The sequence below is a fragment of the Stenotrophomonas sp. Y-13 genome, from assembly GCF_046267925.1.
Taxonomy (GTDB): domain Bacteria; phylum Pseudomonadota; class Gammaproteobacteria; order Xanthomonadales; family Xanthomonadaceae; genus Stenotrophomonas; species Stenotrophomonas acidaminiphila_A.
This window is the reverse complement of record NZ_CP176501.1, coordinates 2,334,000-2,445,888: the sequence shown is the minus strand read 5'-3', so window position 1 is coordinate 2,445,888 and position 111,889 is coordinate 2,334,000. Positions and strand designations below refer to the sequence as shown.

The 111,889-nt window shown below is 70.0% G+C and carries 97 protein-coding genes and 4 tRNA genes (1 of these 101 running past the window's edge); 42 read left to right on the top strand and 59 right to left on the bottom strand.

Features of this window, described 5'->3' with window-relative positions; all coding sequences use genetic code 11:
* Window positions 1-206: 206 nt before the first annotated feature.
* From bamA to rpsB, 10 genes are all read right to left on the bottom strand, one after another.
* Entirely contained in the window at window positions 207-2,672 is a 2,466-nt protein-coding gene (gene bamA / locus ACJ7VY_RS11120) for an outer membrane protein assembly factor BamA (protein ID WP_161614661.1), read from the bottom strand.
* 71 nt (window positions 2,673-2,743) lie between these two features.
* The gene (rseP, locus tag ACJ7VY_RS11115; protein ID WP_161614660.1) at window positions 2,744-4,093 is read right to left on the bottom strand and encodes an RIP metalloprotease RseP; all 1,350 of its coding nucleotides are present in this window, start codon (window positions 4,091-4,093) and stop codon (window positions 2,744-2,746) included.
* Window positions 4,094-4,119: 26 nt separating this feature from the next.
* Window positions 4,120-5,325 (bottom strand): 1-deoxy-D-xylulose-5-phosphate reductoisomerase, encoded by a 1,206-nt coding sequence (locus ACJ7VY_RS11110; protein ID WP_409475622.1) that lies wholly within the window; start codon window positions 5,323-5,325, stop codon window positions 4,120-4,122.
* A 1-nt stretch (window position 5,326) separates the two neighbouring features.
* On the bottom strand, window positions 5,327-6,148 hold the full coding sequence (locus ACJ7VY_RS11105; RefSeq protein WP_161614658.1) for a phosphatidate cytidylyltransferase: 822 nt from the start codon (window positions 6,146-6,148) through the stop codon (window positions 5,327-5,329).
* Window positions 6,145-6,894: a polyprenyl diphosphate synthase gene (uppS, locus tag ACJ7VY_RS11100; RefSeq protein ID WP_104940227.1), complete on the bottom strand. Its 750-nt coding sequence runs from the start codon at window positions 6,892-6,894 to the stop codon at window positions 6,145-6,147. The genes ACJ7VY_RS11105 and uppS overlap by 4 nt, the downstream gene beginning before the upstream one ends.
* Window positions 6,895-6,921: 27 nt before the next feature.
* The gene (gene frr / locus ACJ7VY_RS11095; protein WP_104939197.1) at window positions 6,922-7,479 is read right to left on the bottom strand and encodes a ribosome recycling factor; all 558 of its coding nucleotides are present in this window, start codon (window positions 7,477-7,479) and stop codon (window positions 6,922-6,924) included.
* Between the two features lie 131 nt (window positions 7,480-7,610).
* Window positions 7,611-8,339: a UMP kinase gene (gene pyrH, locus ACJ7VY_RS11090; protein WP_054666822.1), complete on the bottom strand. Its 729-nt coding sequence runs from the start codon at window positions 8,337-8,339 to the stop codon at window positions 7,611-7,613.
* Window positions 8,340-8,448: 109 nt separating this feature from the next.
* Window positions 8,449-9,954 (bottom strand): sensor domain-containing diguanylate cyclase, encoded by a 1,506-nt coding sequence (locus tag ACJ7VY_RS11085; protein WP_161614657.1) that lies wholly within the window; start codon window positions 9,952-9,954, stop codon window positions 8,449-8,451.
* 183 nt (window positions 9,955-10,137) lie between these two features.
* Window positions 10,138-11,019: a translation elongation factor Ts gene (gene tsf / locus ACJ7VY_RS11080; RefSeq protein ID WP_104939195.1), complete on the bottom strand. Its 882-nt coding sequence runs from the start codon at window positions 11,017-11,019 to the stop codon at window positions 10,138-10,140.
* A gap of 131 nt (window positions 11,020-11,150) precedes the next feature.
* Window positions 11,151-11,957, bottom strand: a complete 807-nt coding sequence (rpsB, locus tag ACJ7VY_RS11075; RefSeq protein WP_104939194.1) for a 30S ribosomal protein S2 — start codon at window positions 11,955-11,957, stop codon at window positions 11,151-11,153.
* Window positions 11,958-12,281: 324 nt separating this feature from the next.
* On the opposite strand from rpsB, the gene map reads away from it, so the two are divergent.
* The 7 genes from map (at window position 12,282) to ACJ7VY_RS11040 (ending at window position 20,984) form a co-directional block, all read left to right on the top strand.
* On the top strand, window positions 12,282-13,073 hold the full coding sequence (gene map / locus ACJ7VY_RS11070; protein WP_233996193.1) for a type I methionyl aminopeptidase: 792 nt from the start codon (window positions 12,282-12,284) through the stop codon (window positions 13,071-13,073).
* Window positions 13,070-15,718 (top strand): [protein-PII] uridylyltransferase, encoded by a 2,649-nt coding sequence (locus ACJ7VY_RS11065; protein ID WP_104939192.1) that lies wholly within the window; start codon window positions 13,070-13,072, stop codon window positions 15,716-15,718. The genes map and ACJ7VY_RS11065 overlap by 4 nt, the downstream gene beginning before the upstream one ends.
* Window positions 15,718-16,821, top strand: coding sequence for a 2,3,4,5-tetrahydropyridine-2,6-dicarboxylate N-succinyltransferase (dapD, locus tag ACJ7VY_RS11060; protein ID WP_409475621.1), 1,104 nt, complete (start codon window positions 15,718-15,720; stop codon window positions 16,819-16,821). Before ACJ7VY_RS11065 ends, dapD begins: the two co-directional genes overlap by 1 nt.
* 46 nt (window positions 16,822-16,867) lie before the next feature.
* Window positions 16,868-17,224, top strand: coding sequence for an arsenate reductase (locus ACJ7VY_RS11055; protein WP_240211793.1), 357 nt, complete (start codon window positions 16,868-16,870; stop codon window positions 17,222-17,224).
* A gap of 13 nt (window positions 17,225-17,237) precedes the next feature.
* Window positions 17,238-18,365: a succinyl-diaminopimelate desuccinylase gene (gene dapE, locus ACJ7VY_RS11050; protein ID WP_161614653.1), complete on the top strand. Its 1,128-nt coding sequence runs from the start codon at window positions 17,238-17,240 to the stop codon at window positions 18,363-18,365.
* A 352-nt stretch (window positions 18,366-18,717) separates the two neighbouring features.
* Window positions 18,718-20,403, top strand: a complete 1,686-nt coding sequence (gene asnB / locus ACJ7VY_RS11045) for an asparagine synthase B (protein WP_409475620.1) — start codon at window positions 18,718-18,720, stop codon at window positions 20,401-20,403.
* 155 nt (window positions 20,404-20,558) lie between these two features.
* Complete coding sequence (locus ACJ7VY_RS11040; protein WP_293761434.1) at window positions 20,559-20,984, top strand: RidA family protein; 426 nt, start codon at window positions 20,559-20,561, stop codon at window positions 20,982-20,984.
* Window positions 20,985-21,021: 37 nt separating this feature from the next.
* On the opposite strand, the gene ACJ7VY_RS11035 is transcribed toward ACJ7VY_RS11040, so the two are convergent.
* Window positions 21,022-23,442, bottom strand: a complete 2,421-nt coding sequence (locus tag ACJ7VY_RS11035; protein ID WP_409475619.1) for a penicillin acylase family protein — start codon at window positions 23,440-23,442, stop codon at window positions 21,022-21,024.
* Window positions 23,443-23,584: 142 nt separating this feature from the next.
* On the opposite strand from ACJ7VY_RS11035, the gene ACJ7VY_RS11030 reads away from it, so the two are divergent.
* Window positions 23,585-24,073: a bacterioferritin gene (locus ACJ7VY_RS11030; protein ID WP_104939187.1), complete on the top strand. Its 489-nt coding sequence runs from the start codon at window positions 23,585-23,587 to the stop codon at window positions 24,071-24,073.
* 76 nt (window positions 24,074-24,149) lie between these two features.
* On the opposite strand, the gene ACJ7VY_RS11025 is transcribed toward ACJ7VY_RS11030, so the two are convergent.
* From ACJ7VY_RS11025 to parC, 3 genes are all read right to left on the bottom strand, one after another.
* Window positions 24,150-24,809, bottom strand: coding sequence for a thiopurine S-methyltransferase (locus ACJ7VY_RS11025; RefSeq protein WP_104939186.1), 660 nt, complete (start codon window positions 24,807-24,809; stop codon window positions 24,150-24,152).
* Between the two features lie 10 nt (window positions 24,810-24,819).
* Window positions 24,820-25,071, bottom strand: a complete 252-nt coding sequence (locus ACJ7VY_RS11020; RefSeq protein ID WP_104939185.1) for a hypothetical protein — start codon at window positions 25,069-25,071, stop codon at window positions 24,820-24,822.
* Window positions 25,072-25,302: 231 nt separating this feature from the next.
* On the bottom strand, window positions 25,303-27,546 hold the full coding sequence (parC, locus tag ACJ7VY_RS11015; RefSeq protein ID WP_409475618.1) for a DNA topoisomerase IV subunit A: 2,244 nt from the start codon (window positions 27,544-27,546) through the stop codon (window positions 25,303-25,305).
* A gap of 208 nt (window positions 27,547-27,754) precedes the next feature.
* On the opposite strand from parC, the gene ACJ7VY_RS11010 reads away from it, so the two are divergent.
* Genes ACJ7VY_RS11010 through ACJ7VY_RS10995 form a run of 4 tightly spaced genes read left to right on the top strand, consistent with a single transcriptional unit; the run spans window position 27,755 to window position 32,451 of the window.
* On the top strand, window positions 27,755-28,198 hold the full coding sequence (locus tag ACJ7VY_RS11010; RefSeq protein ID WP_104939183.1) for a MarR family winged helix-turn-helix transcriptional regulator: 444 nt from the start codon (window positions 27,755-27,757) through the stop codon (window positions 28,196-28,198).
* A complete protein-coding gene (locus ACJ7VY_RS11005) occupies window positions 28,195-29,697 on the top strand; it encodes an efflux transporter outer membrane subunit (RefSeq protein WP_313247881.1) in 1,503 nt (500 codons plus the stop codon). Before ACJ7VY_RS11010 ends, ACJ7VY_RS11005 begins: the two co-directional genes overlap by 4 nt.
* 10 nt (window positions 29,698-29,707) lie before the next feature.
* Window positions 29,708-30,880 (top strand): biotin/lipoyl-binding protein, encoded by a 1,173-nt coding sequence (locus ACJ7VY_RS11000; RefSeq protein ID WP_240211798.1) that lies wholly within the window; start codon window positions 29,708-29,710, stop codon window positions 30,878-30,880.
* An 11-nt stretch (window positions 30,881-30,891) separates the two neighbouring features.
* Window positions 30,892-32,451 carry a DHA2 family efflux MFS transporter permease subunit gene (locus ACJ7VY_RS10995; RefSeq protein WP_409475617.1) on the top strand — a complete coding sequence of 520 codons (1,560 nt, stop codon included), beginning with the start codon at window positions 30,892-30,894 and terminating at the stop codon, window positions 32,449-32,451.
* A 137-nt stretch (window positions 32,452-32,588) separates the two neighbouring features.
* Here ACJ7VY_RS10995 and ACJ7VY_RS10990 read toward each other — a convergent pair.
* The 3 genes from ACJ7VY_RS10990 to ACJ7VY_RS10980 form a co-directional block, all read right to left on the bottom strand.
* Window positions 32,589-32,673: transfer RNA gene (locus ACJ7VY_RS10990), tRNA-Leu, on the bottom strand.
* A 292-nt stretch (window positions 32,674-32,965) separates the two neighbouring features.
* Window positions 32,966-33,050, bottom strand: a tRNA-Leu gene (locus ACJ7VY_RS10985).
* 278 nt (window positions 33,051-33,328) lie between these two features.
* Window positions 33,329-33,413: transfer RNA gene (locus tag ACJ7VY_RS10980), tRNA-Leu, on the bottom strand.
* A 213-nt stretch (window positions 33,414-33,626) separates the two neighbouring features.
* On the opposite strand from ACJ7VY_RS10980, the gene rnr reads away from it, so the two are divergent.
* The 5 genes from rnr (at window position 33,627) to ACJ7VY_RS10955 (ending at window position 39,832) form a co-directional block, all read left to right on the top strand.
* Window positions 33,627-35,981 (top strand): ribonuclease R, encoded by a 2,355-nt coding sequence (rnr, locus tag ACJ7VY_RS10975; RefSeq protein ID WP_409476808.1) that lies wholly within the window; start codon window positions 33,627-33,629, stop codon window positions 35,979-35,981.
* A 244-nt stretch (window positions 35,982-36,225) separates the two neighbouring features.
* The gene (gene rlmB, locus ACJ7VY_RS10970) at window positions 36,226-36,969 is read left to right on the top strand and encodes a 23S rRNA (guanosine(2251)-2'-O)-methyltransferase RlmB (RefSeq protein WP_104939179.1); all 744 of its coding nucleotides are present in this window, start codon (window positions 36,226-36,228) and stop codon (window positions 36,967-36,969) included.
* Window positions 36,970-37,208: 239 nt separating this feature from the next.
* The gene (locus ACJ7VY_RS10965) at window positions 37,209-37,646 is read left to right on the top strand and encodes a DUF2231 domain-containing protein (protein ID WP_409475616.1); all 438 of its coding nucleotides are present in this window, start codon (window positions 37,209-37,211) and stop codon (window positions 37,644-37,646) included.
* Between the two features lie 41 nt (window positions 37,647-37,687).
* Entirely contained in the window at window positions 37,688-38,980 is a 1,293-nt protein-coding gene (locus tag ACJ7VY_RS10960; RefSeq protein WP_409476807.1) for a PQQ-dependent sugar dehydrogenase, read from the top strand.
* A gap of 93 nt (window positions 38,981-39,073) precedes the next feature.
* Window positions 39,074-39,832, top strand: a complete 759-nt coding sequence (locus ACJ7VY_RS10955) for an SDR family NAD(P)-dependent oxidoreductase (protein WP_409475615.1) — start codon at window positions 39,074-39,076, stop codon at window positions 39,830-39,832.
* A gap of 293 nt (window positions 39,833-40,125) precedes the next feature.
* Here ACJ7VY_RS10955 and phoU read toward each other — a convergent pair whose 3' ends face one another.
* The 12 genes from phoU to ACJ7VY_RS10895 form a co-directional block, all read right to left on the bottom strand.
* A complete protein-coding gene (gene phoU, locus ACJ7VY_RS10950; protein ID WP_104939175.1) occupies window positions 40,126-40,836 on the bottom strand; it encodes a phosphate signaling complex protein PhoU in 711 nt (236 codons plus the stop codon).
* 193 nt (window positions 40,837-41,029) lie between these two features.
* Window positions 41,030-41,860: a phosphate ABC transporter ATP-binding protein PstB gene (gene pstB, locus ACJ7VY_RS10945; RefSeq protein WP_161614639.1), complete on the bottom strand. Its 831-nt coding sequence runs from the start codon at window positions 41,858-41,860 to the stop codon at window positions 41,030-41,032.
* Window positions 41,861-41,894: 34 nt separating this feature from the next.
* Window positions 41,895-42,755, bottom strand: a complete 861-nt coding sequence (gene pstA / locus ACJ7VY_RS10940) for a phosphate ABC transporter permease PstA (protein ID WP_161614638.1) — start codon at window positions 42,753-42,755, stop codon at window positions 41,895-41,897.
* Window positions 42,755-43,723, bottom strand: a complete 969-nt coding sequence (gene pstC / locus ACJ7VY_RS10935; RefSeq protein WP_104939173.1) for a phosphate ABC transporter permease subunit PstC — start codon at window positions 43,721-43,723, stop codon at window positions 42,755-42,757. The genes pstA and pstC overlap by 1 nt, the downstream gene beginning before the upstream one ends.
* 89 nt (window positions 43,724-43,812) lie before the next feature.
* Window positions 43,813-44,898 carry a phosphate ABC transporter substrate-binding protein PstS gene (gene pstS, locus ACJ7VY_RS10930; RefSeq protein WP_104939172.1) on the bottom strand — a complete coding sequence of 362 codons (1,086 nt, stop codon included), beginning with the start codon at window positions 44,896-44,898 and terminating at the stop codon, window positions 43,813-43,815.
* Between the two features lie 289 nt (window positions 44,899-45,187).
* Window positions 45,188-46,207 carry a phosphate ABC transporter substrate-binding protein PstS gene (pstS, locus tag ACJ7VY_RS10925; RefSeq protein ID WP_409475614.1) on the bottom strand — a complete coding sequence of 340 codons (1,020 nt, stop codon included), beginning with the start codon at window positions 46,205-46,207 and terminating at the stop codon, window positions 45,188-45,190.
* Between the two features lie 515 nt (window positions 46,208-46,722).
* Window positions 46,723-47,934 (bottom strand): OprO/OprP family phosphate-selective porin, encoded by a 1,212-nt coding sequence (locus ACJ7VY_RS10920; RefSeq protein ID WP_104939170.1) that lies wholly within the window; start codon window positions 47,932-47,934, stop codon window positions 46,723-46,725.
* Between the two features lie 383 nt (window positions 47,935-48,317).
* Window positions 48,318-48,416, bottom strand: coding sequence for a hypothetical protein (locus tag ACJ7VY_RS10915; RefSeq protein ID WP_282883457.1), 99 nt, complete (start codon window positions 48,414-48,416; stop codon window positions 48,318-48,320).
* 39 nt (window positions 48,417-48,455) lie between these two features.
* Window positions 48,456-48,554 carry a hypothetical protein gene (locus tag ACJ7VY_RS10910; RefSeq protein WP_409475613.1) on the bottom strand — a complete coding sequence of 33 codons (99 nt, stop codon included), beginning with the start codon at window positions 48,552-48,554 and terminating at the stop codon, window positions 48,456-48,458.
* Between the two features lie 39 nt (window positions 48,555-48,593).
* A complete protein-coding gene (gene nth / locus ACJ7VY_RS10905; RefSeq protein WP_104939169.1) occupies window positions 48,594-49,229 on the bottom strand; it encodes an endonuclease III in 636 nt (211 codons plus the stop codon).
* Window positions 49,230-49,366: 137 nt separating this feature from the next.
* Window positions 49,367-49,732: a hypothetical protein gene (locus ACJ7VY_RS10900; RefSeq protein WP_409476806.1), complete on the bottom strand. Its 366-nt coding sequence runs from the start codon at window positions 49,730-49,732 to the stop codon at window positions 49,367-49,369.
* Window positions 49,729-50,511: an enoyl-CoA hydratase/isomerase family protein gene (locus ACJ7VY_RS10895; protein ID WP_104939167.1), complete on the bottom strand. Its 783-nt coding sequence runs from the start codon at window positions 50,509-50,511 to the stop codon at window positions 49,729-49,731. The genes ACJ7VY_RS10900 and ACJ7VY_RS10895 overlap by 4 nt, the downstream gene beginning before the upstream one ends.
* A 165-nt stretch (window positions 50,512-50,676) precedes the next feature.
* Between ACJ7VY_RS10895 and ACJ7VY_RS10890 the strand changes: the two genes are divergently transcribed.
* From ACJ7VY_RS10890 to ACJ7VY_RS10880, 3 genes are all read left to right on the top strand, one after another.
* Window positions 50,677-51,375, top strand: a complete 699-nt coding sequence (locus tag ACJ7VY_RS10890) for an FKBP-type peptidyl-prolyl cis-trans isomerase N-terminal domain-containing protein (protein WP_104939166.1) — start codon at window positions 50,677-50,679, stop codon at window positions 51,373-51,375.
* Window positions 51,376-51,570: 195 nt separating this feature from the next.
* Window positions 51,571-52,374, top strand: a complete 804-nt coding sequence (locus tag ACJ7VY_RS10885; RefSeq protein ID WP_161613555.1) for a CoA pyrophosphatase — start codon at window positions 51,571-51,573, stop codon at window positions 52,372-52,374.
* Complete coding sequence (locus tag ACJ7VY_RS10880) at window positions 52,371-53,273, top strand: sulfurtransferase (RefSeq protein ID WP_409475612.1); 903 nt, start codon at window positions 52,371-52,373, stop codon at window positions 53,271-53,273. The genes ACJ7VY_RS10885 and ACJ7VY_RS10880 overlap by 4 nt, the downstream gene beginning before the upstream one ends.
* Before the next feature lie 268 nt (window positions 53,274-53,541).
* Here ACJ7VY_RS10880 and ACJ7VY_RS10875 read toward each other — a convergent pair whose 3' ends face one another.
* A complete protein-coding gene (locus ACJ7VY_RS10875; protein ID WP_104940223.1) occupies window positions 53,542-54,102 on the bottom strand; it encodes an N-acetylmuramoyl-L-alanine amidase in 561 nt (186 codons plus the stop codon).
* Window positions 54,103-54,161: 59 nt separating this feature from the next.
* Between ACJ7VY_RS10875 and ACJ7VY_RS10870 the strand changes: the two genes are divergently transcribed.
* From ACJ7VY_RS10870 to ACJ7VY_RS10855, 4 genes are all read left to right on the top strand, one after another.
* The gene (locus ACJ7VY_RS10870) at window positions 54,162-54,689 is read left to right on the top strand and encodes a hypothetical protein (RefSeq protein WP_161613557.1); all 528 of its coding nucleotides are present in this window, start codon (window positions 54,162-54,164) and stop codon (window positions 54,687-54,689) included.
* Between the two features lie 140 nt (window positions 54,690-54,829).
* Window positions 54,830-57,013 (top strand): bifunctional 23S rRNA (guanine(2069)-N(7))-methyltransferase RlmK/23S rRNA (guanine(2445)-N(2))-methyltransferase RlmL, encoded by a 2,184-nt coding sequence (rlmKL, locus tag ACJ7VY_RS10865; protein ID WP_313231341.1) that lies wholly within the window; start codon window positions 54,830-54,832, stop codon window positions 57,011-57,013.
* A gap of 177 nt (window positions 57,014-57,190) precedes the next feature.
* Window positions 57,191-59,566: a TonB-dependent receptor plug domain-containing protein gene (locus ACJ7VY_RS10860; protein WP_409476805.1), complete on the top strand. Its 2,376-nt coding sequence runs from the start codon at window positions 57,191-57,193 to the stop codon at window positions 59,564-59,566.
* Window positions 59,567-59,568: 2 nt separating this feature from the next.
* Entirely contained in the window at window positions 59,569-60,864 is a 1,296-nt protein-coding gene (locus ACJ7VY_RS10855) for an aminotransferase class V-fold PLP-dependent enzyme (protein ID WP_409475611.1), read from the top strand.
* Between the two features lie 63 nt (window positions 60,865-60,927).
* Here ACJ7VY_RS10855 and rnfB read toward each other — a convergent pair whose 3' ends face one another.
* The 10 genes from rnfB to ACJ7VY_RS10805 form a co-directional block, all read right to left on the bottom strand.
* A complete protein-coding gene (gene rnfB / locus ACJ7VY_RS10850) occupies window positions 60,928-61,344 on the bottom strand; it encodes an Rnf electron transport complex subunit RnfB (protein ID WP_409475610.1) in 417 nt (138 codons plus the stop codon).
* A 5-nt stretch (window positions 61,345-61,349) separates the two neighbouring features.
* Window positions 61,350-61,940, bottom strand: coding sequence for an HAD family hydrolase (locus ACJ7VY_RS10845; RefSeq protein ID WP_104939159.1), 591 nt, complete (start codon window positions 61,938-61,940; stop codon window positions 61,350-61,352).
* A gap of 132 nt (window positions 61,941-62,072) precedes the next feature.
* Window positions 62,073-64,166, bottom strand: coding sequence for a methionine--tRNA ligase (gene metG, locus ACJ7VY_RS10840; protein WP_409475609.1), 2,094 nt, complete (start codon window positions 64,164-64,166; stop codon window positions 62,073-62,075).
* A 147-nt stretch (window positions 64,167-64,313) separates the two neighbouring features.
* Window positions 64,314-64,760: a DUF2147 domain-containing protein gene (locus tag ACJ7VY_RS10835; RefSeq protein ID WP_161613563.1), complete on the bottom strand. Its 447-nt coding sequence runs from the start codon at window positions 64,758-64,760 to the stop codon at window positions 64,314-64,316.
* Window positions 64,761-64,881: 121 nt separating this feature from the next.
* On the bottom strand, window positions 64,882-68,460 hold the full coding sequence (locus ACJ7VY_RS10830; protein ID WP_409475608.1) for a M1 family aminopeptidase: 3,579 nt from the start codon (window positions 68,458-68,460) through the stop codon (window positions 64,882-64,884).
* A gap of 11 nt (window positions 68,461-68,471) precedes the next feature.
* Window positions 68,472-69,365 (bottom strand): ABC transporter ATP-binding protein, encoded by an 894-nt coding sequence (locus ACJ7VY_RS10825; RefSeq protein WP_104939155.1) that lies wholly within the window; start codon window positions 69,363-69,365, stop codon window positions 68,472-68,474.
* Window positions 69,366-69,554: 189 nt separating this feature from the next.
* Entirely contained in the window at window positions 69,555-69,944 is a 390-nt protein-coding gene (locus ACJ7VY_RS10820) for a VOC family protein (RefSeq protein WP_409475607.1), read from the bottom strand.
* Window positions 69,941-70,999 carry a serine hydrolase domain-containing protein gene (locus tag ACJ7VY_RS10815; RefSeq protein ID WP_409475606.1) on the bottom strand — a complete coding sequence of 353 codons (1,059 nt, stop codon included), beginning with the start codon at window positions 70,997-70,999 and terminating at the stop codon, window positions 69,941-69,943. Before ACJ7VY_RS10815 ends, ACJ7VY_RS10820 begins: the two co-directional genes overlap by 4 nt.
* A gap of 29 nt (window positions 71,000-71,028) precedes the next feature.
* Entirely contained in the window at window positions 71,029-72,939 is a 1,911-nt protein-coding gene (locus ACJ7VY_RS10810; protein ID WP_409475605.1) for a DUF885 domain-containing protein, read from the bottom strand.
* Between the two features lie 140 nt (window positions 72,940-73,079).
* Complete coding sequence (locus tag ACJ7VY_RS10805; protein WP_409475604.1) at window positions 73,080-73,757, bottom strand: DUF502 domain-containing protein; 678 nt, start codon at window positions 73,755-73,757, stop codon at window positions 73,080-73,082.
* Window positions 73,758-73,875: 118 nt separating this feature from the next.
* Between ACJ7VY_RS10805 and ACJ7VY_RS10800 the strand changes: the two genes are divergently transcribed.
* Window positions 73,876-75,267 carry a hypothetical protein gene (locus ACJ7VY_RS10800; RefSeq protein WP_409475603.1) on the top strand — a complete coding sequence of 464 codons (1,392 nt, stop codon included), beginning with the start codon at window positions 73,876-73,878 and terminating at the stop codon, window positions 75,265-75,267.
* Window positions 75,268-75,303: 36 nt separating this feature from the next.
* On the opposite strand, the gene ACJ7VY_RS10795 is transcribed toward ACJ7VY_RS10800, so the two are convergent.
* From ACJ7VY_RS10795 to trxA, 4 genes are all read right to left on the bottom strand, one after another.
* Complete coding sequence (locus ACJ7VY_RS10795) at window positions 75,304-75,768, bottom strand: DUF4442 domain-containing protein (RefSeq protein WP_409475602.1); 465 nt, start codon at window positions 75,766-75,768, stop codon at window positions 75,304-75,306.
* Window positions 75,769-75,836: 68 nt separating this feature from the next.
* Window positions 75,837-77,462: a CHASE2 domain-containing protein gene (locus ACJ7VY_RS10790; RefSeq protein ID WP_409475601.1), complete on the bottom strand. Its 1,626-nt coding sequence runs from the start codon at window positions 77,460-77,462 to the stop codon at window positions 75,837-75,839.
* The gene (locus ACJ7VY_RS10785; protein WP_409475600.1) at window positions 77,459-79,117 is read right to left on the bottom strand and encodes a FecR domain-containing protein; all 1,659 of its coding nucleotides are present in this window, start codon (window positions 79,115-79,117) and stop codon (window positions 77,459-77,461) included. The genes ACJ7VY_RS10790 and ACJ7VY_RS10785 overlap by 4 nt, the downstream gene beginning before the upstream one ends.
* Before the next feature lie 154 nt (window positions 79,118-79,271).
* Window positions 79,272-80,129, bottom strand: a complete 858-nt coding sequence (gene trxA / locus ACJ7VY_RS10780) for a thioredoxin (RefSeq protein ID WP_312346351.1) — start codon at window positions 80,127-80,129, stop codon at window positions 79,272-79,274.
* 161 nt (window positions 80,130-80,290) lie between these two features.
* Between trxA and ACJ7VY_RS10775 the strand changes: the two genes are divergently transcribed.
* From ACJ7VY_RS10775 to ACJ7VY_RS10765, 3 genes are all read left to right on the top strand, one after another.
* Window positions 80,291-80,722: a hypothetical protein gene (locus tag ACJ7VY_RS10775; protein WP_104939148.1), complete on the top strand. Its 432-nt coding sequence runs from the start codon at window positions 80,291-80,293 to the stop codon at window positions 80,720-80,722.
* Entirely contained in the window at window positions 80,719-80,931 is a 213-nt protein-coding gene (locus tag ACJ7VY_RS10770) for a helix-turn-helix transcriptional regulator (protein WP_161613575.1), read from the top strand. Before ACJ7VY_RS10775 ends, ACJ7VY_RS10770 begins: the two co-directional genes overlap by 4 nt.
* Window positions 80,932-81,030: 99 nt before the next feature.
* On the top strand, window positions 81,031-81,627 hold the full coding sequence (locus ACJ7VY_RS10765; RefSeq protein ID WP_409475599.1) for a DUF998 domain-containing protein: 597 nt from the start codon (window positions 81,031-81,033) through the stop codon (window positions 81,625-81,627).
* A 42-nt stretch (window positions 81,628-81,669) separates the two neighbouring features.
* On the opposite strand, the gene ACJ7VY_RS10760 is transcribed toward ACJ7VY_RS10765, so the two are convergent.
* A complete protein-coding gene (locus ACJ7VY_RS10760; protein WP_409475598.1) occupies window positions 81,670-82,953 on the bottom strand; it encodes an amidohydrolase family protein in 1,284 nt (427 codons plus the stop codon).
* Between the two features lie 218 nt (window positions 82,954-83,171).
* Here ACJ7VY_RS10760 and leuS point away from each other — a divergent pair, with 218 nt between their 5' ends.
* From leuS to ACJ7VY_RS10725, 7 genes are all read left to right on the top strand, one after another.
* A complete protein-coding gene (gene leuS, locus ACJ7VY_RS10755) occupies window positions 83,172-85,814 on the top strand; it encodes a leucine--tRNA ligase (RefSeq protein WP_104939145.1) in 2,643 nt (880 codons plus the stop codon).
* Between the two features lie 343 nt (window positions 85,815-86,157).
* Complete coding sequence (gene lptE / locus ACJ7VY_RS10750) at window positions 86,158-86,703, top strand: LPS assembly lipoprotein LptE (protein ID WP_409475597.1); 546 nt, start codon at window positions 86,158-86,160, stop codon at window positions 86,701-86,703.
* A 42-nt stretch (window positions 86,704-86,745) separates the two neighbouring features.
* Complete coding sequence (holA, locus tag ACJ7VY_RS10745; RefSeq protein WP_104939143.1) at window positions 86,746-87,789, top strand: DNA polymerase III subunit delta; 1,044 nt, start codon at window positions 86,746-86,748, stop codon at window positions 87,787-87,789.
* Between the two features lie 11 nt (window positions 87,790-87,800).
* Window positions 87,801-88,496 (top strand): nicotinate-nucleotide adenylyltransferase, encoded by a 696-nt coding sequence (gene nadD, locus ACJ7VY_RS10740; RefSeq protein WP_312346364.1) that lies wholly within the window; start codon window positions 87,801-87,803, stop codon window positions 88,494-88,496.
* A 59-nt stretch (window positions 88,497-88,555) separates the two neighbouring features.
* Complete coding sequence (gene rsfS / locus ACJ7VY_RS10735) at window positions 88,556-88,969, top strand: ribosome silencing factor (RefSeq protein ID WP_161613581.1); 414 nt, start codon at window positions 88,556-88,558, stop codon at window positions 88,967-88,969.
* A gap of 75 nt (window positions 88,970-89,044) precedes the next feature.
* Entirely contained in the window at window positions 89,045-89,515 is a 471-nt protein-coding gene (gene rlmH, locus ACJ7VY_RS10730) for a 23S rRNA (pseudouridine(1915)-N(3))-methyltransferase RlmH (RefSeq protein WP_104939140.1), read from the top strand.
* A 24-nt stretch (window positions 89,516-89,539) separates the two neighbouring features.
* Window positions 89,540-89,616 (top strand) — tRNA-Asn (locus ACJ7VY_RS10725).
* Window positions 89,617-89,881: 265 nt separating this feature from the next.
* Here the strand turns inward: ACJ7VY_RS10725 and ACJ7VY_RS10720 are convergent.
* The 3 genes from ACJ7VY_RS10720 to ACJ7VY_RS10710 all read right to left on the bottom strand — a co-directional run bounded on the left by ACJ7VY_RS10720 (window position 89,882) and on the right by ACJ7VY_RS10710 (window position 91,385).
* Window positions 89,882-90,313, bottom strand: coding sequence for an alpha/beta fold hydrolase (locus tag ACJ7VY_RS10720; protein ID WP_409475596.1), 432 nt, complete (start codon window positions 90,311-90,313; stop codon window positions 89,882-89,884).
* Between the two features lie 275 nt (window positions 90,314-90,588).
* Entirely contained in the window at window positions 90,589-91,047 is a 459-nt protein-coding gene (locus ACJ7VY_RS10715) for a hypothetical protein (RefSeq protein WP_409475595.1), read from the bottom strand.
* A complete protein-coding gene (locus ACJ7VY_RS10710; RefSeq protein WP_161613584.1) occupies window positions 91,044-91,385 on the bottom strand; it encodes a PadR family transcriptional regulator in 342 nt (113 codons plus the stop codon). Before ACJ7VY_RS10710 ends, ACJ7VY_RS10715 begins: the two co-directional genes overlap by 4 nt.
* Before the next feature lie 157 nt (window positions 91,386-91,542).
* Here ACJ7VY_RS10710 and ACJ7VY_RS10705 point away from each other — a divergent pair, with 157 nt between their 5' ends.
* The gene (locus ACJ7VY_RS10705; RefSeq protein WP_313247906.1) at window positions 91,543-91,899 is read left to right on the top strand and encodes a DNA-processing protein DprA; all 357 of its coding nucleotides are present in this window, start codon (window positions 91,543-91,545) and stop codon (window positions 91,897-91,899) included.
* Between the two features lie 200 nt (window positions 91,900-92,099).
* Here the strand turns inward: ACJ7VY_RS10705 and ACJ7VY_RS10700 are convergent, their stop codons facing one another.
* From ACJ7VY_RS10700 to ACJ7VY_RS10685, 4 genes are all read right to left on the bottom strand, one after another.
* Entirely contained in the window at window positions 92,100-92,420 is a 321-nt protein-coding gene (locus ACJ7VY_RS10700; protein ID WP_313253452.1) for a hypothetical protein, read from the bottom strand.
* A gap of 453 nt (window positions 92,421-92,873) precedes the next feature.
* Entirely contained in the window at window positions 92,874-95,705 is a 2,832-nt protein-coding gene (locus tag ACJ7VY_RS10695; protein ID WP_313253450.1) for a TonB-dependent receptor, read from the bottom strand.
* Between the two features lie 183 nt (window positions 95,706-95,888).
* On the bottom strand, window positions 95,889-96,551 hold the full coding sequence (locus ACJ7VY_RS10690; RefSeq protein WP_313247908.1) for an energy transducer TonB: 663 nt from the start codon (window positions 96,549-96,551) through the stop codon (window positions 95,889-95,891).
* A 199-nt stretch (window positions 96,552-96,750) separates the two neighbouring features.
* Window positions 96,751-97,485: an SIMPL domain-containing protein gene (locus ACJ7VY_RS10685; RefSeq protein ID WP_161613589.1), complete on the bottom strand. Its 735-nt coding sequence runs from the start codon at window positions 97,483-97,485 to the stop codon at window positions 96,751-96,753.
* A 208-nt stretch (window positions 97,486-97,693) separates the two neighbouring features.
* Here ACJ7VY_RS10685 and ACJ7VY_RS10680 point away from each other — a divergent pair, with 208 nt between their 5' ends.
* The 4 genes from ACJ7VY_RS10680 to tldD all read left to right on the top strand — a co-directional run bounded on the left by ACJ7VY_RS10680 (window position 97,694) and on the right by tldD (window position 105,236).
* Window positions 97,694-98,269 (top strand): Maf family nucleotide pyrophosphatase, encoded by a 576-nt coding sequence (locus ACJ7VY_RS10680; RefSeq protein ID WP_313247909.1) that lies wholly within the window; start codon window positions 97,694-97,696, stop codon window positions 98,267-98,269.
* Between the two features lie 4 nt (window positions 98,270-98,273).
* On the top strand, window positions 98,274-99,764 hold the full coding sequence (rng, locus tag ACJ7VY_RS10675; RefSeq protein ID WP_161613591.1) for a ribonuclease G: 1,491 nt from the start codon (window positions 98,274-98,276) through the stop codon (window positions 99,762-99,764).
* A 130-nt stretch (window positions 99,765-99,894) separates the two neighbouring features.
* Complete coding sequence (locus ACJ7VY_RS10670; RefSeq protein ID WP_313253446.1) at window positions 99,895-103,722, top strand: YhdP family protein; 3,828 nt, start codon at window positions 99,895-99,897, stop codon at window positions 103,720-103,722.
* A gap of 53 nt (window positions 103,723-103,775) precedes the next feature.
* The gene (gene tldD / locus ACJ7VY_RS10665; RefSeq protein ID WP_161613593.1) at window positions 103,776-105,236 is read left to right on the top strand and encodes a metalloprotease TldD; all 1,461 of its coding nucleotides are present in this window, start codon (window positions 103,776-103,778) and stop codon (window positions 105,234-105,236) included.
* Window positions 105,237-105,264: 28 nt separating this feature from the next.
* On the opposite strand, the gene ACJ7VY_RS10660 is transcribed toward tldD, so the two are convergent.
* Both ACJ7VY_RS10660 and yjgA read right to left on the bottom strand, forming a co-directional pair.
* Window positions 105,265-105,999 (bottom strand): hypothetical protein, encoded by a 735-nt coding sequence (locus ACJ7VY_RS10660; protein ID WP_409475594.1) that lies wholly within the window; start codon window positions 105,997-105,999, stop codon window positions 105,265-105,267.
* 1 nt (window position 106,000) lies between these two features.
* Window positions 106,001-106,585, bottom strand: coding sequence for a ribosome biogenesis factor YjgA (gene yjgA, locus ACJ7VY_RS10655; RefSeq protein ID WP_409475593.1), 585 nt, complete (start codon window positions 106,583-106,585; stop codon window positions 106,001-106,003).
* A 195-nt stretch (window positions 106,586-106,780) separates the two neighbouring features.
* Here yjgA and pmbA point away from each other — a divergent pair, with 195 nt between their 5' ends.
* Together pmbA and ACJ7VY_RS10645 are read left to right on the top strand one after the other, a co-directional pair.
* Complete coding sequence (pmbA, locus tag ACJ7VY_RS10650) at window positions 106,781-108,148, top strand: metalloprotease PmbA (protein ID WP_409475592.1); 1,368 nt, start codon at window positions 106,781-106,783, stop codon at window positions 108,146-108,148.
* A gap of 95 nt (window positions 108,149-108,243) precedes the next feature.
* On the top strand, window positions 108,244-108,615 hold the full coding sequence (locus ACJ7VY_RS10645) for a DUF4870 domain-containing protein (protein ID WP_272953921.1): 372 nt from the start codon (window positions 108,244-108,246) through the stop codon (window positions 108,613-108,615).
* A gap of 102 nt (window positions 108,616-108,717) precedes the next feature.
* On the opposite strand, the gene ACJ7VY_RS10640 is transcribed toward ACJ7VY_RS10645, so the two are convergent.
* The 5 genes from ACJ7VY_RS10640 to ACJ7VY_RS10620 form a co-directional block, all read right to left on the bottom strand.
* Entirely contained in the window at window positions 108,718-109,596 is an 879-nt protein-coding gene (locus ACJ7VY_RS10640; RefSeq protein WP_409475591.1) for a polyprenyl synthetase family protein, read from the bottom strand.
* Window positions 109,586-109,846, bottom strand: a complete 261-nt coding sequence (locus tag ACJ7VY_RS10635) for an exodeoxyribonuclease VII small subunit (protein WP_182334768.1) — start codon at window positions 109,844-109,846, stop codon at window positions 109,586-109,588. The genes ACJ7VY_RS10640 and ACJ7VY_RS10635 overlap by 11 nt, the downstream gene beginning before the upstream one ends.
* A 31-nt stretch (window positions 109,847-109,877) precedes the next feature.
* Entirely contained in the window at window positions 109,878-111,176 is a 1,299-nt protein-coding gene (tilS, locus tag ACJ7VY_RS10630) for a tRNA lysidine(34) synthetase TilS (RefSeq protein ID WP_409475590.1), read from the bottom strand.
* 94 nt (window positions 111,177-111,270) lie between these two features.
* Window positions 111,271-111,615 carry a WG repeat-containing protein gene (locus ACJ7VY_RS10625; RefSeq protein WP_409475589.1) on the bottom strand — a complete coding sequence of 115 codons (345 nt, stop codon included), beginning with the start codon at window positions 111,613-111,615 and terminating at the stop codon, window positions 111,271-111,273.
* Window positions 111,616-111,803: 188 nt separating this feature from the next.
* Window positions 111,804-111,889, bottom strand: the end of a protein-coding gene (locus ACJ7VY_RS10620; protein ID WP_161613598.1) for an alkaline phosphatase. The gene runs 1,612 nt beyond the window's last position; the window shows 86 of its 1,698 coding nt (coding positions 1,613-1,698); its start codon lies off the right edge, out of view — the gene reads right to left on this strand; its stop codon occupies window positions 111,804-111,806.

Genomic DNA, 111,889 nt, shown 5'->3' with positions numbered 1-111,889 from the left:
AAGTGGCGCGGTCATGCGGCAGGTGGGGCACAGGCCGCGCGCAGGCCGGCTCGGCTTGGAACCGCCGGAATGATTCTGGAGAAGAGCCCCCTTGGTAAGGGGGTGCGCCGAAGGCGGGGGGATCGGAAGGCCAGGGCGCGTCCCCAGGTTTCGCTCAGCGAAACCTGGGGTGCCCAAGGCGACGCCTTGGGCGCGCGGGCAGTTCCCTAGAACTGTCCGCCGAAGGTGAACTGCAGCCGCTCGATCTCGTCGCCTTCCTTCTTCTTGAGCGGGAAGGCATAGCTGATCGAAATCGGGCCGACCGGGGCGCGCCACAGCAGCGCGACACCGGCCGAGGCGCGCAGTTCGCCCGCGTCGAAGTTGTCGGTGCCGTTGTAGACGTTGCCGAAGTCGAGGAACGCCGACACGCGCGCCGACGGGCTGTCGAACAGCTTCGGGAAGTACGCCTCGACCGAACCGACGGTCTTCAGCGAGCCGCCCAGCGGCTGGCCGCGGTAGTAGCCGCCGAAGATCTCCGAGCGCGGGCCCAGGGTGTTGTCGCGGAAGCCGCGCACCGAGTTGGTGCCGCCGGCGTAGAAGTTCTCGAAGAACGGCAGCCCCGACGCCTTGACCTGGCGGTGCTTGGCGGTGGGGTTGGTGGCGCAGTCCACCACCTCGGTGGTGGCCGGCGTGCCCGGGACGGCCGGCTTGTCGCCATCGGCCGGGGTGCCGGGGACGGCGGGCGTCTCGAACCAGCAGATGTCGCGCACCTTGTCGTTGCCGTAGGAGTCGCCGTAGCCGAACTCGACGCGGGTGTTGATCACCAGCGACGGCATGATCGGCCAGTACTTGGAGATCTGGTAGCTGAGCTTGTAGTACTCGGCGGTGGAGCCGGGCAGGGTGGCTTCCAGGCCCAGGCGCTGGTAGGTGCCGCGGGTCGGCATGAAGTAGTCGTTGCGGGTGTCGCGCGCCCAGCCCAGCTCGGTGCGCCAGGAGTGGAACGTGCGCGTGCCCATCGCATCGATGTAGTCGATGATCGACTGCGGGGTGTAGCCGCTGTAAGTGGTGATCTGGTTGCTGTCGATGCCGAACATCAGCGAGAAGCTGTCGTTCTCGGTGATCGGCACGCCGAAGATCATCTGCGCCGAGCCGTTGGTGCTGTTGTACTGGGCGGTGTTGAAGTCCGAGTAGTCCAGCTCGCGCCAGGACAGGTTGTAGCCCAGCGAGACGCCGTCGTCGGTGAAGTACGGGTTCATGTACGAGAAGCCGTAGCGCTGCAGGTAGCTGCTGCGCGAGGCCTCGACCGACACGCGGTTGCCGCCGCCCAGGAAGTTGTTCTGCGACAGCTGCACCGAGGTGGTCATGCCGTAGGACTGCGAATAGCCCAGGCCGAACACGAAGCTGCCGGAGGTGGTTTCCTTGACGTTGTAGACCACGTCGACCTGGTCGTTGCTACCGGTGACCGGCGAGGTCTCGACGTCGACCGATTCGAAGTAGCCCAGGCGCTGCAGGCGGATCTTGGAGCGGTCGATGGCGGCCTGCGAGTACCAGGCGTTCTCGAACTGGCGCATCTCGCGGCGCAGCACCTCGTCGGCGGTGCGGGTGTTGCCCTTGAACACGATGCGGCGCACCGACACGCGCGGGCCGGGCACCACCTGCATGTTGACCGCCACCGTGCGCTCGGCGCGGTTGCTGGTCGGGATCGGGTTGACCTTGGCGAAGGCGTAGCCGATGTTGGACAGGGTGTTGGTGATCGCGTCGGCGCTGAACTCCAGCAGGCCGCGCGAGAACGTGTCGCCGGCCTTCTGGAACACCATGCGCTCGACCTCTTCCTGCGGCAGGATGGTGTCGCCGGTGACCTTGATCTCGGAGATCTTGTACTGCTCGCCCTCGGTCACCCCGGCGGTGATGAACATGTCGCGCTTGTCGGGGCTGATCGAGACCTGGGTCGAGTCGACGCTGAAATCGATGTAGCCGCGGTCCAGGTACCAGGAGTTGAGCTTCTCCAGGTCGCCGGACAGCTTTTCCTTGGAATACTGGTCGTCGCGGCGGTACCACGAGGCCCAGTTGTGCTCCTTGGACTCCCAGGTATCGAGGATGTCGGCGGCCTCGAACTTCTCGGTGCCGACCAGGTTGACGTGGCGGATCTTGGCCGCCTTGCCTTCCTTGACCGCGATGGCCACGTCCACGCGGTTGCGGTCCAGCGGGCTCACCGTCGGGGTGATCTCGACGTTGTACTTGCCGCGGTCGTTGTACTGGCGGCGCAGCTCCTGGGTCACCCGGTCCAGGCTCAGGCGGTCGAAGGTGCCGCCCTCGCTCAGGCCGATGTCGGCCAGGCCCTTGAGCAGCTGCTCGCTCTTGATGTCCTTGTTGCCGGTGACCGTGAGCTTGTTGATCGCCGGGCGTTCCTTGACCGTGACCACCAGGATGTCGCCCTGGCGGTCCAGCTGCACGTCCTCGAAGAAGCCGGTCTTGTACAGGGCGCGGATGGTCTCGCCGACCTTGGCGTCGTCGACGCGGTCGCCGCGTTCCACCGGCAGGTAGGTGAAGACGGTACCGGATGAGATGCGCTGCAGGCCGTCCACGCGGATGTCGCTGGCGGTGAAGGGCTCGGCTGCCTGCGCGAGCGCGGGCGCGGCCAGACCGGCGGCGAGGGCGAGGGCAAGCAGGCGGCGATTGGGAAGTCGCGTCATGTCACGTCCGGTTGGAGTCGATTTCATTGTTGCGTGGGTGCCGGCGTATGACGACGTCAGCGGGAAAAAGTTCATCGCGGGAACAGCCCGAGGATGTCGTTGTAGAACGCCAGCCCCATCAGTCCGGCCAGCAGCGCCAGGCCGACATATTGCCCGGCGGCCATGGCGCGCTCGCTCAACGGGCTGCCCTTGAGCAACTCGATAAGGTAATACAGCAGGTGACCGCCGTCCAAGATCGGGATCGGCAGCAGGTTGATGATGCACAGGCTCAGCGACAGCAGGGCCAGGAAGTACAGGAACCAGTCCACCCCGCGCTCGGCCGAGGCATTGGCGACGCGGGCGATGGTGATCGGGCCGGAGATGTTCTTGACCGAGGCGTGCCCGGTCAGCATCCGTCGCATCATTCCCAGCGAGTCGCCGGCCAGGCGGCCGGCTTCGCGTACCGCGGCCGGCAGCGCCGCCAGCGGCCCGTACTGCTGGCGGGCGTCGTAGGCCGGCGCCTGGCCGGTGACGAAGCCCACCCCGAGCAGCCAGCGGCCGTCGCCCGGCGCCTTGCGCGGCAGCACTTCCAGGGCCATGCGCTGGCCGTCGCGTTCGACCTCGACCATGCCCGGGCCGCCGCGCTCGCCCAGTTGCTGCACCAGCGGCGCGACCTGGTCGGCGCTCTCCACGCGCTGTCCGTCGATGGCCAGGATCAGGTCGCCGCGCTGCAGCTGGCCGCTGGCGGCCGAACCCTCGGCCACCGACTCGACCTGCGCCGGCTGCAGCATGAAGCGCCACGCCAGCCCGGCCTGCTGCGGGACCGTGCGTTCGTCGAATCCGGCCGGCAGGGTGGACAGCGGCAGCACCCGGGTGTGCGGGGTGTCCAGCGCGTCCAGTACCCGCACGCGGGCGTCCTGGCGGTCCATCGCGGCCGTGGTCAGGGCCATGCTGGCCTCGGCCCAGGTCGCGACCGCCCGGCCGTCGATGTCGATGATGCGGTCGCCCGCCGCCAGCCCGGCGCTGGCGGCCATGCCGCTGCTGCGGCCGACGGTGGCCGAATAGTCCTGGCGGCCGATCACGAACATCGCCCACAGCAGCGCGATGCACAGCAGCAGGTTGGCGGCGGGGCCGGCGGCCACGATGGCGATGCGCTGCCAGACGCTCTTGTTGTTGAACGCCACGGCGCGCTCGCCGGCCGGCACTTCGACCTCGCGCTCGTCGAGCATCTTCACGTAGCCACCCAGGGGGATGGCGGCGATGACGAACTCGGTGCCGTTGCGGTTGCGCCGGCTCCACAGCGGGCGGCCGAAGCCGACCGAGAAGCGCAGCACCTTCACCCCGCAGCGGCGCGCCACCCAGTAGTGGCCGAACTCGTGGAAGGTCACCAGCACGCCGAGGCTGACGATCATCCACCACACGGAACCGAGGAAGTCAGCCATGGGCGCGGCTCGGTTGGAAGACGGGGTCAGGCATGGGGCAGGCGGGCGATGGCGGTGGAGGTGACCTGGCGGGAGCGGGCGTCGGCCGCCAGCAGGGCGTCCAGTGTATCGGCAGCCATGTCAGGCAGGGTGGACAGCGCATGTTCCACCAGCGCCGGGATCGACAGGAAGCCTATGCGGCCCTGAAGAAAGGCTGAAACGGCGACTTCGTTGGCGGCGTTCAGGATCGCCGGGGCGCTGCCGCCGGCCTCCATGGCCTGCCAGGCCAGGCGCAGGCAGGGGAAGGCCTCCAGGTCGGGCGCCTCGAAATCGAGCCGGCCCTGGGTCAGCAGGTCGAGCCCGGCCACGCCCGATTCGACCCGCCGCGGCCAGCCCAGGCCCACCGCCAGGGTGGTGCGCATGTCCGGCAGGCCGAGCTGGGCCAGGGTGGAGCCGTCGATGAACTCGACCAGCGAATGCACCAGGCTCTGCGGGTGCACCAGCACCTCGATGCGCGCCCCCGGCACGCCGAACAGGTGGTGGGCCTCGATCACTTCCAGACCCTTGTTCATCAGCGTGGCCGAGTCAACCGAGATCTTCGGCCCCATCGACCACTTCGGGTGCGCCACGGCCTGCGCCGGGGTGACCGCTTCCAGTTCGGCGCGACGCCGGCCGCGGAACGGGCCGCCGGACGCGGTGAGCAGGATGCGGCGTACGCCCGCGCCCTCGACGCTGGCGTCGCGCGAGCGCAGGCACTGGAAGATGGCGTTGTGCTCGCTGTCGATCGGGATGATGTCCGCACCGGCGGCGGCCGCTTCGCGGGTCAGCAGTTCGCCGGCCAGCACCAGCGATTCCTTGTTGGCCAGCAGCAGGCGCTTGCCGGCGCGGGCGGCGGCCAGGGTCGAGGACAGCCCGGCGGCGCCGACGATGGCCGCCACCACGGTGTCGCAGGCGTCGCCGGCGGCCAAGGCGTCGATGGCCCCGGCCCCGGCGTGCGCCTGGGTGGCCAGGCCGGCATCGCGCAGCCCGTCGCGCAGGCGCGCATACAGCGCCGGGTCGGCGATGGCGGCGTGTTCGGGGCGGTGGCTGCGGCACAGCGCGAGCAACGCGTCCACGTTGTTGCCGGCGGCCAGCACGCTGGCGCGCATCTGCCCCGGGTGGCGGGCGATGACGTCCAGCGCGGAGGTGCCGATCGAGCCGGTGGCGCCCAGGATCGCGACCCGGCGCGGGAGAGGGAGCGGGGCGGCGGACATGTCAGAAACCGAAGATTTCCTTGCCCAGCGCGAACACCGGCAGAGCCGCGAGCACGCCGTCGATGCGGTCCAGCACGCCGCCGTGGCCGGGGATCACGTTGCCCGAATCCTTGAAGCCGGCATGGCGCTTGAGCAGGCTTTCAAACAGGTCGCCGAGCACCGAGGCCAGCACCGTCGCCGTCGCCACCAGCAGCAGCCAGCCGATGGCGCCGGGCTGCACGCCGGCCAGCCAGCCGAAGCCGACCGCGACGACCAGGCCGGCCACCAGCCCGCCCAGCAGGCCTTCGATGGTCTTGTTCGGGCTCACCCGGGGCGCCAGCTTGTGCCTGCCGAACGCGCGCCCGGCGAAGTACGCCCCCGAGTCGGCCGCCCAGACCACCGCCAGCGCGGTCAGCAGCCAGCGGTTGCCGTGCGGTTCGCCGGCGTGGATCAACACCAGCGCGGCCCAGGCCGGAACGATCGCCAGGGTGCCGGCGGCCAACTTGAGCATGCGCGCGCTGCTTTCCTCGTGGGCGCCGAAATCGAAGAAACGCAGCCACAGCAGCGCCAGCAGCCAGAAGCCGATTCCGGCCAGCGTGGCCAGCTGGAACAGCACCAGGCTGCCGGCCGATGCCCACACCAGCAGCACCATCAGCAGCAGGTTCAGCACCAGCAGCACGGTGCGCGGCAGTCCATCGACGCCGGCCAGGCGGAACCATTCCCACAAACCGGTGAGGAACACCAGCGCGGCGGCCGCGGCCAGCCATTGCGGCGGCAGCAGCAGGATCGCGCAGATGGCCGCCGGGGCCATGATCAGCGCGGCGATGACACGGGTCTTGGTCATGGGGAAACGGTCTCCGTGGCCGCCGCGGCGACCTGTGCGCTGGTCAATCCATAGCGGCGTTCGCGTCGCGCGTAGTCGTCCAGGGCCTGCTGCAGGATGCCGGCATCGATGTCCGGCCACAGCACGTCGGTGAACCACAGTTCGGTATACGCCAACTGCCACAGCAGGAAATTGCTGATGCGGGTGTCGCCGCCGGTGCGTATGAACAGGTCCGGCGGCGGCAGGTCGGCGAGCGCCACGTGGCGGCCGAGAAGGTCTTCGTCGATCTGCGCGGGCTGCAGCGCGCCGGCGGCGACCTGCTCGGCGAGCAGCCGCGCGGCATGGGCGATGTCCTGGCGGCCGCCATAGCTGGCGGCGACGTTCAGGGTCATCGCGCCGTTGCCGGCGGTACGCTGTTCGGCCCGCGCCATGCGCTGGACGATGCCGGGGGCAAAACGCGCGCGGTCGCCGATGAAGCGCACGCGCACGCCACGGCGGTCGAGTTCGTCCACCTCGCGGTCGAGCGCGCCCAGGAACAGCTTCATCAAGGCGTCCACTTCTTCCGCCGGCCGTCCCCAGTTCTCGCTGGAGAACGCGAACAGGGTGAGCGCGGCGATGCCGCGCTCCAGGCAGAAGTCGATGGTGCGGTTGACCGCGCGCGCGCCGGCGCGGTGGCCGATCATGCGCGGGCGGCGCCGCTGCTGCGCCCAGCGGCCGTTGCCATCCATGATGATGGCAACGTGCGCGGGCACGCCGGGTGCTGGCATGCCGTCTGGCATGACGGACGGCACCGGTCAGACCGCCATCAGTTCCTGTTCCTTGAGCTTGACCACCTCGTCGACGTCCTTGATCGCCTTGTCGGTCAGCTTCTGGATCTCGTCCTGCGCGCGGCGGTCCTCGTCCTCGGTGATCGCCTTGTCCTTGAGCAGCCGGGCCACTTCCTGGTTGGCGTCGCGGCGGATGTTGCGGATGGCGACCTTGCTGTCCTCGCCTTCCTTGCTCACGGTCTTGGCCAGTTCCCGGCGGCGCTCTTCGGTCAGCGGCGGCAGGTTGAGGCGGATGGTGGTGCCCACGGTGGTCGGGGTCAGGCCCAGGTCGGAAGCGTAGATGGACTTCTCCACTTCCTTGATCATGTTCTTGTCGAACAGGGTGATGACCAGCGAGCGGCCTTCGGAGACGCTGATGCTGGCCACCTGGTTCAGCGGCGTGTCGGTGCCGTAGGCCTTGACCTTGATGCCGTCCAGCAGGGCCGGCGAGGCGCGGCCGGTGCGGATGGTGGTGAGGGTGTGGCGCAGAGCGTCGATGCTCTTGGCCATGCGCGCCTGCGCATCTTGCTTGATGTCGTTGATCATCGCCGGAATCCTGGATGTTTCTGGAACCGGCCGATTATAGGCGAACAGCCCTGCCGGCCGGACGGGAATCGTGAAGCCGGGCGCGGCCGATCCCGCGCGCCCGGTGCGTGGTCCCGCGGCGCGGGCCGGGGTCAGTGGGCGTCGCGGCCGTGCACCAGGGTGCCGATGTTCTCGCCGCGCAGGATCTTCAGCAGCTCGCCGGGCTGGCCCATGTCGAACACGCGCAGCGGCAGGTCGCTGTCGCGGGCCAGGGCGAAGGCGGCGGTGTCCATGACTTCCAGCCCCTGGCTGATGACCTGGTCGTAGCTCAGGGTGTCGTAGCGCACCGCGTCGGCATGCTTGTTCGGGTCCTTGTCGTAGACGCCGTCGACCTTGGTGGCCTTGAGCAGCAGGTCGGCGCCGATCTCGATGGCGCGCAGCGCGGCGCCCGAATCGGTGGTGAAGAACGGGCTGCCGACGCCGGCGGCGAAGATCACCAGCCGGCCCTTCTCCAGGTGGCGGATCGCGCGGCGGCGGATGTAGTCCTCGCACACGTCGTTGATCTTGATCGCGCTCATCACCCGCGCCTTGGCGCCGAGCTTCTCCAGCGCGTCCTGCATGGCCAGTGCGTTGATGACCGTGGCCAGCATGCCCATCTGGTCGCCGGTGACCCGGTCCATGCCGCCGGCGGCCAGGCCGGCGCCACGGAAGATGTTGCCGCCGCCGATGACCAGCGCCACCTCGGCGCCGGCCTGCTGCGCTTCGATGACCTCGCGCGCCAGGCGGTTGATGACCTTGGGGTCGATGCCGTAGTCCTCGTCTCCCATCAGCGCCTCCCCGGAAAGCTTCAGAAGGATGCGTTGGTAGGCGAGCTGGGACATGGACGACCTCGATGGCTGGAAAACGCGGGAATTCTAACGGATCGAAGGCCCGCCGGGCAGCGCTTTTGTTGCACTGCAATGACCGGCCCGGTGCCGCACCCGCGCGCGTTCAGCCGGAAGCCGGTTGCGGCTCGGGGGCGCGGGCGATCACCCGGTTGCGGCCCAGGCTCTTGGAACGGTAGAGCACGTCGTCGGCTGCCTTGAGCAGGTCCTGCACGTTGGCGAAGCGCTCATAGTCGCCGTGGGTGGCCACGCCCGCGGAAAAGGTCACGTGCAGTGGTGCGCCCTCGATCTCCGCCATCGGCGTCTGCGCGATGGTGTCCAGCACCCGCCGCACCACTTCCAGCGCGATGCGTTCGTTGGTGTCGGGGAACAGCACCACGAACTCCTCGCCGCCGAAGCGGGCGACGGTGTCGCTGGTGCGCAGCTGCTCCTGCAGGTGCGAGGCGAAGGACTGCAGCACCTGGTCGCCGGCCAGGTGGCCATGGGCGTCGTTGATCTTCTTGAAGTCGTCCAGGTCGATGAAGGCGATCGACAGCGGCCGGTTCATGTGCGCGGCGCGGGCGAACTCCTGCTCCAGCACCGTTTCCAGGTGGCGCCGGTTGAGTACCCCGGTCAGCGCGTCGAGGTGCGCCTGTTCGGCCAGGCGCCGGGCCATCAGTTCGAAATCATCGGCGCGCCGGCGGCTGGCGGAGGCGTCCTGCAGCTCGCGCAGGTTGCGCAGTTCCTTCAGTTCGTCGGCGTGGTCGAGCAGGAAGCGCAGGCGCGCGGAGCTGGGTACCGGCACGTCGAGCAGCGCGCACAGCTCGGGCAGCATCTGGCTGACCCGCTGCAGCACCAGCTCGAAGCCCTGGCTGTCCATGCCCAGTTCGCGGTAGGCGCGCTGCAGCGCATGGCTGCGCGCGGCGTCGGCATCGGCCGCCAGCCAGATTTCGGCCACGCAGCCGGACAGGGCGATGCAGCGCTGGAACAGGTCTTCGGGTTCGGCCGGGGGTTCGCTGCGGGCGATGCCCTCGACCAGGTACCGGGGCAGGTGCCATTGCTCGCACAGCTGCGCGCCGATGTCGGCATGGCTGCAGCCGAGGATGGCGCGCTCGTGGGCGAGCAGTTCCTCGTTGCAGGTGGCCTTGTCGAACAGCGCCGGGTAGATGTCCGGGCTGGCCTGCATCAGCGCCAGGGTGCCGACGTCCTGCAGCAGCCCGGCGAGCATCAGTTCCTCGACGCGGCGTACCCCGCTGCCGAGGCCGAGGAAGCGTGCGGCCAGCGCGCAGAGCACGCTGCGGCGCCAGATGCGCTCCAGCAGGCGCGGGTCCAGCCCCTCCTTGTCCATCGCGTTGGCCAGCGAGAAGCCCAGTGCCAGCTGCAGGGTCGCGTTCAGCCCGAGCATGGTCAGCGCCTGCCCGAGGTTCTCGATGCGGCGCCGGCTGGCATACAGCGGTGAATTGGCGATGCGCAGCATCCGCGCGCTCAGCGCCATGTCCATCGCGATGGCATCGGCCGCGGTGGCGATGTCGGTCTCCGGATCCTGCGCCAGCTCGATGATGCGGATGGCGATGCCCGGCGGCGAGGGCAGGTTGCGGCAGAGTGACAGCGCTGCGTTGAGCTCGGGGGACATGTCGGGGGAGGTGTTCAGCAGGCCATCAAGGATACAGGCAGGGCGGGGGCGGGCGGGTTTGCGTCACAGTATCGGGCAAAGGGACTTGAAGTCCACAGCAAAAGCCGGTCCGGCCGCCGTATGGCGGAAAAAAAAGAAGCCGCGGAGTCCGCGGCTTCTTCTGGGCTCCGGATCGGGGCCGGATCAGACCTGCATCGCCTTGGCGACTTCGGCGGCGTAGTCCTCGACCACCTTCTCGATGCCTTCGCCGACCACCAGGCGCTGGAAGCCGACGACGTCGCCGCCGGCGGCCTTCACGGCCTGCTCGACGGTCTTGTCGCTGTCCAGCACGTAGCTCTGGCCGTACAGGGTGACTTCGCTGATGATCTTGTTGATCTTGCCGCTGATGATCTTCTCCAGGATTTCGGCCGGCTTGGCCTTGTCCTTTTCGCTCATCTTGGCCAGCTCGATTTCCTTTTCCTTGGCAACGAACTCGGCCGGCACGTCGGCGGCCTTGTTGTGCGGCGGGTTCATCGCGGCCACGTGCATGGCCAGGCCGTTGGCCAGCTCGGCGTTGCCGCCGGCCAGGTCGACCAGCACGCCGATCTTGCCGTTGCTGTGCACGTAGGCACCGACGGTGTTGTTGCCGTCGACCTTGGCCAGGCGGCGGATCTGGATGTTCTCGCCCAGCTTCTGGATGGCGGCGGTGCGGGATTCCTCGACGGTCTCGCCGGAGGCCAGCTTGGCCGACTTCAGCGACTCGACGTCGGCGGCGCCGGAAGCCAGCGCGGCAGCGGCGACGGCGTCGACGAACGCCTTGAAGTTGACGTCATTGGCGACGAAGTCGGTTTCCGAGTTCACTTCGACCAGCACGGCCTTGCCGCCGTTCACGGCGACGCCGATGCGGCCTTCGGCGGTGACGCGGTCGGCCTTCTTGTCGGCCTTGGCGGCGCCGGACTTGCGCAGGGCTTCGGCAGCGGCGTCGATGTCGCCGTTGTTCTCGGCCAGAGCCTTCTTGCATTCCATCATGCCGGCGCCGGTGCGCTCGCGCAGTTCCTTGACCAGGGAGGCGGTGATTTCAGCCATGGGATTACCTCAACGATAGAAAGGGGCAGGCCGGCGATGATCGCCGGCCGTTGTTACGTGGCCCTGTCAGTGGCCGGCGCCGGTGGCGCTGCCGCAGGGGAGGCGGGTGGGGGCGCCACCCGCCGGGTGCATCAGGCCGAAGCCTCGTCGCCCTTCTTGGCGCCCTTCTTGGCCGGAGCGCGGCGGGCCGGCTTGGCTTCTTCGGCGGCAGCGGCGTCGGCGAACTCTTCCTCGCGCACCGAGGCGGCGTGCGGGGCGGCGGCCTTGCCTTCCAGCACCGCGTCGGCGGCGGCGCGGGCGTACAGCTGCACGGCGCGGATGGCGTCGTCGTTGCCCGGGATGGCGTAGTCCACCAGTTCCGGGTTGTAGTTGGTGTCGACCACCGCGATCACCGGGATGCCCAGCTTCTTGGCTTCCTTGATGGCGATGTCCTCATGGCCGATGTCGATCACGAAGATCGCGTCGGGCAGGCGGTTCATGTCCTTGATGCCGCCCAGCGAGGCTTCCAGCTTGTCGCGCTCGCGGCGCAGGCCCAGCACTTCGTGCTTGACCAGGCGGTCGAAGGTGCCGTCGGTTTCGCCGGCTTCCAGCTCCTTCAGGCGCGCAACCGACTGCTTGACGGTGCGGAAGTTGGTCAGGGTGCCGCCCAGCCAGCGCTGGTTCATGAACGGCATGCCGCAACGCTCGGCTTCTTCCTTGATGGCATCGCGCGCGCTGCGCTTGGTGCCCAGGAACAGGATGGTGCCGCGCTTCTGGGCAACCGACGAGATGAAGTTCATCGCGTCGTTGAACAGCGGAACGGTCTTTTCCAGGTTGATGATGTGGATCTTGCCGCGGGCGCCGAAGATGTACGGGGCCATCTTCGGGTTCCAGTAACGGGTCTGGTGGCCGAAGTGGACGCCGGCTTCCAGCATCTGGCGCATGGTGATCTGGGACATTGCAGAACTCCTGACGGGGAACCGGCGATTCCGCCCGCGGGCAAAGTGTGCGGGACGCGTGGAAGCGCGACGGGTTCCGGGGTTGGGCTTCCCTGTTGCCTCCGTGGCCGAACTCCTCGCGGAGCACCCCGGCACGGATGGGGGCAGCAGGTGTGGATTCACCGGTGACGCCCGGTGTGGGCGGCCTGGGCAGGCGCGGGGCCGGCAACGCAGCCGCCGGATTATAGGGTGCGCGGGGGCGCCACGCAAATCGCCGGGCCGGGCGGGCGGCGGTGGCGCCGGAAAACTCGTTCAGGCAGGCGCCGATGGGTGATAATGGCGGCCATGAGCGTGAACCTGAAAACCCCCGAAGAAATCGCCAAGATGCGCATCGCCGGCCGCCTGGCGGCCGAAGTGCTGGACATGATCGGCGCGCACGTCAAGCCCGGTGTCACCACCGAGGAACTGGACCGCATCTGCCACGACCACATCGTCAACGTGCAGGGCGCGATCCCGGCCAACGTCGGCTACCGCGGCTTTCCCAAGACCCTGTGCACCTCGGTCAACAACGTCATCTGCCATGGCATCCCCAGCGAGGCCAAGGTGCTCAAGGACGGGGACATCGTCAACATCGACGTGACCGTCATCAAGGATGGCTGGCACGGCGACACCAGCCGCATGTACTACGTCGGCACGCCCTCGGTGATGGCCCGGCGCCTGGTGGAGACGACCCGGGAAGCGATGTGGCGCGGCATCCGCGCGGTGCGGCCGGGCGCCACGCTCGGCGACATCGGCCATGCGATCCAGGAATACGCCGAGTCCGAACGCTTCAGCGTGGTGCGCGAGTACTGCGGCCACGGCATCGGCAAGGTCTACCACGACGAGCCGCAGGTGCTGCATTACGGCCGTCCCGGGCAGGGGCTGGTGCTCAAGCCGGGCATGACCTTCACCATCGAGCCGATGATCAACGAGGGCACCCGTTACACCAAGGTGCTGCCCGACGGCTGGACCGTGGTCACCAAGGACCGCAAGCTCTCGGCGCAGTGGGAACACATGGTCGCCGTGACCGAGGACGGCGTCGAGGTGCTCACGCTGTCGCCGGCCGAGGCCGGGCACGCGCAACCCGGGGCGGCATGAGCCTGTTGCCGGCGGATCTGGTCCAGCACGTACCGGACGCGCCGGCCGACCCCGCGGGCGATGCGCAGTGGGCTGCCGCGGCGCGGCAGTCGCTGGCCCAGGCCGACGCGCGGCTGTGCCGGCGCTTCGAGCAGGGTGACAACATCGAGCGGCTGCTGGCACTGCGTGCGCGCTGCGTCGACCAGTTGATCCAGCAGGCCTGGCGGCGTTGCCTGGCGGGCGAGGGTGGACTGTCGCTGTTCGCGGTCGGCGGCTATGGCCGTGGCGAACTGTTCCCGCGTTCGGACATCGACCTGCTGGTGCTGGGCGAGCCCCAGGTGCAGCAGGCCAGCGAGGCCGCGCTGGCGCGCCTGTTCGCATTGCTGTGGGACGCCGGGCTGCCGGCCAGCCACGCGGTGCGCTCGGCCGCGCAGTGCGCGCAGGCCGCGGCCGACCAGACCGTGCTCACCGCGCTGATCGAGGCGCGGCCGCTGTGCGTGGCGCCGGGCGCGCAGCAGGCGCTGGCGCGCGCGGTATCGCCGACCCTGATCTGGCCGGCGCGCGATTACTTCCTGGCCAAGCGCGAGGAGCTGCTGCTGCGGCACCAGCGGTTCGGCGATACCGCCGACAACCTGGAGCCGGACATCAAGGATGGCCCCGGCGGCCTGCGCGACCTCAATACCCTGGGCTGGATGGCGCTGCGCGCGTTCGGCGTGAGCGACATCGACGCGCTGGTCGGGCTGGGCCACCTGGGCCTGGACGAGGCCGCCGCGCTCAAGCGCGAGCGCGCCGTGCTGGCGCGGCTGCGCTTCGGCCTGCACCTGGTCGCGCAGCGCGCCGAGGAGCGCCTGCGCTTCGACCACCAGAAGGCGCTGGCCGAGCGCATGGGCTTCGCCGACGACGCCGGCAACCTGGGCGTGGAAAAGATGATGCAGGGCTTCTACCGCAGCGCGGCGGTGGTGCGGCGGATCAGCGACCGCCTGCTGCAGCGGTTCGAGGAGCAGTTCGACGGCGAGGCATCGCCCGAGCCGGTCGGCGACGGTTTTTCGCTGCGCCGAGGCTACCTGTCGGCCGACGACCCTTTGTGGCCGCATGGCGACATCGCCCGCATCTTCGCCCTGTTCGCCTGCTGGGCGCGCACCCCGCAGGTGCGCGGGCTGCATTCGCTGACCGCGCGCGGCCTGGCCGAGATGCTGGACGAGATTCCCGCCTATACCGAAGTGGACGCGGCGGCGCGCGAGCAGTTCATCGCCCTGCTGCGCGGGCCGCGCGCGGTGGACACGCTGGCGCGCATGGCGCGGCTGGGCGTGCTCGGGCAGTGGATACCGGCGTTCGCGCAGGTGTCCGGGCGCATGCAGTTCGACCTGTTCCACGTCTATACCGTGGACCAGCACACGCTGATGGTGCTGCGGAACATCGGCGTGTTCGCCGCCGGCCGCGCCGACGAGCGGTTCTCCATCGCCCACGAGGTCTGGCCGCGGCTGCGCAAGCCGGAACTGCTGCTGCTGGCCGGGCTGTTCCATGACATCGCCAAGGGCCGTGGCGGCGACCATTCCGAACTCGGCGCGGTGGACGCGCGCGCGTTCTGCGCCGCGCACGGCCTCAGCGCCACCGACACCGAACTGGTGGCGTGGCTGGTGGAGCAGCACCTGCGCATGTCGGTCACCGCGCAGAAGCAGGACATCACCGACGCCGAGGTGATCCACCGCTTCGCCGGCCTGGTCGGCAGCCGCGAACGGCTCGATTACCTGTACCTGCTGACCTGCGCGGACATCGCCGGCACCAGCCCGAAGCTGTGGAACGCCTGGAAGGACCGGCTGCTGGCCGACCTGTATTTCGCCGCGCGCCGCGCCCTGCGCGAGGGGCTGGAACAGCCGCTGCCCGAGGCCGAACGGGTGCAGGAAGCGCGCGCCAGCGTGCGCGAACTGATGCGCGCGCTCGGCCATGCCGATGCGGTGATCGAGCGCCAGTTCAGCGCGATGCCCGACGAGAGCTTCGTGCGCTTCCGGCCCGAGCAGCTGGTGTGGCAGGCCACGTCGCTGATGGAAGTGGCGCGCGGCGGCACCCTGGTCAAGGCGCGCCGGATCGCACCGGAAAGCGACGCGCTGGAAGTGTTCGTGCATTCGCCCGACCGCGACGGCCTGTTCGCCGCGATCGTGATGACCCTGGACCGCGCCGGCTACAGCATCCACCGCGCGCGGGTGCTCGACGGGCCGGAGGACACCATCTTCGATACCTTCGAGGTGACCCCGGCCGGCAGCTTCGCCGACGGCGATACCGCGCGCCTGGAGCTGCTGCTGCGCAAGGCGCTGGCCGGCGACATCCAATGCCTGCGGCCGGCGCGGCGGGTGATCCCGCGCCAGCTCCGGCATTTCCGCTTCGCGCCGCGCATCGAGTTCATCGAGAACGCCGAGCATGCGCGCACGGTGTTGAACCTGGTGGCGCCGGACCGCCCGGGCCTGCTGGCCGACGTCGCGCACGTGCTGCGCGACCAGCAGCTGCGGGTGCAGGATGCGCGCATCGCCACCTTCGGCGAACGCGCCGAGGACCAGTTCCAGCTGACCGATCGCCACGATCGCCCCCTTACCGAAACTTCCCGGCAGGCACTGCGCGACGCATTGCTGGCCTGCCTGGAGCCCGACAGAACGCCAGGAGACCCCCGCTGATGGCCACCCGGAAGCCCGCCGCCAAGAAGCCCGCCCCGACCAGGACCGCTACGACCAGGACCGCTACGACCAGGACCGCTACGGCCAGGACCGCCCCGACCAAGACCGCTACGACCAGGACCGCCGCGAAGAAGGTCGCGCCGAAGAAGGTCGCCGCTGCGGCGGCGCCGGCCGCGAAGCCGGCCAAGGCGCCCAGGAAGACGCCCGCGGCCCGGCCGAAGGCGATCGAATCGATCGGTCCGCGCAGCCTGCGCAAGCCGCCAGCGCCGGGCGTGGCGGAAATGAAGTTCGGCATCGAGAGCGCGTTCGAACGCCGCGCGATGCTGACCATGGACGAGATCGAGGGCTACACCCGACCGCTGGTCAACCGCGTCATCGACGGCCTGGAGTCGGGCGAGTTCCGGGTCGCCGAGCCGGACGGCAATGGCGGCTGGAAGGTCAACGAGTGGTTGAAGAAGGCGGTGCTGCTGTACTTCCGCGTCAACGACATGAGCGTGATGGACGGGCGTCCGGCGCCGTTCTGGGACAAGGTCGAATCGCGCTTTGGCGGCTATGGCGAGGCAGAATTCCGCGCCGCCGGGGTGCGCGTGGTGCCCGGCGCCATCGCCCGCCGCGGCGCCCACTTCGGCCGCGACGTGGTGCTGATGCCCAGTTTCACCAACATCGGCGCGTACGTGGGCGAGGGCACCATGGTCGATACCTGGGCCACGGTCGGCTCGTGCGCGCAGGTGGGCAAGCACTGCCACCTGTCCGGCGGCGCCGGCATCGGCGGCGTGCTGGAACCGCTGCAGGCCAGCCCGACCATCATCGAGGACCACTGCTTCATCGGCGCGCGCTCGGAAGTGGTCGAAGGCGTCGTGGTCGGCCACCACAGCGTGATCGGCATGGGCGTGTTCCTGAGCCAGAGCACGCGCATCTACAACCGCGCCACCGGCGAGATCAGCTACGGCTACATCCCGCCCTACAGCGTGGTGGTGTCCGGCTCGCTGCCGAGCAAGGACGGCACCCATTCGCTGTACTGCGCGGTGATCGTCAAGCAGGTCGACGCCCGCACCCGCAGCAAGACCAGCGTCAACGACCTGCTGCGCGGCCTGGCCGATTGATGTTCCTCCTCTCCCTGGCCGGAGAGGGCAAGCCCTGGATCCTGCAATGACCACTCTCTACGGACTCAAGAACTGCGATACCTGCAAGAAGGCCAGCAAGTGGCTGGACCGTTTCGGTGTCGCCCATGCTTTCATCGACTACCGCGAGCACAAGCCCAGCCCCGAGACCCTGGTCGAATGGGCCGGCAAGGCCGGTGGTTTCGACGCGCTGGTCAACAAGTCCTCGACCACCTGGCGGCAGTTGCCCGATGCGCGCAGGGCGCCGGGCTCGGACGCCGAGTGGAAGCTGCTGCTGCGCGAGTACCCGCAGCTGATCCGGCGCCCGCTGGTGGTCACCGACGACGGCGCGCTGAGCCAGGGTTTTTCCGACAACGGCTTCAAGCAGCGCTTCGGCATCGGGTAAGGCAATGGCGCCGATGGACGATGTGGTCGAACTGACCCGTGAACTGATTGCCCGGCCGTCGGTGACCCCGGACGACGCGGGTTGCCAGCAACTGCTCGGCGGCCGCCTCCGCGCCGCCGGCTTCCACTGCGAGCACCTGCGCCTGGGCGAGGTCGACAATCTGTGGGCCACCCACGGCAGCGGCGCGCCGGTACTGGTATTGCTCGGCCATACTGACGTGGTCCCCAGCGGCCCGGTTGCGGCCTGGACCAGCGATCCGTTCCAGCCGGAGGTACGCGACGGCATGCTCTACGGCCGCGGCGCGGCCGACATGAAGGGCAGCGTGGCCGCGTTCGTGGTCGCCGCCGAACAGTTCGTCGCCGCCCATCCCGATCATCCGGGCACGCTGGCGGTACTGCTGACCAGCGACGAGGAGGGCGATGCCATCGATGGCGTGCGCCACGTCGCGCGCCTGTTCGGCGAGCGTGGGCAGCGCATCGACTGGTGCATCACCGGCGAGCCGTCGTCCACCGCGACCCTGGGCGACCTGCTGCGCGTGGGCCGCCGCGGCAGCCTGTCGGCGACGCTGCAGGTCAGGGGCGTGCAGGGCCATGTCGCCTATCCGGACAAGGCGCGCAACCCGATCCACCTGGCCGCCCCGGCGCTGGCCGAACTGGTCGCGCGGCACTGGGACGACGGCTACGAGAGCTTCCCGCCGACCTGCCTGCAGATTTCCAACATCAACGCCGGCACCGGCGCCGGCAATGTCATCCCCGGCGACCTGCAGGTGATGTTCAACCTGCGCTACAACCCGCACTGGAATGCCGGGCGGCTGGAAGCGGAGATCGCCGCGCTGCTGGACCGCCATGGCCTTGATTACACGCTGCGATGGCACCGCAGCGGCGAGCCTTTCTACACCCCGGAAGGACGCCTGCGCAGCGTCGCGCGCGAGGTGCTGGCCGGGTTCGCCGGCGCCACGCCCGAGGAGAGCACCGGTGGCGGCACCTCCGATGCCCGCTTCATCGCGCCGCTGGGCGCGCAGTGCATCGAGGTGGGACCGGTCAACGCCAGCATCCACCAGGTGGACGAGCACGTGCGCCTGGACGACCTGCGGGCGCTGCCCGACCTGTACCGCCAGTTGATCGCGCGGCTGCTGGCCTGATCCGCCCGCGGCCGCCGCGGCGGCCGTGGGATCGCGGGCGCGCACGCACGGGCACATCGGTTGCCCACGAAACAGTTGCACGCCGTCGCAGGGCCACGCTATCGTCGGCCCCATGAACCGCAACGCCCGCACCAACGTGAACGTGTCGAACAACCGCAATAATGCGGTTGCGAACAATCGCGCGCGGCCGATGCGGGTCTGCGACTGAGCCACAAGCACCATACGCCCAGTGACCAGAAAACCCGCATCGGCCGATGCGGGTTTTTTGTTGCGTGCGTGGGTCCCTCCACAAGCGCCCGGCCAGCCATGACCGGGATTCAACGAAAAGCCCCCACAACCAGGAGCAGTCCCCATGTGTTCCATCTTCGGCATCTTCGGCCTGCAGGCGGGCGACGACCTGCAGGCGCTGCGCCGCCAGGCCCTCGAACAATCGCAGCGCCAGCGCCACCGCGGCCCCGACTGGAGCGGCGTGTACGTGGACGAGCGCGCCATCCTCGTGCATGAACGCCTGGCCATCGTCGACCCGGCCGGCGGTTCGCAGCCGTTGCTGTCAGAGGACGGCACGCTGGCGCTGGCGGTCAACGGCGAGATCTACAACCACCGCGAACTGAAGCAGGAACTGGTACAGCCCTATGCGTTCCAGACCGGCTCGGACTGCGAGGTGATCAATGCGCTGTACCGCGAGGACGACCCCGCGTCGTTCCTCAACCGGCTCAACGGCATCTTCGCCTTCGCCCTGTGGGACAAGGTCGCCGGGCGCGCGATCATCGCCCGCGACCCGATCGGCGTGGTGCCGCTGTACTGGGGGCATGACAAGCAGGGCCGCCTGTGCGTGGCGTCGGAGATGAAATCGCTGGCCGATACCTGCGCCGACGTGGCGCAGTTCCCGCCGGGCCACTGGTACGACAGCGCCACCGGCGAGCTGCTGCAGTACTACGCGCGGCCGTGGCGCGACTACGACGCGGTGCAGGGCGTGGAGGTGTCCCGGCAGGCGCTGCGCGAAGCCTTCGAGGCCGCCGTGCACCGCCAGCTGATGACCGACGTGCCCTATGGCGTGCTGCTGTCCGGCGGGCTGGATTCGTCGCTGGTGGCGGCGGTGGCCGCGCGCTACGCCCGCCATCGCATCGAGGACGGCGACCGCAGCGAAGCCTGGTGGCCGCGCCTGCACAGCTTCGCCATCGGCCTGGCCGGCTCGCCCGACCTGGCCGCGGCGAAGATCGCCGCCGACATGCTCGGCACCGTGCACCACGGCTTCGAGTACACCTTCGAGGAAGGCCTGGATGCGCTGCCGGAAGTGATCCGCCACATCGAGACCTACGACGTCACCACCATCCGCGCCTCCACGCCGATGTTCCTGCTGGCGCGGCGGATCAAGGCGATGGGGGTGAAGATGGTGCTGTCCGGCGAGGGCAGCGACGAGATCTTCGGCGGCTACCTGTACTTCCACAAGGCGCCGAACGCGCGCGAGTTCCACGAGGAGCTGGTGCGCAAGCTCGACGCGCTCAACAACTACGATTGCCTGCGCGCCAACAAGTCGATGATGGCCTGGGGCGTGGAGCCGCGGGTGCCGTTCCTGGACCGCGCCTTCCTCGACGTGGCGATGCGCATGGACGCCCGCCACAAGATGGTGGACAAGGCCAGCGGCCGCATCGAGAAGGCGGTGCTGCGCGAGGCGTTCGAGGGCTACCTGCCCAGGGAAATCCTGTGGCGGCAGAAGGAGCAGTTCAGCGACGGCGTCGGCTACGGCTGGATCGACGGGCTCAAGGCGCATGCCGAGGCGCAGGTCAGCGACCGCGAACTCGCCGCCGCCGACAAGCGCTTCCCGTACAACCCGCCGCAGACCAAGGAGGCGTACTACTACCGCAGCCTGTTCGAGCAGTTCTATCCCAGCCCGGCGGCGGCGGAGACGGTGCCGGGCGGCAAGTCCATCGCCTGTTCCTCGCCGGCGGCGATCGCCTGGGACGCCAGCTTCGCGACGATGGCCGATCCGTCCGGTCGCGCGGTGGCCGGCGTGCACGCGCAGGCGCTGGCAGGATGAGCAGGGCGGCGGCGCGCTGCTGCGCCGCCGGTCTTTCCTCATCGCACGGCGCGTCTGTCCCTGCGGCCGGCGCGTCCGTATCCATCGCGGCGGCGGCGGTCCCTGCCCGAAGCCGCCGTTGCTCATCTCACTGTTGCGCTCAAGGGGGTTCTTCGATGCGTGCGTATTCGTTGCTGGTGTCCGGTCTGTTGTGCGCCGCGCCTGCCGCTGCCGCGGAGGTGCCGCTGGAGCGCCACGGCCTGGGCAGTTGGGAAGCGGATATTGGCTACAGCGGCGTGGTGCGCGATGGCGACACTCTGTATGTGTCCGGCGTGCCGTGCCGCGGCCAGGACATGCAGGCCGCGGTGCGGGCGTGCTATGGCGAATTGACGAAGATCCTGCAGCGCTTCGGCGCCGACAGCAGCCAGGTGGTGAAGGAAACCGCGTACACCACCGACATGGATGCGCTGGTCAAGGCCATTCCGGCGCGCAAGGCGTTCTTCGCCGACGGCAGGTACCCTGCCGCGAGCTGGGTGCAGGTCAGCCGCCTGTTCAACGCGGAGGACATGCTCGAGGTCGAATGGACGGTGCGCCTGAAATAGCGCCGCGCGTTGGCTGATCCGTGCTGCGCCCGCCGTTTCAGCGCGGGCGCAGCACCAGGGTGTGGGTGGTGGCGCCCGGCAGGAACGGCGTCGGCCGGCCGTGTACCCAGTCGTCGTGGCCGGCGCCCCAGAACGGCGACAGCGGATGGCCGCTCTGGCCACCGGGCATGTGCACGATGCCGTCGGCTTCATGGCCGGGTGAGACCACCATGCGCTCGGACGCGCCGAAGTCGGGCGTCTGCACGCGTGGCATGTTGCCGTCGCCGGGCAGCGCCTGTGCCGGCATGCACAGCCAGCGCCTGAACAGCGCAGGCAGCGCACGCGACACCGGGTGGCAGATCGCCGCGGTGTTGCGTTCGCCCCAGGTACGCGCGGCCAGGTCGTGGCCCTGCGCGGCCAGGTCCGCTTCCAGTTGCCGCGCGCTGTGCGCCAGCAGTTCGTCCCAGCGCTTGAACGGCGCTGGCAGCAGGTGCGGCGGGCGCTGTTCCAGCAGCGGCCAGGCCACGCCCTCCAGCTGTGGCAGGCGCGGCGCCACGAAGTCCTCCCCGAGCCGCTGCCGCGCGGGCGCCAGCAGGCCGTCCTCCAGCGTATCCAGGACGATGCCGCGGAAGCCGCGGGCGATGCGGTAGCTCGCCGAGTCGACCGCGGCGCGGCCGTCCCAGTGGCGGCTGGCCGCTTCCAGCCGCCGCAGCGCCGGGTCGTCACTGTGCTCCACGGTGGCGCGCAGCAGCTTCCACCAGCGCTCCATCAGTACGGCACGATCGTCGAGCTGGATGGCGAGCAGGTCGCGCTCGTCGAACTGTTCGCGCGCGAACAGGCCGTCGCGGACCTGGCGTGCCCGCGCGCCGAGGTCGTAGCCGCCATCGCCGGCCTCGGCCAGCATGGCACCATCGAGCACGCGGCCATTGGCGGTCCACAGGCGGTGGTCGGCGGGATCGACCAGCGACGGCGCCTGATCCGTGCGCAGTGGCCACGGATGGCAGGGTTCGTTGAAGGGCGACGTGCCCGGCGGCAACGGCGCATCGGATGTGTTGGCGATGCCGCCGGCGGTGCACGTCCCGCTGCGGTCCGGGCGTGCGCCGGCCAGGCGCCAGGCAATGCGGCCGTGGCGGTCGGCCAGCAGCAGGTTCTGCGCGGGGATGCCGGCGCGGTCGGCCACCGCCAGCGCGGCGTTCAGGTCGCCGGCGCGGGCCATGTCGGCGAAATCCAGGCGCACCGCGCCCGGCAGCTGTGCGGTCCAGCGCAGCGCCAGCAGGCTGCCGTCGGCGTTGTCGTGCAGCACCGGGCCCCAGTCGCTTTCGCGTACGACCAGGGTGTCGGCGGGCGCGCCGGCCACGGCGATGGTTTCGTGGTATTCGCGCAACGGCGCGGTGGCCGGCAGGCGCGCGAAATCGGCGGTGTCGATGTAGCTGTTGGTGAAGCCCCAGGCCACATGGGTATTGCTGCCGACGATCACCACCGGCAGCCCCGGCAGGCTGAACCCGGCCACGTCGACCTTGCCGCCCGGCGCGGCCGCATCGGGATGGCGCAGGCGCACGCGGAACCAAAGGTTGGGCGCGCGCAGGGCCAGGTGCATGTCGTCGGCCAGGATCGCGCGGCCATCGCGGGTGAGCGCGCCGGCGACGGCGAAGTTGTTGCTGCCCGGCGCGCTGTCGGCCGCCACCGGTGGCCAGCCGATCCCGCTGTCCCGCCGCGGCGCGGGGGCAGGACGCGCGGCCGTGGCCTCGCCGCCGCCACTGCCGGCCAGCTGGCGCAGGTCCAGCGTCGCCGCATCGGGCAGCGGTGCATCGCCGCGCGCGGCGCCGAACAGTGGCGCATCCCAGCTGCTGCCGTCGTGCGCGAGCAGGGCATAGAGCGCGGGTGGCACCACCTCGCGGATGCGGGCCAGGGCCAGCTCGCGGCTGTTGCCCGGGTCCTGCAGGTCGGCGTACATCGCCAGCCCGGCCAGCACCGAATCCTCCAGGCGCCAGGGGCGCGGCTGCTGGCGCAGCAGCAGGTAGGGCCAGGGCCGTACCGGCAGTGCCGCCAGCCCGGCGTTGACGCCATCGCGGTAGGCCTCGAGTACCGCGCGGCGCTCGCCCAGGGCGACGTCCAGGGTGTCGTGCGCGCGCGGACGCAGGCGGTGCACGCGCATGCGCCGGTCCAGCGGCAGGGCCTTGGCGCCGAACAGTTCGGCCAGCTCGCCGGCCGCCGAGCGCCGCATCAGGTCCATTTCGAAGTAGCGTTCCTGGGCGTGCACGTAGCCCAGCGCGCGGGCCATGTCGCGCTCGTCGGCGGCATCCACCGTGACCATGCCGTTGCCGTCGCGCTGCACCTGGACCGGTGCCGACAGCCCGGGCAGGGCGAGCTCGCCGTCCAGTTCCGGCAGGCTGCCGCGCAGCAGCAGCCAGAGCCCCCCCGACACAAGGATCGAAAGCCCCAGCACGACCCACAGCGAACGCAGCAGCCAGCGCCTCATGCGCCTCTCCCCCGGCCCCAGGAAGCGCGATTGTAGGCGAGGGCGGTGCCGTACGCAGGGCGCAACTGAAACTGATTCCGATTAGATCATCGCCGTGCCGGATCGGGCATCCTGTGCCCCTACGCATATCAGGAGCACCCCCATGCAGGGACACCCGGAAGTCATCGATTGCCTGAAGGAGCTGCTGCGCGGCGAACTGGCCGCGCGCGACCAGTACTTCATCCATTCGCGCCGGTACGAAGACCAGGGTCTGCATGCGCTGTACGAGCGCATCGGCCACGAGATGGAGGAGGAGACCGGGCATGCCGACGCGCTGCTGCGGCGGATCCTGTTCCTGGGCGGCGACCCGGACATGCGCCCGCACGTCTTCGCCCCCGGCAAGAGCGTGGTCGAGATGCTGGAGAAGGACCTGCAGACTGAATATCAGGTGCGCGCCAACCTGGCCGCGGCGGTGAAGCTGTGCGAGTCGCACGGTGACTACGTCAGCCGCGACATCCTGATCGCGCAGCTGCGCGACACCGAGGAAGACCATGCCTGGTGGCTGGAGCAGCAGCTGGGCCTGATCAAGCGCATCGGCCTGGAGCTGTACCAGGCCAGCAAGATGGATGCGAAGGGGTCGCCGGCGCATTGAGCGTGGCCAACCCACGCCCATGAGCGACGAAGGCCGGGAATTCCCGGCCTTTTCGTTGATGCAGGGAGCGTGCCTGTCAGTCGCCGGCGCGCCGCATGCGGTAGACCGCGGTGGACAGCGCGCTGACGCCTTCGGCGCGGAAGCCGGGCTCCTGCGCGAGGATGTCGCGGCGCTCGGCCAGTTCCACCCGCCACGCCGGCGCGAACGATTCCACTTCCGTCTGGCCCACCGCGAATGGCGGCCCGGCCTTTTCCGCCTGCGGGTATTCGAGCGTGATCAGCAGCGCGCGGCAGCCGGCCGGCAGCCGTGCGTAGACGGTGTCGCGGTAGCGCTGGCGCAGTTCCGGCGGCAGCGCGATCAGCGCAGCGCGGTCGTAAAGCCCGGCGATACCGGCCAGGGTCGCGTCATCGAGGGTGAAGGCGTCGCCCAGGATGATCTCGATCGGGCCGGCGCTGAAATGCTCGCCCAGCGCGCTGCTGCGGCGTTCGGGCCGCAGCCCGGCCTCGGCGAAGAACTGCGTCACCGCCAGCGGCGAGATCTCCACGCCGAGCACGCGGTGGCCCTGCGCGGCCAGCCAGTGCATGTCCAGGCTCTTGCCGCACAAGGGCACCAGCACGCGGCCGCCCGGCGCGACCTGCAGCGCAGGCCAATGTCTTTCCAGCAGCGGCATCACCTCGCCGCGGTGGAAGCCGATCTGTCCCTGTTGCCAGCGCTGCAGCCAGAATTCGGGTTGCATGGCGTTCCCCTCAGCGGACTTTCCGCCAGCCGTTCTCCGGCGTGATCCGCGCCAGCGCGTCGTTGCCTGCATAGAAGCGGACCAGGCCGCAATCGCGGCACACGACACTGCGCATCTTGGCGCTGGCGAACACGCCGCTGGCGCCGGGCAGCAGGTCCGGGCCGTAGCCGCCGCGGGCGCTGATGCCGCCGTGGGTATACAGGTTGTCGCCGCGGCACTCGGGACAGATGCTCTGCGGTGAAGCGTCTTGCTGGGATGTCATGTTGCTTCCTTGTAAGGCGGGTTTCCGGCCGTCGCCACGGCCGGAACACAGCATGGATCGTTCACACTGCGCGCCGCGCCATGCATGCGCATGGCAACGGCGATGCCGGCCGCGCCGCCGCGCGCCAGTGAAACGGGTTATTGGACGTCGAGGCCTTCCACCTTCTGCCGCGCCACGCCTGCGCGTGGCGACTGCAATACCGGCCGCGCCGCCGCGCGTCAGTGAAACGGGCTACTGGACATCGAGGCCTTCCACTTTCTGCCACCCCCTCGGCAGCAGGTGCCCGCGGCTGGCCCGCGCGCCCACGTACGCATCCAGCTCCTTGAACGACAGGTTCATGGTGCGCTGGCCGCTGCGCACCTGCAGGGTGGCGCCGGGCGATACCGCGACCACCGCGACCACGCGCTCGGTGGCGAGCTTGGCCTTGGGGATCTCGATGATCTTGTTGCCCTTGCCCTTGTCCAGCTCGGGCAGGTCGCTGGCCGGGATGGCGAGCATGTTGCCGGCGCTGGTGACCGCGACGATGCGGTCGGCCTGCGGGTTGGCCACCACCATCGGCTGCAGCACCGCCGCGCCGGGGGACAGGTTGAGCATGGCCTTGCCGGCCTTGTTGCGGCCGGTGAGGTTCTCGAAGCGGGTGACGAAGCCGTAGCCGTGCGAGGAGGCGAGCACGAAGCGGGTGTCGTTGTCGCCGCTGGCCAGGGTCACGAAGCTGCTGCCGGCGGCCGGCGAGAAGCGGCCGGTCAACGGCTCGCCGTTGCCGCGCGCCGAGGGCAGGGTGTGCGCCGGCGTGGAGTAGGCGCGGCCCTCGCTGTCGAGGAACGCCACCTGCTGCGTGCTGCGCCCGCGCACCGCCGCCAGCAGGCTGTCGCCCTCGCGGTAGGACAGGCCGGCGGCATCCACGTCGTGGCCCTTGGCCGCGCGCACCCAGCCCTTCTCCGACAGCACCACGGTGACCGGCTCGCTGGCGACCAGCTCGGTCTCGTCGATGGCCTGGGCAGCGTCGCGCTGCACCAGCGGCGAACGGCGCTCATCGCCGAACTTCTTGGCGTCGGCCAGCAGTTCGTCCTTGACCAGTTTTTTCAGCTTCGCGGCGCTGCCGAGGATGGACAGGATCTTCTCGCGCTCGGCGGCCAGCTCGTCCTGCTCGCCGCGGATCTTCATTTCCTCCAGGCGGGCCAGCTGCTTGAGCTTGGTTTCGAGGATGTACTCGGCCTGGTCCTCGGACAGGCCGAAGCGGGCGATCAGCGCCGGCTTGGGTTCGTCCTCGGTGCGGATGATGCGGATCACCTCGTCCAGGTTGAGGAAGGCCACCAGCAGGCCTTCCAGCAGGTGCAGGCGGCGCTCGACCTTCTGCAGCCGGTGGTTGAGGCGGCGGGTGACGGTGTCCTGGCGGAAGCGCAGCCACTCGCCCAGCAGCTGCCGCAGGTTCTTGACCTGCGGGCGGCCGTCCAGGCCGATGACGTTGAGGTTGACCCGGTAGCTCTTCTCCAGGTCGGTGGTGGCGAACAGGTGGCCCATCAGCTGTTCGGCGTCGACGCGGCTGGAGCGCGGGATCAGCACCACGCGCACCGGGTTGGCGTGGTCGGATTCGTCGCGGATGTCCTCCAGCCAGGGCAGCTTCTTGGCCCGCATCTGCTGGGCGATCTGTTCGATCACCTTGGACGGCGACACCTGGTGCGGCAGCGCGGTGATGACGATGTTGCTGCCTTCCTTGAGGAAGGTGGCGCGGGCGCGCACGCTGCCGTTGCCGGTCTCGTACAGCTGCCGCAGGTCGCTGGCCGGGGTGATGATCTCGGCGGTGGTCGGGTAGTCCGGGCCCTTCACGTGCTCGCACAGGTCGGCGACGGTCGCGTCCGGGTCGTCGATCAGCCGCACCAGCGCGCTGACGATCTCGTTGAGGTTGTGCGGCGGGACGTCGGTGGCCATGCCCACGGCGATGCCGGTGGTGCCGTTGAGCAGCAGGTGCGGCAGCCGTGCCGGCAGCCAGCTCGGTTCCTCCAGCGTGCCGTCGAAGTTGGGCGACCAGTCGGTGGTGCCCTGGCCCAGCTCGCCCAGCAGCACCTCGGCGATCGGGGTCAGCTTGGATTCGGTATAGCGCATGGCCGCGAACGACTTGGGGTCGTCGCTGGAGCCGAAGTTGCCCTGGCCGTCGATCAGCGGGTAGCGGTAGGAGAACGGCTGGGCCATCAGCACCAGCGCCTCGTAGCAGGCGATGTCGCCATGCGGGTGGTACTTGCCGATGACGTCGCCGACGGTGCGCGCGGACTTCTTCGGCTTGGACGCGGCGTTCAGGCCCAGCTCGCTCATCGAATAGATGATGCGGCGCTGCACCGGCTTGAGCCCGTCGCCGAGGAAGGGCAGGGCGCGGTCCAGTACCACGTACATGGAATAGTCGAGATAGGCGCGCTCGGCGTACTCGCGCAGCGGCTGCTGCTCGAAGCCGTGGAAGGCGGGGCGTACGAGTTCGGTCATGCGGGGCTGTTACCTGGTGCTGGGGGGCGGCGACGGCCGTCGCCCCCGCGAGCCGGTGATTATCCGGATGCGGTCGGGGATGCCAAGCCGCAGGCCCGGGCCGGGGCCCGGCCGGCCGCGCGATTGATCCAATGCTGCAACGGCGCATTTCATGCCGGGTGGAATATTTCCATTGAGAATTATTCCGGATGCAATAAAATCCGCGCCCATGATCTGCGCGACCACCAACCCCCCCAGCTTCGGCCTGCTGCTGCGCCAGACCCGCGACGGCCTGGCCCGGCAGCTCGACGCGTCGATGGCCGAAGAAAACATCGGCATCGGCTTCACCCATTTCGTGGGCCTGAAGACGCTGGCGCACATGGCCCCGTGCACCGCCAACGAACTGGCGCAGGCGCTGGACCAGGTGCCCAGCGCGGTCACCCGCCTGCTGGACAAGCTCGAATCGCTGGGCTGCGTGCGCCGCGAGGCGCATGCGCAGGACCGGCGGGCGCTGCAGATCGTGCTGACCGAACAGGGCCGCGAGCTGTGCGCGCGGCTCAAGAAGCGCGGCGACGCGGTGATGGATTACGCCATGCGTGACCTGAGCCCCGACGAACGCGCGCAGCTGATGTCCCTTCTCACCCGCATCCGCGACTCCCTGACGCCCCCATGATCCCTTTCCCCGTCTCCCACTCCCTGCGCCAGCGCGCGCGGCCACTGTTGCCGGCGACGCTGGTGCTGGCGCTCGCCGCCTGCGCCAGCAGCGGCGGACTGCAGCCGCAGGGGCGGCTGCTCGACACCGGCAGCCTGCACAGCGAACGCACCCTGGCCACCAGCGACCTGTCGGTGGCCGCGTTCCCGGCCAGTGACTGGTGGCGTGCCTTCGGCGACCCGCAGCTCGACGCGCTGGTGGCCGAGGCGCTGGCCGGCCATCCCAGCCTGGACGCGGCCGACGCACGCCTGCGCCAGGCCCAGGCGCAGGCCGGCATCGCCCGTGCCGAGCGCCTGCCGAGCCTGTCCGTCTCCGGCGGCTACACCGGCGTGCGCCTGCCCGAATCGATGGTCGGCGAGGAACTCGGTGGCCGCTACATGGGCAGTGGCCAGGTCGCATTCGATTTCAGCTACGGCTTCGACCTGTGGGGCGGCAAGCGCGCCAGCTGGGAAGCGGCGGTGGACACGGCGCATGCCGCCGCCGTCGATGCCCAGGCCGCGCGCCTGAAGCTGGCCTCGGGCATGGTCCAGGCCTATGTCGAACTGGATCGTGCCTGGCGCGCCCACGACATCGCCGAGCAGGAGCTGGAGCGTGCGCGCAAGACCCTGCAGCTGGTGCGCCAGCGCCGCGCCGCCGGCATCGACAGCGACCTGCAGGTGCGCCAGGCCGAAGCCCGGGTTCCCGCCGCGCAGCAGCAGCTGCAGGCCGCGCAGCAGCAGATCGACGCCGCGCGCACCGCGCTGGCCGCGTTGCTCGGCCAGGGCCCGGACCGCGGCCTGGTCATCGCCCGTCCGCAGGCGCTGGACGTCACCGCGCTGCAGCTGCCGGGCGTGCTGCCCAGCGAGCTGCTCGGGCGCCGCCCGGACATCGTCGCCGCGCGCTGGCGGGTGGAAGCGGCCGCCAGGCAGATCAAGGTCGCCAAGGCCCGGTTCTACCCCAGCTTCAACCTGACCGCGCTGGCCGGGGTGGTCGCGCCCAACGTTGGCGACCTGCTCAGGAGTGGTTCCACTTTCGCCTACCTTGGTCCGGCACTGAGTCTGCCGATCTTCGAAGGTGGCCGCCTGCGCGCCGGCCTTGCCGGTGCCGACGCCAGCTACGACCTGGCCGTGGCCGGCTACAACCAGACCGTGGTCGATGCGCTGCGCGAGGTGGCCGACCAGGTCAACGCGGTGCGCTCGCTCGAGCAGCAGGTGCAGTCGCAGCAGCAGGCGGTCGCCACCGCCGGCTCGGCGTTCGAGCTGGCCGGCCAACGCTACCGCGCGGGCATCGGCAACTACCTGGACGTGCTATCCGCGCAGTCGCAGCTGCTCGGTGCGCAGCAGGCGCTGACCGCGCTGCATTCGCAGCAGCTGCTCGCCGCCGCGCGCTTGAGCCAGGCGCTGGGCGGCGGCTATGCGCCGTCGGCCGACGGCGTCGCCGCCCCGCTGTCCTCCTCTTCCCCCGTGTCCCCGCATTCCTGAGAAACACCCCATGAGCCAGACCCACACTCCTGAAGCTCCCGTCGTTGGCAGCCGCCGTGGCCGGCTGCTGCGCGGCCTGCTTGTCCTCGTCGTCCTGCTGCTGGCGGCGTTCGCGCTGTGGTATTTCGCCTTCGGCCGCTGGTTCGAGGAAACCGACGACGCCTACGTGCAGGGCAACCAGGTGCAGATCACCCCGCAGGTGGCCGGTACCGTGGTCGCCATCGCCGCCGACGACGGCATGCGCGTGGAGCGCGGCCAACTGCTGGTGCAGCTGGACCCGGCCGACACCGAGGTGGCGCTGCAGCAGGCCGAAGCCAACCTGGCGCGCACCGTGCGCCAGGTGCGCGGCCTGTACCGCAGCGTGGAAGGCGCGCAGGCCGACCTCAACGCCCGCCAGGTCACCCTGCGACGCGTGCGCGAGGACTTCGCCCGGCGCCGCGACCTGGCCGCCAGTGGCGCGATCTCCAACGAGGAACTGGCCCATGCCCGCGACGAGCTGGCCGCGGCCGAGGCCGCGGTGGCCGGTTCGCGCGAGACCGTGGAACGCAGCCGCGCGCTGGTCGACGACACCGTGGTCGCGACCCAGCCGGACGTGAAGGCCGCCGCCGCGCAGCTGCGCCAGGCGTGGCTCAACAACGCCCGTGCGGGCATCGTCGCGCCGGTCGCCGGGTATGTCGCGCGGCGCTCGGTGCAGGTTGGCCAGCGCGTGCAGCCGGGCACTGCGCTGATGGCGGTGGTGCCCGCCGAGCAGATGTGGGTGGACGCCAATTTCAAGGAAACCCAGCTGCGGCACATGCGCCTGGGCCAGGAAGTGGAACTGCGCTCGGACCTGTACGGCGGCGATGTGAAGTACAAGGGCCGCATCACCAGCCTCGGGTTGGGCACCGGCTCGGCGTTCTCGCTGTTGCCGGCGCAGAACGCCAGCGGCAACTGGATCAAGATCGTGCAGCGCGTGCCGGTGCGCATCGCCATCGACGCCAGCCAGCTGGCGCAGCATCCGCTGCGCATCGGCCTGTCGATGAAGGCCGAAGTGAGCCTGCGCGACCAGAAGGGCGGCGTGCTGCCGGCCAAGCCGGCCGAGGGCACCGTGTTCGACACCGACGTCTACGCCAGGCAGCTGCATGACGCCGACGCGGCGATCGCGCGGATCATCCACGACAACCTGCCGCGCCAGGCCGGCTGAGGTCGCCGCGCATGTCCGCTCAAGCTCCGGCCATGCCGCAGCCGGCCGCCGGTTTCGCGCCGCCCAGCGTGGCGCTGTGTACCGTGGGCCTGGCGATGGCCTCGTTCATGCAGGTGCTCGACACCACCATCGCCAACGTCTCGTTGCCGACCATCGCCGGCAACCTCGGCGCCAGTTCGCAGCAGGCGACCTGGGTGATCACCTCGTTCGCGGTCAGCACCGCCATCGCGCTGCCGCTGACCGGCTGGCTCAGCCGCCGTTTCGGCGAACGCAGGCTGTTCGTGTGGGCGACGCTGGCGTTCGTCATCACCTCGCTGCTGTGCGGCCTGGCGCAGAGCATGGGCATGCTGGTGCTGTCGCGTGCGCTGCAGGGCTTCGTCGCCGGGCCGATGTACCCGATCACGCAGTCGCTGCTGGTGTCGATCTACCCGCGCGAGAAACGCGGCCAGGCGCTGGCGTTGCTGGCCATGATCACGGTGGTCGCACCGATCTGTGGGCCGATCCTCGGTGGCTGGATCACCGACAACTACAGCTGGGAGTGGATCTTCCTGATCAACGTGCCGCTGGGCATCTTCGCCGCGCTGGTGGTCGGCGCGCAGCTCAAGGGCCGGCCCGAGCACATCGACACGCCGAAGATGGACTACGTCGGCCTGGTCACCCTGGTGATCGGCGTCGGCGCGCTGCAGCTGGTGCTCGACCTGGGCAACGACGAGGATTGGTTCGCCTCGACCAAGATCGTGGTGCTGTCGTGCGTGGCGGTGGTGTCGCTGGCGGTGTTCCTGATCTGGGAACTGACCGACAAGGACCCCATCGTCGACCTGCGCCTGTTCCGCCACCGCAACTTCCGCGCTGGCACCCTGGCGATGGTGGTGGCCTACGCGGCGTTCTTCAGCGTGGCGCTGATGATGCCGCTGTGGCTGCAGCGCGACATGGGCTACACCGCGATCTGGGCGGGCCTGGCGACGGCGCCGATTGGCGTGCTGCCGGTGATCCTGGCGCCGCTGGTGGGCAAGTACGCGTCGCGCTACGACATGCGCATGCTCGCCTCCATCGCCTTCGTGTTCCTGTCGTTGACCAGCTTCATGCGCTCGAGTTTCAACCTGCAGGTGGATTTCCAGCACGTGGCCGGGGTGCAGCTGATCATGGGCGTGGGCGTGGCCCTGTTCTTCATGCCGGTGCTGCAGATCCTGCTGTCGGACCTGGACGGGCGCGAGATTGCCGCCGGCTCCGGCCTGGCCACCTTCCTGCGCACGCTGGGCGGCAGCTTCGCCGCATCGCTGACCACCTGGCTGTGGGCGCACCGCACCCAGCAGCACCATGCGCACCTGACCGAACATGTATCGGTGTATACGCCCGGCATGCAGGAGCAGGTGCTGGCGATGGGGCACGGTGACCTGCAGCACGGCGCCGCGCTGTTGAACAGCATGATCGACCACCAGGCCTCGCAGATGGGCTTCAACGACATCTTCTATCTGCTGGGCTGGACGTTCCTGGCGATCATCGCCTTCCTGTGGCTGGCCAAACCGCCGTTCGGCGCCGGTGCTGGCGCGGCCAGTGCCGGCGGTCATTGAGTCACCGCGATCCCCGCCCGCAAGGCGGGGATCGTCGTATCCGGGCGGGGGCGGTGGACTGGGCGCAACCCCGGCGGAGTCGCAGCGTGCCGCAGATACGAAAAAACCCGCTTGCGCGGGTTTGATCTGTTGAGTCGTGGTGCCCAGGAGAGGACTCGAACCTCCACGGTTTTACCCGCTAGTACCTGAAACTAGTGCGTCTACCAATTCCGCCACCTGGGCGACTCAGGGCGGCAATTGTGCCGATGGCCGGACGCGGTGTCAACGCTTCGTGCTGGCATTCGTGCGTGCGCGGCAGGGAAGGTAAGGAGGCGTGCAATACAGGGCGTGCACGCCGCAGCGGGTGCAGGGTTCCGCTGCCGTGCGTCGATCGCCGCCGGAAGATGGCAGCCGGTTCCGGACGGCGCGCCTGGGAAAGAAACCAGGGCCGCCGCCTGCCGGCGTGCGCCCGACGCATGGCGCATGACCGCAGATACGAAAAAACCCGCTTGCGCGGGTTTGATCTGTTGAGTCGTGGTGCCCAGGAGAGGACTCGAACCTCCACGGTTTTACCCGCTAGTACCTGAAACTAGTGCGTCTACCAATTCCGCCACCTGGGCGACTCAGGAGCGGAATTATGCAGGGCGTCCGCAGCGGCGTCAACCACTCAATGCATGCGCTGGCGGCCGGGCAGGCGCCCGCCTGCGGCGGTAAGGCGCGCGCCTGCCGGTGCGCGACGCATGCCAGCGTGCGCGGTCACGGGCATGCGCGCCGCGCATGCCACGGGAGAACCCGCGGTGGCGGTTTCCGGCAGCGCCGTCGATGGCCCGGCGGGAAGGGCGGCGCGGATGGCGGGCACAAAAAAACCCGCCTGCGCGGGTTTCGTCGTTTCGCATCGTGGTGCCCAGGAGAGGACTCGAACCTCCACGGTTTTACCCGCTAGTACCTGAAACTAGTGCGTCTACCAATTCCGCCACCTGGGCGATGCGAGCCGGCAATTCTGGTGATCGCTGCCGGGTTTGTCAACGGGTTCCGGCGTGGTGGCGGTGGCTGTCGTACGCACTTCATGCACGTCGCACCGGGTACCATGGGGGTTGATGAAAAACAAAAAGACCACCGGGGCCGGCAAGGCTCCCAAGTCCGCCCCCGGCGCAACGCCGGGCAAGCCGCGCAAGTCGGCCAAGCTGCCGCCGTGGATGCCGGAGAGCCTGGCCACGCCCGCCAAGGGCGGCCGCGGTAAATCCCGCGACAGCGCGCCACCGAAGAGTTTCGTGCGTGGTCGCTCGCGGCCGGCACCGGCCGCGGTCCTCGACGACCCCTATGCCGCGCGCGAAGCCGAACGCTACGCCCAGCCCATTGCCAGCCGCGAGGCGATCCTGCAGCTGCTGGACCGCTGCGACGGGCCGCAGAACGCCGAGGAGATCGGCGCCCGGCTCGGCCTGACCGAGCCGGATCGGGCCGACGCGCTGGCCAAGCGCCTGGGCGCGATGGTGCGCGACGGGCAACTGGTGCAGAACCGCCGCGGCGGCTTCGCCCCGGTGCTGGTCACCAATCTGATTCCCGGCGTGGTCATCGCCAACCCCGAAGGCTTCGGTTTCCTGCGCCCGGACGAGGGCGGCGACGACCTGTTCCTGCCGCCATACGAAATGCGCAAGGTCATGCATGGCGACCGCGCGCTGGCCAATGTCACCGGCATCGACCGCCGCGGCCGCCGCGAAGGCAGCATCGCGCGCGTGCTCGAGCGTGGTGTCAACCGCCTGATCGGCAACTTCAGCGTGGAGCTGGGCATCAACTACGTGGTGCCCGACGACAAGCGCATCCAGCGCAGCATCCAGATCCCGGCCGACGCCACCGGCGGGGCCAAGGACGGGCAGCTGGTGGTGTGCGAGCTGACCCAGGCCCCGGATACGCGGCGCCCGCCGATCGGCAAGGTCATCGCGGTGCTCGGCGACAAGCTGACCCCGTCGCTGGTGGTGGAAACCGCCATCCACGGCCACGACCTGCCGCATGAGTTCCCGCCGGAAGTGCTGGACGAGGCGACGGCGATCCCGATGACCGTGGACCCGGCGACGATAGGCACCCGCGTGGACCTGCGCGCGCTGCCGCTGGTGACCATCGACGGCGAGGATGCCAAGGACTTCGACGACGCGGTGTTCTGCGAACCGAACCGCGACGGCTTCCGCCTGGTGGTGGCCATCGCCGACGTCTCGCACTACGTGCGCCCCGGCACCCCGCTGGACGAGGAGGCGCTCAAGCGCGCTACCTCGGTGTACTTCCCCGGTTACGTGGTGCCGATGCTGCCGGAGACGCTGTCCAACGGCATCTGCTCGCTGCGGCCGAAGGAAGACCGCATGTGCTTCGTCTGCGACATGCAGGTGGACCGCAAGGGCGAGGTGGTGCAGTCGCGTTTCTACGAGGCGGTGATGAACTCGCACGCGCGCCTGACCTACACCCAGGTGTGGAACGCGGTGGGCGAGGACGACGCCGACGCCAAGGCCTTCATCGGCCCGCTGCTGCCGCAGATCCAGAGCCTGCACCAGCTGTACCGCATCCTGGCCAAGGCCCGCGAACGCCGTGGCGCCATCGAGTTCGAATCCTCGGAGGTGCGCTTCGTGCTGGACAACCGCGGCGAGGTCACCCAGGCCGGGATGCTGGTACGCAACGACGCGCACAAGCTGATCGAGGAATGCATGATCGCGGCCAACGTCGAGGCCGCGCGCTACCTGCTGGCCACCCACATCCCGGCGCCGTTCCGGGTGCACGAGCGGCCGCCGGAATCCAAGTTCGCCGACCTGCTGGAGTTCCTCAAGGAGTTCAAGCTGAGCCTGCCGGCGTGGAGCAAGGTGCAGCCGGGCGACTACACCCGGTTGCTGAAGAAGGTGCGCGAGCGCCCGGACGCGGCGCTGCTGGAATCGGTGCTGCTGCGCAGCCAGTCGCTGGCGGTGTACTCGCCGGACAACAACGGCCACTTCGGTCTGGCGCTGGAGGCCTACGCGCACTTCACCTCGCCGATCCGCCGCTATCCGGACCTGCTGGTGCACCGGGCCATCAAGTACGCGCTCACCGGCGGCCCGCGCGACAAGTACACCTACACCCCGCGCGAGATGGCGGCGCTGGCGCTGCAGTGTTCCGAGCGCGAGCGCCGGGCCGACGAGGCCGAGCGCGAGGTGGACGAGCGCTTCCGCGCGGCATGGATGGAAAAGCACGTCGGCGGCCAGTTCGACGGCGTGATCAGCGGCGTGACCAGCTTCGGCCTGTTCGTGGAACTGGACGACTCCAAGGTCAACGGGCTGGTGCACGTCACCCAGCTGCCGCACGATTACTACCAGTTCGACCCGCTGCGCAAGACGCTTACCGGCGACCGTCGCGGCGTCCAGTTCCGGCTCGGCGACCGGGTGCGCATCCTGGTGCTCAAGGCCAGCATGGAAGACCGCAAGATCGACTTCCGCCTGGTCGAGCGGCTCGATGGCGACGCCAGCGCGGCGGACCAGGGCCTGCCACCGCTGCCGCCGCGCGGCAAGCCGGCCAAGCGCGCCAAGCAGAAGTACTGAGGCACGCAACGGCCCTGCGCAGGGCCAGCGGACCCGCGTCTGGCACCTGTTCACGGGCTGCCGGCGTTTCCCCGGGGATGCGCCGATAGCCGGGGCGGCATCGAGGGCGCCTTTTCGAGCCCGCGCCCGCCGGAGCGGCACGGCGCCAGGACAGGCGGCCGCCGGGCCTGCATTCAGCCGGCGCCGGTGCCGGCCGGGCCGATGCACTACCATTACGCGCCCAACTCCCCCTCGCGCGGTCGCAATGAGCAAGCAGAACCAGTGGATCGTCGGCGTCAACGCCGTGGCTTCGTCGATCGAGAAGGACCCGGACAATGTCCGCGAGGTGCTGATCGAGGCCGGCAGCAAGAACCCGCGGCTGGTGGAGATCGAGGAGAACGCGCGGCGCAAGGGCATCGACGTGCGCCGCGTGGCCGCGCAGGCGCTGGGCGGGGTGGCCGGGCAGGTGCGCCACCAGGGCGTGGTCGCGCGCTACGCCGCGGCGAAACTGTGGGGCGAGAACGAGCTGGAAGGGCTGGTCGAGGCCGCCGGAGGCAAGGCGCTGCTGCTGGTGCTGGACGAGGTGCAGGACCCGCACAACCTTGGCGCCTGCCTGCGCAGCGCCGCCGCCGCCGGCGTCACCGCGGTGGTGATCCCCAAGGACAAGAGCGCGCCGGTCAATGCCACCGTGCGCAAGACCAGCGCCGGCGCGGCCGACCGCATCCCGGTGGTGGCGGTGACCAACCTGGTGCGCTGCCTGAAGGACCTGCAGAAGCAGGGCGTGTGGCTGTACGGGCTGGCCGGCGAGGCGGAGCAGACCATCCACCAGCTGGACCTGCGCGGCAACGTGGCGCTGGTGATGGGCGGTGAGTCCGACGGCCTGCGCCGGCTGACCCGCGAGACCTGCGACGGCCTGGTGCGGATCCCGATGCCGGGCGACGTGGAAAGCCTCAACGTGTCGGTGGCCACCGGCGTGGCGCTGTTCGAGGCGGTGCGGCAGCGGCTCTGACTCCGTGGAGCGGTGCAGGGAGCGCGGTGCCAGACCGCGCCCGGCGCCGGGTATGGCAGGTAACCGCGGGCATGGCGGCACCTGGCCGGCCGGATGCGGCGGCAGGCCTGGTCCTCGCCGCCGGTGACATCGCCGTCATGGCAGTGGTCCTATAGTTAGCAGCAGCGGGCCATCATCGGGGCGGAAATATCCGCCGGGTCCGCGACCGTCGATCCTCCGGCCCATGAACCTGGATTTCCATGCCCATCCATCCTGTACCGAGACGTTCGCGGATCGCGCATGCGTTGTTCGCGCTGCTCAATCCCATACCCTTCGGGTTCTTCGTCGCGGCGCTGGTCTTCGACGTGACGTATGCGTGCAGCGCCAACGTGCTGTGGGTCAAGTCGGCGGCCTGGCTCAACGCGATCGGCCTACTGTTCGCCATCTTGCCGCGCCTGATCAACCTGGTGCAGGTATGGGTGCCGGCACGCCGCAGCACCCGCATCGAAAAACTCGACTTCTGGCTCAACCTTTTCGCCATCGTCGCGGCGATCGTCAACGCCTTCGTCCATAGCCGCGATGCCTACGGCGTGGTGCCCGAGGCGGTGTGGCTGTCCGCCGTCACCGTGGCGCTGATCGCCGTGGGCCTGGTCATCACCGCGCTGCAACCGGCATCGGTATCGGAGGACAGGCCATGAGCAGGGCGAATCTGGCCATGGCGTTCGCCGTGGCGCTGGTCATGGCGCTGGCCGGCTGCGAAAAGGCGGCCTACGAGCCGGCACAGCAATCCGGGGCGAATCCGCCGTTGCCCGAGCCGCGCAGTTTCTTCGTGCCGCCGATGCAGGTGCCCAAGGGCACCGGCTGGGCGCAGGGCGAGAAGCCGGCGGTGGTCGACGGGCTGGAGATCGAGCCGATCGCCTCCGGGCTGATGCACCCGCGCCAGCTGCTGGCGCTGCCCAATGGCGACGTGCTGGTGGTCGAAGCCAACGGCCCCGGTGCCGAGCCGGTTTCCTCGCCCAAGCAGATGATCGCCGGCCTGGTCAAGAACCAGTCCGGCAAGGGCGGCAAGGGCGGCAACCGCATCACCCTGCTGCGCCGTGTACCCGGCCAGCCGGGCGAATGGCGCAAGCATGTGTTCATCGAGAACCTGCATTCGCCGTTCGGCGTGCAGCTGATCGGCGACACGCTGTACGTCGCCAACACCGACGCCATCATGAAGTACCGCTATACGCCCGGGGAAACGCGCATGTCCGATCCCGGCGTCGAGTTCGCCGACCTGCCCGGCACCATCAACCACCACTGGACCAAGGCGCTGCTGGCCAGCGCGGACGGCAGCCGGCTGTATGTCGGCGTCGGTTCCAACAGCAACATCACCGAGAACGGCCTGGACGTGGAATACCGCCGCGCGGTGGTACTTGAAGTGGATGCGCGCACCGGCGCCAGCCGCATCTACGCCTCGGGCATCCGCAACCCGACCGGCCTGGGCTGGGAGCCGGCGACCGGCAAGCTCTGGGCCATCGCCAACGAGCGCGACGAGATCGGCGCGGACCTGGTGCCCGACTACCTCACCTCGGTGCAGGAGGGCGGCTTCTACGGCTGGCCCTACAGCTACTACGGGCAGCACGTGGATACGCGCGTGCAGCCGCAACGCCCTGACCTGGTGGCCAGGGCGATCCGCCCCGACTATGCGCTGGGTTCGCACGTGGCGCCGCTGGGACTGTGGTTCTACCGCGGTGACGGCCTGCCGGAGAAATACCGCGGCGGCGCATTCGTCAGCCAGCACGGCAGCTGGGACCGTAGCCCGCTGAGCGGTTACAACGTCGTCTTCGTGCGTTTCCAGGGTGGCAAGCCCGTGGGCACGCCGGAGCAGGTCGTCGGCGGCTTTGCTTCGGCGGACGAAAAGACCCTGAAGGGCGCGCCGGTCGGTCTGGCCGAGGACGCCGGCGGCGCGTTGCTGATCGCCGACGACGTCGGCAATACCGTCTGGCGCGTCTCCGCGCGCGGCGCCGGCGCTACGGCGTCGCCGCCTTGAGCCGGTAAACCGCGCGGCGGTTCCGGTATGGTCCGGCGGCGATCCACTTCGCGCCGGGCCGCCGCGGCGGCCTTCGCGCCGGAGGACGCGAGCGTGGTCGGCATCGATGTCGCCGGTGCGGTGAGTCCGGTCCTGGAGGTGGCGCCGGCCACCGTCCAGGACCGGGGCGAAACCGGCCGGCAGGTGGTCGATGCCGGCGGGAGATGGGCATCGCGGCGGCTCGACCAGTGCGACGTCGGCGCCCTGCGCGAAGCGGCCGCATGGACCGTCGAGCGCTTCGGCCGGATCGGCATCCTCTTCGCCAATGCCGGCATCCAGGTGTTCGCGCCGCTGCTGGAAATGGAGGACGCGCACTGGCACGACCAGATCGACGTCAACCTCACCGGCACCTGCAACGCCATCCGCGCGGTGGCGCCTTGCCTCGTCGCCAATGGCGGCGGCCGCATCATCGTCACCTCCTCCACGCAGGGAAGGCACGGCACCAAATATGGCGCCGCGTATTCGGCGTCCAAGGGGAGACTGATAGAGCTGGTGAAATCGGCCGCGCTGGAACTGGGGCAATACCGCATCACGGTCAATGCGGTGATTCCCGGCCTGATCGATGCGCCGCTCACGCGGTACAGGCAGCGCTATGCACAGGCGCTGGACGACCTGGACAACGCTGCGCCATTGGAAGAGCTCGAGTCCGTGGCCAAGCGGCGGCTCGCCGCCCGATCGCCGCTCGGCCTGCCCTGGCTGCCGCCCGGGTCGATCGCGCCGCTGGTCGTCTTCCTGGCCAGCGACGATGCCCGCCTGGCCTCGGGCGCGGCCTGTGACGTGACAGGCGGCGACGGCGCCAACAATGCGGCGTGAGACGACCGCGTAGTGGAGGGGAACGTCGCTTTTTCCTTCCCCCTTCGGATGAATGTGCGCGGCCGGGAATTGTCGGTGATCGCGATCATCGGCGTGTCGCCACGTGCGCTTGTGCGAAATGATCGGGAAGCCTCGGCCTCAATCAGGCGTGCTGCGCCCGGCTTCGTCCCGCGCTCCAGCCCCTCCCCGAGCGGAAAAGGGGGCTGTCTTCCACTGCGCGCAGGCCCATGCGCGCCAGTGACGCTCGGGTCATGCAGCCTCGCTCCAACGGGAGCGGGGATGCAGGCCTGCGGTCAGGTGTGGTCGACCGTGCTGGTCTCGTCGCGCTTCTCGCGCGGCGGCAGCGGTGCGTCGCCATGCACCAGGAACCAGACGTTCTCGGCGATGTTGGTGGCGTGGTCGCCGATCCGCTCCAGGTTCTTGGCCATGAACAGCAGGTGCGTGCACGGGGTGATGTTGCGCGGGTCTTCCATCATGTAGGTGAGCAGCTCGCGGAACAGCGCGGTGTACTGCGCGTCCAGCCGGGCATCGTCCTGGCGCAGCGCCTGCGCGGCGTCGGCATCGCCGTTGCGATAGGCATCGAGCGCGCGCCGTACCTGCTGCGCGGCGAGCCGGCCGAGGGCGCGCAGCCCCTGGATCTGCGGCAGCGGCGGCACCGCGGCCAGCGCGATGGAGCGCTTGGCGACGTTGGCGGCATAGTCGCCGATGCGTTCGATGTCGGCCGGGATGCGCAGCCCGGCGAGGATCTCGCGCAGGTCGCGCGCCATCGGGCCGCGCAGGGCCAGGCGCATGACGTCGTGGCTGATCTGCTGCTCCAGCGCGTCGATGGCCTCGTCGTTGGCGATGATCCGGCGCGCGGCGCTTTCGTCGCGGCGCTCGATCACGTCCAGCGCGGCTTCGAGCTGGGCGACGGACATCTCGCCCATGCGCACGATCTCGGCCACCAGGCGGTGCTGTTCTTCGTCGTAGCTTTTCACGATGTGGTCGTTGGGATGGGTGTTCATGAGCGTCTCTGGGCGATGACGGAAGCGGGAGTGCGGAAGGGGGCTTGTTCAAGGCGGATCGCCGCCGCCGCACCGGCCTGTGGTTCGCTGCGGCCGTGGCGGCGACAGCGCCCGGGCGCGTGGCCGGCGCAGCGCGCGGTGCGGCCGTGCGGGTGCGGCCGATGCCGTCGCGACATCGGCCAGGCGCGCCGCTTCAGCCGAACCTGCCGGTGATGTAGTCCTCGGTCTGCTGCCTGGACGGGTTGGAGAAGATCACGTCGGTGCGGTCGTGTTCGATCAGGTCGCCCAGGTACATGAAGGCGGTGTAGTCGGACACGCGCGCGGCCTGCTGCATGTTGTGGGTGACGATGGCGATGGTGTAGTCGTTCTTCAGCTCTTCGACCAGCTGTTCGATGCGGCTGGTGGAGATCGGGTCCAGCGCCGAGGTCGGCTCGTCCAGTAGCAGCACGTCCGGCTTGAGCGCCACCGCGCGGGCGATGCACAGGCGCTGCTGCTGGCCGCCGGACAGGCCCAGCGCGCTCTGCCCCAGCTTGTCCTTGACCTCGTCCCACAGCGCGCCCTGGCGCAGCGCGTGCTCCACGCGGTCGGCCATCTCGGCCTTGGACAGCTTCTCGTGGTGGCGGATGCCGTAGGCCACGTTCTCGAAAATGGTCATCGGGAACGGCACCGGCTTCTGGAACACCATGCCCACCTTGGAGCGCAGGCGGTTCATCGGGTACTTCGGCGAGAGGATGTTCTCGCCGTCCAGCAGCACCTCGCCGCGGGCTTCGAGTTTGGGGTACAGCGCATAGATGCGGTTGAAGATGCGCAGCAGGGTGGACTTGCCGCAGCCGGACGGGCCGATCAGCGCGGTCACGCGCTTTTCCGGGATTTCCAGGTTGATGTTCTTCAGCGCATGGAACTGGCCGTAATAGAAGTCCAAGCCGCGCGCGGCGAGCTTGACCGGTGCCGGCGTCTGCAGGTCCTGGTGCGCGGAGGGCACGGCGATGCGCTGCATCGGCACGGCATTGCTGAGGTCGTTCATGGGCAGGTCCATGGAAGTAGGTCGGTCGTTCGGATCAATCGTTCGAAATGCGGTTGCGCAGCAGCAGGCCACGCGCGGACAGGCTGACCAGCAGCACGAACACGGTCAGCACCAGGGCGCCGGCCCAGGCCAGCACCTGCCAGGATTCATAGGGGCTGCCGGCGAACTGGTTCATCACCACCGGCACCGAGGCCATCGGCTGGAACACGTTGCTGTTCCAGTACTGGTTGCCGAAGGCGGTGAACAGCAGCGGCGCGGTCTCACCGGAAATGCGGGCCAGCGCCAGCAGGATGCCGGTGACGATGCCGGCCATGGCGCTGCGGTACAGCACCTGCACGATTACCTTCCACTGCGGCACGCCCAGCGCCAGCGCCGCCTCGCGCATCTGCACCGGCACCAGCCGCAGCATTTCGTCGGTGGTGCGGATCACAACCGGCAGCACGATGAAAGCCAGCGACAGCGCGCCGGCGAAGGCGGAGAAGTTGCCGCCGGTCTGCATCACGTACAGGGTGTAGACGAACAGGCCCAGCACGATCGACGGCGCCGACAGCAGGATGTCGTTGACGAAGCGCACCACCGTGCCGGCCTTGCGCGCATTGCCGTACTCGGCCAGCCAGGTGCCCGCGGCCACGCCCAGCGGGGTGCCGATGGCGATGGCCAGCGCGCACATCACCGCGCTGCCGAAGAACGCGTTGAGCAGGCCGCCGTCCTGCATCGGCGGCGGCGTCATCTTGGTGAACAGGTCCAGGTTGATGCCTGGCAGGCCCTTGGCCAGCAGGGTCCACAGGATCCAGCCCAGGAACAGCAGGCCGAACGCGGCGGTGGCGCAGGCCATCAGCAGTGCCGCGCCATTGACCAGGCGGCGGCGCAGGTACAGCGAGTCGGCGGTGGACATCAGTTGCCCTCCTTGCGGGCCAGGCGCATCAGCATCAGGCGGGCGATGGCAAGCACCACGAAGGTGACGATGAACAGCACGAAGCCCAGCAGCAGCAGTGCCGACCGGTAGGTTTCGGTGGCTTCGCCGAAGTCGTTGGCGATCAGCGCGGCGATGGTGGTGCCCGGCTCCAGCAGCGACGGCGTCAGGCGCACGCTGTTGCCGATCACGAACGCCACCGCCATGGTCTCGCCGAGGGCGCGGCCGAGGCCGAGGAAGATGCCGCCGATCACCGCCGAGCGGGTGTAGGGCAACACGATGTCCCAGCTCACTTCCCACTTGGTCGAACCCAGCGCGTAGGCCGATTCCTTCAGCCGGGTCGGCACGGTCAGGAACACCTCGCGCATCACCGAGGAGATGAACGGGATCACCATGATCGCCAGCACGAAGCCGGCGGTGAGCATGCCGATGCCCAGTGGCGGGCCCTGGAACAGCGGGCCGATCAGCGGCAGTCCGCCGAGGTGGTCGTTGAGGAACGGGGTGACGTATTCGGTCATCACCGGCACCAGCACGAACAGGCCCCACATGCCGTAGATGATTGACGGGATGCCGGCCAGCAGTTCGATGGCGGTGCCGACCGGGCCACGCAGCCAGCGCGGGGCGACTTCGGTCAGGAAGAAGGCGATGCCGAAGCTCACCGGCACCGCGATCAGCATGGCGATCAGCGCGGTGACGATGGTGCCGTAGATCGGCGCCAGCGCGCCGAAGCGGTTTTCGACCGGGTTCCAGTCGGCGGTGTAGAAGAAGCTCAGTCCCTGCTCCTGCAGGGCGTGGCGGCCGCCCCACAGCATGGACAGCGCGGCGCAGGCCAGGGCGGTGAGCACCAGCACCACGGTGACGATCAGGAACCCGCGGAACAGGCGGTCGTTGCGGGCGTCGCGCAGGTCGCGCGAGGTGGGCGGTGCGAGGGAGGCGGCAGTGGCGTTCATGGCAGCGGCATGGCCTGTGGGGAAGGACGGCGGGAGGCGGTGCGGAGCGCCGCGCCCGCTGGGCGCGGCGGTGGCTCGCTAGGTCCCGGTCACTTGAACTCGCTGGCCCAGTAGCCCTCGATCTGGGTCACCAGTTCGGCCGGCAGCGGCACGTAGTGCAGTTCGTTGGCCTGCTGCTGGCCGTTCTCGAACGCCCACTTGAAGAAGGCCAGCGTGTCCTGGTTGCGCTTGGCATCCTTGGGCTGCTTGCGCATCAGCATGAAGTTGGTGGCGGTGATCGGCCACGCCTGCTCGCCCGGGGCGTTGGTGATGACCAGGTTGAAGTCCCTGGCGTTGGCCCAGTCGGCGCTGGCGGCCGCGGCGGCGAAGCTCTCGGCGGTCGGCTGCACCCAGTTGCCGGCGGCGTTCTGCATCGACGCGTACGGCATGTTGTTCTGCAGTGCGTAGGCCAGTTCAACGTAGCCCAGCGAGCCCTTGATCTGCTGCACGTAGGAGGCCACGCCCTCGTTGCCCTTGCCGCCGACGCCGTCGGGCCACTGCACCGAGGTGCCTTCGCCGACCTTGTCCTTCCATTCGCCGCTGACCTTGGACAGGTAGTTGGAGAAGTTGAAGGTGGTGCCCGAGCCGTCGGAGCGGTGCACCAGGGTGATCTTGGTGTCCGGCAGCGCCACGCCCGGGTTGGCGGCGGCGATGGCCTTGTCGTTCCAGGTCTTGATCTTGCCCAGGAAGATGTCGGCCAGCAGCGTGCCGCTCAGGCGCAGCTGGCCCGGCTGCAGGCCTTCCAGGTTGACCACCGGCACCACGCCGCCGATCGCCGACGGGAACTGGCCGAGGCCGGCCTGGGCCAGTTCCTCGGAGGACAGCGGCTTGTCGGACGAGCCGAAATCCACGGTCCCGGCCTTGATCTGGGCGATGCCGCCGCCCGAGCCGATGGACTGGTAGTTGATCCGCGCACCGGTGGCGGCGTTGTAGTCGGCCGACCACTTGGAGACCAGCGGGAAGATGAACGAGGCGCCGGCGCCGGAAATCTCGGCAGCGACCTTGTCGCCGGCGGCGGCGGGCGTTGCGGGGGCGGACGCCGCGCCGGGGGCGGAGTCGCTCTTGCCGCCGCAGCCCGACAGGCCCAGCGCGATGGCCAGGGAAAGGGCGGCAAGGCCGGTCGTGTGCAGTTTCATGCGGGAGCTCCATGGCGGCAGAAAGGCCGGCGTTGCCGGCGGATGCGGCTATGAAATGATGTTTTTGTTACAGCCTGATTACATGGGCTGGAAAACGGGGCGGCGGCCATGGGGGCGGGCGCCCGGCAGCGGTGTCGCGCCGGGAAAGCGGGCGCCTGCCGGGGCGGCCCCCGCGCGCGGCATCTCGCCCCGGTTCCCCTGCTTCCTGTCCGCCGCCCACGCAAAAAAAAGCGCGGATCACTTGATCCGCGCCCGAGGCGACGAGGGAGAGGGCCCGCCGGCTCTTTACTCAGTAACGCATGTTCTGCTGCCAGTAGGTCTCGATCTGGCGGACCAGCGGGGCCGGCAGCGGCACGTAGTCCAGCTGGCGGGCCTGGGCGCTGCCGTTGGCATAGATCCAGCGGAAGTACTCGACGGTGGCCTTGGCGCCTTCCACGGTCTTGGGCTGCTTGCGCATCAGGATGAAGTTGGTGGCGGTGATCGGCCAGGACTGCTCGCCCGGGGCGTTGGTCATCACCAGGTAGAAGTCCTTGGCGTTGGCCCAGTCGGCGCTGGCGGCGGCGGCCGAGAAGGTCTCGTCGCGCGGCTGCACGAAGTTGCCGGCGGCGTTCTTCAGGCGCGAGAAGGTCAGGCGGTTCTGCAGCGCATAGGAAAACTCGACGTAACCGATCGCGCCGCGGATCTGCTTGACGTAGGCGGCCACGCCTTCATTGCCCTTGCCGCCGATGCCCACCGGCCACTGCACGGTGGTGCCTTCGCCGACCTGCTTCTTCCAGTCGGCGCTGACCTTGGACAGGTAGTTGGTGTAGTTGAAGCTGGTGCCCGAGCCGTCGGAGCGGTGCACGACGGTGATCTTGGCGTCCGGCAGGGTCAGGCCGGCGTTGAGGGCGACGATGGCCGGGTCGTTCCACTTGGTGATCTTGCCCAGGAAGATGTTGGCAAGCGTCGGCCCGTCCAGCTTCATCGCACCGGCTTCCACGCCGGCCACGTTGATCACCGGGACCACGCCGCCGATCACCGACGGGAACTGCACCAGGCCCGCGGCGGCCAGTTCCTCGGGCTTGAGCGGGGCATCGGACGAGCCGAAATCCACCGTATTGGCCTTGATCTGGGCAATGCCGCCGCCCGAGCCGATGGACTGGTAGTTCACCTTCTTGCCGGTGGCGGCGCTGTAGTCGGCCGACCACTTGGACATGACCGGGTAGATGAACGAAGCGCCGGCGCCGGTGACGTCGGCGGCATTGGCGGCGAACACGGACGACGCGGCGAGGATGGCGACGACGGCGCGCGATTTGATGGGGTGGATCACGAATGGCTCCTGGCAGGTGAATGTGCGGTCAGTTCCGCCCGGCGCCTATTCCATAACCATTCGATGACAACGCCGCGTCTGTCATGTGACGCGGACATGACAGGCGCCGCGGAGCCGGACCGGTGTTGCGGCGGCGGCCAGCGGAGGGCGGTGAGCCCGTGGCCTGCAGGTGGCGGGCGCCGTCGCCGGGCGTGATGCCGGTAGCGTGGGGGCGCTGGAAGACGCCGCCACGCCGCTGGCGACGGAGTGTCGCGTGGCCCCGCGCAAGGCGGGAGCGCTGGGCTTCCCGCGGGTGGCGTGTCGGGGCCGTTGCGAGCGCCGTGCGCAGTGCGCAGTGCGCAAGGGCGAGGGAGGGGAGTGCGCCGGCCGGCAACGGCCACGCCGCGGCAACGGGCAACCCGCACGCCCGGCCGGTGGCCTGCACGGGCCGCAGCGCGGCACGCGCGAGCGGCGCAGGCTGAAACGACGAACGCCCCTTGCGGGGCGTCCGTGGTGCAGCGTGGAGCGGGAGCAGCTTACCAGAAGAACTGCAGGCGGGCTTCCAGGATGTTCGGCTTGTCGGCGACGAAGCCGCGCGCGCTGGAGGAGTACTTCTTGCTGTCGACCATCACGTAGTTCAGCGAGGCCTTGAAGTTGGAGCGCCAGTACCAGTTGGCGCCGACGGTCCAGATGTCCATCTTGCCGCCCAGCACGCCGTCCACCAGCGGGGCGCCGCCGGCCACGGCCGGCGCGCGCAGGCCGCCGTCGTTCAGGTCGATGTGGTCGAAGCGCGCGCCCAGCTGCCACATGCCACGGCCCGGCTCGTCCGGCAGGCCCAGGCTCGGGGTGCCGCCCTTGTAGCCCCAGGTCTCGCCGGTGACGTTCCATACGCCGCTGACGTAGTAGCCGTCGGTGGTGTAGTTGCCGTGGTCGTAACGCTTGACCTTGGCGCTGTAGTACTCGCCCTGGGCCTTGAACGGGCCGTGCACGTACATCGCTTCGGCGCCGAGCGTGCCGATGCGGTCGGTGTCCTTCAGGTCGCCGCTGTCGACCAGGCGCACGGTGGCCAGGTCGGCGTTCGGGCGCGCGCGCAGGCGCAGGGTGTCGGCGTCGGTGTCGTAGTCGGCGTAGCTCAGGCCGAAGTGCAGGATGTTGCCCTTCTCGTTGATCGGGGCGAAGGTGCCGCGCACGCCGTAACCGCTGCCGTGGGCCAGGTTGCGGGTCAGCTCGCGGCCGAAGGCCGACGCGGTGAGCGACCAGTTGGCGTCGCCGATGCCGTAGCCCACGCCGAGGCGGCGGGCGACGGCGTAGGTGTTGGTCACGGTGGCCTTGGAAATGAAGTCGTTGTTCTTGGTGCTGGACAGTTCTTCCAGGCTGTTCGGCTGCTTGAACTGGCCGGCCTGCAGGAAGTGGTTGGCGTTGCCGCCCAGCTTGTACTTGAGGTTGGTGTCCAGGAACTTGTCGGCCTTGGCGTCGTAGCCGACCACCCACTCGACGTTGCCCGGGCCCTTGCCCTTCAGCACCAGCTCGGCGCGGCGCAGCTCGAATTCGCTGTCCTTGCCGTTCATCCCGGTGGTGCCGTTGAGGTCGGCGCGGTCGTTGCTGAACCAGTTGCCGTCAGCCTGTACCAGGCCTTCAAACGTGATCTCGGAACCGCCAATGACGTCGATGGCGACTTCGGCATGGGCAGCCGGCGCGAACAGTGCCGCGGCGACGGCCGCCGTGAGGAGTTGGCGATGCAGTTTCATGGGATGGGTAGCCTTGCAGGCAGGTTGAGGATGGTGTGCAGGCTAGGGCGTAAAGATTGCGTAAATGTGACAGTCCCGCGACCTGCGCCGGCTGCCGCGGCGCCCACCCCGGCGTAGTGGACGGATCGGCTGTTACCGGCAGGTGTCGCGCAGATGGCAGTCGCGTGCGCCGGCGGGCGGGCGGCTCGCGAGGGGACTGTCGGCCCCTGCATGGGCTCCGCGCGCGGCGGCCACGCGCGGCGGCATCAGGCGACGGTTTTGTCCTTGCAGTGGAACAGGTCGCGGATGACGCACTGCGCGCAGTGGAGTCTGCGCGCCGGCCCGCAGCGACGGATCGGCGGCATTGGGTCGATGCCGCGCCCGCGGCTGGCCCTGCCGCCGCCTCAGGCGACGGTTTTGTCCTTGTAGTGGCACAGGTCGCGGATCACGCATTGCGGGCAATCCGGTTTGCGCGCCGGGCCGCAGCGACGGATCGGCGCCATTGGGTCGATGCCGCGCCCGCGGCTGGCCCTGCCGCCGCCTCAGGCGACGGTCTTGTCCTTGAAGTGGCACAGGTCGCGGATGACGCACTGCGGGCAGTCCGGTTTGCGCGCCGGCCCGCAGCGACGGATCGGCGGCATTGGGTCGATGCCGCGCCCGCGGCTGGCCCTGCCGCCGCCTCAGGCGACGGTCTTGTCCTTGAAGTGGCACAGGTCGCGGATCACGCATTGCGGGCAGTCCGGTTTGCGCGCCTTGCACACATAACGTCCATGCAGGATCAGCCAATGATGCGCATCCTGCAGGAACTCCGCCGGGATCACCTTCAGCAACCCGTCCTCCACCGCGCGCACGTCCTTGCCCGGCGCCAGCCCGGTGCGGTTGGACACGCGGAAGATATGCGTGTCCACCGCCATCGTCGGTTCGCCGAAAGCGGTATTGAGCACCACGTTGGCGGTCTTGCGGCCAACCCCGGGCAGCGCTTCCAGCGCGGCGCGGTCGGCGGGCACCTCGCCGCCGTACTTCTCCACCAGGATCGCGCAGGCGGCGATCACGTTCTTCGCCTTGGCGTTGTACAGGCCGATGGTGGAGATGTAGGGCTTCAGTCCTTCCTCGCCCAGCGCGAGGATCGCCTGTGCGGTGTTGGCCACCGGAAACAACTTGCGGGTGGCCTTGTTCACCCCGACATCGGTGGCCTGCGCCGACAGCGTCACCGCCACCAGCAGCTCGAACGGCGTGCGGTATTCCAGCTCGGTGGTCGGGTGCGGATTCAGTTCGCGCAGTCGGGTGAACATCTCACGCACTTCCGCGCCGTTCATGCGCCTGCTGCGTGACGCGCGCGCGCCCGCAGCGGCGCCGGCAGCGGGGCGCGCGCGTCCGGGCTTCGCCGCCGTCGTCATGCCGGCACCGGTGCCGGTTGCTGCCTTGGCCGCGGTGCGCGGGCTCGTCGGTTTCTTCATGGCTGCTTCGCCTTTGCCTGGGCGCGGGCCAGGATGGCCGCCGCGGCCGCGGGCAGGGCGGGTCTGCGGTCCGGCGCCGGCGGCGGTGCGCGCCGGGCCTCGCGCTCGGCGGCGCGCCGCGCCAGGCGCACGGCGCGGGCACGGTACCGCTCACGCGCCGCCCAGGCGCCCTGCAGCCGCTGCTGGGCCTGGGCCAGTCGTTGTGGCAGGTCCGGGTGCTGCGGGTCCAGCGTCGCGTCGCCGGGCTGCGGCGCGTAGTCCATCAGGCCGGCGTCGATCGCGGCGTCGAGGTTGTCGTCCAGCACGTACTGCAGCAGCTGGCGGGGGGATGCGGAAGCAGCGGGCATCGCGGTGCGGGTCAGCAGTTGCGGAATTCCGGGGCGCGGCGTTCCAGGAACGCGCGGGTGCCTTCGCGCATGTCCTCGGTGGAGAACATCAGCCCGAACTGCGCGCTTTCGTACTCCAGCCCTTCCTCGATGCCGCATTCGCCGCCGATATTGACCGCGTCGAGCATGCCGCGCAGCGCCAGCGGCGCGGCCTTGGCCAGCTGCGTGGCGATCTTCAGGGTTTCCGCTTCCAGCTCGGCGGCGGCGACCACGCGGTTGACGATGCCCAGCTGCTGGGCGCGGGCGGCGTCGATCGGCGCGCCGAGCAAACACAGTTCCAGGGTGGCGGCGCGGCCGGCCAGGCGCAGCAGGCGCTGGGTGCCGCCGAAGCCCGGGATCAGGCCGAGGTTGATTTCCGGCTGGCCGAGCCGGGCGCTGTCGGCGGCGATGCGCAGGTGGCAGGCCATGGCCAGTTCCAGCCCGCCGCCCAGTGCGAACCCGTTCACCATGGCGATCACCGGCCTGGGCAGGCGCTCGATGCGCCGCATCAGGCGCTGCCCGAGCAGCGAGAAGTCGCGCCCCTGGACCGCGCTGAGGCCGTTCATCTCGGCGATGTCGGCCCCGGCCACGAACGCCTTGGGGCCGGCGCCGGTCAGCACCACCACGCGCACGTCCGCGGCCGTGGCCGCGTCCGCGAACGCGGCGTCCAGCGCCTCCAGGGTCTGGCGGTTGAGCGCGTTGAGCTTCTCCGGGCGCTGCACGGTGATGGTGCGGACGCCGTCGCGGGTGTTGATCGAAACCGGTGCGTCGGACATGCGGACTCCACGAAAAGTTAAGAAAAAGTGATTGGGGAACTCCCGCCACGACCGTTGGTCAGAAGCCCTTGTCGTCAGTGGCGGTCCGCCGTTGTGGCGGCTATCCTAACCCGTCGCCTCTAGCGGCATGGTTGCCCTGAGACATCTTTCCTGGAGAACTGTTTGATGAAGTTGCGTTCTATCGCGGTCGCCGTGGCCGCCCTGGCCCTCACCGGCACTGCAATGGCCCAGGACGTCTCGTCCGAGAAGGGCAAGCTGAGCTACTACTTCGGATACGACTACGGCAACAACCTGGCCGAGCTCACCGGCCGCGGCGAACAGCTGGACATCGCCTCGGTGGTGAAGGGCCTGCAGGACGCGTACGCGAAGAAGCAGCCGGCGATCACCGCCGAGCAGCTGAAGCCGGCCGTCGAAGCGTTCCAGAAGCGCGAGCAGGGCCGTGCCGCGGCGGCCAAGGCCGAGTACGAGAAGGTGGCCGCGGAAAACAAGACCCGCAGCGACCAGTTCATGGCCGCCAACAAGGCCAAGGCCGGCGTGCAGACCCTGCCCAGCGGCGTCCAGTACCGCGTGATCGAGACCGGCAACGGCGCCAAGCCGACCCAGGCCAGCACCGTGCAGCTGCAGGTCGCCGGTCCGTTCCCCTACGGCCAGCGCCCGGAGAACGTGCAGGCCCACGACGTGCCGGCGCTGAAGCTGAGCGACGTGGAGATGCAGGCCATGCGCGAAGCGCTGCTGCAGATGCCGGCCGGCTCCAAGTGGGAAATCTCGCTGTCGCCGGACAAGGCCTTCGGTGCCGATCCGCGTACCGGCTTCCCGCCGAACGTGGCCGTCCAGTACGAAGTCAAGCTGGTCAGCGTCAAGTAACCACTGCCCGCAGTGGGCAGGACGAATGCGCCGGCGGCCAGTACGCCGGCGCATTTTTCATTGGGCTTCCCGGCGTTGCCTGCGCCGGGCATCCGCGCGCGGCGACACGCCGCGATGACGGCCGCGCCGCGGTGGCTGTCGCGCGGTACGCCCCGGTGCCCGCGTTCGCGCTAGGCTTGCAGGATGTCGCACTCGATGGATGCCACGCGCCGTGCCGTTTCCAGTCCCTGCATCGGAATCTGCTCGCTGGACCCGGCCGGCCACTGCCGTGGCTGCCTGCGCACGCGCGCGGAGATCGCCGGCTGGATGGGCATGAGCGAACACCAGCGCCGGCAGCTGATGCAGGACGTGCTGCCGCTGCGCGCGCGCGCTGCCGGTTCGCTGGCGGCGGCGCTGCCCGGGCACGAACGGCTGCTGCGCGCGTTGAACCCGCTGGCCGCCGCGCCTGCCGGCAAAGGCTGGAACCACGACGAGCTGGCCGACCTGCTGCCCCCGGGTCCCCCGGCCGAGGCCGCGGTGCTGGCCGGGCTGGTGCCGCGGCCGCAGGGCGTGCAGGTACTGCTGACCCGCCGTACCGAGACCCTGCGCAACCACGGCGGCCAGGTCGGCTTTCCCGGCGGCCGCATCGAACCGGGCGACCGCAACCCGGTGGCGGCGGCGCTGCGCGAGAGCAGCGAGGAGATCGCGCTGCCGCATGAGCGGGTGCAGGCGCTGGGCTACCTGGATCCGTTCGTCACCATCTCCAGTTTCCGGGTGACCCCGGTGGTGGCGGTGATCGACCCGGCGTTCGTGCCGGTGCCGCAGCCTGCGGAAGTGGCCGAAGTGTTCGAAGTGCCGCTGGATTTCCTGATGGACCCGGGCAACCTGCGCCAGGTCGAGATCGACCACCGCGGCCGCGTCCGCCACGTGCTCGAGTACACCTGGCCGGGGCAGCGCATCTGGGGCGCCACCGCGGCCATCCTCTACAACCTGCGTCGCCGACTGGAGCAGACCCCATGAATGCCATCGCCCCGCCATGGACCACGCTGGTGGACGTCGCTTCGCTTGCCGCCGCCCTTGCCGCGCAAGCCCCGCGCCTGCTCGACGCCCGTGCCACCGCCAGCACCGCGCTGCGGCTGGTGGACGCGCGCTTCTCGCTGGCCGACCCGCAGTCCGGCGCCGCGCAGTATGCGGCGGGGCACCTGCCGGGCGCGGTGTATGCCGATCTCAACCGCGACCTGTCCGACCTGTCGCGGCAGGGCCACGGCCGTCACCCGCTGCCGGAAAGTGATGCCTTCGCCGCCACCGTGGGGCGCTGGGGCATCGGCCCGGATACCCAAGTGGTGGTCTACGACGCCGGCGACGGCAGCATGGCCGCGGCGCGGCTGTGGTGGCTGCTGCGGTTGATCGGCCACCGCCGGGTCGCGGTGCTCGATGGTGGGCTGGCGGCCTGGCAGGCCGCCGCGCAGCCGCTGTCGACCGCCCCGGCGGAGGTGCCGGCGTTGCCGCCGTATCCCGGGCGCTTCGACCTGTCACAGGTTGCCGCTGCCGACGAAATCGCCGCGCGCCTGTCGCAGGCGCCGGGCTGGCTGATCGACGCCCGTGCCGGCGAACGCTACCGCGGTGAGGTCGAGCCGCTGGACCGGGTCGCCGGGCACGTGCCGGGCGCGCGCAACCGCCCGTTCGCGCTCAACCTGCGCGATGGCCGCTTCCGCCCGGCGGCGGAGCTGCGCGCCGAACTGGAACCGTTGCTGGGCACCTATGCGCCGGGCGAGGCGGTGATGATGTGCGGCTCCGGCGTCACCGCCTGTCACCTGCTGCTGGCCTTCGAGGTCGCCGGCCTGGGCGGGGCGCGGGTGTTCGCCGATTCGTGGAGTGGCTGGTCATCCGATCCCTCGCGCCCGGTGGCGCGCGCGTAGCAGCGGCCTGGGCGGCGAACGTGCCCGCCGGCGACGGCGTGCGTGGCGGTGCCTGCGCCCTTGCGGATTCCGGCGCGACCGCCGCGGCCAGCCAATGAGCGGCTGTCCGCCGGCACCCACGGCAGTGCAGGTCTGCCCGGCCCGCCCACTGGCGTCCACGGCAACGGCGTCCGCCGCGACGGGGCCTGCCCGGAATGGCGCTCCACCGCAGCGCCTGCCGCCATCGCCGGCGCCCGATGCATCCGCCCGGTCGCGGCTGAAGCCGCGCCTACGCGGCTGCCGGCAGGCGTTGCAGCGTGATCGCCGCCAGCACCGGGTCCCACGGGAACCGCGGCCCCGGATCGCGCTTGCGTGGCACCGTGCGCGCCGGGTCGTCGCTGGCCGCCACCTGCTCGGTGTCGAGATCCTCGTGGCCGGCGATCCAGCGCAATGCCGGCAGTCGCTGCGGCAGCCAGCGCAGCAGCGCCACCAGGGCGTCGATCTGGGCCTGCGGGTACGCCTCGTCCATCGCCTGGTGGCGCGAGTCCAGCCAGTGCGGGTAGCGGCCGCTGTTGACCAGTTCGATGCCGAGCGCGCGCGGGTTGATGCCGCGCACGTGGTGGGCGCTGCGTTCCGGCGCGACGTACTGGTGGATGCTGCCGTCGCGGTCGATATAGTAGTGGCCGCTGTTGCCGGTGCCGCTGGCGTACAGCACGCGTTCGCCGTACGCGCGTGCCATCGCCAGGTCCGGCAGTTCGGTGCAGTGGATCACCACCAGGTCGATCGCGCCCGGTTCACGCAGCGCCAGCAGCGGCTCGTAGGGCAGGGGATCGATATGGATCGCGGGCATGGCGTGCATTGGCCGATGCTAGCATTGCCGCCCCGTCATGCTTCCTCCCACGGTGCCCCATGAGTCGCGGCCACTGCATCCTGTCCCATGGCTTCGAGAGCGGTCCCGACGCGACCAAGGTCACCGCGCTGGCCGAGGTGGCGCAGCGCCTGGGCTGGACCCATGAGCGCCCGGACTACACCGACCTCGATGCCCGCCGCGAGATCAGCGAAGTGGGCGACGTGCCGGGGCGCCTGCAGCGCCTGATCCGCCTGGCCGGCGAGGCCGCCGCGCGCGGCCCGGTGGTGCTGGCCGGGTCCAGCCTTGGCGCCTACATCTCCGCCATCGCCTCGCTGCAGGTGCCGGTGCGCGGGCTGTTCCTGATGGTGCCGCCGACCCGGATGGGGCCGATGCCGGCGCTGGACGCGGCACCGGTGCCGACCAGCGTGGTCCATGCCTGGGGCGACGAACTGATCCCGCCGGGCGCGGTGATCGCCTGGGCACAGGCCCGCGCCGCGCGGCTGCTGCTGGTCGACGACGGCCACCGCCTGGAACACCACGTCGAGGCTTCGGCACGCGAATTCGAAGCCCTGCTGCAGGCCTTGTAACGGCTGCCGATCCCGTGGATGCGGGGCTTGCCCCGCATGTGGCTTTACCGGGGAAGCTTCATGCGCGGCAAGCCCCGCATCTACATGGGCCCCGTACAATGGCGCCCCCGGCCCATTGCCGTTCCCCCGTGATGCCCCCCGTGAAATTCTTCGTTTCCTGCGCCAAGGGCCTGGAGTACCTCCTGGCCGACGAACTGCTGGCGCTCGGCCTGCCCCGCGCCACCGCGACCATCGCCGGGGTCAATGCCGAAGGGGAACTGCGCGACGCCCAGCGCGTGGTGCTGTGGTCGCGCCTGGCCAGCCGCGTGCTGTGGCCGCTGGCCGAGTTCGACTGCCCGGACGAGGGTTCGCTGTACCAGGGCGTGCTGGCGATGCCGTGGGAAACGCATCTGGACGCCGAATTGACCCTGGCGGTCGATGCGCATGTCTCCGGTGACGCCATCACCCACGCGCGTTTCGCCGCGCAGCGGATCAAGGACGCCGTGGTGGACCGGCTGCGCGGGCAGGGACTGGAGCGGCCGTCGGTGAACGTCGAGTTGCCGGACGTGCGCATCAACCTGTCGCTGCGCAAGGGCCGGGCCACGATCTCCATCGACCTCGGCGGCGGTTCGCTGCACCGGCGCGGCTGGCGCCTGGCGCAGAACGATGCACCGCTCAAGGAAAACCTGGCCGCCGCGGTGCTGCTGCGCGCCGGCTGGCCGAAGATCCACGCCGAAGGCGGCGGCCTGCTCGACCCGATGTGCGGCGGCGGTACGCTGCTGATCGAAGGCGCGCTGATGGCCGCCGACGTCGCGCCCGGGCTGCAGCGTTATGCGGATCCCTCCGCAACGGCCCGGCCATCCATGGCCGGACTTTCCACCAGGCCGCCGAGCCGCTGGCGCGGTTTCGACCAGGTGCAGTGGTGCGAACTGGTCGCCGAGGCGCGCGAGCGCGAGCGCGTCGGCCGCGCCGCGTTGAAACAGGTCATCCACGGCAGCGACCTCGACCCGCAGGCGATCCGTGCGGCCAGGCAGAACGCCGAGGAGGCCGGTGTCGGCCAGGCCATCTGGTTCGGCGTGCGCGACGTGGCCGACCTGCAGGTGCCGCCGCAGGAAACCGGCTGCGTGGTCTGCAACCCGCCCTATGACGAACGCCTGGCCGCCGACGCCGCGCTGTACCGCCGCCTGGGCGAGGCGCTCAAGCGCACGGTGCCGCAGTGGCGCGCCAGCCTGCTGTGCGGCAACGCCGAGCTGGCCTTCGCCACCGGCCTGCGCGCGCGCAGGACCTACCAGCTGTTCAACGGCGCCATCGAGTGCACGCTGATCGTCTGCGACCCCATCGCGGTGGCCGGGCGCGCGGACGACGGCCAGCCACGGGAACTCAGCGAGGGCGCGCAGATGGTGGCCAACCGCCTGCGCAAAAACCTGAAGAAGTTCAAGAGCTGGCGTGCGCGCGAGAACGTGAGCTGCTTCCGTGCCTACGACGCCGACCTGCCGGAGTACGCGGCGGCCATCGACGTCTACCAGGAGGACGGCGGCAAGCGCCGCATCTTCCTGCACGTGCAGGAGTACGCCGCGCCGGCCACCATCCCCGACGCCGACGTGCGCCGCCGCCGCAACGAGCTGCTGGCCGCGGCGCGCGAGGTGTTCGAGGTGCCGGCCGAGCAGGTGGCGCTGAAATCGCGCGAGCGCGGCAAGGGCGGCAGCAAGTACGGCCGCTTCGAGCAGCGCGGCGAGTTCATCCTGGTGCGCGAGAACGAGACGCTGCTGCGGGTGAACCTGTTCGACTACCTGGATACCGGCCTGTTCCTCGACCACCGCCCGCTGCGCCGGCACATGGCCGCGCAGGCGCGCGGCAAGCGTTTCCTCAACCTGTTCTGCTACACCGGCGTGGCCAGCGTGGAAGCGGCGGTGGCCGGCGCGGCCGCGACCACCAGCGTCGACCTGTCCGGTACCTACCTGCAGTGGTGCGCCGACAACCTGGCCCTGAACGGCATGGGCGGCAGCCGCCACCAGCTGGTGCAGGCCGATGCGATCCAGTGGCTGGAGGCCGAGCAGGGCCAGTACGACGTGATTTTCTGCGACCCGCCGACCTTCTCCAACTCCGCGCGCGCCGAGGACTTCGACGTGCAGCGCGAGCAGCTGCGCCTGCTGCGCGCGGCGGTCGCGCGGCTGGCGCCGGGCGGCGTGCTGTACTTCTCCAACAACTTCCGCCGCTTCAAACTCGAAGAGAACGCCATCGCCGGGTTCGCGCGCTGCCGCGAGATCAGCGCCAGGACCATCGGTCCGGATTTCGAACGCAACGCGCGGATCCACCGCGCGTGGGAGCTGCAGCGGCTGGAGTGACGCACGCGCCGGCATCGCCAGCCGGCAACATGCCAAAGCCACTTTCTGCATGAAGCAGATGCAGGGCTTCTGTCATCGGCGGGAAACGCGCGGCGCCGACCATGCGCGCCGCGGGTCGGCATTGCCGGCCCGGTCCCCTGCCTACCGGAGTCCGAAGTGAAGCGTTGCCTGTTGACGATGGCCGTTGGCGCCGTCCTGTTTCCCCTTGCCTGCACCGACGCGCGCGCCGCCACCGCTACCGCCGCTGGCGCCGACGCGGCCGCCCAGCCGACCACCCTGGACGCGATGATCGTCACCGGCACGCGTGGTTCCAACCGCACCCAGTTCGACACGCTGGCACCGGTGGACGTGTTCTCGCAGGAGGAAATCCAGGCCGTCGAGTCCACCGACCTGTCCGACGTGCTGGCGCAGCTGGTGCCGTCGTTCGTGGTGCAGCGCCTGCCGATGGCCGATGGCCAGGTGTTCGTGCGCCCGGCCACGTTGCGTGGCCTGTCGCCGGACCAGACCCTGGTGCTGGTCAACGGCCGCCGCTTCCATCGCTCGGCGCTGCTCGGCTCGCGCGGTGCGCAGGGGCCGGATCTTTCGCAGATCCCGACCAGCGCGATCAAGCGCATCGAGGTGCTGCGCGACGGTGCCTCGGCACAGTACGGCTCCGATGCCATCGCCGGCGTCATCAACATCATCCTCGACGACAGCATCGGCAGCGAGTTCACCTTGGGCGCGTCCGAGTACGCCGAGGGCGACGGCAGAGCCCGCCGCTTCGGTGCCCGCACCGGCGTCGGCTTGGGGCAGGCCGGCGTGCTGTCGCTGTTCCTCGACTACGACACCGCCGATGCCACCTCGCGCAGCCGCCAGCGCCCCGACGCGATCGCCTTCCAGAACGCGCACCCCGAGCTGCAGGTGCCCGATCCGGTGCAGCGCTGGGGCCAGCCCGACCTGGAAAACCGGCGGCTGGGCTTCAACCTGAAACTGCCGTTCGGGCAGACCGCCGAGGCCTACGCCCATGGCCTGTACAACAGCGGCGAGGGGGTCAGCGATTTCAACTGGCGCAATCCCGACGGCACCGCCTCGGTGTACAGGCCGACCGCGGTGTTCCCCGGCTGGGACGTGCGCAGCCTGTACCCGACCGGCTTTTCGCCCAAGTACGGCAGCGACTACGACGACCTGCAGCTGGTGGCCGGCGTGCGCGGCCAGTTCACCCCCGACCTGAGCTGGGACGTCAGCGGCACCTATAGCCGCAACCGCATCGAGTACACCCTGGACGAGTCGATCAACGCCTCGCTGGGCCCGGCCAGCCCGACCGCGTTCTACCTGGGGCGGCTGTCGCAGGTGGAGAAGAACCTCAACGCCGATTTCGTCTACGCACTGCCGCTGGCGGCGCTGCCGGCACCGCTGAACATCGCCTTCGGCGCGGAGTTCCGCGAGGAAACCTACGGCGTGGATGCCGGCGACCCGGCGTCGTACGCGATCGGCCCGGGCGCGGCGGCCGGGCTGGCCGGCAACTCCAACGGCGCGCCGGGCTTCGGCCCGGACAACGCCGGACGCTGGAGCCAGCGCAGCCATGCCGCCTACGTGGACGTGGAGGCGCCGGTGAGCGCGCGCTGGAATGTCGGCGCGGCCGCGCGCTACGAGCGCTTCTCCAGTTTCGGCGGCACCCTCGACGGCAAGCTCTCCAGCCGCTTCGAGATCACCCCGGCATTCGCGCTGCGCGGCTCGGTGTCCACCGGCTTCCGCGCACCCACCCCGGGCCAGCTGTACACCACCAGCACCGTGCAGGGGCTGGACACGGTGACGCTGCAGGTCTTCACCTCGGGCCGGCTGTCGCCGAACGATCCGTTGGCGCGCCTGCTGGGCGCCCGCGCGCTCAAGCCGGAACAGTCGCGCACCGCGTCCCTGGGCCTGGCCTGGCGCAACGAGGCCGGCCTGTCCGGCTCGGTGGACCTGTACGACATCAAGGTCACCGACCGTTTCAGCCAGTCGGCGTCGTTCCAGATCCCGGCCGGGGTGCCCAACCCGATGGGCTACACCTCGGTCAGCTACTTCACCAATGACTTCGATACCACCACGCGCGGCGTGGACCTGGTGGGCAGCTGGGTGGGCGACGCCGGCCCGGGCCGGCTCAACCTGACGCTGGGCTGGAACTACAACCGCACGCAGGTGGACAAGGGCGCGACCAGCGTCGCCACCAGCCAGACCCAGCGGGTGATCTTCGAGGAACGGCTGCCGCGGCAGAAGGGCACTTTCAGCGCCAACTACGACATCGGCAACTGGACCGTGCTGGGCAAGCTGCGCCATTACGGCGCCTGGACCGATGCCACCGGCAATGCCACCGGCGACATCTTCCAGCGCTTCGGCGACATGCAGTTCTTCGACCTGGCGGTGGCCTACCGCTTCAATGCGGGCAACAGCCTGCGCATCGGTGCCGACAACCTGTTCGACCGCTACCCGGACGAGGCGGTGTTCCAGGCCAGCCGCGGCCTGGTGTACTCGCGCAATGCGCCGTACGACACCGACGGGCGCCACGTGTATGCCGAGTACCGGGTGGCGTTCTGAGCATGGACGGCGCACGACGACGCCTGCTGCGCGGTGCCGCGCTGATGCCATTGGCCGCGGGCGCGCCGGCGATGGCGACGGCTGCCGCGCCGGCGCTGCCGGAGCCGCCGGCGGGGGTGTCGCCGGCGCAGCTGGCCGGCGATGAAACCTACTGGGCGGCGGTGGCGGCCCAGTACGACCTCGGCGACGAAGTGGTCATGCTCGACAACGGCTACTGGGGGGCGATGGCGCGGCCGGTGCTGCAGGCGTACGCGCAGGCCACCGTCGAGGTGAACCGCGGCAATGCCTGGTTCGGGCGGGTCGCGTTTCCGCAGCGCATGCGCGCGGTGCAGCGGCAGCTGGCCGACTTCCTCGGCGTGGGCGAGGACGAGGTGGTGCTCACCCGCGGCGCGACCGAAGCGCTGCAGGCGCTGATCGGCGGCTACAACCGGCTGCGCCCGGGCGACCAGGTGCTGTATGCGGACATCGACTACGACAGCACCATCACCGCGATGCAGTGGCTGCGCGCGCGGCGCGGGGTCGAGCCGGTGGCGATCGCCCTGCCCGAGCCCTGCGGCCATGCGCAGGTGCTGGAGGCCTATACGCAGGCGCTGCAGCGCAACCCGCGCCTGAAACTGATGCTGCTGACCCAGGTGAACCACCGCAACGGCATGCTGCTGCCGGTGGCCGAGATCGCGGCCATGGCCCGCGCCCGCGGCGTGGACGTGATCGTCGATGCGGCCCATGCCATCGGCCAGGTCGAGACCCGCATCGACGGCCTGGGCGCGGACTTCGTCGGCATCAACCTGCACAAGTGGATCGGCGCGCCGGTCGGCGTGGGCGCGATGTACGTGCGCCGCGGACGGGTGGCCGACATCGACCCGTACATGGGCGATCGGGATCGCGGCATCGCCAGCCGCGTGCATACCGGCACCGCCAATTTCGCCGCGTTCCTGGCGCTGCCGGCGGCGCTGGCGTTCCACCAGCGCATCGGCACCGCAGCCAAGCGCGCGCGCCTGTTGCGCCTGCGCGACCAGTGGCGCGACGCGGCACGCGCGCTGCCGGGGCTGCAGCTGCTGGGGTCGGACGAGCCGCGGTTTAGCAGCGCGATCGCCTCGTTCCGGCTGGCGGGGCAGGTCACGCTGCAGCAGAACATCGGCGTGGCCCGGCGCCTGCTCGAGGAGCACGGGGTGTTCACCGTGCACCGCGACGGCCTGGCGCACGGCGCCTGCGTGCGGGTCACGCCGGGCATCTTCACCTCGCCGGCGCAGATCGACCGGCTGGTGGCGGGGCTGCGCAGGCTTGCCGGCGCCGCCTGACGGCATGCATGGGGATGCGGGACGGCCGTGGGGCGGGGACAGGGCCCCACGGCCGCGCGGCGTTCATGCCGGCTGCAGCACGATGCAGTCCACCGGGCAGGGCGGGAGGCACAGTTCGCAGCCGGTACACAGGTCGGCCAGCACGGTGTGCATGAACTTGGCGCCGCCGACGATGGCATCCACCGGACAGGCCTGGATGCACTTGGTGCAGCCGATGCAGTCGGCCTCGACGATCACCGCGACCTGTGCCGGCGTGTGCGTGCCGCGGCTGCGGTCGTAGGGCCGCGCCGGCACGCCCAGGATGTGCGCCAGCGTGCGGGCGCCGGCGTCGCCGCCGGGCGGGCAGTGGTCGATGCCGGCTTCGCCGCGCGCCATCGCCGCGGCATACGGGCGGCAGCCGTCGTAGCCGCACTGCCCGCACTGGGTCTGCGGCAGCACCCGGTCCAGGCGTTCGATCAGGTTGTCGTGGGTGTCGTGCATGGGGATCAGGAAACCGGCCTGCCGCGGTACCAGCGTTCGTGCGCCAGGGCCAGCATCGGCCTGTCCTCGCGGCTGTCGCCATAGGCGTGGATGCGCTGGAACGCGCCCAGGTCGAACCGCCGGCGGATATGCGCGACCTTGCGTGGCCCGCAGTCGCCATCGGCGTAGCGGCCGGTGAGGCGGTTGTCCTGCACTTCGAGCCGGTTGCAGATCAGCTGCAGGCCCAGCTGGTCGCACCACGACTGCAGGTACAGGTCGATCGAGGCCGAGACCACCGCCACCGTGTGGCCCTGCGCCCGGTGCCACTGGATCTGCTCCAGCATCTCCGCGCGGACCATGCCGGGCAGGTGGTCGCGGGCATAGTCGCTGGCCATCTGCGCGATCTCGCCGGCGTGGCGGCCGCTGAACACCTGCGCGGTGACGCGGCGGCGGATGCGCGTGGCCGAAATCAGCTTCAGTCGATAGGCCAGCAGCCACGGCCCGACCCGCCACCATGCCTGCGCGCGCTGCTCGGGCGTGGCCACGCGGCGCAGGAACCGGCTGTAGGTGTCGCAGACGGTGATGGTGTGGTCGAAATCGAACAGGGCCAGTTCCATGGTTCCAGTGCCGATGCGGGGCGTTCTCTGGCAAAGGGGACGCGACGCGGCCGGGGAAATGGCAGGCGCGGAGCGTGGCCCCGGGCCCGCATGCGCAGGCCCGCGCGACCGCCGGCCGTACCGCGGCCGGGGTCAGCGTACCGGCATGCCCGGCTGCGCGCCGGCATCGGCGTCGAGCAGGGCCAGCGCGCCGCCGTCGAAGCCGGCCGACAGGATCATGCCTTCGCTGAGGCCGAAACGCATCTTGCGCGGCGCCAGGTTGGCGATGAACACCACGTTGCGGCCCACCAGCGTTTCCGGCTCGCCGTAGCTGCCGCGGATGCCGGAGAAGATCTGCCGCTGGCCGAGGTCGCCGGCGTCGAGCAGGAAGCGCAGCAGCTTGTCCGAGCCCTCGACGAAGCCGCACTCGAGCACCTTGCCGATGCGCAGGTCGAGCTTGGCGAAGTCGTCGATGCCGATGTACGCGGGCGCGTCGCCGTCGGCCTTGGGCTCGGTCTTCGCTTCCACCTTGGCGGGCTTTTCGGCCTTGGCCGGCTTGGCCTCGGCGGCGGGCGGGGAGGTCAGGGTGTCCCTGGAGGCGTCGGTCATGGCGTCGATCATCTTGGGGTCGATACGGGTGAACAGCGCCACGTAGGGCGCGATGGTGTGGGCGGTGAGCGGGGCGGCGATGTCGGCCCAACCGTGCATCGGCGCATTGAGGAAGCCCTCGGCCTGCAGCGCGGTGGCCGGCAGCACCGGCTTGAGCGCGGCCACCAGCACGCGGAACAGGTTCAGGCCCTGGGTGCAGACCGCCTGCAGTTCGGCCTCGGCGCCTGACCGGCCGTTATCAAGCTCCTTGGCGATCACCCACGGCTTGGCGTCGTCGATGTACTTGTTGGCCTCGTCGGCCAGCGCCATGGTCAGGCGGATCGCGGCGGCCGGGTCGTTGCGCTCGTAGGCCTCGCGCACCGGCGCCAGCGCGGCGACGAAGCGGTCGTACTGGGCCGGGTCCGGCAGTGCGTCGGCCAGGCGCCCGTCGAAACGCTTGGAGATGAAGCCGGCGCAGCGGCTGGCCAGGTTGACGAACTTGCCGACCAGGTCGGCATTCACGCGGGCGCTGAAGTCGGCCAGGTTCAGGTCCAGGTCGTCGACGCCGCCGGAGGACTTGGCGGCGAAGTAGTAGCGCAGCGCTTCCGGCGCCAGGCCCACGTCCAGGTAGGTGCGGGCCATGACGAAGGTACCGCGCGACTTGCTCATCTTGGCGCCGTCCACGGTCAGGTAGCCGTTGACGTGCAGCCGGGTCGGCGCGCGCAGGCCGGCGCCATGCAGTACCGACGGCCAGAACAGGCCGTGGAAGTTGACGATGTCCTTGCCGATGAAGTGGTGCAGTTCGGTGCTGCTGTCGGCGGCCAGCACCGCGTCGAAGTCGTCGCCGGTCTTCGCGCACAGGTTGCGGAAGCTGGACAGGTAGCCGATCGGCGCGTCCAGCCACACGTAGAAGTACTTGCCCGGTGCGCCCGGGATCTCGAAGCCGAAGTAGGGGGCGTCGCGGGAGATGTCCCAGGCGCGCAGCCCGCCCTCGGCGTCCAGCCACTCGGCCAGCTTGGCCTTCACCCCCGGCAGGGCGACGTCGCCGGCCAGCCAGTCGCGCAGGAAGTCCTGGAAGCGGCCGACCTCGAAGAAGTAATGCTCCGAATCGCGGATCTCGGGCGTCGCGCCGGACACCACCGACTTCGGGTCGATCAGGTCGGTCGGGCCATAGGTGGCGCCGCAGACCTCGCAGTTGTCGCCGTACTGGTCCGGCGACTTGCACTTCGGGCAGGTGCCCTTGATGTAGCGGTCGGGCAGGAACATGCCCTTGGCCGGGTCGTAGAACTGCGCCACCGAGCGGCGGCTGATATGGCCGGCGGCGTCGAGCCGCTGGTACAGCGCCTCGGTCAGCTCGCGGTTGGCGGCCGAGTTGGTCGAGTCGTAGTGGTCGAACTCGACCCCGAAGGCAAGGAAATCGCGCTCGTGGCTGGCCTGGATGTTGGCGATGAAGGTTTCCGGGCTGACCCCGGCCTTCTCCGCGGCCAGCATGATCGGCGTGCCGTGGGTGTCGTCGGCGCAGACGTACCAGACCTTGCCGCCCATCAGCCGGCGCGCGCGCACCCAGATGTCGGCCTGGATGTAGCCGACCAGGTGGCCCAGGTGCAGCGGGCCGTTGGCATAGGGCAGGGCATTGGTGACGAGCGCGGTACGGGTCATGGCCGTTGGCAGGAACAGAGGGGACCGCCGATTATCGCATGCCGCGCCGCGGCGACCGGTAAACCCGCCCCGTACGCGCGAAACCCGGCCTGGGCCGGGTTTCGCGGGGGGCTGCCGGTGGCGTGCCGGGGCACGCCGGCGGGCGGGTTACATCCGTTCCCACACCTGCGACTTGCAGATGAAGGCGATGCAGCCGGAGACCTGCAGTTTGCGGCCGCCTTCGATCAGCTCCATCTTGGACTTGTAGACCTTGCCCTCGTCGGGCTTGAGGATGCTGCCGCCGCTCCACTTGTTGGCGCCGTCGGCGCGCATGCCGCGGATGATTTCCATGCCGGTGATCGGCTTGTTCTTGCGGTCGTCGCTGCACTTGTCGCAGGTCGGGTTGGGGCGGCTGGGGTTGAGCAGCTCGACGATGCGGCCGTGCAGCGCGCCGTTGCTGGTGCGGCTGATCTCGACGATCGACTTGGCCCGGTGGGTGTCCGGGTCGATCTGCCGCCAGCGGCCTTCGGCGCTGGTGTTGTCGGCCTGGGCCGCGGTGATGCCGGCCATGGCCAGCGGCAGGGCCAGCAACAGGGTCTTGAAGGTCTTGCGCATGTGTCCCCTCCCAGGGCGGATGGCGTGGTCAGGAGCGACCGGGTGCAGGCGAATGTATACCCATTCGCTGCGGTACGGAATCCGCACCGCAGCACGCCCGGTCAGGGCCGGATCAGCCGCCTCAGCGGTAGCCGACCCGCTTGCGGTTGTCGGCCGACACGCGGTCGATCAGCTTGTTGTAGGGGTCGAAGCCGACCTCGTCCGGGCGCCCGTCGACGGTCACGGTGAACGTCGGCGCGGCCGTGGTGACGTGGTGGCGCTGCAGGTACAGCACCTTCTCGTCGCGCTCCTTGCCCGAGGCCCCCTTGGCGAACACGCCGACCTCGATCCAGTCGTCCAGCGTCCCCGGCGTTTCCTTGCCCAGGCCGTCGGCATAGCGCTTGTCGGCATGCAGCTTCATGGTCACGTCGTAGCGGCCGTCGGCACGCCGGGTCGCGGTGGCTTCGACCACGCGGTTGTCGTAGAAGCCGATCTTCTCGAACAGGTCGGTGATCAGCGCCTGGTGCGCCGGGCCGGCCTCGGCGCGGATGAACTCCAGCAGCTCGACCGAAGTGGTGTACGGCGGCTGCTGGAAGGCCTTGGCCTGGAGGAAGCGCGACAGCGCCCGGTTCAGGGCCTGCTCGCCCATCTCCTCGCGCAGCCGGTAGAACACCAGCGAGCCCTTCTGGTAGTAGATGTACTGCTGGTTCTCCACCCGGTACAGGGGCAGCTCCTCGACGTCCTCGCCACCACGGCCGGACAGGTACTTGTCCAGTTCGTCCTTGAGGAACTGGCGCATGTGGCCGCGCCCGTACTCCTTCTCCATCACCATCAGCGCCGAGTACTGCGACAGCGACTCGGACAGCACGGTCGCGCCCTGCATGTTGGCGCCGATCACCTGGTGCGCCCACCACTGGTGCGCCACCTCGTGCGCGGTGACGTAGAACACGTAGTCCACGTCATCCTTGTCGCGCAGGTCGGCGATGAAGCCGATCGATTCGGAATACGGAATGGTGTTGGCGAAACTCTGCGCGAACGAGCGGTAGCCCGGGAACTCGATGATGCGCACCTGCTTGTGCTGGTACGGGCTGAAGTTGGCCTCGTAGTAGGCCAGCGATTTCTGCACGCCTTCGATCATCCGGTCCACGTTGTACGGATGTTTGGGGTCGTGGTAGATCTCGATCGGGATGCCGTTGTAGGCCGCTTTCTTCACTTCCCAGCGTGCCGACAGGTAGGCGTAGAAGTTCAGCACCGGCCGGTCCATGGCGTAGCTGAAGCAGCGGCGGCCATTGCGTTCGAACGCCTTCTGCAGGTAGCCCGGCGCCAGCGCGATCTGGTCCGGCGCGGTGCAGATGGTGCTGCGGAAATCCAGCCAGTCGGCGTCGTTGGAGATGTAGTTGTTGGCGCGCGCGGCCGCATCCTCCAGCCGCGGCATGCGCGTGGGCTCGCCGAGACCGCGCTTGCGGCGTTCGTTGCGGTCGCTGATCTCCACCCCGGTGTCGTAGCCGAACGCCGGCAGCACGCGGCTGTTGAAGAAACTGCCGTTGTCGACGATCTCGGTCTGCGCCTGGCCGGCGGTGATGCCGTCGGGGTGGATGTCCACGGTGAAGGTGATGTCGCGCTCCTCGCCGGGCTGCATCGGCGCATCCAGCGTGTAGATGCGGTACCCCAACTGCGCGTCGTGGGTGGTCAGCCGGGCGCCGCCCAGCTCGATGCCGGCCAGCGTGCGGTCGTCGGCCATCGCCACATGGATCGCCGGGATGGCCGTGGCATGGGTGTTGCGCACCCGGTAGCGGCCGTCGATGCGCACGCTCTGGGTTTCCGGATGCAGGTCGACGTGGTTGTCCACGGCGACGATGCGCGGCTGCGGCAGGTCCTTGTACTTGCGGTACTCGCGCTCGTAGCGGGCCTGGCGGTCCAGCACCTGGTCCGGCGAGACGAACTCGTTGCGGATGTTGGTGTTCCAGTACAGCCAGCCGCCGCAGCCGATGAACGCCAGCACGGCGGCGGCCAGGCCCGCGCCCAGCGGGCCGCGCAGGCGCTGCCGGGCCAGGCGCAGGCGCTGGCGCCAGGCCGGATCGACGCCGCGCACCCACAGCGCCGCGCACAGCAGCAGCAGGACCAGCAGGAACAGCGTCCAGTAGCCCTGGAAGGCCAGCTGCCCGGTCAGGAAATGGCCGTAACCGTTCATGTCCGAGTACGGCGCGTTCGGCCAGCTGCCGAAGTTGTACAGGTTCTGGGTGTAGTCGAGCATGCCCAGCACCGACTGCCCGATCAGCAGCAGGATCAGCAGCGCGTACCCCAGGAACTTGTTGTTGCTCAGTACCTGCAGCACCAGCGCCATGCCGCCCATCAGGATGTAGACCACCGAGTTCAGCGCCAGCGTCTTGATGTACAGCAGCGGTTCGAGCTGGGTGTAGCCCTTGGCCAGCTGGATGGCGATGGCGGTAAGCCCGCCCACGGCCTGGAACGCGGCGACCACCGCGACCAGGGTGAGGAACTTGCCCAGCAGCGGCACCCAGTTGGGCACCGGCATCGCATCGCTGATGCCGGCGATGCGCGCGCTGCGCTCGCGCCACACCAGCTCGCCCGCGTAGAACAGCACGATGATGATCAGCAGGAAGCTGTAGCTGCCCTGCAGGGCCTCCAGCATCTGCGAGGTCACCGGCCAGCTGGGCGTGCCGTACAGGGTGCGGCGGTGCAGGGCGCTGGGAATGAAGTTGGCCATGCCCAGCACCAGCAGCACCAGGAACGGCGCGCTGCGGAACACGCCCAGCGCATCGAAGCCGACCTGGCGCAGCAGCTGCCGCCAGCCGGTGGCGGCAGTGAATGCCGGGGTGACCCGGGGGGCGACCACCTGGCTGCGCTTGCCGTCGGTGGTGGCGACGCTGGCGGTCTTCCTGCCGCGCCTGCGGCCGGTGCCGCTGCGTTCGGTGCGGAACAGGGCGAAGGTGGCGGCGAACAGGGCGGCGGTGACCGCCAGCCACAGCAGCCGGTTCTCCAGCAGGTAGCCGCTGAAGGCGGGCAGGCCGGTGTTGCGCTCCTCGGCCGACCAGTAGCGCATCGCCTGGCCCATCGCGCGCATGCCCAGCGGGTCGAGCAGCGAAGCGACGCGCAGGTTGTCGATGTCGGCCAGCAGGGCGCGGCTGACGCCGTACAGCACGAAGAACACGATGACGCCGATGTAGACCCACAGGATGTTGCGGGTGGTCACCGCCAGCAGCGACAGCAGCGCGGTGGTGAACAGCACGTTCGGCAGCACCATGAACGCGAACGACCACAGGTACGGGCGCAGCGACACCGGCCCGAGCCGCGCGGCGTCGATCCAGGGCATGAACTGTGCCACGAACAGGCCGGCGCCGATGATGGCGTACATCAGCAGACTGGCCAGCAGCGCGGCGCCAAGCCGGCCGAGCAGGTAGTCGCGGCGCCGGATCGGGCTGGAGAACACCAGCTCCGAGGTGCCCAGCTCGAAGTCGCGCAGCAGCGCATTGCTGACGAACAGGGTGACCACCAGCAGCCCGATCAGGGTGAAGGCGGTCATGAAGGTGGCGATCACCGACGGTGCATTGCGGTGCACGTTGCCGATGCCGCCGCCGATCTGCACGGCATCGCTGGAGGCCGCGCCGAAGGCGAGCAGCGCGAACAGCGCCGCCAGCAGCCACAGCAACGGGGAACGCAGCTGCTCGCGCAGCTCGAAGCGCAGGAAGGCCAGGGTCATGGTCGTCTCCGTCAGGCGGCCTGCGCCTGCAGGCGCAGGCGCTGGAAGTAGACGTCCTCGAGCCCCGGCGCGACCGGCTCGAAGCCGGCTTCCGGGCAGGTGTCGGCGAACACATGGATCACCGGGTGGCCGCCCACCAGCCGCGTCGACAGCACGGTGAAGCGGCTTTCATAGTCCGCCAGCGCGGCCTTGGCCACCTGTTTGCGCCAGACCTGCGCCTGCAGCGCGGCGATCGCATCGACCGGCTTGCCGGACAGCAGCACCTGGCCCTTGTTCATGATGGCCATGGCCGGGCACAGGTCGGTGACGTCCTCGACGATGTGGGTGGACAGGATCACCACCACGTTCTCGCCGATTTCGGCAAGCAGGTTGAGGAAGCGGTTGCGCTCCTCCGGGTCCAGGCCCGCGGTCGGCTCGTCGACGATCACCAGCTGCGGGTCGCCCAACAGCGCCTGGGCAATGCCGAAGCGCTGGCGCATGCCGCCGGAATAGGTGCCGAGCTTGCGCTTGCGGGCATCCCACAGGTTCACCTGCTGCAGCAGGCCCTCGACCACTTCCCGCCGCTGCGCGCGCGCGGTCAGGCCCTTTAGCACGGCGAAATGGTCGAGCAGGTCCAGCGCGCTGACTTTCGGGTAGACGCCGAAATCCTGCGGCAGGTAGCCCAGCCGGCGGCGCAGTGCGTCCTTGTCCCTGAGCACGTCGATGCCGGTGCCATCGGCGGTGGTCAGGGTGGCGCTGCCGGCATCGGCCTCCTGCAGCGTGGCGAGCGTGCGCATCAGCGAGGACTTGCCGGCGCCATTGGGCCCGAGCAGCCCGAACATGCCGCGCGGAATGTCGAGATCGACATTGTTCAATGCATGCACGCCATTGGCGTAGGTTTTCGACAGACCGCGGATCTGCAGCATGGGGCCGGACCTCTCCTTGGATGATGGCCGCAACATGCCGCCGCGGCCGGGCTGCCGGCAATGCGCCGGAAGTCATTGGGACCAGGGACGTGGGAGGGCGGCGGATGTGACCGGCGGCGCGGCCACGGCCGCCCGTGCGGGCGCGCCAGGCGGCCACCCGCGCGCCGTGCCCGTCGCGGCCGGTCGCCGTCAGGGCAGTTCGTACAGCTCCAGCGGCAACGCGTCGGGGTCGGCGAAGAAGGTGAAGCGGCGGCCGGTGTACTCATCCACCCGCACCGGCTCGCAGGCCACGCCCTCGGCCTGCAGGTGGGCGATGGCCGCGTCCAGCGCGGCGACGCGGAAGGCGAGGTGGCGCAGGCCCCGCGCTTCCGGGCGACTGGGGCGCGGCGGCGGGGCCGGGAACGAGAACAGCTCCAGCCCGGTGCCGTCGGGCAGGCGCAGGTCCAGCTTCCACGACTGGCGTTCGGCGCGGAAATGCTCGGCCACCACCTCCAGCCCGAGGATGCGGGTGTAGAAGTCGCGCGAGCGCGCGTAGTTCGACGCGATCAGCGCGACGTGGTGGATGCCCTGCAGCTTCACCGTTGCGGGGCCTGCCAGCGGCGGGCGATCTGCAGCGCCAGCGCATAGGGCTCGGGATCGTTGCGGTTGCTCAGCACCACCACCGTCAGCTTCTGCTTCGGGTAGCGCACGATCACGTTGCGGAAGCCGATGCTCTCGCCGCTGTGCCACAGCGCGTCGCCGTTGATGCGCCAGCCGAAGCCGTAGTGCGGCACGTCCGGTTCCGGCGTCGCCGTGGCCGCGCTGAAGGCCTGCTGCAGCGAGGCGCGGCGCAGCAGGCGCTCGTCGTACAGCGCGGCGTCCCACTTGGCCAGGTCGTCGATCGAGGAATAGATGCCGCCGTCGCCGAGCACCGCGCTGGTGGTGCTCTGGTCGGTGCGCTGCCAGTGGCCGTCGATCTGGCTGTAGCCGTAGGCGCGCTCGGGCACCTCGTCGACGCCGTCCTGGTGGGCGAAGGTGGCGGTCATGCCCAGCGGCAGGAAGATGCGCTGGCGCAGGAAGCTGGCGAAGTCGCTGCCGGAGGCCTTGCCGACCACCAGCGCCAGCAGCGCGTAGCCGCTGTTGCTGTAGCGGTAGCTGCTGCCCGGCGCGAAGTAGGTGCGGTTCTCCTTCTGCAGCAGGTGCAGCACGTCGATGTCATGCACCTGGCGCGTGTCGGCCGGGTCCATCAGGTCTTCGTAGTCGAGCAGGCCGCTGCTGTGGCTGAGCAGCTGGCGCAGGGTCATCGCGTCGGCCACCGCCGGCAGCTCGGGCAGCCACTTTTTCAGCGGGTCGTCGATCGACAGCGCGCCGTCCTCGGCCAGCAGCAGGATCGCGGCGGCGGTGAACTGCTTGCTCACCGACGCCAGCCGGAAGTTGGTGGCCGGCGATACCGGCGTGCCGTCCTCCAGCACCGCCAGCCCATAGCCGCGGCGGAACACCGGTTGCCCGTCCTTGAGCACCAGCACCGCGGCACCGGGCACGCGGCCGTCATAGCGTTGCATCAGGCCGTCGATGCCGGCGTCCGGCGCTGCCGGCGGCGCGGCGCCGGCCACCGTGGACAACGCGAACAGGCACAGCGGGGCGAGTCGGGACATCCACGGCAGCATGGCGGCTCCTTGCAGGGTCAGGGGGTCTTGCTGGCGATCCAGCGGTCGATCTTGGCTTCCAGAATATCCAACGGTATCGAGCCGTCCTTCAACACTTCATCGTGGAACTCGCGTGGATCGAAGCGCTCGCCCAGTGCCGCCTGCGCCTTCTCGCGCAGGCGCCGGATCTTGATCTCGCCCACCCGGTAGGCCAGCGTCTGCCCGGGCAGCGCCATGAAACGCTCGACTTCCGCGGCGGCATCGGCGGCGCTGATGTCGGCGTTCTTCACCATGTAGTCGATCGCCTGCTGGCGGCTCCAGCCGGCCGCGTGCAGGCCGGTGTCGGCGACCAGCCGCACGGTGCGCAGCAGGGTGGTCTGCAGGTAGCCGAGGCGGTCGTATGGGTCGCGGTACAGGCCCAGTTCGTCGCCCAGCGACTCGGCGTACAGGCCCCAGCCCTCGATGAAGGCGACGTCGCCGCCGAGCCGCCGGAAGCGCGGCAGCGTCGACAGTTCCTGCTGCAGCCCAAGCTGCAGGTGATGGCCGGGGATGCCCTCGTGCAGGTACTGCATCGGCACCGCCCAGCGCTTGCGCGACGGGAGGTCGCGGGTGTTGACCTGCAGCCGCCCGTGCTGGCCGCCGTCGGCCGCGGTCGGCGGCTGGTAGCTGGCGGCGCTGGCGTTCAATGCATGCTCGGCCGGCACCGGCTGTACCTGCAGCGCGGCCCTGGGACGGGTGGCGAACAGCGCCGGCAGCGCCGCGTCCACCTGCTGCCCCACCTCGCGGTAGCGCGCCAGCAGCGCGGCCTCGTCGCGGAAGGTGAACTGGCGGTCGTTGCGCATGGCGTTGAACGCCTTCTGCATCGAGCCGCGGATCCGGGCTTCCTTCATCACCCGGGCGATGCGCTCCTGCAGGTCCTTGACCTCCTGCTCGCCGAGCGCGTGGATCTCGGCCGGCGTGCGCGAGGCGCTGGTCAGGCCGGCGATGGTGTGCGCGTACCAGGCCTGGCCGCCGGGCAGGGCGCCGAGGCCGTCGCTGGCGCGCGTGGCGGGCAGGTACTGGGTGGCGATGAAGCCGCGCAGCGCGCGGTAGGCCGGCAGCAGCCGGTACTCGATCATGCGCTTGTATTCGGCGGCCAACCGTTCCCGGTCCGCGGCCGGGAAGTCCTCCGGCATGTTGCGGATCGGCGCCCAGAAGATGCTTTCCTCGGCGGTCGGGGTGATCACCGCGTCCAGCTGCGGCAGCACCTTCTCCATCAGCGCGCGCGGCTGCACCACGCCGGCGGCCATGCCTTCGCGCATGTTGGCGATGGCCTGGTCGAACAGCGCCGGCACCCCGAGCGAGCGCCGCGACCAGTTCTCGTAATCTTTCACCGTGCGGAACGGCTGCGCGCCGGCTCCCGAACCGAGCACCGCGATGATGCTGGCGAGGTTGTTGTAGGGGTTGATCGGCAGCATCCACGACGGGTACTGCTCGGCGGCCAGCGAGATGCGCGCGTCGCGCATGAAGATCTCGTAACTGAGCAGGTCCTGGCCCTGCAGGCCGTCCTTGCCCAGCGCCTCGGCCTTGCCCTGCCACTCGACCATGAAGTCGTGCGCCTGGCGGCGCGAGGCCGGCGACAGGAAGTTGGGCAGCTGGTCGTTGAAGCGCGGGTCGCCCTGGAACGTGGCCTGCAGCGGGTTCAGCCGCATCGACGCATCCCAGTACTCGTCGTAGAGCCGGTTCAGGCGGGTGGCCTTGTCCTGGGTGACCGGCAGCGGCGCGCGCGCCGGGCGGGGCGCCGGACGCGCCGGGGGCCTGCTGCCGCGCGCCTTGGGCTTGGCGGTGCGCGATTGCGTCGCGGTCGGGCGCTGGCTCTTCTTCTTCGCCGCCTCGACGGGCGCGGCGGCGGAGAACATCAGGACGGAGGCCATGGCAAGCGCGAGAAGGCGAAGCGGGCTGGAGGTCATCGGTGGTTCCGGAAACGCACAGGCCCGGGAGCTTGCCTTAGCGGCCGGCGCTAGTGAAGAGCAACCGGCAACGGATAAAGGCGGCAGTCACCCCCGGTGCCCGCCCGGCGCACCCTGTTCCTGCCCTGGCAAGCGGCGTTTCAGCGCTCGCCGGCGCGGGTGAACGGCACGCTGTCCGGGGCCACCGCGCCACCGGAGATGATGAAACTCATGGCCTGGTCCACGGTCCAGTCGGTCGGCGTCAGCAACTCCACCGGCACGATCTCCAGATAGCCGGAGGTCGGGTTCGGCGTGGTCGGCACGTACACCGCAGCCAGCTCGCGGTCTGTACCGTGTTCGCGGATGACGCGGGTCACCAGGCCCACCGATTTCATTTCGCGGTGCGGGAAATCGATCAGCACCACCCGCTGGGTGCTGCCCGGCTGGGTCTGCAGGATGTCCAGCAGCTTCTTGGCGCTGTCGTAGATGATGCTGGCCAGCGGGATGCGGCGGATCACCGCGCCGAACCAGCGCAGCAGGCGCTGGCCGATGACCCGGCGGCTGAGCACGCCCACCAGCAGGATCACCAGCAGCGTGGCGAGCAGGGCGAAGATGTCCTGCATCCATTCCACCCGTACCCAGCCCAGGTAATGCGGGAAGGAGGCGGCGATGCGTTCGGACAGCGGCACCACCAGCGGGCTGCTGATGCCGGACAGCAGCACGAACACGAACTTGATCACCACCCAGGTCAGCCAGATCGGCAGCAGGGTGAGCAATCCGGTCAGGAACAGGCGCTGCAGGGAGGGGCGGTGGGGTGCGGCGGGAGCTTCGGGCGACATGTGGGGATTGTAGCGGTGAGCGGCATGGCCGGGATGGCGGTTGCAGGTGGGCGATGCAGGGCGACGTCGGATATCGTTCATCAATCCGGCGTGTCGATCGGCCAGGGAAGGAGATGCCATGAAACATCGGGAGGTCAGGACCATGGGCAAGGTGTTGCGACGGATGGCCGCAGGCCTGGCCGGGCTATTGTTGCTGGTGGCGGCGGTCCTGCTGCTGTCGTCGCTGTGGCCGTTGTCGGCGACGCAGAAGCGTGCGTTGGCGGTACTGGAAGCGCCGCGCGACATGCCGGGCAGCAACGGCTACGCCACGCTCGCCACGCTGGGCATGGCGGGGACACCCGGGCAGCGCCAGGCACGGGTGGACGCCTATGTGGCTGAGTACCTACGTTGGCATGCCGGTTTCGTCGACCACACCCTCGAAAGCGGTGGCCAGCGGGAAGAGGTAACCCTGGAAGTCAAGCCGCGGCTTGGCGCCGGCGGGAACACCGAGCCGTTCGATCCGGTGTTGTGCAGGCATGCCACCGGCTGCCTGGCGCGGGTGCGTGGGCAACCGCAGGCCGTGGCCGAGGCCCTGCTGCCGCAGGCGGCCGTGCTGGCGCAGATGGACGAACTGGCCGTGCATGGTCATTACCAATCGCCGCTGCCGCTGGATGCGGCCACGCCAGTGCCGAACATGCGACCGTTGTTCGTGCCGTTGGCGGCGCACGCGCTGGCCCACGTGCAGGGCGACAGCCAGCGCTCACTGGCCGGGCTGTGCCGCGATGCCGGTATCGGGCGCATGCTGCTGGGCCATGGTGACAGCCTGCTCACCAGCATGGTCGGCGGCGCGCTGCTGGCCGCCAGCGCGGAGCTGTTCGCGGACGTGCTGGCCGAATTGCCGGTGGATGCGCCGATACCGGAGGGGTGCACCACCGCGCTCGCGCCGCTGACGCCGCAGGAAGCCAGCAACTGCGCGGGCATGCAGGGAGAATTCGCCATGGTGCGCGGCGGCTATCCCAGGGTGGCGCAGCTGGCGCAGGATGCGCCTTGGTGGGTGACGCCGCAGACGGCGAAGCTGCTGTACGACCGCGACAGGAGCGTGGCCCGCGTGGCTGAAACGATGGGCCAGGCCTGCCTGCCTGAAACCCTGCAGGCGATCGCCGGGGACCGCCCGTTGCCACCGGCGCCGGTGCCGTCGGTGTGGCGGCTGGAATGCGCCGCCAACGCCGTCGGCTGCATCCTGAGCGGCATTGCCGGGCCGGCGTATGCCCGGTATGGAGCGCAGCAGCAGGACACCGCCGCCCGGTTGCGGTTGTTGAATGCGGCGCTGTGGCTGCGCGGGCATGCGGCACAGCGGGCGGACAGGCCGCTGGCCGAACGCCTGGACGCACTTCCGGCCGGGCTGCGTGGTGCGCAGCGGCCCATCACCGTGTCCGCCGATGGCACCGCGCTGGAAGTGGCCTCGCGTGCACGGCGCGGTGGCAGGGAAACCTTGCGCATGCCTTTGCCGCCGGCCTTGTCCAGCCACTGATGCACAGCAGGCGCCGGGAAGCCACGGCGTGCGCGGCTATGCACCGCGTTGGCGTGCTTCCGGCTTGGGGCGTACGTAGACCTGCTTGCGGACGCGCGCGACCACCTCGCCGTGCGCGTCGAGCACGTCATTGCTGAACCAGCGCAGGTGCTTGGCGCCACCGGCGGTGGCCGCGCGCACCTGTTCGAGCGTGGCCGTGTCGAGCCGGAATTCGGTACTGACCGTGCCCTTGCCGGGCCTGATGAACTCGATCTCCCCGGCCTTGTCCCACACGTAGTAGTCGCGCCCGAGGTTGTGCAGCAGGCACAGCATCCAGAACGGATCGGTCATGGCGAACAGGCTGCCGCCGAAATGGGTACGTACGTAGTTGACGTTCCACGGGCGCTCGCGCAGTTCCACGCGTACATAGCGGTAATCGGCGTGGAGCTCGGTGACGTGGATGCCGGAGAACAGGAACGGCGGCCACAGATTGATACCGAGGCGGAACGTGCTGGCTTTCATGACGGACTGGAGCGTACGCGGGACCGGGAGTCTAGCATTCGCTGCCGTATGGTGAGGCGGCTGGCGCCTCAGTCGGCCACCCGGTAGCCGTCGCGGCCGGCGGCCTTGGCCTGGTACAGCGAGGCGTCGGCGTCGCGGAACAGTTCCCCGGGCAGGCTGTCGGCGCCCGGCACGATGGTCGCCACGCCGACGGTGACGCTGATCCTGGCCTGGCGGCCCTTGCCGACCGCCACTCCCGCCTGGCGGACGCGGCCGATGAGGGTTTCGACCAGCAGGACCGCACCCTCGCTGCCGGTGTCCGGCAACACCAGGGCGAACTCGTCGCCGCCGAAGCGCGCGGCCAGGTCGCGCGGCCGCCGCGCCAGCTCGCCGATCATCCGCGCGGTCTGCTGCAGCACCAGGTCGCCGACGTGGTGGCCGAAGGTGTCGTTGTAGTGCTTGAAGTTGTCCAGGTCGATCAGGGCCAGGCTCAACGGCCGGCCGCCGCGCCGCGCCGCTTCGTATTCCTGCTGCAGCGCTTCTTCGAAACGCATGCGGTTGGCCAGCCCGGTCAGCGGGTCGCGGTTGGCCTGGCGGCGCCAATAGCGCAGCTGCCACAGGCCCCAGGCCACCCACATCAGCAACGCGCCGCCGACCGCCGCCGCCGGTGCGAACCACAGGTTGAAGCCGCGCAGCAGCACCGTGCTGAGCAGCAGCGGGAGCACCAGCGACAGCACCGCGACCAGCCACGGCGACAGCCGGCGCTGGGTCATGCCCAGTGCGCACAGCGCCACCAGCACGAACACCGCGGCCAGCTGCAGCGGCGGACGCAGCGGCAGGATCACGTGCCCGCCGAGCAGCATCGAGGCGACGTTGGCCTGGTATTCGGTGCCGCTCATCCAGTACTCGCGCGAGGTCGGGGTGAGCAGGCGCGGGGCGATGCCGCTGGCGGTCATGCCGACGATCACCAGCCGGTCGCGCAGCAGCCCGGGCGGCAGCCGCCCTTCCAGCACGTCGATGTAGGACACCTGCGGGAAGCTGCCCGGCGGCCCGGCGTAGCGCAGCCGCACGTAGTTGTCGCGCCGCCACTGGTACGGCGAGAGCGTGTCCGGGGCCGGATCGGCCAGTCCGGGGATGGGGCCGTCGAGGCCGCTCAGCGCCAGGCCCAGTGCCGGCCAGTACGCCGAACCGACGCCGGCGCGCAGGTACAGGCCACGGGCGACGCCGTCGCCATCGACCTCGATGTCGGTATGCGCCAGCCCGTCGGCCACCGCGGCCAGCACCGGTACCGGCAGCAGTTCCTCGGGGACGGCCTCGTCGCTGGCCGCGGCCGCCAGCACCGGCAGCACGACGTTGCCGCCGCGCTTGATCGCCGCCGCCAGCTCCGCGTCCTGGCGCGCGTCCTTGCGGTCGGGCTCGGGGAACATCAGGTCCAGCGCGACGCGGCGTGCGCCGGCTTCGCGCAGGCGCTCGAGCAGCCGCGCATGGGTGCCGCGCGGCCACGGCCACTGCCCCAGCTGCTGCAGGCTGCGCTCGTCGATGGCGACGATCGCCAGGCGCTCGTCGGGCGGGTAGTGCCAGTTGCCCACCAGGCGGTCATACACGTATTCGTCCTGCTGCCAGAGCAGGTGCGTCTGGCTGGCCCAGCCGGCCAGCGCGCCCACGGCCACGGCCAGCAGCAGCCGCCACGGCCAGGGCAGCAGGAACAGTCTCACAGGGCGAGCAGCAGCAGGGCGCCGGCGCCGGCGCCGTAGCAGAGCTTGCACGGCAGCCGGATCTGCTGGGCGCTGGAGAACGGGCCCGCATAGCCGTCGTCGTCGATGTACTGCACGCGCACGTGCAGGGTGCCGCCGCGCCAAGGCTGTTTCATCACCACCTCCGGCACGCGGGTTTCGCGGTCGAGCAGCGGGGCGCTGAAGTCGCCGCGGCGGTCCACCTGCACGCGATAGCGCTGGCCGTCGGCGCCGGGCTGCCAGCGCAGGGTCAACTGGCCCCTGCCGGCCTGCGCCGGTTGCAGGCCGGAATCCGGCGGCGCGTCGCTGACCCGCAGGGGCAGGGCCTGCCCGAAGCGGCCGCTGCGTCCCTGCGCATCCACCGAGGCGACCCGCCAGTAGTAGTCGCCTGGCGCCAGGGCAACCGGCGAACGCAGCCGGGTGGCGTCGGTGCGGCGTTCGACCAGTGGTTGGCGGAACGCCGGCTCGTGCGCGATCTGCAGCACGCTGGCGGTGGCGCCGGGCACCTGCGCCCAGGCGAAGCGCGGCTGCGCCTGGGCCAGGGTCTGGCCATGCACCGGGGCGGTGGTCAGCGGCGGCGGCAGGCCGTCGGGTACCTCGAAATCATGGGCGCTGTCGTGGCCTTCGACACCGTCGGCAGCCACCGCGCGCACCAGCAGGCGCAGCTGCCCGCCGGGCAGGTCGTCGATACGGATGCTGGAATCGGTGGTGTCGCGCGCGAACAGCAGGACCTCGGGCGCATCGGCGCGCACCACCTCGACGCGGTAGCCGCGCGCCTGTGGCACCGGCTGCCAGGCCGCCAGCAGCGGCAGCGGCGCCAGCCGCAGCCGCGCGGCGTCGAGCTCCGGTGCGGGGGGCAGCGGCTGCACCGCCGCCGGCGCGTGCCCGGCCGAGGCGCTGAGGCTGGCCTGGCCGGGGGCGACCATCCGCTGGCCATGGCGGTTGCCCACCTGCACCCGGCCTTCGACCACTTCGGTGGCGGCCGGGTCGCCGTCCTGTCCGGCGCTGACCCGGAACACGGTACCGCGCACGCTGCTGGTGGCCGTGGGCGCGGTGATCATGTAGCGCGATGCCGGCCCCTGCGCCGGGGTCACCCGGCTGCCACTGCGGCCGCGCTGCAGCCGCAGGCGCGTATCCACCATGCCGGTGGCGCCATAGCTGCTGAGCTGGTCCAGGCGCAGTTCCGAGTGCTCGCGCAGCAGCAGCCGCGAATCGTCGGCGAACGCCAGGGTGATGCTGGCCTCGGCACCGGTGCGGATGTGGCTGCCGATGGGCAGGCGCATGCCCTCGCGGGCGGCCGCGGACGGCTGGCCATCGGTGCCGACATCGACCTGGCCGCGCACCGCCACGACGCGCGCCGGCGCGGGCTCCACCCGCAGCCAGGCGATGGGAAACCGCAGCACCTGGCCCGGTGGCAGGCGGTAGGGGTTGGCCACCGCGTTGTGGTTCCGCAGTTCTTCCCAGGACACGGTGGGCTTGAGATAGCGCGTGCCCAGGTCCCACAGGGTGTCGCCGGGGCGCACGCGATAGTTCCAGTCCTGGGCGCTGGCCGCGGCCGAGCACGACAGCGGCAGCGTCGCCAGCGCGATCTGCAGCAGCACGGTCAGGCGCAGCCCACCCCGGTTGAACGACATCATCGGCAATAGGTCCTTGCGTCGCGGGAACCGGCGCCCGGCATTGCTCGCGCCTCCCTCCCCATGTGGCACGGCGGTGTCGCCGTACGTCATCACCACGATGAACAGCGCATTATCCGGCAGGCCGCGCTTCACCTGCCTGAACGTGCAATGACACTCAGAACAGGAGCGAGGACATCCGCCGCCGGTAACGGCCGACGAGGTCGTCGTCCTCGACGACGCGGAACGCATCGATCAACGCCTTGCGCGGCAGGCCGTCGCGGTAGCCGCGGTCGATCCGCAGCATTTCCAGGAACTGCTCCAGCGCCGCTTCCTCGCTGCCGCCCAGCAGCTGGCGGATGCCGAGCAGGTAGCGCGCCTCCAGGTCGTTGCCGTCGGCCTGCACCCGCGCGGCCAGGGCGTCGGCCGGCGGCGCGTCGGCGGCCGCGGCGTGGAAGTCCAGACGTGCGCGGGCGCGGATGGTGCGGTCGTCGGTGGCCAGGTTGGCGGGCAAGGCGTCGAGCAGCTGCCCGGCCTCGGCGACCTCGCCGGTGCGGATCAGCGCCAGCGCCAGGTCGAGCTTCAGTTCGGCCTTGTCCGGCTCGGCGGCAATGGCCTCGCGCAGCGCGGCGACCTGCGACAGCGGATCCAGCGGCGCCGGCTCGGCCTCCAGCTCGGCCGGCGCCTCGGCCGGGGTGATGCCGTGCTGGGACAGGAACTCGCGCAGCTGGCCTTCCGGCAGCGCGCCGGGGAAACCGTCCACGATCTGCCCGTCCTTGACCAGGAACACGGTGGGCACCGAACGGATCTGGAACGCCGCGGCGATCTGCTGCTCCTTGTCCACGTCGACCTTGGCCAGTTCGAACGCGCCGTGGTACTCGCCGGCCAGCTTCTCCAGGATCGGCCCCAGCGTCTTGCACGGCCCGCACCAGGTCGCCCAGAAATCCACCAGCACCGGCGTCTGCAGCGATTTCTGCAGGACGTCGGTTTCGAAGGTCTCGGTCGTGGCGTCGAAAACGTGGGGCAGGTCGGACATCGCGGGACTCGCAGTGGGAGGTTTCGTCGGAGATGGTGGCAGAGCGCGTGGATGCAAGTCGATGTAAAAGATATTTGACATGGTGGCGGGCGGATGCCAACGTCGCATCGCATCGCGCCAGTGCTGCCAAGGGGCGCGCGCGGGAGAGAAGAGGAGAGTCCATGGAACGCACCGGCACGCGCGTGGCGATCAACCGGCAACAGAAGCTGGCCTGGCTGCTGCTGGCCAGCGCCGGCCTGGCCTCGGTCCTGTTGGGGCGCTGGCTGCTCCTTGGCGGCGCGGGCGCAAGGGCGGATGTGCTGGGCCCCGCCTGGTGGCTGTTCCTGGTCGGCGCGTTCCTGTTCCTGCGCCGCGACGGCAGCGTCGTGGCCGACGAGCGCGACCGGGCGATCCAGGCGCAGGGCGCGCGTGCCGGCTACGCCGCGCTGGCGTTGATGCTGATGGTGGCCTCGGTGCTGGCCGAGGAGCATGCGGATTTCGTCGCGGCGCGCGGCGGTGCCTGGCTGGGGAGTTTCCTGGCATGGCTGGTCGGCCTCTCGCTCAGCGTGCACGCCGCGGTCATGCTGTGGCATTACCGGTACGGCTGCCGGTGAGCGGCACGCCGGTCGGCAACGACATCCGCCGGCTGCGGGTCGAACACGGCGAGATGACCCAGCAGGCACTGGCGGACGCCTGCGGCGTGACCCGGCAGACCATCATCGCGCTCGAGGCCGGACGCTATGCGCCGTCGCTGGAGCTGGCGTTCCGCATCGCCCGCGCGTTCGGCGCCGGCGTCGAGGATGTCTTCCACTGGCGCGGCTGAGCCGGCAGGCGTTGGCGTGCGCGCCAGCGGCGCAGCCTTCACAATCGCCGGCATCGGCTGGCGCGTTCCTGCGCCGGCAAGCACGGGGTCGAAATGGCGATGGTGTGGAAAGCATGGGTGCGCTGGGCCGGGCCGGCGTCGGTGGTGATATGGCTGGTGGCGCTGGCGGTGTTCGGCGCGCGGCTGCCGTTCTACGACCAGATGCGCCACCCGGTTTCGCTGCTGGGCGCCACCGGCGTTCCCGGCGCGGGCTCCTTCAACGCGCTGGGCTTCGTGCTGCCGGGGCTGTTGGCGGCGCTGGCCGCGCTTGGCCTGGTGCTGCGCATGCCGGCCACGGCCTCGCGGCCGCTGCGGGTGGCCGGGCAGATGCTGCTGCTGGCCGGGCTGGCCTTCGCCGCCATGGGCGTGTTCCCGCTGGACGCGCAGGACATCGAGAACCGCGCCAGCCAGGCCCACGCCAGCGTCTGGCTGCTGTGGCTGGTGGCGTTCTGCGCCGGCGCGGCGATGCTGCGCGTGGGCGCCGCGCGCGATGCGGCATGGCGCCCGGTCGCGACCCTGGCGGTGGCCTGCGCGGTGTGGATGCTGTGCAGCGCGTTCGTGTTCGGCAGCGTCATGCCGGTGGCGATGGCGCAGCGGCTGGCCTTCCTGGGCTGGGCGCTGTGGCTGGCGCTGCTGGCGCGGCTGGCGCCGCGCTGAGCCGGGCGGCGCGCGCTCCCTGCGGCGGAGTGCGCGCGGCCATTACTGCTTGTAGATCACCCCGTCCTTCATCACGAAGCGCACGTCCAGCACCGCGTTGATGTCCTGCAGCGGGTCGGCGGCCAGGGCGATCACGTCGGCGCGCTTGCCGGCTTCCAGCACGCCCTGGTCGTCCACGCCCAGCACCTGCGCGGCATGCACGGTGGCGGCCTGCAGCGCGTACGCGGCGGGGATGCCGGCCTCCACCATGTAGACGAACTCGCGCGCGTTGTCGCCGTGCGGGCCCACGCCCTGGTCGGTGCCGAAGGCGATCCTGACCCCGTTGCGGTAGGCCCTGGCCGCGGTCTGGCTGATCAGCGCGCCGATGCGCGCGGCCTTGGGCCGCACCACCTCGGGGAAGTAACCGTCGATGGCCGCCTTCTCGGTGACGAAGCGCCCGGCGTAGAAAGTGGGCACGTACCAGGTGCCGTGCTGCTTCATCAGCCGCATGACCTCATCGTCCATGTAGGTGCCGTGCTCGATGCTGGTGACCCCGCCCAGCACCGCGCGCTTCATGCCCTCGGTGCCGTGGGCATGGGCGGCCACGCGGAAGCCGTAGTCGCGCGCGGTATCGACGATGGCCTTGACCTCGTCCACGGTGAACTGCGGCGCGTCGCCGGAGCGCGCATAGCTGAGCACGCCGCCAGTGGCGGTGATCTTGATCACGTCGCTGCCGTCCTTGTAGCGCTGGCGCACCGCCTGGCGCGCCTCGTCCACCGAATTGATCACGCCCTCGGTGGGGCCGGGCGTGCCGATCAGGTGCGAGAGCTGGTCGTTCCAGCCGTTGGTCGGGTCGGCGTGGCCGCCGGTGGTGGCGATGGACTTGCCGGCGGCGAAGATCCGCGGCCCCTTCACCAGCCCCTGGTTGATCGCGTCGCGCAGGTGCGGGCCGACCTCGCCGCCGAGGTCGCGCACGCTGGTGAAGCCGGCCATCAGGGTCTTTTCGGCGTAGCCGACCGCGCGGAAGGCGTAGTCCATCGGATCCAGGCGGAAGCCTTCGGAGTAGCTCTGCGGGCTGGACTGGCTGCCCAGGTGCACGTGCAGGTCGGTCCAGCCGGGCAGGCACACCTTGTCGCGCAAATCGACCGCGCGCGCGCCGCCGGTTGCCGCATCGGCGCCGGCCAGCACCTGCTGGATGCGGCCGTCGGCCACCAGCAGCGTGTGCGGCCCCTTGAGCTGGCCGCTGCGGGCGTCGAACAGGCGACCGCACTGCACGGCGACGGGTTCGGCCCAGGCCGGGGCGCAGGCCAGCAGCAGGACGGTGGCGAGGTGGCGGCGGATCGGCATCGGTCTCATTCCCCAGGGATGGAGCCGGCAGCATAGCGGGCCGGCGCGGGAAACCGGCCGGGCGCCCGGGGCGCTCATGGCCGCCGCCGGGCGAAATCGCGCAAGCGATTGATATTGCAGGAAACGGGTTTTTCCCGGGGGCGGCGGGGTGGGCCGGATTGGAGCCCTCTGGTGCACTGCGGTACGCTGTCCCGCTTTGCCGCAGCCCCAACGCTTTCATGTCCAGCGTCGAAACCCACATCTACGATCCCCAGCAGGTCGAAACCGCTGCCCAGAAGTACTGGGAAACCACCCGTGCCTTCGAGGTCGACGAAACCTCGGACAAGCCCAAGTACTACTGCCTGTCGATGCTGCCGTATCCGTCCGGCGCGCTGCACATGGGCCACGTGCGCAACTACACCATCGGCGACGTCATCAGCCGCTACAAGCGCATGACCGGGCACAACGTGCTGCAGCCGATGGGGTGGGACGCGTTCGGCCTGCCGGCCGAGAACGCGGCGATCAAGAACAACACCGCGCCGGCCAAGTGGACCTACGCCAACATCGACCACATGCGCGGCCAGCTCAAGTCGCTGGGCTACGCCATCGACTGGTCGCGCGAGTTCGCCACCTGCACGCCGGACTACTACGTGCACGAGCAGCGCATGTTCACCCGGCTGATGCGCAAGGGCCTGGCCTACCGCCGCAACGCGGTGGTGAACTGGGACCCGGTGGACCAGACCGTGCTGGCCAACGAGCAGGTCATCGATGGCCGCGGCTGGCGTTCGGGCGCGCTGGTGGAAAAGCGCGAGATCCCGCAGTGGTTCCTGCGCATCACCGACTACGCCCAGGAGCTGCTGGACGGCCTGGACGAGCTGGACGGCTGGCCGGAATCGGTCAAGACCATGCAGCGCAACTGGATCGGCCGTTCCGAAGGCCTGGAGATCCAGTTCGACGTGCGTGACGTGGACGGCAGCGTGCTGGACCCGCTGCGCGTGTTCACCACCCGCCCGGACACGGTGATGGGCGTGAGCTTCGTGTCCATCGCCGGCGAACACCCGCTGGCGGTGCATGCGGCGAAGAACAACCCGGCACTGGCCGCGCTGCTGGCCGAGCTGAAGCAGGGCGGCGTCTCCGAGGCCGAGCTGGAAACCCAGGAAAAGCGCGGCATGGACACCGGCCTGAAGGCGGTGCACCCGGTCAGCGGCGAGCAGGTGCCGATCTGGGTCGCCAACTTCGTGCTGATGGGCTACGGCACCGGCGCGGTGATGGCCGTTCCCGGCCACGACCAGCGCGATTTCGAGTTCGCCAGCAAGTACGGCCTGCCGAAGAAGCAGGTCATCGCGCTGAAGCACCCCAAGAACGACGACGAGCGCAGCTACGACCCGGACCGCTGGCAGGACTGGTACGGCGACAAGACCCGCGAGACCGAGCTGGTCAACTCGGCCGAGTTCGACGGGCTGGATTTCCAGGGCGCCTTCGAGGCGCTGGCCGAGCGCTTCGAGCGCAAGGCCCAGGGCCAGCGCCGGGTCAACTACCGCCTGCGCGACTGGGGCGTGAGCCGCCAGCGCTACTGGGGCTGCCCGATCCCGGTGATCTACTGCGACAAGTGCGGCGCGGTACCGGTGCCGGAAGACCAGCTGCCGGTGGTGCTGCCCGAGGACGTGCAGTTCACCGGCACCGGCTCGCCGATCAAGGCCGACCCGGAATGGCGCCGGACCACCTGCCCGGAATGCGGCGGCGCGGCCGAACGCGAGACCGACACCTTCGACACCTTCATGGAATCGAGCTGGTACTACGCCCGCTACACCTCGCCGGGTGCGCGCGAGGCGGTGGACAAGCGCGGCAACTACTGGCTGCCGGTCGACCAGTACATCGGCGGCATCGAGCACGCGATCCTGCACCTGATGTACTTCCGCTTCTTCCACAAGCTGCTGCGCGACGCGCGCATGGTCGACAGTAACGAGCCGGCGCGCAACCTGCTGTGCCAGGGCATGGTGATCGCCGAGACCTTCTACCGGCTCAACGCCGATGGCTCCAGGGACTGGTTCAACCCGGCCGACGTGGACGTGGTGCGCGACGAGCGCGGCCGCATCACCGGCGCCACCCTGCGCAGCGACGGCCAGCCGGTGGTGATCGGCGGCACCGAGAAGATGTCCAAGTCCAAGAACAACGGCGTCGATCCGCAGGCGATGGTGGCCAAGTACGGCGCCGACACCGTGCGCCTGTTCTCGATGTTCGCGGCCCCGCCGGAACAGTCGCTGGAATGGAACGAGGCCGGCGTGGACGGCATGGCGCGCTTCCTGCGCCGGCTGTGGACCATGGTGCACCGGCATGCCGCCGATGGCAGCGCGCCGGCGCTGGATGTCGCCGCGCTGGACGCCGGGCAGAAGGCCCTGCGCCGCAAGACCCACGAGACCATCGGCAAGGTCGGCGACGACTACGGCCGCCGCCACGCCTTCAACACCGCCATCGCCGCGGTGATGGAGCTGCTCAACGTGCTGGCCAAGTTCGACGACGCCAGCGACCAGGGCCGGGCGGTGCGCCAGGAGGCCCTGCAGGCGGCGGTGCTGCTGCTCAACCCGATCACCCCGCATGCCTGCCATGCGATGTGGCAGGCGCTGGGCCATGGCGAGACCCTGCTGGAAGACCAGCCGTTCCCGCAGGTCGACGCCGGCGCGCTGGTCAAGGATGCGCTGACCCTGGCGGTGCAGGTCAACGGCAAGCTGCGCGGCACCATCGAGGTGGCCGCCGACGCCAGCCGCGAGCTGATCGAGGCCGCCGCCAGGGAAGAGCCGAACGCGGCCAAGTTCCTGGAAGGCCTGGCCGTGCGCAAGGTCATCATCGTGCCGGGCAAGATCGTCAACATCGTGGCGGGTTGATACGCCTGCGGCGCGCCCCCGATGGTTCGCCATCCGGGCGCGCGGCGGCGCGTTTGTCATTCGCTGCGGCTTGTGGTCTGTCGCGGCGCCCCCCCATCCGCGCTTGCGCGCGGATCGCCCCCCAACCTGGGGGGCTGGGGCTTGGCAACCGGCTTTTTCGCGAGTGCTTTCCTACCAGGAGCGTGTGAGCGCCGGCTCCGGCTTCGTGTTGCCCCCACACGCCCGGAGTGCGTTTGCGAACAGTGGATCAGCGATCCCGGTTTCATCCCCGCTCACACCGGATGGGCGATGATGCGGGCCGTTTTCTGTTGCCGCTCCCGGCCGGCTCCGCCAGACTGTGCCCATGACCCGATACCTGACCGCCCTCGTCCTTGCCGTGAGCCTGACCGGTTGCGGCTTCCACCTGCGCAACAGGCTCACCCTGCCGGAGGACACCCCGGCGGTAAAGGTCGAATCTAACGTGCGCTACAGCGAACTGGTCAAGCTGCTCGAGCGCGGGCTGCACGCCTCCGGTGCGGTCGTGGTCGGCGAGGACGCGCCCGGCAAGGGCGCGGCCCGGCTGCAGATCCGCTCCGAGCGCTGGGGCGACCTGCCCATCGCCATCGACGCCCAGGGCCGCACCCAGGAATACAGCATGCGCTACGCGGTGGTGTTCGTGTTCCAGCACCCCGACGGCAGCGTGCTGGTGCCCGAGCAGGTGATCGAACTGTCGCGCGACTATGTGTCCGAGCCGACCGACGCCACCGGTACCACCACCGAGCGCGAGATCCTCGCCGACGAACTGCGCCGTGAGATGTCCGCCTCGATCCTGCGGCGCATCGACAGCGTGGTGCGCGCGCAGATGGAAAAGCAGCGCGGCGCCGCTCCGGCCACCGGCAAGGACGGCTGAGCGATGCCGACGATGGCGGCTCCGGCGCGCGGGCGCTGAGCGATGGAACTGCGTCCCGAGCAGCTCGCCACCCAGGCCGGCACGCAGCCGCTGGCGCCGGTCTACCTGATCGCCGGGCCGGAACTGCTGCGCGTGCTGGAAGCGGCCGATGCGGTGCGCGCGCGGGCGCGCGCCGAAGGCATCGGCGAGCGCGAGGTGTTCGATGCCGACGGCCGTGACTTCGACTGGGGCCAGCTGGCATCCAGCTTCAACGCGCCGAGCCTGTTCAGTGCGCGCCGGCTGGTGGAGCTGCGCCTGCCCAGTGGCAAGCCGGGCAAGGAGGGCGCGGAGGTCATCAGCGAATTCTGCGCGCAGCCGCCGGCCGACGTGGTGCTGCTGATCACCGCCGGCGAGTGGAGCAAGTCGCACCAGGGCAAGTGGGCCGACGCGGTGGCGCGGGCCGGCGTGCTGTCGGTGGCGTGGGCGATCAAGCCGCATGAACTGGGCGACTGGATCGAGCGCCGCCTGCGTGCCCGCGGGTTGCGCGCCGAGCCGGCGGCGGTGCAGCGCCTGAGCGAACGCGTGGAGGGCAACCTGCTGGCGGCCGCGCAGGAAATCGACAAACTGGCGCTGCTGGCCGAAGGCCAGACGCTGGACGTGGCGAAGATGGAGTCGCTGGTCGCCGACGCCGCGCGCTACGACGTGTTCCGGCTGGTCGAGGCAGCATTCTCCGGGCAGCCTCAGGCGGTGCTGCGCATGCTCGCCGGGCTGCGCGCCGAGGGCGAGGCGGTGGCCGCGCTCACCCCGATCCTGATCCGCGAGCTGCTGCTCACGGCCGGGCTGGCGCGGGTCCAGGCCGCCGGCGGCAACCTGGCCGGCGAAATGAAGGCGCGCGGCATCTGGGAGTCGCGGCAGGCGCCGTTCAAGCGCGCGCTGCAGCGGCACCCGGCGGCGCAGCGCTGGGAGCGGTTCGTGGCCGAGGCCGGACAGGTCGACCGCATGGCCAAGGGGCGCGCCGAGGGTGATCCGTGGCTGGCGCTGGAACGCCTGCTGCTGGCGGTAGCCGAGGCGCAGGCGGTGCGCCTGCTGGCCCGCGGGACGCGCTGACCGTGATGGCCATGCCGGGACCAGGCCCGGACCGGTCCGGTGACGGCCTGCTGCTGCTCTACGGTGGCACCTTCGACCCGGTGCACAACGGCCACCTGGCCATTGCCCGCCGCGCCCGCGACGAACTGCAGGCCCCGGTGCGGCTGATGCCGGCCGCCGATCCACCGCACCGGCCGCCGCCCGGTGCCGATGCCGCGCAGCGCATGCGCATGCTGGAACTGGCGGTTGCCGGCGAGGACGGACTGTGCGTCGACACCCGCGAACTGCGCCGCGCCGCGCGCCAGCCCGGGGTACCGTCGTGGACCGTGGACACCCTGCGGGAACTGCGCGCCGAAACCGGCGCCACGGCTCCGGTCGCCCTGTTGATGGGCGCGGACAGCCTGCTGGGCCTGCCGACCTGGCATGAATGGGAGCACCTGCTGGAACTGGCGCATATCGTCGTCGCCGAGCGTCCCGGCAATGCGTTGGACGGGCAGCTGCCCGCCATGCTGGCCGCGCGCCTGCGCGATGCCTGGGCGGACGCTGCCGCATCGCTGCGCGCACGGCCGGCCGGGCGGGTGTGGCGCCTGCGCCAGCCGCTGCAGGCCGAATCGGCCACCGCCGTGCGCGGCCTGATCGCCGCTGGCGGCGCCTGGCGCGGGCTGGTGCCGCCCGCCGTCGCCGCCTACATCGCCGCCCACCGCCTGTATGGATGCGCCACGGCGTGAATGCCGGGCCGGTCCGGGTTCTCTATAATCGCCGCTTCAATTCATCGAGTTCTGCCGCTTTGACCACCGAAGCCCAAGTCATCAAGACCCAGTTGCCCAATCCGCCGCCGTCCGTTCCCGCCCTGCTGGCCTCCGTGCACGCGGCGCTGGAGGAGCTCAAGGCCAAGGACGCCGTGGAGATCGACGTCCGCGGCAAGTCCAGCGTGGCGGATTACCTGGTCATCGCTTCGGGCACGTCGACGCGCCACGTCAAGTCCATCGGTGACGAAGTGGTGCGCTTCGCCAAGGACCTCGGGGTGATGCCGCTGGGCGTTGAGGGCGAGCGCGAGGCCGAGTGGGTGCTGGTGGACCTGGGCGACGTGATCGTGCACGTGATGCTGCCGCGCGTGCGCGAGTTCTACGCGCTCGAGCGCCTGTGGACGGTGGGCGACCAGCCGCCGTCGTCCGCCGACGACGAGCAGCAGGCCGGCTGACCTGCCCGGCCACATGCCACGCGACGGCGCCGCAGGGCGCCGTCTTCGTTTCGACGCCGTGCCGGGAGCCGCGCCATGAAAGCCAGACTGATCGCCACCGGGGAACGCGCGCCATCGTGGGTGGCGCAGGGATTCGCCGAGTACCAGAAGCGCCTGTCGCACTGGTTGCCGCTGGAGCTGGTGGAGATCGAGCCGGGCCTGCGTGGCAAGGGGCGCGACCCCAGGCGCGCGATCGAGGACGAAGGCCGGCGGGTGCTGGCGGCGCTGCCGAAGAATCCATACGTGGTGGCGCTGGACGTGCCCGGGCGCCAGCTCAGTTCCGAGCAGCTCGCGCAGCGGCTGGAGCACTGGCGCGCACAGGGCCGCGACCTGGCGTTCCTGATCGGTGGCCCGGAAGGGCATTCGCCGGAGGTGTCGGCGAGCGCCGACGAGAAATGGTCGATCGGGCCGCTGACGCTGCCGCACATGCTGGTGCGGCTGGTGGTGGCCGAGCAGTTGTACCGCGCCGCGGCGATGCTCGCCAATCACCCCTACCATCGCGCCTGACATGCGTATAGAATGCGCGTCCCCGCCCGAATAGCTCAGCCGGTTAGAGCACTTGACTGTTAATCAGGGGGTCGTTGGTTCGAGTCCAACTTCGGGCGCCATAGATTCAAACACTTAGGGCCGCGCAAGCGGCCCTTTTTGCTGTCCCGGAAAAAATGCCTGTTGGCGCGCATCCAGAACCGACCCACTTTCCGTTGTGGTGCGCACGCAAAACTGACCCGCCTGCAGCCCGCATCCCGAGCTTTTCGGCTCAGGGGATCTCAGGAGTGATCAACATGGTCATGTTGGTCAAGATCCGGCAGATGTACTTCCGCGACGGCCTGCCGTGCCGGTCCGTCTCCATCAATACGGCTGGCTGACGTGGCATCAAGCCACTTGCTGACGGACTTCAGGCGAACGTGTCGGCTCGTCCGCTTCCGGGGCCTTGTTCATTGCCGCGAGCAAGGTGCGCCGAGCTTCGATGCTTGCGTCCGTTGCGGGTGGCATGCCGACACTGGCCATTGTTACCGGGTCAGCAGGCATCGGATTGAGTGGAGTCCCCGAGTTCGCCATCAGCAAGGCCAGGGACGACACGCGTTCGGGTCGTTTGGACGCAAGCCATCCGGAAACCGTCGCGCCAGCCGAGGCGCCGATGAGATGGGCTTTCCTGATCTTGGCATGATCCATCACCGCGATCACGTCCCCGGCCATGCCTTGGGCAGTGTGGGCAGTCGACGGCTTCTCACCCTTGCCAAGCTGCGCGAACAGGGCGGCCGAATCCACTGGCCCCTTCGCGTCGAGACGTGTCGAACATCCCACATCGCGTGTTTCCAGCTTCAGAACGCGATAGCCATGCTCAAGTAGTCATTGGGTCAAGGCCGTCGGCCAGTCTTCGGCATGTTCCCCGGCGCCGGGTACCAACACGACGACTTCTCCCTGTTTGGATTCTTCAGGCGTGTAGGCGATCTTGACCTCGCCATGAGCAGCCATGATCTTGCCGGCACAGATGGGATCTGGTTGCTGGGCAACGGTTTATCCTGAAAAAAGGCAGCAGGAGACTGCCAACGCCAGCGCACTGGCAAAGCAAGAACGATTCATGGTGATACTGCTTGGGAGCGGGGGTGGTGTGCTCGCCGCTGCGCCCAATAGCCCAGCAGTGCGAACACGATGGTGATGACCGTGAATGCCCAAGGGGCGGCAGAGAACGAGGTCGCGAGAACCAGACCCAGGTTGCTCAGCCAGCTTTCTCCGTGGATGGCCCGGGGAATCAGCAAGGTCAGATTGACGAGGAACAACGCAGCCAGCGTGATCAGGATGACCATAAAGTACGCAGGCGCGAGCATGCCCGGGATCACGTGGGGGTAGTCGGCATAGCGTGCGGCCACGACAGGCGGCGGACCGAACTGACGTAGACGCTGCTCGATCTTGGTCTCCTCGCACTCATCGCCGATGATCTCTTCAATATCTTCTCGGACCCTCTGAAGTACACGCGAACGCTGATTTGGCAGCATCCAACAACCCACGTGCTTCAAATATCTGTCAACGGCGTTCATGGCTGTTCTCCATTGAGCAAGGCCAAACTTCCAGAAAGCGCATGCCATTGGCCAAGCATTTTGCGATGTGCGGACTTTCCTGCATTTGACAACCTATAGAATCGTTTCAGGCGCGAGTCTTCTGGTCTTCGCTCACTGCTCAGGAATCCCTGTGCCTCCAGGCGACGCAACATCGGATAGAGCGCGCCTTCTTCAATAGGGAGCTCGGCTTCCGCCAACCAGACCCGGAGGTCGGCACCACAATATTCACGACTCTGCAGTGCACTCAACACAGCCAGCACCAGAGTGCCGCGGCGTAACTCCTGGATCAGGTTGGCTTCTTCGGCATGGCCGGTCATGTGGAACTCCTTTTCACATAGTGTCGCACACTGTGTATCGCACAGTCAATGTGTCAATCTCTTGGTTGACCTGCTTCTGGAGGCCAACCTCGCGCTCCAACTGCGGTGACGCCAGGGATTCGACGCCTGCGGTCAGCAAGGGCCAGAGGGCAACCGCATGGCTTTCACCGAGCGGAACGTCACCATGTCTGCAATCACGAAGGCCACGACTATCGTCCAGGCCGGCGATACGTCAGGCACCCTCATTCAAGCGCGCGCCGCACTTGAGCAGGGCCGCAAGCTGTTCATCCTCGAAAGCTGCTACCGAACTCGTCGATCACTTGGTCCTACATGTACGAGAAAGAGGGCGCGCACCGAGTTAAGAATTTCGACGAGATTCGAAAAGTACTTGGACGTGCTGAACAAGTTATCGAAGGATGATCGGTTGATGGTCGGCGACCACTACCATCCAAACAAACACGACGAAGTCTGGTACTGCGCCGAGTCCACCCCCGGCGAATCAGCTTGTCCGTAACACCAGGCGCGACGTCGTCTACCGCACTGATCCGCCATCGGGGGCATGGCACTGCAGAGTTTTGGACATCGGTCGCGTTGGCTTCGTTCTGTCGCAACGCATTGATGCAAATGCTGCCGCCACGTGCGTTCTTGCTGCACCCTCGGTCGTCAAGCCAGATGCGATCTGCGATAGCCACAATCTCGACATGCTCAGCAGCTTCAGGCGTTGCGTTGTCCTTCCGCACCAATGACCACTGGCATCAGGTGCCAGCGGCGTTGGCGCGCGGTTCGCGCCCAGTGTTTCTTCTGCAACCCATACAACGTGAGCGCGTGGTCTTGAGCCGCGCTGCAGATGCGGTCGAGTGCATCGTCCGGGCCGAACGCACATGCTTGCTCCCGATCGATCATCGCCACCAACCACGCATGGGTGAGTGGCATCGCCACGTGGCACACCCGTTGGTCGCTGATCGAACGCGTGGTTGCCGCTGCGATGGTTTCCTCGAGATGCTCGGTGTCGGCCGTGCCACGCTCGGTGAGCATGCGGTTGACCGAGAGCCGGTAGGAGGCGGCATCTGCGCCTGATCTCTGCAAGCACGCGAGCCGTTGCTGCGAACGCCTCTTTCCATGAACCATCGAGGCCGCCAGGTTACGGCTGATCGCATGATCGAGGGTGCGCCGGATGTTCTGGCAACGACGGGCCAGTGCCTTCAGCTCTATGCATCCAGAATACGGTGGACACGTAACTTTGCATTTCGACGAAGGTGCCAGCACGCTGCTGACAGCAACACCGAGAATCAAGTGCTCTTGGCGCAGGACTTCTGCCGGAAACAAGGAAGTAGGCGCCCAGCAGAATCTGAAACTTCCAACTTCGGGCGCCAGATTCGAAGGCCTGCATCGCAAGATGCAGGCCTTTTTCGTTGCGCGCGCGCTGCCGGCTGGAAATGCACAGGCCCGGGCATGCCCGGGCCTGTGCAGCCGGCGATCCGTGGCCGGTCAGTTGAACGTGTACTTCGCGCCCAGCGTGTAGTAACGGCCGATGGCGCCGCTGTAGTGCAGCGGGTTGTAGTTGACCGCGCCATAGGTCAGCGGATCGAGCGGGGCGATGCGGTCGGTCAGGTTCTGCACCGAGCCGAACACCTCGAACGCATCGGTGACGCGCCAGCGCCCGGACAGGTCGATGCTGTAGAACGACGGCAGCTTGCAGCCGTCCGGGGCATCGCTGCCGTCGGTGAAGTGGTTGGCGCAGCTGTCGCCCTTGAACGCGACGTTGTCGAGGCTGCCGATGTAGTTGGCGATGGCGCTGACGCTGAAGCGGTCCATGTCCCAGGTCAGGCCGAGGTTGAGGCGGTCCTTGGGCGTGCCGATGCAGTTGGTCACGTCGCAGTTGCCGTGGGTGCCGGCGTACTCGTACACCGCGCCGGCGCCGTCATCGCGCTTGAACGAGTTGATCCGAGTCCACTGCAGGTCCGCCACCAGCTTGCCGTAGTCGCCCAGCGGCACGCGCTGGCGGATGTCGAAGTCGAAACCACGCACCGTGGTCTGCGCCGAGTTGATGTAGTCCACGCTCACCGCCAGCAGGCTGCCGCTGTTGGGGATGCCCGGCAGGTCGTTGTCCGAGCGCACGCCGCGGCCGGCGGCCAGGGCCTGGTCGGTATCGCCCTGGTTGATCTCGTTGGTGCGCTTGATCTGCCAGGCATCGAAGGTCAGCGTGGTGGTCGAGGTCGGGTCCAGCACCAGGCCGGCGGTGTAGCTCTTGGACTTCTCCGGCTTCAGGTTGGGGTTGGCCGAGGTGATGATCGCCAGGTTGACCGCGCAGTCCGCCGCGGTGGCGCCGGGCGCCGGGGTGCCGCCGGGGCAGCGCACCGGGTCGCGTGCGGTGCTGAACGCCGCCAGCCCGCCATCGCCCGCTTCGGCCGCGCCCGGGGCGCGGAAGCCCTCGGCGTAGGTGGCGCGCAGCGCGATCCATTCGGCCGGGGTCCACTTCACGCCGAGCTTGGGCGTGCTCGCGGTGTCGCCACCCTGGTACTTGTCCACGCGGAAGGCGCCGGAAAGTTCCAGCGACGGCAGCACCGGCGCCACCATTTCCACGTAGCCGACGGTTACTTTCTGGGTGCCCTTGTAGGCCGAATAGCCCAGGCCGATGATGTCGCCGATATCGGTGTAGGTCTGCGGATCGAGCTGCGCCTTCTGCCGCCGGTACTCGGCGCCGAAAGCCAGCCCCAGCGGGCCGCCGCGCAGCTCGGTGAGGGTGCGCGACGCCTTGAAGTCGATCATGTCCAGGCTGGTGTTGGCGTTGGCATGGATCGTGGGCGAAATGTAGTCGTACAGGGCCTGCGAGTTGAGCCCGGCGTTGGCCCCCAGGCGCCACCAGCCGACCGGGCTGTTCGGGTCGGACAGCGCGGTGCGCACGTGGCTGTAGCGCAGGAAGCCGGTGCGCTCGTTGACCAGCTGCGTGGCCGAGTGCAGGTAGGCGGTGTCGATGTCCCAGTCGCCCACGGTGCCCTTCATGCCGACCAGGAAGCGGGTGAACTCGTTGGTGTTGCGGGTCACGCGCGGGCCCACGTCGAACGCGGCGTAGCGCAGCCGCGCGTTGGCGCCCAGCGGGTTGTCCGGGTGCGCGGCGCCGAGCACGGTGGCGCCGGCGCCGCTGCTGGCGTTGACCGGCCCGCCCGGATAGCCCCAGGAACCGGAGACGCCGCTGGGCGTGTTGTAGAACTCGGTTTTCTTCTTCGAGTAGCCGAACTCGCCGTACAGCTCGAAGTTGTCCGACAGCGCGAACGTACCGCGCGCGAACAGGTTGCCGAACTCCTCGCTCGGGCTCAGGCTGCGGAAGTCCTGGGTTTCCCACAGGCAGCCGCCACCGGGGTCGGCCGGGGTGATGCTGGAGAATTGTGCGCAGCCCGGCAGCGACTGGTACAGCCCGGTCAACGGATCGCGGATGCTGCCCGCCGGGGAATTGCCGGCCACGGTGCCGCCGGCGGTGATGGCGCCGTTGAGCGGGAAGTTCTGGCCGCCGGCGACGCGGTCGTAGCCGTAGGGGCTGAGGTCGCCGTTGCCGATCCACTTGCGGTTGCGGCGGTCGGAGATGCGGATGCCGTCGGTCTTGCTGACGTCGAGGCTGATGAAGGCGTTGAAGCCGTCCTCGGCGAGGCTGCCGATGCCCGCGGTCAGCGAACCGCGGCGGGCATTGCCGTCGCTGTCGCCGGACATGCCATAGGACGCCTTGGCGATGGCGCCGGTGAAGTCGTTGCGCAGGATGATGTTGACCACGCCGGCGATGGCGTCCGAGCCATAGATGGCCGAGGCGCCGTCCTTCAGCACCTCCACCCGCTCGACCGCGTCCATCGGGATCACGCTGAGGTCGGTGAACACCTTCTGGCCATCGTCGGCCAGGCCGTAGGGCGCCATGCGGCGGCCATTGAGCAGCACCAGGGTCGAGGCCGCGCCGAGGCCGCGCAGCGAGATGCCGGAGCCGCCGCCGGCGAAGCCGGTGCCGAAGCTCTTGGGGATGGAGCCGGCGCCGTCGCTGGTCAGGGTCTGCAGGTACTCGCCGATGGTGGCCTTGCCGGTGCGGTCGATCTCCTGGCGGGTGATCACCTGCACCGGCGAAGCGGTCTCGGTGGTGACCCGCGGGATGTTGGAACCGGTGACGGTGATGCGGTCGAGGTTGGTGGGCTTCTCATTCGCAGCGCTCTGCGCGAGTGCGGCCGGGGCGGCGACGGCCAGCGTGGCCGGGACCAGCAACAGGCGCGCGAGGCTGGTGGCAATGCCGGCGCAGAGACGGTTCGGGCGGCAGGCGGGCTGCCGATGGGTCGGATGTTTCACAGTCTTCTCTCCAAGGGAACTGCGGCAGGCGACCGCCGGACCGGCGGCCAGGGACATCGACGGCCGCGAATCTATGTTTTCCCCAGGTGAGGTGATCGTGAAAAATGGATTAATACGCGCGCCTTCACGCCGGTGCCCGCCGGGAAGCGCGGCGGGGCGCTTCCCGGCGGTCCGGGGACGGGCTCAATTCAGCTTGAAATCCACCGGCACCAGGCCATAGGCCTGCACCGGCCGGCCGTTGTCGATGGCCGGCTGGAACTTCCACTGCCGCAGTACCTGGGTGCGCGCGGCGTTGTCCAGGCTGCGGTTGCCGCTGCTGCGCTCCACGCGCACTTCCAGCGGCGAGCCGTCGACGTCGACCAGCACGCGCAGGATCACCGTGCCCTGCGCGCCGACGCGCAGCGCGTCACGCGGGTAGGTCGGGGCCGGCGCATGCAGGTAGCGCAGCTGCACGCCCGCCAGTGGCGCTGGCGGGGCGACCGAATCGGCCACCGCGGCGGTATCGGTCGGCGCGACGGCCGCGGCCGGTGGCGCGATGACCGCCTCGGTGGCGAAGACCGGCATCGGCGCGTCCTCCACCGGGGCCGGCAGGGCGTGGCGGGTCGGCGGCGGGGTGTGGCTGACTACCGGGACTTCCGTCGGCGGTGGCACTGGCACCACCGGGACGATCTCCGGCAATTGCCAGCGTGGCTCCTGGCGGACGGCATCGTTGCGGATGGGGGCCTGCGACAGCGGAATCAGCAGCAGCCCCGCCGCCAGCGCATGCAGCGCGATGGCCGTGCTGTAGGCGAGGATGCGGGAGGTGTCGAAACGGATCGGGGAAGTGCCGGAATGCGTGCGGACCATGTACCACCTCCATGCAGGGGCGTGTGCCGGATACAACGCTCGGTGGCGCGGGACGGGGTTGCATCGGTCCGGCCCGCGTGGACCCAGTGCGCCCGCAAATCCACGATCCGGCAAGCGGGGGCGGGTTTTCCGGTCAGCCAGCAGACAGCAAAACGGCGCCCGCAGGCGCCGTTTTCCGGAAGGCCGGGTGCCCCTGGGTTCAGCGGCCCAGTTCGAACACCACGTCCAGGTTGACCGACAGCGTGGTCTCGCCCGGGGCCACCGCGGTATCCATTTCGGCCTTGCCGGCACGCGCCATCGCCATCATCGGCATCGGCGGGCGGAAGCCGCCACTGCTGCCTTCGGAGATGCTGACGATGCGGCGCACGCGCAGGCCCAGCGACTTGGCGTAGGTCTCGGCGCGGGCCTGGGCCTTCTTCAGCGCGGCCAGGCGGGCCTCGTCATAGACCGGCTCGGGCTGGTCGATCTCGAAGCTGGGGCCGTTGATCTGGTTGGCGCCCTGCGCGGCCAGGCTGTCGAGCACCTTGCCCAGCTTGGTGATGTCGCGCACTTTCAGGCTGACGGTGTTGCTGGCCTGGTAGCCGGTGATCTTCGGCGCCTCGTTGTCGGCGTAGCGGTACTGCGGGTTGAGGTTGACGCCGCTGGTCTGGATGTCGCGCTCGGCGATGCCGGCGGCCCTGATCGCGGCCATCACCTTGTCCATCTGCACCGCGTTCTCGCGCATGGCGGTATTGCCGTCGGCGGCCTGGGTGACCACGCCGGCCGACAGCGTGGCCACGTCGGGGACGCGCCGGGCTTCGGCCTGGGCGGAGATGTTCAGCAGGGTCGCGTCGCTGGCCACGACGGCCGGGGCGTTCTGGGCGTGGGCGGTCATCGGGGCTCCCGAAGCGAAAGACAGGGCGAGCAGCAGCGGGGCGAGGGTGGAATGGCGCATGTGGATCCTCCTTGGACGGATGCGAGGGTGGTGCGGTGGTGATGAACGGGCGGTGAGGCCACGCGGGGTCGGGGCCGCGGCGGGGGTGTTGCCGGTCGTTCAGGGGGCGACCGTCCCAGCGTAGGTGCTAACGCCCCGCCATGGCGAGCATGGTCATGCGCCGCCGATGACAGGCGCGGCCGCAACGGGCGCAGGTTATGCTTCGCCGATGCTCTATCTTGCTTCCCGCTCCCCCCGTCGCAACGAACTGCTCGCGCGGCTGGACATCCCGTTCCGCGCGCTCGACCTGGAGGTCCCGGAATGCCGGGGCGCCGACGAATCGCCGCTGGCCTATGTGCGCCGGGTCGCCATGGACAAGGCGCGCGCCGGGCTGGCGCAGGTCGACGACGACCCGCAGCCGGTGGTACTCGGTTCCGACACCGAAGTGGTGCTGGGCGACCGCGTCTACGGCAAGCCCGTCGATGCCGCCGACGCCGCGGCGATGCTGCGCTCGCTGGCCGGGCGCACCCACCGGGTGATCACCGCGGTGGCCCTGGCGGCGCCCACCCGCGAGGCACAGGTGGTGGTCGAATCGGAGGTGACGTTCGCGGCGATGGCCGAGGACGAGATCGCCGCCTATGTCGCCAGTGGCGAGCCGATGGGCAAGGCCGGCGCCTATGCCATACAGGGGGGCGCCGAACGCTGGATCAGCCGGCTGGCGGGGAGCTATTCGGGCGTGATGGGGCTGCCGCTGCAGCAGACCGCCGCGCTGCTGCGCGGGTTTGGCGTGACCGGGAAGGATTGAACCGATGTCCGAGGAAATACTGGTGAACGTCACCCCGCGCGAGACCCGGGTGGCGGTGATCGAGAACGGCATGCTGCAGGAGCTGCACATCGAGCGTGGCTGGCGCCGCGGCGTGGTCGGCAACATCTACAAGGGCCGGGTGCAGCGGGTGATGCCGGGCATGCAGGCGGCATTCGTCGAGGTCGGGCTGGAGCGCGCCGCGTTCCTGCATGCCAACGACGTGGTGCGGCCGGCCCCGGTGGCCGCCGACACCGAGGAAACCGCGCCCAGCCTGCCGCTGCCGTCCTCGGTGCCGATCGTCGAGCTGCTGCGCGACGGCCAGGACGTGGTGGTGCAGGTGGTCAAGGACCCGATCGGCAGCAAGGGCGCGCGCCTGACCACCCAGGTCAGCATTCCCTCGCGCTACCTCGTGCTGCTGCCGCAGTCGAAGATGGTTGGGGTGTCGGCGCGGATCGAGGACGAGGCCGAGCGTGCGCGGCTCAAGGCGCTGGTCACCGAGATATCCGCCCAGCACGGCGGCTATGGCTACATCGTGCGCACCAACGCCGAAGGCCAGCCGGCCGAGGCGCTGGCCGAGGACATCTCCTACCTGTCGCGGGTGTGGAACGTGGTCGAGCGCCGCGGCCGCGAGGCGCCGCCGCGCAGCATCATCTACGAGGACCTGAGCCTGCCGCTGCGCTCGGTGCGCGACCTGATCCGCAAGGACGTGGAAAAGGTGAAGGTGGACTCGAAGGAAACCTTCGGCCAGCTGCAGGCGTTCGTCGCCAAGTACATGCCGGTGCTGGCCGAGAAGCTGGAGCTGTACACCGGTGATCGCCCGATCTTCGACCTGTACGGGGTGGAGGACGAGATCGGACGCGCGCTGGACAAGCAGGTGCCGCTCAAGTCCGGCGGTTACCTGGTCATCGACCAGACCGAGGCGATGACCACCATCGACGTCAACACCGGCTCCTTCCTCGGCCAGCGCAACCTGGAGGAGACGGTGTTCCGCACCAACCTGGAGGCGGCGCAGTCGGTGGCGCGGCAGCTGCGGCTGCGCAACCTGGGCGGCATCATCATCATCGACTTCATCGACATGGTCGATCCGGAGCACCGCCGCCAGGTCCTGCGCACGCTGGAGAAATCGCTGGCGCGCGACCATGCCAAGACCACCGTCTACGACTTCTCGCCGCTGGGGCTGGTGGAGATGACCCGCAAGCGCACGGTCGAGAGCCTGGAGCGGCAGCTGTCCGAACCGTGCCCGGAATGCGGCGGGCGCGGCAGCATCAAGACCACCGAGACGGTCACCTACGAGATCTTCCGCGAGATCACCCGCGCCGTGCGCCAGTTCGACGCCGCGCGGCTGCTGGTGATCGCCTCGACCAAGGTGGTGGCGCGCATCACCGACGAGGAATCGGCGGCGGTGGCCGAGCTGGAGGAATTCCTGGGCAAGAGCATCCGCTTCCAGGCCGACGACCAGTACCTGCAGGAACAGTTCGACGTGGTCCTGCTGTGAGCGGGGGCCGGCGCCGCGGCGGAACGGGCCGCGTTCATTGCCCGTGTGGCAATGTGGCCCGCTGCGTGCCGCAGGTGACCGCCCCGGCTGCCTGCTGACCCCTGGCCCCTGATCCCCGGCCCCGAACCCGATGCCCGTGCTGTCGCGCTACCGTCTCCGCCACCTGCGCCGCCATGCGATCTATGCGCTGGCCGTGCTGCTGGTGGTCGTGGCCGTGCTGGTGGGCAGCCTCAACCAGTTGCTGCCGCTGGTGGAGCGGCACCCGGACAAGGTCGCGGCCTGGCTGAGCGCGCGCGCCGGCCAGCCGGTGGCGTTCGACCACCTGGACACCGCCTGGACCCGCCGCGGCCCGCTGTTGCGGCTCGATGGCCTGCGCATCGGCCAGGGCGAAGGCGTGCGCATCGGCCAGGCCGAGGTGCTGGTATCGCTGTATTCCGGGCTGCTGCCCGGCGCGCCGTTGACCGAACTGCGCCTGCGCGGGCTGGCGCTGACCCTGCAGCGGGCCGACGATGGCCGCTGGTCGGTGCGCGGCCTGCCCACTGCCGCCGCCGCCGGCGATCCGATGGAAACCGTGCGCCGGCTGGGCGAGCTGCAGGTGATCGGCGGCCGCCTGCGGCTCGACGCGCCGTCGCTCGGGCTGGACACCGAACTGCCGCGCATCGACCTGCGCCTGCGCGTGGACGGCGACCGCATCCGCGCGGGTGCGCGGGCCTGGATCGCCCACGATGCCGCGCCGGTGACCGCGGTGGTCGATTTCCAGCGCCAGCGTGGCGATGGCACCGCCTGGATCGCGGCGGCGCCTGCCGACCTGTCGGCCTGGCGCGCGCTGCTGCACGTCGGTGGCCTGGACGTGCGCCGCGGCACCGGCACGATCCGCACCTGGGTGGCGCTGAACGACCACCGCGTGGCGTCGGTCATCGCCGATGCCACGCTGGAGCGGCTGGAACTGGCCGGCGCGCCCTTCGCCGCCGGCGGCAAGCCACCGGTCGCCGGCTTCGACAGCCTGCGGCTGCGCGCGCGCTGGCGCCAGGACGGTGACCGCTGGTACGTGGATGCGCCGCAGTTGCGGGTGGCCACCGGCACGGCCGGCAGCCAGGTGCTCGACGGCCTGCACCTGGGCGGCGGGCGCGAATTCGCGCTGCGCGGGCGGCGCATCGACGCGACGCCATTGCTGCGCGTGGCCGCGCTCAGCGACGCCGTGGAACCGGGACTGCGCCACTGGCTGTACCGCGCCGCGCCGGTGCTGCGCTTCGCCGACGTGGATATCGCCGGGCAGGCGGGCGGGGCCATGCACGGCGCCGGCGAGCTGGAGGAAGCCGCGTTCGCGGCGGTCGCGGGCAGCCCGGGGCTGAGCGGCCTGCGCGGGCGCTTCGAGGGTGATGGCCAGGCGGTGGCGCTGCGGCTGCAGCCGGCGCATCCGCTGCGCTTCGACTGGCCGACCGGGTTCGGGGTCGTCCACACCCTGAAGCTGGACGGCCAGGCAGTGGTCTGGCGCGAAGGCGCCGGCTGGCACGTCGCCACGCCGGCCATGCGCGTGCAGGGCAACGACTACGCGGCCAACGTGCGCGGCGGCCTGTGGTTCCAGGGCGACGGCACGCGGCCGTGGATCAGCCTGGCCGCGCAGCTGGACGACGTGCCGATCACCGCGGCCAAGGGGTTCTGGGTGCGCTCGCACATGAGCCAGGCCGCGGTGGACTGGCTGGACGGCGCGCTGGTCGACGGGCAGCTGCGCGGTGGCGTCGGCCTGGCCGTGGGCGACCTCGACGACTGGCCGTTCGATGGCAATGATGGCCGCTTCGAGGCCGGCGGCCGCATCGACAACGGCACCCTGCGCTTCTCGCACGGCTGGCCGGCGATGAGCGGCGTGGATGCCGATATCACCTTCATCGCCAATGGCTTCGCGCTGCAGGGCAAGGGCAGTCTCGGCGGGGTCAAGGTCGATGCCTTCCGTGCCGGCATCGCCGATTTCCACGAATCGCGCCTGAAAGTGGACGCGCGCACGCTCGACGACAGCGGGCACCTGCTGGCACTGCTGCGGCAGAGCCCGCTGCAGGGCAGCTACGGCGAAACCCTGGATGCGCTCAGTGCCAACGGCCCGGCCGCGGTCGATTTCGGCCTGTCGCTGCCGCTGCGCGGCGGCGAGGGCCAGGTCAGCGGTACCGTGGAGCTGCGCGGCGCGACCCTGGCCGACCGCCGCTGGGACCTGCGTTTCGACAACGTGCGCGGCAAGGCCGAGTACGCCAGTGACGGCTTCCGCGCGACCGCGCTGCAGGTCAGGCACCGCGAGCACGACGGCGTGCTGTCGCTCAGCGCCGGCAGCCCGGTGGGCGATCCCGGCAATGCGTTCGAGGCCGAGCTGACGTCTTCGCTGGCCGCCAGCGATCTGCTGGACCGCGCGCCGGAGCTGAAATGGCTGCAGCCCTACGTGCACGGCACCTCGCGCTGGACCATCGGCGTGGCCCTGCCCAAGGCAGCGGCCGGCAGCCGTGTCGCGCCGCCGACCACGCTCAGCCTGCGCTCGGACCTGCAGGGCACGCGGCTGCAGTTGCCGGCGCCGCTGGACAAGCCGGCCGCCGACACCCTGCCGACCCGGGTCACCGCCAGCCTGCCGCTGGGCAGCGGCACCACCGAAGTCGCCTTCGGCCGGCGCCTGGCGCTGGCCGCGCGCACGCACAACGGCCGTACCGGCGTACAGGTGACCCTGGGCAGCGACCGGGTCAGCCGCGAGCCGCCGGCCGACGGCCTGGTGGTGGACGGGCGCACGCCGTCGCTGGACGCGCTGGAATGGATCGGCCTGGCGCGCGGGCAGGGCGGCGCGGGCGGCGCCGATGCCGACGGCGTGGCGCTGAAGCAGGTGGACGTGCTGGCCGACCAGTTGCTGCTGGTCGGCGGCCGCTTCGAGCAGACCCGGCTGCGCCTGCGCCCGGGCAAGGACGCGGTGGCGGTGCAGCTGGAAGGGCCGTCGCTGGCCGGCGACCTGTCGTTCCCCGCGGCCGAGGGCGGCACCGTCAGCGGTACCCTGGCGCGGGTGCACTGGCAGGCGGCCACGGCCGTGGCCGGCGAGGCCGGCGACCGTCCCGCGGACCCGGTGGACCCGGCCAGGGTGCCGCCGCTGGCGCTGGACATCGGCGACCTGTCCTTCGGCAAGGCCGAACTGGGACAGACCACGCTGCGCACCCGCCCGCTGGCCGACGGCCTGCAGGTGTCGCAACTGCAGTTCCGCTCGCCGAAGCAGGCCATCGACGTGACCGGGCAATGGCGCGGCACCGGCGCCCAGGCGCGGACCCGGTTCGAGGCGGCCGTGCGCAGCGAGAACCTGGGCGGGCTGCTGGACAACCTCGGCTATGGCGGGCAGTTGCGCGGTGGCCAGGGACAGTTGCAGTTCAACGCCGGCTGGGATGGCGCGCCGGCCGCGTTCAACCTGGCCGGGCTGGAAGGCACCCTGGACATCGATATCCGCAACGGCCAGATCCTGGAGGTCGAACCGGGGGCGGGACGGGTGCTGGGCCTGCTCAGCGTCGCCCAGCTGCCGCGCCGGCTGCTGCTGGATTTCCGCGACTTCTTCTCCAAGGGCCTGGCGTTCAACCATGCCGAGGGCCGCGTCGCGTTCGGCGACGGCCTGGCCCGCACCGACCGCATCGGCATGCAGGGGCCGGCGGCGGACATCACCATCCGCGGCCAGGCCGACCTGCGCGCGCAGCGGTTCGACCAGACCGTCGAGGTCAACCCGCGCTCGGGCAACCTGCTCACCGTGGTCGGCGCGGTCGCCGGCGGCCCGGTGGGCGCGGCGGTCGGAGCGGCCGCCAATGCGGTGCTGGGCAAGCCACTGGGCGAGATCGGCGCCAGGACCTATCGTGTCACCGGTCCGTGGTCCGACCCGAAGGTGGAAGTGGTCGACCGCGACGCCCCGCGCCTGCCGCCGCCGGCGCAGCAACCGGCCGGCGCCGGTAGCCCCTGACCGACGCTGCCGCAGGCTTGCGAACCCGTGGCCTGCCCCCCATCTGGAAAGCCATGACCGACAACGCCCTGATGCTCGCCGAATCCCGCCTGCTGCTGCCGGCCGGGCTGGATGCCACCCGCCTCGACCGCACCTTCGGCACCCTGCTGGGCCCGGGGGTGGATTTCGGCGACCTGTATTTCCAGCACTCGCGGCGCGAAAGCTGGAGCGTGGAGGACGGCATCGTCAAGGACGGCGCCCATTCGATCGAGCAGGGCGTGGGCGTGCGCGCCATTGCCGGCGAGAAGACCGGTTTCGCCTATTCCGACGACATCCAGCCGGCGGCGCTGCTGGCCGCCGCGCAGTCGGCACGCGCGATCTCGCGCGACGGCGGCAGCTGCGACGCGCGCGCACTGGCACACGGCCAGGCCCGCGCGCCGGCCACCCGGCCGCTGTACCCGGCGCTGGATCCGGTGGACAGCCTCGGCAACGAGGCCAAGGTCGAGGTGCTCAAGCGCCTGGACCGTTACCTGCGTGCGGCCGACCCGCGCGTGCAGCAGGTGATGGTGAGCCTGTCCGGCGGCGTCGATACCGTGCTGATCGCGCGCAGCGATGGCGTGCTCGGCGCCGACGTGCGCCCGCTGGTGCGCTTGAACGTGCAGGTGATCGTCGAACAGGACGGCCGCCGCGAGTCCGGCTATGCCGGTGGCGGTGGCCGCCATGGCTACCAGGAACTGTTCGCCGATGGCCGCCCCGAGGCCTTCGCCCGCGAAGCGCTGCGGCAGGCGCTGGTCAACCTGGAGGCGATCCCGGCGCCGGCCGGGGTGATGCCGGTGGTGCTGGGGCCGGGCTGGCCGGGCGTGCTGCTGCACGAGGCGGTCGGCCACGGCCTGGAAGGCGACTTCAACCGCAAGGGCACCAGCGTGTACGCCGGCCGCATCGGCGAGCGCGTCGCCGCCCCGGGCGTGACCATCGTCGACGACGGCACCCTGGAAGGCCGCCGCGGCTCGCTCACCATCGACGACGAAGGCACCCCGACCCGGTGCACGACGCTGATCGAGGACGGCATCCTGGTCGGCTACATGCAGGACACGCTCAATGCGCGCCTGATGGGCGTGGCGCCCACCGGCAACGGCCGCCGCGAATCGTTCGCGCACCTGACCATGCCGCGCATGACCAACACCTACATGCGCGCCGGCAGCCACGACCCGCAGGAAATGATCCGCTCGGTGAAGAAGGGCCTGTACGCGGTCAACTTCGGTGGCGGCCAGGTCGACATCACCAGCGGCAAGTACGTGTTCTCGGCGACCGAGGCCTACCTGATCGAGGACGGCCGGATCACCGCCCCGGTCAAGGGCGCGACATTGATCGGCAATGGCCCGGAAACCATGCAGAAGGTGCGCATGGTCGGCAACGACCTGGCGCTGGACGAAGGCGTGGGCATCTGCGGCAAGGACGGCCAGAGCGTGCCGGTCGGCGTCGGCCAGCCGTCGCTGCTGATCGACGGGCTCACCGTGGGTGGCACCCAGGCCTGAGCCGTGGCGTGGTGGCTACCGCGCCGCCCTAGCCGTTGTACATGTAGATCACCCGTTGCCGCGCCGGGTCGATGACGATCACCCCGCTGCGGCCGATGGCGTAGTAGCTGCCGGGGGTGGAGGTGGCCTGCTGCACCGCGCCCCAGACCCGGGCGTCGACGCTGATGCAGAAGCCGCCCTCGTCCCGCGCGCAATGGCGGGTGACATGGCGGCGCGCGTCTTCGTCGAGCGGCGTCTCATGCCACGGTCCGTAGCGGCCGCGGGTACGCGGGTCGTCGAGGCGCAGCGGCATGTCCGGCAACCCGCGCAGGTAGCCGATGCCGTGCTGCCGCAGCGCCTGCGCCGCACGCGGTGGCAGCGGGAAGACGCGGATGCCGGTCTCGTTGTCGCCGGGCAGGGCGAGCAGCGGCAGGCCCCAGCGCTGTTCCTTGCGGTAGGCGATGTCGTGCACGTCCAGCTGCCAGGGCACCACGGCCAGATAGGCGCTGCGCAGCTTGAGCTGGACGCCGGCGGCCAGCGCCAGCGGCGGCAGCAGCAGCGCGCAGGCCAGCGCCAGCGCGAAGGTGCGCCGCGAGCAGCGGCGGTGGATGGCCGACAGGCCGGCAATGGCGACCCCGGTGGTGCCCAGCAGCGCGGCCGTGCCCAGGCACAGCCCGCCGAGCACGCTGCCGTAGAACCCCGCCAGCGCGGACCGCAGCAGCAGCCCGAGGCCGGCCAGCAGCATCGCCGCCAGCAGTATGGCCAGGGCCCATTCGCGGCGCATGTCAGGCGGTCGGCTGGTCCGTGTCGTCGGCTTCGTCCGCGTCCGGCTCGGCATCGGCGCCGGCCAGGGCCGGCAGCATCAGCTCGCGCAGCGCCTGGTAGATCTCGCGGTACGCGCGCGGCGGCTTGTTGCGGGCCTTCTCCGCCAGCGCATTGCGGACCAGGGTGCGCAGGGCCTGGCGGTCGGCATCCGGGTACTCGTCCAGCAGCTCGGCCAGGGCGGCGTCGCCCTCGGCCAGCAGCCGCTCGCGCCAGCGCTCGATGCGGTGCATCAGCGCCACCGCGCGCTTGGAGGTCTCGCTGTTGGCTTCCATCGCGTCGCGGATGGCGTCCAGGGTGGCGTCGTCCTCGCGGCGCATCTGCTTGGCCAGGAACGCCAGCTGGCGCTTGCGCGCGCCATGCGAGGTGATGCGCTTGCTGTACTCGATGTGCTCCAGCAGGTCGGCGGGGATCGGCAGGCGCGCCAGCTGCGCCGCCGTCAGTTCCACCAGCTTCTCGCCCAGCGCCAGTACTTCCAGCGCCTCGCGCCGGTTCTGGCTGCGGCTCTCGCTGAAAAATTCGCCGGTCTCTTCGTCGCGTCCGCGCATTGCCTTGTTACTCGATTAAAGTTGATCCGTTGTGCCCCTCTGCCACCGGGGAGAGGGGGGAGGGCATGGGCAAAGTCCCGCGATGCCGGGTGGCATGGGGCCTGGCCCGTACCCGCATCCGGCGCTTCACGCCACCTTCCCCGGCCGGGGAAGGAAACGGCCGGCTCCGGCCTGATTCGTTGAAAGGATAAAGCATTGAACACCATCACCACCGGAACCTTCGCCGCCGACGACAGCCTGCAGCGGCTCGAACACCTGGCCGGCATCTCGCAGCGGCTGCTGGACAAGGCCCGCGCGCTGGGTGCCAGCCAGGCCGAGGTCAGCTGCAGCGAGGACCGCGGGCTGGACGTGAATGTCCGCCTGGGCGAAGTGGAAACGGTCGAGTCCACCCACGACCGCGGCATCGCCGTCACCGTGTATTTCGGCCAGCGCAAGGGCAGCGCCAGCACCGCCGACCTGCAGGACGGCAGCCTGGAGGCAACCGTGGCCCAGGCCTGCGCCATCGCCCGCCACACCGAAGACGATGCGGCCGCGGGCCTGGCCGACGCGGCGCTGATGGCGCGCGACTTCCCCGATCTGGACACCTGGCACCCGTGGGCGCTGGACGCGCATGACGCGGTGGAACTGGCCCTGGCCTGCGAAGCGGCCGGGCGTGGCGCCGATCCGCGCATCGCCAATTCCGACGGCGCCTCGGTGGCCACCGCGCAGAGCCTGTCGGTCTACGCCAACTCGCATGGCTTCATCGGCCGCGAACGCAGCAGCCACCATTCCATCGGCTGTGCGCTGATCGCCGGGCAGGGCGACGGCATGCAGCGCGACGGCTGGTACAGCAGCGCCATCGCCCGTGCCGACCTGCAGGACCCGGAGGCCATCGGCCGCCGCGCGGCCGAGCGCACCCTGGCACGGCTGCAGCCGCGCTCGCTGGCGACCGGGCAGGTGCCGGTGCTGTTCGCCGCGGAAGTGGCGCGCTCGCTGATCGGCCACCTGTTGTCGGCCGTTTCCGGCGGCGCGCTGTACCGGCGCGCCAGCTTCCTGCTCCACAGTGCCGGGACGCGGTTGTTCCCGGAGTGGTTCGCCATCGACGAGCGGCCGCGGCTGCGCCGCGGCCTGCGCTCGAGCGCGTTCGACGGCGAGGGCGTGGCCACGCGCGATTCGGCGCTGGTCAGCGGCGGCGTGCTGCAGCGTTACATCCTGGGCAGCTATTCGGCGCGCCGGCTGGGCCTGCAGACCACGGCCAACGCCGGCGGCGTGCACAACCTGGCGGTCGCGGCCAATGCCGGCGACCTGCGCTCCATGCTCTCGGGTATGGGCAGCGGCCTGCTGGTCACCGAGCTGATGGGCCAGGGGGTCAACGGCGTGACCGGCGACTACTCGCGCGGCGCCAGCGGTTTCTGGATCGAGAACGGCCAGATCGCCTGGCCGGTCGATGGCATCACCATCGCAGGCAATCTGAAACAGATGTTCGCCAGCATCGAGGCGGTGGGCAATGACGTCGACCCGCGTTCACATATCTCGACAGGATCGATCCTAGTCGGGACAATGACGGTCGCGGGCGACGAGTGACGTAATTCTTCGGCTGCCGCCGCTGCGGGGCACTCCGGGGGACCGCGGATGACAGCACCCCACACATTCCACAGACCAAGGTAAAGGGAAACACCATGAGCGATTACGAGAACACCGCGGCCAACGGCGTCAGTGCCGAAGAAAAGCAATGGGGCATGTTTGCGCACCTGGCCGCACTGGCCGGCATCGTCATCCCCCTGGGCAATCTGCTGGGACCGCTGATCGTGTGGCTGGTCAAGAAGGACACGATGCCGTTCGTGGCCGACCAGGGCAAGGAAGCGCTGAATTTCAACATCACCGTGTTCATCGCCGCGTTCGTCTCGGGCATCCTGACGCTGGTGCTGATCGGCTTCCTGCTGCTGATCGTCGTGGGTATCGCGTGGCTGGTGCTGACCATCATGGCAGCGCTCGCCGCGAACAAGGGCGAAGCCTACCGTTACCCGTTCACCCTGCGCCTGATCAAGTAATCCGGCGGCAGCAAGCAGTAGCGAAAAGGCCCGGGATTCCCGGGCCTTTTCCGTTGCGGGGTGCATGTGGCCGGACGCTTGCGGCGCGTGCCCGCTGGGGCCTCAATGCGAGCGCCGGATCGCCAGCTCGGCCAGCGCCGACAGTGCGTCGGCACGTGCACCGAACGGTGCCAGCGCGTCATGCATGTCGACCGCCAGCGCTTCCAGCCGTGCCTTGGTGCCGTCCATGCCCAGCAGTGCCGGGAAGGTGGACTTGTCCTGCGCCGCGTCCTTGCCGGCGGTCTTGCCCAGCTGCTCGGAGCTGGCCTCGACGTCGAGGATGTCGTCGCGTACCTGGAAGGCCAGGCCCAGCGCGTCGGCGAAGCCGTCCAGCCGCGCCAGCTCGGCATCGCTGGCGCCACCGCACAGTGCGCCCATGCGCACCGCGGCGCGGATCAGTGCGCCGGTCTTGAGCGCGTGCATGCGTTCCAGGCCGGACAATGGCTGCCGGCGGCCGGTGGCGTCGATGTCCAGCGCCTGCCCACCGCACATGCCGGCCGCGCCGGACGCGGTGGCCAGGGTGCGCAGGCAGGCCACCGCCAGCGCCGGTGGCAGCGGAGCGTCGGCAAGCAGCTCGAAGGCGCGGGTCTGCAGCGCATCGCCGGCCAGGATCGCGGTGGCCTCGTCGAACGCGACGTGGGTGGTGGGACGGCCACGGCGCAGCGCGTCGTCGTCCATCGCCGGCAGGTCGTCGTGCACCAGCGAATAGGCATGGATCAGCTCGACCGCGCTGGCCGGTGCGTCGAGCAGCGCCGGGTCGGCGGCGAACAGGTGGCCGGCGGCGCGCACCAGCAGCGGCCGCATGCGCTTGCCGCCGCCCAGCACGGCGTAGCGCATGGCCTGGTGCAGGCGCTGCGGCGCGGCGTCGGGGTCGGGCAGGGCGGCGTGCAGGTGCTGTTCGGTACGTTCGATCCAGCCGGCGAACAGGGCCTCAGTCGACATCGCCGGCCTGTTCGAACGGTTCGGATTTCTCCGGCTGCGCCGGATCGGTGAGCAGGCGCACGCGCAGTTCCGCCTGCTCCAGCGCCTGCTGGCACTGGCGGTACAGGCCGACACCGCGCTCGTAGGCGGCCAGCGACTGTTCCAGGCTCAACTCGCCGGTTTCCATCTTCTGCACCAGCTGCTCCAGCTCTTCCAGCGACTGCTCGAAGTGGGCGACCGGCGAGGTCTCGTTGGGGGACTTCTTGGGCATGGGGGAAGTGTGAGCGGCGGGCGCTGACGGGTCAATTCGCGCTGCCCGGGGGCTGCCAGCGCAGCTGCGCGCCGCGGGACTGCAGCCAGTCCCGCAACGGTGCGGCGACGATGCCGTCGCCGGCGGCGAGCACCTGCGTGCCGTCGCACAGCAGCGGCAGCTGCGGGCGCAGCCACGGCGGGATGTCCGACGCCTGCAGGCGGTGCTTGAGCAGGTGCGAATGGGCGCGGCCGGGCAGGCGGATGCGCTCGCCGCCCCGGCGCTGGCGTACCTGCAGCGGCGCGTCGAAGCCGGGCGCGCCATGCAGCGCCAGTACCCCGCCATCGGGCAGCGGCAGCGGTGCGCGGCCGTCCCAATCGGCCTGCCAGCCGTCGGGCCAGGGCGGGTACACGGCGGCGACCTGCAGGCGGTCGCGCCAGCGCACGATGCGCGCCTGCTGCCAGCGGAACTCCGCCTGCCGGTCATGGCCGGCGCCGAGCAGGTCGTGCTGGATGCGGGCCACGCCATGGCCCGGCAGCGGTGGCAGGCCGCATTGCCGCGCCCACAGGCGCAGCACGCGGGCGCAGGCGGGCGCCGGCAGCGCCGCCAGCGCGGCGACCGACAGCGCGTGGCCGTCATCGCCATCACGGCAGGCGTGCAGCCATCGTTCGTCCTGCGCCTGCAGCAGGGTCGTGGCTTCGCCGGCGAGCGCGGCGCTGCGCGCGAACACGGCGGCCGCGTCGGGCCAGCGCGTGGCCAGCAGCGGCATCACCGCGTTGCGAAGGAAGTTGCGGTCGAAGGCGTCCTCGCCGTTGCTGGGGTCGTCGATCCACGGCAGGCCGTGCTGGCGCGCATGCGCTTCCAGTGCGGCACGCGGAACGCGCAATAGCGGCCGCCACAGCTGGCCGGCGCCGAACTCGCGGTATTCGCGCATCGCCGCCAGTCCCTCCACCCCCGAGCCGCGCAGGGCGCGCAGCAGGAAGGTCTCGGCCTGGTCGTCGCGGTGGTGCGCCAGCGCCAGCCGTTCGCCCGCCTGCAGCAGGCCGGCGAACGCCGCGTGGCGGGCGCGGCGCGCGGCGGCTTCCAGGCCTTCGCCGGCCGCCACGTCCACCTGCACGCGCACCACCTGCAGCGGCACCTGCCATTGATCGCAGACGCGCTGGCAGTGTGCGGCCCAGGCGTCGGCGGCGGGCTGCAGCCCGTGGTGCACGTGCACGGCGCGCAGGCCAAGCGCGCGCGCCGCCGGGGCGTGCGCCAGCAGGTGCAGCAGCACGGTCGAGTCCAGCCCGCCGCTGAAACCGACCAGCACGGGCGTGGTGAGGTCCGGCAGCGGTGGCAGGGAGGATTCCATCGGCGCCATTGTAGGAGGCGCACCGATGAGGGGGCGCAGGTCCATCCCGCTGCCATGCACGTCGGGCGACGGGCGCGCGGGCGGGCGCCGTCCGCTACGGCGAATCGGGCAGCGCGTTGCCCTGCCGGTGGATGCGCAAGCGGGTGCCGCCGACGATGTCCGTGCGGCCGCCGGCGTCTGCCGCGCCTTCGCGGCAGCCGTCGCAGACCTCGACGCTGCCGTTCCGGAAGGGGAAGCCCCCGTCGAAACGCGCGGCGAAGGCCAGCTGTAGGCGGGTGTCGTAGTAGCCGATCCGGCCGTCCACGCGCGCGCGGACCACGCCTTGGGCGAAGTAGTCCGGGCCGTTGTCGCAGGTGATGACCGGCAGGTGGGTGCCGTCGCGGCGCACGTAATAGCCCTGGCTGCCGGCCTGCAGCGCGGCCAGTCCGTTTTCGTCCAAGCGCAGCCGCGCCCGTGCGCCGGCACTGGGCGCGAGCGCGCCCGGCGCCGTCTGCGTGCAGCCGGGCAGTACCTCCAGGCGCTGGGTGTCGCGGCGATGGCAGGCCTCCCCGGCACAGGCCGGGGCGGGCAGCAGGGCCAGCGACAGCAGTGCCGTCGCTGGCCCCGACGCGTGCCGTCGCGCGTGGTTTACGGCGCCTTGCGTTCGAACTTCGCCGGCTGCGGCAGTTCCACCGGCACGCCCTGCGCGTCGCAGGTGCCCTGTTCACACAGGC

What these genes read in the sequence shown, in the direction of transcription:
- pstS (WP_104939172.1), bottom strand. Translation starts at nt 44,898, where the DNA reads ATGAAACTGCACACGACCGGCCTTGCCGCCCTTTCCCTGGCCATCGCG.
- rng (WP_161613591.1), top strand. Translation starts at nt 98,274, where the DNA reads ATGTCCGAGGAAATACTGGTGAACGTCACCCCGCGCGAGACCCGGGTG.
- pyrH (WP_054666822.1), bottom strand. Translation starts at nt 8,339, where the DNA reads ATGTCCCAGCTCGCCTACCAACGCATCCTTCTGAAGCTTTCCGGGGAG.
- ACJ7VY_RS11065 (WP_104939192.1), top strand. Translation starts at nt 13,070, where the DNA reads ATGAGCCTGTTGCCGGCGGATCTGGTCCAGCACGTACCGGACGCGCCG.
- rlmB (WP_104939179.1), top strand. Translation starts at nt 36,226, where the DNA reads ATGAGCAAGCAGAACCAGTGGATCGTCGGCGTCAACGCCGTGGCTTCG.
- holA (WP_104939143.1), top strand. Translation starts at nt 86,746, where the DNA reads ATGGAACTGCGTCCCGAGCAGCTCGCCACCCAGGCCGGCACGCAGCCG.
- ACJ7VY_RS10640 (WP_409475591.1), bottom strand. Translation starts at nt 109,596, where the DNA reads ATGTCGACTGAGGCCCTGTTCGCCGGCTGGATCGAACGTACCGAACAG.
- frr (WP_104939197.1), bottom strand. Translation starts at nt 7,479, where the DNA reads ATGATCAACGACATCAAGCAAGATGCGCAGGCGCGCATGGCCAAGAGC.
- ACJ7VY_RS10960 (WP_409476807.1), top strand. Translation starts at nt 37,688, where the DNA reads ATGGCGCTGGCCGGCTGCGAAAAGGCGGCCTACGAGCCGGCACAGCAA.
- yjgA (WP_409475593.1), bottom strand. Translation starts at nt 106,585, where the DNA reads ATGCGCGGACGCGACGAAGAGACCGGCGAATTTTTCAGCGAGAGCCGC.
- ACJ7VY_RS10885 (WP_161613555.1), top strand. Translation starts at nt 51,571, where the DNA reads ATGGATGCCACGCGCCGTGCCGTTTCCAGTCCCTGCATCGGAATCTGC.
- ACJ7VY_RS10995 (WP_409475617.1), top strand. Translation starts at nt 30,892, where the DNA reads ATGTCCGCTCAAGCTCCGGCCATGCCGCAGCCGGCCGCCGGTTTCGCG.
- phoU (WP_104939175.1), bottom strand. Translation starts at nt 40,836, where the DNA reads ATGAACACCCATCCCAACGACCACATCGTGAAAAGCTACGACGAAGAA.
- ACJ7VY_RS10815 (WP_409475606.1), bottom strand. Translation starts at nt 70,999, where the DNA reads ATGTCCCGACTCGCCCCGCTGTGCCTGTTCGCGTTGTCCACGGTGGCC.
- ACJ7VY_RS11030 (WP_104939187.1), top strand. Translation starts at nt 23,585, where the DNA reads ATGCAGGGACACCCGGAAGTCATCGATTGCCTGAAGGAGCTGCTGCGC.
- ACJ7VY_RS11025 (WP_104939186.1), bottom strand. Translation starts at nt 24,809, where the DNA reads ATGCAACCCGAATTCTGGCTGCAGCGCTGGCAACAGGGACAGATCGGC.
- ACJ7VY_RS10895 (WP_104939167.1), bottom strand. Translation starts at nt 50,511, where the DNA reads ATGTCCGACGCACCGGTTTCGATCAACACCCGCGACGGCGTCCGCACC.
- ACJ7VY_RS10915 (WP_282883457.1), bottom strand. Translation starts at nt 48,416, where the DNA reads ATGGCGCCGATCCGTCGCTGCGGCCCGGCGCGCAAACCGGATTGCCCG.
- metG (WP_409475609.1), bottom strand. Translation starts at nt 64,166, where the DNA reads ATGACCCGTACCGCGCTCGTCACCAATGCCCTGCCCTATGCCAACGGC.
- ACJ7VY_RS10645 (WP_272953921.1), top strand. Translation starts at nt 108,244, where the DNA reads ATGAGCGATTACGAGAACACCGCGGCCAACGGCGTCAGTGCCGAAGAA.
- dapE (WP_161614653.1), top strand. Translation starts at nt 17,238, where the DNA reads ATGGACGATGTGGTCGAACTGACCCGTGAACTGATTGCCCGGCCGTCG.
- tilS (WP_409475590.1), bottom strand. Translation starts at nt 111,176, where the DNA reads ATGGAATCCTCCCTGCCACCGCTGCCGGACCTCACCACGCCCGTGCTG.
- ACJ7VY_RS10795 (WP_409475602.1), bottom strand. Translation starts at nt 75,768, where the DNA reads ATGAAAGCCAGCACGTTCCGCCTCGGTATCAATCTGTGGCCGCCGTTC.
- ACJ7VY_RS11055 (WP_240211793.1), top strand. Translation starts at nt 16,868, where the DNA reads ATGACCACTCTCTACGGACTCAAGAACTGCGATACCTGCAAGAAGGCC.
- ACJ7VY_RS10870 (WP_161613557.1), top strand. Translation starts at nt 54,162, where the DNA reads ATGAGTCGCGGCCACTGCATCCTGTCCCATGGCTTCGAGAGCGGTCCC.
- map (WP_233996193.1), top strand. Translation starts at nt 12,282, where the DNA reads ATGAGCGTGAACCTGAAAACCCCCGAAGAAATCGCCAAGATGCGCATC.
- ACJ7VY_RS10670 (WP_313253446.1), top strand. Translation starts at nt 99,895, where the DNA reads ATGCCCGTGCTGTCGCGCTACCGTCTCCGCCACCTGCGCCGCCATGCG.
- ACJ7VY_RS11040 (WP_293761434.1), top strand. Translation starts at nt 20,559, where the DNA reads ATGCGTGCGTATTCGTTGCTGGTGTCCGGTCTGTTGTGCGCCGCGCCT.
- ACJ7VY_RS10705 (WP_313247906.1), top strand. Translation starts at nt 91,543, where the DNA reads ATGGCTTTCACCGAGCGGAACGTCACCATGTCTGCAATCACGAAGGCC.
- pstC (WP_104939173.1), bottom strand. Translation starts at nt 43,723, where the DNA reads ATGAACGCCACTGCCGCCTCCCTCGCACCGCCCACCTCGCGCGACCTG.
- ACJ7VY_RS11085 (WP_161614657.1), bottom strand. Translation starts at nt 9,954, where the DNA reads ATGTCCCCCGAGCTCAACGCAGCGCTGTCACTCTGCCGCAACCTGCCC.
- asnB (WP_409475620.1), top strand. Translation starts at nt 18,718, where the DNA reads ATGTGTTCCATCTTCGGCATCTTCGGCCTGCAGGCGGGCGACGACCTG.
- ACJ7VY_RS10660 (WP_409475594.1), bottom strand. Translation starts at nt 105,999, where the DNA reads ATGCGCCGCGAATGGGCCCTGGCCATACTGCTGGCGGCGATGCTGCTG.
- ACJ7VY_RS10855 (WP_409475611.1), top strand. Translation starts at nt 59,569, where the DNA reads ATGGACGGCGCACGACGACGCCTGCTGCGCGGTGCCGCGCTGATGCCA.
- ACJ7VY_RS11010 (WP_104939183.1), top strand. Translation starts at nt 27,755, where the DNA reads ATGATCTGCGCGACCACCAACCCCCCCAGCTTCGGCCTGCTGCTGCGC.
- ACJ7VY_RS10845 (WP_104939159.1), bottom strand. Translation starts at nt 61,940, where the DNA reads ATGGAACTGGCCCTGTTCGATTTCGACCACACCATCACCGTCTGCGAC.
- ACJ7VY_RS10785 (WP_409475600.1), bottom strand. Translation starts at nt 79,117, where the DNA reads ATGATGTCGTTCAACCGGGGTGGGCTGCGCCTGACCGTGCTGCTGCAG.
- leuS (WP_104939145.1), top strand. Translation starts at nt 83,172, where the DNA reads ATGTCCAGCGTCGAAACCCACATCTACGATCCCCAGCAGGTCGAAACC.
- ACJ7VY_RS10680 (WP_313247909.1), top strand. Translation starts at nt 97,694, where the DNA reads ATGCTCTATCTTGCTTCCCGCTCCCCCCGTCGCAACGAACTGCTCGCG.
- dapD (WP_409475621.1), top strand. Translation starts at nt 15,718, where the DNA reads ATGGCCACCCGGAAGCCCGCCGCCAAGAAGCCCGCCCCGACCAGGACC.
- ACJ7VY_RS10860 (WP_409476805.1), top strand. Translation starts at nt 57,191, where the DNA reads ATGGCCGTTGGCGCCGTCCTGTTTCCCCTTGCCTGCACCGACGCGCGC.
- ACJ7VY_RS10830 (WP_409475608.1), bottom strand. Translation starts at nt 68,460, where the DNA reads ATGACCCTGGCCTTCCTGCGCTTCGAGCTGCGCGAGCAGCTGCGTTCC.
- ACJ7VY_RS10890 (WP_104939166.1), top strand. Translation starts at nt 50,677, where the DNA reads ATGAAGTTGCGTTCTATCGCGGTCGCCGTGGCCGCCCTGGCCCTCACC.
- rnr (WP_409476808.1), top strand. Translation starts at nt 33,627, where the DNA reads ATGCCGGAGAGCCTGGCCACGCCCGCCAAGGGCGGCCGCGGTAAATCC.
- parC (WP_409475618.1), bottom strand. Translation starts at nt 27,546, where the DNA reads ATGACCGAACTCGTACGCCCCGCCTTCCACGGCTTCGAGCAGCAGCCG.
- ACJ7VY_RS10765 (WP_409475599.1), top strand. Translation starts at nt 81,031, where the DNA reads ATGGTGTGGAAAGCATGGGTGCGCTGGGCCGGGCCGGCGTCGGTGGTG.
- ACJ7VY_RS10685 (WP_161613589.1), bottom strand. Translation starts at nt 97,485, where the DNA reads ATGCGCCATTCCACCCTCGCCCCGCTGCTGCTCGCCCTGTCTTTCGCT.
- ACJ7VY_RS11000 (WP_240211798.1), top strand. Translation starts at nt 29,708, where the DNA reads ATGAGCCAGACCCACACTCCTGAAGCTCCCGTCGTTGGCAGCCGCCGT.
- ACJ7VY_RS11110 (WP_409475622.1), bottom strand. Translation starts at nt 5,325, where the DNA reads ATGTCCGCCGCCCCGCTCCCTCTCCCGCGCCGGGTCGCGATCCTGGGC.
- ACJ7VY_RS11105 (WP_161614658.1), bottom strand. Translation starts at nt 6,148, where the DNA reads ATGACCAAGACCCGTGTCATCGCCGCGCTGATCATGGCCCCGGCGGCC.
- pstB (WP_161614639.1), bottom strand. Translation starts at nt 41,860, where the DNA reads ATGAACGACCTCAGCAATGCCGTGCCGATGCAGCGCATCGCCGTGCCC.
- ACJ7VY_RS10805 (WP_409475604.1), bottom strand. Translation starts at nt 73,757, where the DNA reads ATGTCGCCCGAAGCTCCCGCCGCACCCCACCGCCCCTCCCTGCAGCGC.
- ACJ7VY_RS11035 (WP_409475619.1), bottom strand. Translation starts at nt 23,442, where the DNA reads ATGAGGCGCTGGCTGCTGCGTTCGCTGTGGGTCGTGCTGGGGCTTTCG.
- ACJ7VY_RS10715 (WP_409475595.1), bottom strand. Translation starts at nt 91,047, where the DNA reads ATGAACGCCGTTGACAGATATTTGAAGCACGTGGGTTGTTGGATGCTG.
- rnfB (WP_409475610.1), bottom strand. Translation starts at nt 61,344, where the DNA reads ATGCACGACACCCACGACAACCTGATCGAACGCCTGGACCGGGTGCTG.
- ACJ7VY_RS10710 (WP_161613584.1), bottom strand. Translation starts at nt 91,385, where the DNA reads ATGACCGGCCATGCCGAAGAAGCCAACCTGATCCAGGAGTTACGCCGC.
- ACJ7VY_RS10880 (WP_409475612.1), top strand. Translation starts at nt 52,371, where the DNA reads ATGAATGCCATCGCCCCGCCATGGACCACGCTGGTGGACGTCGCTTCG.
- tldD (WP_161613593.1), top strand. Translation starts at nt 103,776, where the DNA reads ATGACCGACAACGCCCTGATGCTCGCCGAATCCCGCCTGCTGCTGCCG.
- nadD (WP_312346364.1), top strand. Translation starts at nt 87,801, where the DNA reads ATGCCGGGACCAGGCCCGGACCGGTCCGGTGACGGCCTGCTGCTGCTC.
- ACJ7VY_RS10635 (WP_182334768.1), bottom strand. Translation starts at nt 109,846, where the DNA reads ATGCCCAAGAAGTCCCCCAACGAGACCTCGCCGGTCGCCCACTTCGAG.
- rpsB (WP_104939194.1), bottom strand. Translation starts at nt 11,957, where the DNA reads ATGTCCCAGATCACCATGCGCCAGATGCTGGAAGCCGGCGTCCACTTC.
- rseP (WP_161614660.1), bottom strand. Translation starts at nt 4,093, where the DNA reads ATGGCTGACTTCCTCGGTTCCGTGTGGTGGATGATCGTCAGCCTCGGC.
- ACJ7VY_RS11005 (WP_313247881.1), top strand. Translation starts at nt 28,195, where the DNA reads ATGATCCCTTTCCCCGTCTCCCACTCCCTGCGCCAGCGCGCGCGGCCA.
- uppS (WP_104940227.1), bottom strand. Translation starts at nt 6,894, where the DNA reads ATGCCAGCACCCGGCGTGCCCGCGCACGTTGCCATCATCATGGATGGC.
- ACJ7VY_RS11020 (WP_104939185.1), bottom strand. Translation starts at nt 25,071, where the DNA reads ATGACATCCCAGCAAGACGCTTCACCGCAGAGCATCTGTCCCGAGTGC.
- pstA (WP_161614638.1), bottom strand. Translation starts at nt 42,755, where the DNA reads ATGTCCACCGCCGACTCGCTGTACCTGCGCCGCCGCCTGGTCAATGGC.
- ACJ7VY_RS10965 (WP_409475616.1), top strand. Translation starts at nt 37,209, where the DNA reads ATGCCCATCCATCCTGTACCGAGACGTTCGCGGATCGCGCATGCGTTG.
- rlmH (WP_104939140.1), top strand. Translation starts at nt 89,045, where the DNA reads ATGAAAGCCAGACTGATCGCCACCGGGGAACGCGCGCCATCGTGGGTG.
- ACJ7VY_RS10810 (WP_409475605.1), bottom strand. Translation starts at nt 72,939, where the DNA reads ATGACCTCCAGCCCGCTTCGCCTTCTCGCGCTTGCCATGGCCTCCGTC.
- nth (WP_104939169.1), bottom strand. Translation starts at nt 49,229, where the DNA reads ATGAACGGCGCGGAAGTGCGTGAGATGTTCACCCGACTGCGCGAACTG.
- ACJ7VY_RS10800 (WP_409475603.1), top strand. Translation starts at nt 73,876, where the DNA reads ATGAAACATCGGGAGGTCAGGACCATGGGCAAGGTGTTGCGACGGATG.
- ACJ7VY_RS10775 (WP_104939148.1), top strand. Translation starts at nt 80,291, where the DNA reads ATGGAACGCACCGGCACGCGCGTGGCGATCAACCGGCAACAGAAGCTG.
- ACJ7VY_RS10700 (WP_313253452.1), bottom strand. Translation starts at nt 92,420, where the DNA reads ATGCTCACCGAGCGTGGCACGGCCGACACCGAGCATCTCGAGGAAACC.
- ACJ7VY_RS10835 (WP_161613563.1), bottom strand. Translation starts at nt 64,760, where the DNA reads ATGCGCAAGACCTTCAAGACCCTGTTGCTGGCCCTGCCGCTGGCCATG.
- ACJ7VY_RS10825 (WP_104939155.1), bottom strand. Translation starts at nt 69,365, where the DNA reads ATGCTGCAGATCCGCGGTCTGTCGAAAACCTACGCCAATGGCGTGCAT.
- ACJ7VY_RS10875 (WP_104940223.1), bottom strand. Translation starts at nt 54,102, where the DNA reads ATGCCCGCGATCCATATCGATCCCCTGCCCTACGAGCCGCTGCTGGCG.
- tsf (WP_104939195.1), bottom strand. Translation starts at nt 11,019, where the DNA reads ATGGCTGAAATCACCGCCTCCCTGGTCAAGGAACTGCGCGAGCGCACC.
- lptE (WP_409475597.1), top strand. Translation starts at nt 86,158, where the DNA reads ATGACCCGATACCTGACCGCCCTCGTCCTTGCCGTGAGCCTGACCGGT.
- ACJ7VY_RS10910 (WP_409475613.1), bottom strand. Translation starts at nt 48,554, where the DNA reads ATGCCGCCGATCCGTCGCTGCGGGCCGGCGCGCAAACCGGACTGCCCG.
- ACJ7VY_RS10760 (WP_409475598.1), bottom strand. Translation starts at nt 82,953, where the DNA reads ATGCCGATCCGCCGCCACCTCGCCACCGTCCTGCTGCTGGCCTGCGCC.
- trxA (WP_312346351.1), bottom strand. Translation starts at nt 80,129, where the DNA reads ATGTCCGACCTGCCCCACGTTTTCGACGCCACGACCGAGACCTTCGAA.
- bamA (WP_161614661.1), bottom strand. Translation starts at nt 2,672, where the DNA reads ATGACGCGACTTCCCAATCGCCGCCTGCTTGCCCTCGCCCTCGCCGCC.
- ACJ7VY_RS10690 (WP_313247908.1), bottom strand. Translation starts at nt 96,551, where the DNA reads ATGGTCCGCACGCATTCCGGCACTTCCCCGATCCGTTTCGACACCTCC.
- ACJ7VY_RS10920 (WP_104939170.1), bottom strand. Translation starts at nt 47,934, where the DNA reads ATGAAACTGCATCGCCAACTCCTCACGGCGGCCGTCGCCGCGGCACTG.